Origin of the sequence: Bdellovibrio bacteriovorus (genome assembly GCF_025558485.1) — a bacterium.
GTDB classification, from domain to species: domain Bacteria; phylum Bdellovibrionota; class Bdellovibrionia; order Bdellovibrionales; family Bdellovibrionaceae; genus Bdellovibrio; species Bdellovibrio bacteriovorus_G.
The window spans coordinates 2,811,036-2,923,442 of record NZ_CP102930.1 but is presented as its reverse complement, the minus strand read 5'-3'; the positions used below and the strand labels follow the sequence as shown (position 1 = coordinate 2,923,442).

The window sequence follows — 112,407 nt, the reverse complement described above, 5'->3', positions numbered from 1 at the left end:
CTTCACTTTGAGGTGTGTTGATCATTTCGCGGCACTATCCAACTTTTTGACACTTCCGGAGCGCTTTTCTTCACTTTGAGGTGTGTTGCTTTTTTGCATGAAAGCCACCTTATGAGAAAATTGCTTATTTTCGGACTTCTTTTACTGACAGCCTGCCAAGAAAGCCTGCAAAATGGGGAAGTCTCTCCTTTGCTGGATGATGCTATTGTGGGCGGTCGTGAGGTGGACAACGCGGACCCCGTCACCAGACAAGCCCTGAATTTTCGCGTTTTCCATTCTCCCGTCACCAAAGAGGATGCTGAAAGCATCACAACCTACTACAAAGTTTCCCAGTGTACCGGAAGCGCCATCAGCACCCGTCTGATCCTGACGGCAGCCCATTGTATTATTCAGCGCGAAGATGCCTCTCATCGCGTGGATATTAAAAATGGTGAAGGCCAAAGCATCACCTATAAGGCTGCGAAAGTGGCAGTGCACCCCAAGTACCTTGAAGGCGATAAAAATTATGACGTGGCCCTGGCATATCTGGAAGCAGACCTGCCAGCGGACGTCGAGATTCTTCATCTGCCGCAAAAAGAGGCTCTGATGGGGTTGACGTCCGTGGTTGCAGCGGGCTTTGGAAGAACTGACGGCCGCCCGTCACAACCAGGAAATTCCGGTATTTTGCGCACTGTAGAGCTGCGTGTTTCCAAATACGCCCCCACCCTGCCTTACTTTATGGTCAACCAATCTGAAGGCAAAGGCTTCTGCCAAGGCGACTCCGGCGGACCGGCTATGGCGATGATCAATGGTGTAAACACCGTTGTGGGTGTAGCTTCCAAGACCACGCACAAGATGGAACTGGCTCCGGGCGAAGAAAAGAATCTTTGTATTCTTGAAGGTCAGTATATGAATGTGCAGTTCCATTTAGACTGGATTTTGACAGAGTCCGCGCGATTTATCATGCAGTAGTCCAAAGCGCTGGCACAAGTTTTTCAAGAGTTTTACTTTAATTTCAAAAGGCGTTATAAAAGCGCCTTCATTATCAATATAACGTTCTTGAGGATGATGCTGTGAACTTTAAGGCATTGCTTGTAACATTTTGCGGACTGCTGAGCTCAATTTGCGCTCAGGCCTTGATGTCCACAAGCACGTTGCCAGAAGGTATTAACAGCCCTTCTTTCCGTTTCGGCATTGTCGATGGTATCAGCCAAAAATACACTGAATCCGGCAGCCTGATGAATTTGGGAGATTACAAATCTGTAGTCTTCGATGCAAAAACACTGGCTAAGTTTAACTCCGATGCAAAACGTCTGATTGATGCTTTAAACCGTTTCGGTGGTCACGCTTTAGGAGACTCTTTCAATCTGGGAGTTCTGCGCGTGGATACGTTACCGCGTGTGCAATACTATGCCCCGGTTTTTGCCCGTGGAATCACCAGCAAGTGGACCGTCGGTGTCGGTGTGCCTATTGTGTCGTACACCAACAAGATTTCCCTGTCTCAGGAATTTTCCAATATCGAATACTACCGTCGCCAGTTTTCAGGATTGAATCCGGAACTGGATGATGCTTTGAATACGGACTTAAGCAAAGCCACAAATGAAACTCTGGCCGGCAAAGGCTACAAGGCTTTGGGTAATCGCAATGAAACCTTCGTCGGTGATATTCAGGTGGTCAGCATGTACAAGCTGTATGAAAAGAATGAAAAAGTCCTGACTTATCAGACGCAGCTGAATCTTCCAACCGGACCTCAATACGATCCCGACGACCTGGCCTCTCTGAATGTATTCGGTCGCACCAATATCACCAATTCCCTGGCTTATTCCCAGTACCTGATCGGGCGCCTGTCCATGGTGCCATACGTTTCTTATCTGGTGAATATCCCTGATATCGTCAGTGCCCGTGTGCCATTGAACGAGGACGATACCTTGCCGGACGCAAACACCAAAGAAGACGTCACGCGCACACTTGGCAATATTGCCACAGTCGGCAGCAATCTGTTCTATGAAATGACGGACAGCTGGATGATCGGTGGCGGCTACGATTATTCCACCAAAGAGGCTGACAAATACACCGGGGATCGCGGCACGCGCTATGATCTTCTGGCCGTGAACTCAGCTTCAACCGCCCACAGGGTCAAGGCCGAAATCACCTACAGCTCCGTTAAATCCTATTTCAAAAAAACAGCGGTGATTCCAATGATGGTTTCCTTCCAGGTTTCCGACACCTTTGCGGGTGTGAACATCGAACGTCAAACCACTCAGGAAATGAACCTGATGTTGTTCTTCTAGAAAGGAGGGCGTATGAAAAAGTCTTTGAACATTCTGCTGTCATCCGCCCTTGCACTGACGGCCTGTGCTCCGAAGGTGGAAGAACGTCTCTTTGAACAACCCAAGACATCCTTCGGTCCACAGTCCAAAGACGCCCAGTTAAATCTGCGCCTGCGTGAATTCGGACAAGCCGTCCCGGCTTTAACCTGGCGGGACACGGTCAGCTCAGCCACCTATTTTGAACAGGCCGAAGCCCTGATCGAGCTTGGCGAAAAAACCGGACTGGAAAAACTAAAGAACACCGGACTTGCATGGATTCGCAATTTCTATAAGACACCGGAATCCACATTGTCCATCGAACTGGCGAAGTCGCCGTTTGCGGCACTGGCCACGGGGCAAACACAAGAACAGGTTCGCACCACCTTAAGCGAGGTTCTGGTTGAACTCGATGCCTCCCGTCCCACGATCCGTTCGCACATCTTAAATCTCGGCGGCGGCCTGCCACAGACACCAGTCACAGGTTTGGGGGCCATGCTGACCCGGGCTGAAATGTTCTCCAATATGGTTCTGGCGGAAGTTCCCCGCATGGGTCTGACTCCGACCATCGAAGACGGACTTAAAGTCGGCTTGGTTGATACAACAAAACCTTTATTTGCTGACGCCCGTGAATTTCTTCAGCGTCTGATGGCCACAAAAACACTGACGCAGGCTTTGGCACTGATTGATGAAGCTGTTAAAAAGTTTGAAATTGAATTGGACCCGGAACTGCAAAAAAGCATGAAGCAAGGTCGCCAGCTGGCCAGGGGCCTGGATGGTATTAACGGTCCTCAAACTGCCTTGGCTGTACTGGTGGACATCTGGCGCGTCCTGACCGCGGAAGAGCGCGCACAGTATTTTAAACCCGTGAATGAAGACCTGTACGACTTCCTGAAAAAACAGGATGAAAAAGAACTTAGCTGTCTGCAAGCCGATGGCTGTCTGGGTGGCGTGATCAATGGCATTGCAAAAAAAATCTTCATCCTGCCGAAGATCAAAAATTATGGCATTGAAAAGTTGCGCACAGAAATGAATGAGGCCACGCGAGGCTACGTAATCAGTTCGATTGAGGCTTTTGCATCTGAATTTGTCAAAACCATGCCGCAAACATTTGCTGACAATATTGACACTGCCATCGTGGATAAAGCCGCAGCCATCGCACGTGTTCGCGACGGCTATGGCAATTACGTTTCCAATCTGTTCACAGTTTGGCAGCAAAAAATTCTACCAGAATCCCAGGGACAGTTACCGGGCTTTGAAACAAACCGAGTGACCGTGAACATCGCTTCCGGGAAGGACTTCAGCCTACAGGCTGTTCCGGCCTCTTTGAATGTTTCAGGTGAAGCGCTGGGTGCGGGCCTGTCTGCCAGCGCCCAGCTTTTGCTAAAGGATTCCAGTTTGGGGAGCATGGCGTTTTCTCACATGCTGGCGCAAGTGAACAAACTGGTTGCTGTCGGTGGCTACCGTGACATTGACAACAATCTGATTCCGGCTCTGCTGGCTCCAGTGAATCATCGCGGGAAACTGCTGGATATTATGAATTTCGATGATTCCAAGGACCAGGATCTGTCCTTCCGTATTCCTGATTCCATCGCATTGCAGGACCCTTATCATGCCGATCCAGCCATGACTTATGAAAAGGATTTTTCTGCCGCCAGCTTTGCCGCACAAGTGCGCGGGCTTAGTCGTATGATGCGCATCACACGTGACTGGGAAAAAACGGTGATGGATGAACAACTGGGGCACATTCAGGCTCAGGACCTGACGACCGATGCAGAACACGATGATTTAAAACAACCCCTGTTCCCGAAAGACATGCTGTTTGCTCTGAATCTGGGGGACGCGGCCGTTCTGCTTCAGGATTTGACCAAAAAAGCGACCCCGGTTTTCCTGTTAACGACAGAAAATAATCTGCTGTGGGCGGATAGCTATGGCAACACCCCCGAAACCGCCATCATGGCCGGAATCGTGGATATCAAAAAGGGCGAACGTCTGAACTTTGTAAAAACCAAAGACATCGCCCAGTTCCTGCTGGCTATGACCGAATTCCTGGATGCCACTGAAAATGTGGAAAAAACCAAGTCGTCCATTCTGCTGGCAAAAGACGCCAATGGAGAAGCGCCGCTGGATGTCCTGCTGACAGGACGCAAGGATATGAAGCTGCTGGTGCTGGCCGTGGCAAACTTTATTTCCAATCAGTTGGTTCAGGACAACAAACTGGTGATCACGCAAATGAGTCTGACTGATCGAAAGGCTGTTGCAAAAAAGCCTTTCCTGATCGTGCAGCAGGCCTATGCGATGCAGGCTCTTATCAAAGCTTATCAACTGACAAACATTGATTCCTACTTGTGGTCAGCGCAGGAAATTTACTATGCGATGAACCGCACCCTATTCAACCCTAAAGAGGAATTCTACATCAACAGCGACGGCAGCAAACTGAGTTTCCCGGAACGCGTGCAAACACTGCTGGCTTTGCAGCATCTAAAACCCTATCTGCCAACAGAAAGCCGTCCCCAGTTGGAGCGTCTGATGGCCCCATGGCTGGAAGCCCTTAAAAACCTAAAGTAGAACCCCGTTAATCATCATCATTTTCAGGCGCGATTTTGGAGATCATCTCTTTGAAGTCCGTCTGATCCTGCGTCGGAACTTCACGACGATCCAAAGTGAACTTGATATATTTTACAAAATTATTCTGAAACTTCTGATTGATGGTGTCGCGAATGGGATCTTTCATAAAGATCATTTGCTGCATCCACGAGGAATTTCGCACCCAAACGTACAATACGCCCCTTTGAAAGCCCACAGGCTCGGCATTTTTCGCAATGGTTGGCCCCACGACCTCGTCCCACTTTGCCCACAGCTTCCAGCGCATAAACTGCTCGGACAATGGCGACTTGCCATTTTCAAAAAGACTCTGTAGTACTTCCGAGCCTATAGATAATTTGCCTTTGGGTTTTTTGGAATCCATGTAAGAAAAGGTCTATCACAAAGATGACAAATTTCACTCAAAATCAAAAAATTACAGTCGTTGGAGCAGGCCTGGCCGGCTCAGAATGCGCTCTACAGCTTGCTGACATGGGATACAGTGTCGTGCTTTACGAGATGCGTGATAAAACCATGACTCCGGCACATAAAACCCACAAGTTCGCGGAACTTGTCTGCTCTAATTCTTTCGGCAGTTTGGGTGAACATTCCGCTCCGGGCCAACTTAAATGGGAAGCAAAAAAACTGAATTCGCACATCCTGAGCGCTGCCTTTGAGGCCCAGGTTCCCGCAGGTCAGGCTTTGGGCATGGACCGCGAGGTCTTTTCCGCCATCATGACTGACAAGGTGAAAAATCACCCCAATATCGAAGTTCGCAACGATGTGGTGAAATCCCTGAACGACATTCCCCGCCCTGCCGTTATCGCAACCGGTCCACTGACTCATGATGATTTGGCCGAAAGCATGCGCCAGCATTTCGGCGATGAGTTCCTGTATTTCTTTGATGCCATTGCACCGATCATTGATGCCGATTCCATCAACACAGAAATCGCCTGGAAAGCCGATCGCTACGACAAGGGTACAGGTGATTACTACAACTGCCCGATGAACAAGGAAGAATACAACCGCTTCATTGAGGAAATTCAAAAAGCCCGCAAGATTGAACCAAAAGATTTTGAGACCACAGACTTTTTTGAAGGCTGCATGCCGATTGAAGTAATGGTGGATCGCGGGCCTCAGACCCTGCGTTTTGGTCCGATGAAGCCGATTGGTTTGGATGACCCGCGCACAGGACGTTATCCTTGGGCCGTGGTGCAACTTCGTCAGGATAACAAAGAGGGCACGGCTTACAACATGGTGGGCTTCCAGACTCGCATGGCTTATGGCGAACAGGTGCGTGTCTTCCGCATGATTCCGGGCCTGGAAAATGCAGAGTTCCTGAAGCTGGGAAGCATTCACAGAAACCTGTTCATCAATTCTCCGAAAAGACTGAACAAAGATCTTTCCAGCAAGAATGATCCCTGGTTGTTCTTCGCAGGTCAGATCACGGGCGTGGAAGGATACTTTGAATCCACTTGCACAGGCTTGATGGTTTCCCGTTTCCTGAATCAGAAACTGAAAGACCAACCCTTCAATCCTCCACCAAGAGAAAGCGCCTTTGGCTCCCTGTTGGAAGCCATCACGGACCCGACTCGTGCCGAGCATTTCCAACCCACCAATATCAATTTCGCATTGCTGCCACCTTTGGCAGAAAAAGAGCGCGACAAGACCTTGCGCAAAGAAAAACAAATCAACATCGCCCGAACCGCGATGGAGCAGTGGAATCCGTAGTTCCCCCTAAAGGTACGGACTTACTTTTGGTAGTGCAGAAGCGTTAATTAACGCGGTTCTTAACCAAAAGTAAGTCCGTACCTTTTAGGAGATTTCCATTTCGCGTTTTAGTTTCCAGTCCATTGTTGGTGCGTCGACTTCGGGTTTGAAGTGTTGACGGCAGCGGGCTTCGTAAGCGTCGTGAGTGCCGACCAGAACCTGACCGTCTCCACCGGCCGTTCTTTGCGTGCGGCTGGCTGGTGATCCGCAGACCACGCAGACGGCATGTTGTTTGGTCACGCTTTCGGCAATCGCCATCAAGGTCGGCATGGGTTCAAACGGTTTTCCCTGCCAGTCGGTGTCCAGCCCGGCAATGATTACTCGCAATCCGCGGTCCGCCAGATCCTGACAAATCTGCACCAGATTCTGAGAAAAGAACTGACCTTCATCAATCCCCACCACCTTGGTGTTCGGCTTTAACAAAGACCAGATTTCTTCGGCATCATGAATCGGCGTGGAATCAATGGTCGTCAAATCATGAGAAGTCACGGCCATATCGTTGTAGCGTTTATCTATAATAGGTTTGAACACCTGAATTTGCAGTCGGGCGAATTCCGCACGACGAAGACGGCGAATCAGCTCTTCCGTCTTCCCACTGAACATGGAACCAACAACAACTTCAATCCATCCACGGCTGTGAACATAGGAAAACTCAGACACCAAATCCCCCCTTAGTGACCCTCATAAATTCACGATTATGGAATCTGACAAAGCTGTCAACGCTCGATCTGGCCTAATTTTGACGGTCATGCGTTAGAAAAATGAGTGAATTCAGACTTTGTGACGCCCTTCTGTAAGCGCTGTCGGAGCCTGTACTTTTTTACAATTCAGTGACGAATTTGTGCAAGATCCGTAAAGTTTTCGCATTTAAAGGCGGAAATGAGGTGCTTAATGCTTGCACTGGCACCGCGCCAAAGGATACCAAAGCCCCACGCTATGGGAACGATTTTAAGATTTCGACAGAAAATCGCCCGGGCTCTTTTAATCGGAGGCCTTGGGTTCACAACAGTCGCCATGAATGGCTGCGACGCCATGATCTGGGACGAACAGGAGAGCCTGACTCAGGTTCAATCCAAAGGTGAGATCGTTGTCCTGACCACACAAAGTCCTCTTATATATAGTAAGCCCAAACGTGGCGACGCCTTCGGGATCGACCATGATCTGCTTGAGAACTTTGCCAGCCACTACAGGCTTAAACTCAAGTACGTGGTTCTGCCGGACGAAGACTCGGTGGTGCGGGCTCTCTCCAAAGGTGAAGGAGATATTGCAGCAGCCCGCTTGAGGACTCCTCACAATACCACCGGCGCCCTGACCGGCCCGGCCTATGAAGAAACTTATTTAAGTCTGTATTGCCAAAAGAAGGCTCAGATTCAAAATATCAAAGACTTGAACGGCAAAAGCATCTCGCTGCTGAACAAGGACAACTATCTGGGACTGTCCCAGCGCCTGAACCAGCTTTCCCCGCAAGTGCGTGTGGAGATTCTGGAAAACACCAAAACGCAGGATCTGATGGCCAATCTGGCTCAACGTAAATCAGACTGTGTGATCGCCGAAAACTTCAGTGGCGACTTCTACTCCCGCTATCACACTTCCATCGAAAAAGTGACGACACTGACCTCCCCTTATTCTTTAAGCTGGATGCTGTCCCCGGACAATGCCCCCTTGCTGCACTTGATGCAGTCCTGGTATCAGCAGGCTTCCCGCGAAGATGAAATCATGCGCACTTTGGATCGCTATAAAACCTATCTGGCCCAGCTGGATAAACGCGACATCGCTCAGTTCTTCAAAAAAGTTCGCACCACTTTACCTATGTATAAAGACACCTTCCGTGAAGCAGCTCGTGAACACAACCTGCCTTGGCAGTTGATTGCATCTGTTGCGTATCAGGAATCTCATTGGAATGCGGAAGCGCGCAGCTACACCGGGGTTCGCGGACTGATGCAACTGACGACAGACACAGCCCTGCATGTCGGCATCGAAGATCGCACCGATCCGGTGCAAAGCATTTGGGGTGGCGCCAAGTATCTGCGCTATCTGATGGATCGCGTTCCGGCTGATCTGAATCCAAAAGACCGTCTGGCGTTGGCTTTGGCGGCTTACAATGTAGGTTCTGCGCATTTGCGTGATGCCCAGAAGCTGGCCGCGAAAATGGGGCGCAATCCCCATTCCTGGAGACATCTGCGCGAGGTACTTCCTTTGCTGGCAGACCCTGACTATGCAGCAGAATTGGAATACGGCCCAGCCCGCGGTTATGAAACTGTGGACTTTGTAGAACGTGTGAAGTCCTTCTACAATCTGATGAATTCCGCAAGCTAGCTGCGATTCTGCAAATCGGTCGGCATTTAGTTTTCTTGCCCATCTAAAATTTGAAATTTCATCTTCAGAAAATAAAATAGTCCCAATGGCAACTCGACTGTTGAACGTGACTATTTTCATTGCCGTCCTTTTTTCCGGTCTTTTAGCAGGATTTGTGACCTTCTTTGTGACGGTCGTAAATCCCACCCTGCGAGAGATGCGTTTGCGCCAGTATATTGAGTTTTATCAAGTGGCCGTCCCCATCTTTGAACCACGGGTCAAGATGCTTTATATTCTGATGATCATCAGCACTTCGCTGTGGCTGCTTTTGCGCTTTCGTTACTGGAAAAGCTTTGAAGCCATCTGTATTGCCGGGGCCCTGTTCTGCACGCTGGATGAAATTATCCTGTCCTATTGGGGGCATTACAAGCTCAATGAAATTCTGTACCGGGTGAATCCCTCAGATCCGGAACCACTGTTCTGGATGTCGATTCGCAATGAATGGATTCAGTTCATGTACTTGCATATGATTGTCACTGTCGCCGGGTTCGTTCTGATTTTGATGGCTCTGTATTTCAACCGACAAATGATGGAGCAAAAAACAAAAAGCCAGTGAGAATCCTCACTGGCTTTCGTTAATTTCATTTTTTGGGAAACTTTATTCCACCGTCACGGATTTCGCCAGATTGCGCGGCTGATCTACGTCGTACCCCAGATTGCACGCCAGATGGTAAGACATCAACTGCAATGGAATCACCGCCAGAATCGCATTCACTGTCCAGTGGGCTTTTGGAATTGCCAGGTAATACTCACTGATACCACGAAGCTTTTCGTTGTCACCTGTTCCGATGGAAATCACCTTGCCGCCGCGGGCGCGGGCCTCTTCCAGATTGCTGATCGTCTTTTCGTACAGATGATCTGTCGGAGCCACCATCACAATCGCCATGCGTTCATCAATCAAAGCCAAAGGACCGTGCTTCATTTCACCAGCGGCATAACCTTCCGCGTGCATGTACGCCAGCTCTTTTAGTTTCAAAGCCCCTTCCATGGCGATCGGGAAGCTCGTGCCACGGCCCATATACAGGAATCCGCGGAACAACTTCAGCTTGGAAGCCGCTTCCTCGAAGTACTTGTCATAAGCCAACACACCTTCCATCTGACTTGGGGCCGCCAGAAGAGCTTTTACCAGTTCTTTTTCTTCAGACTCGTTCATCACCCCACGAGTGCGGGCCATGGCAATAGCCACTGTATTCAGGACTGCCATCGTGCTTGTGAAGGCCTTGGTGGAAGCCACACCGATTTCCGGACCGGAGTTCATGTACAAGTGCCCGTGCGCTTCGCGGTCAATGGTGGAGTTCTTCACATTGCAGATGCTCAACGTCGTCGCGCCCATTTCTTTGGCCATGCGGATTGCCGCCAAAGTGTCTGCGGTCTCACCACTTTGAGAAACCGTGATCACCAGACTTTTCGGTGGAATCACCGGATTGCGATAACGGAATTCACTGGCAATATCCACTTCCACAGGGACCTTCGCCAATTGTTCAATCAGATATTTTCCGATCATGCCCGCATAGTTGCTGGTTCCACAGGCGATGATAAACACACGTTCAATGCCTTTGAACACTTCCTGCGTTTTGGTCCAATCGGCCTTGCTGTCCAGCTCTTCCAGTTTTTGAACCGGCTGGCCGCCAAAACCAATATTTTTCAACGCCACAGAGAAAGTCTCCGGGTTAACATGCGGTTCAATTGCCGCCGCCACCGCACGAGGCTGTTCATAGATTTCTTTTAGCATGAAGTGGGCGTAACCCTGCTTTTCCACCATTTCAGGGTTCCAGTTCAATTCCACGATTTTTTTCTGAATCGGGAAACCGTTGGCAGAAAAGAACTGCACATCCGTGCCCTTGATGGAAGCCACTTCACGGTCTTCCAGATACACAAATTTCTTCGTGTAATGGATCAAGGCCTGAACGTCGCTGGCAACGAAGGTCTCTTTTTCAGCAAGCCCCACCACCAATGGAGGACCGTCTTTAAAGGCCACCAAACGATCCGGTTCCTGTTCCCACATCACCAGAATCGAAAAGGCCCCGCGAATTTTTTCCAACGTGTTCTGAACGGCTTTGAACAGGTCCTTTGTGATTTCCACTTCTTTGGAAATCAAATGGGCCACCAGCTCGGAATCCGTATCCGAAGTGATCTCCGCCCCTTCGGCCAGAAGTTCTTCACGGATTTCCAGATAGTTTTCGATGATGCCGTTATGAACCAAACTAATGCCACGAACCTGATGAGGATGGGCATTGCGCTCGGAAGGCTTCCCGTGTGTTGCCCAGCGCGTGTGTCCGATACCAATGTGACCGTCAAAGGTCTCTGTTGCCAGCTTGTCTTCCAGGGCTTTGAGTTTACCCGGCGCACGCACGCGTTTGGTTTTACCATGATCCAAGATGGCCACCCCGGCACTGTCATAACCGCGATACTCAAGTTTTTTCAGACCGCTGACAATCACATCCTTAGGGTTTTGTGGTCCCAAATAACCGACAATTCCACACATAAACTCACCTACTCTTTTTCTTCAGCCACGGGGGCCTTCGCAGTATAATTTTCTTTTACAAACTGTTTGCCACGCGCCACTGCCAAAGCATTGGCTGGCACATTCTTCGTGATCGTGGAACCGGAACCGATGATCGCATCATCGCCCACTTCAATCGGCGCCACAAACTGCGTGTCACTGCCAACGAAGACGCGATTACCGATCTTCGTTTTATATTTCTTTTTATCCGCAGCGTAGTTGCAAGTTATAGTTCCGCAACCCACATTCACTTCTTCACCGATCTCGGCATCACCCAAATAAGTCAAATGACCGGCCTTGGATTTTTTGCCGAATTTCACTTTCTTCATTTCAACGAAGTTACCCACATGGGCTTCTTCAAAGATCTCTGTTTCCGGGCGCAAACGCGCGTAAGGACCGACGGAAACCTTGTTGTGCAATCTGGAGTTTTCCAGATAGCTGCCACCACGCACCTGCACGCTGTCGCCAATTTCAGAATCCGAGATAAACGCATTGGATTCCACCACCGTGAAAGATCCAATCCTGCTGCGACCGCGGATAAAGACATTCGGGTAAAGCACAGTGCCGGCGCCGATTTCCACGCTGTCTTCCACATACACCGTGCGCGGATCAATCATCAGCACACCTTCTTCCATCAAACGCAGGGCTTTGCGCTTAAAAAGCAGGCGTGTGGCTTTCGCCAGCTCCACCTGATTGTTCACGCCCACGGCCACTTTCGGCGTGGACTGGATCGCCTGCACACGACACTTGTCCTGAATGCACAGGGAAATCAGATCCGTGATGTAGAATTCTTTTTTGGAATTGTTGTTCTGAATCTTTGGCAGGTACTCACTTAGGATGGAGGCCTTGACCACGTAAATGCCCGTATTGATTTCGCGGATTTTCAAAGTTTCCGCAGACGCATCCTTGGCTTCGACAATCGCTGCCAGATCGCCCTTGTGACGCACAATACGGCCAAACTCTGCCGGATTTTTAAGTGTCGCCGTCACCACCGCCAGATCACATTTTTCATCACGGAAGATGCGCACAAAGTCTTTGATGTCAGAAGCTTCGATCAACGGGTGATCACCATTCATGATCACCACGGTGCCTTCGATGGTTTCAGGTTTTGCACAGCGAACTGCATGGGCTGTGCCCAGTTGTTCTTCCTGAACGTAGCAGGCAACACCCATAGGTTCCACCACTTGACGGACCAATTGCTGACCGTGCCCGACAATCACGCGAACTTCCGCCGCGCCCGCCTGCTTGGAGGCTTGAATGACTTTTTCGATCATTGGACGGCCCGCCACAGGGTGAAGAACTTTCGGCAGCGGGGATTTCATGCGTGTCCCTTTTCCTGCCGCAAGAGCGATAACCGTCAACTTCTCAGATACATTTGCAGACATGTTCTAAACTTCCTTTTAAAAGCTTTTCTTCTCTGAAAAAAACAGGCTTAATTGTCTCATGCAAGCAGAAATTTTTCATCAAACTTCTTGGGCAACAACAATTCGGGGAACACCGATTGAGCTGTATAAAAAAACACACAGTCTCAGTGGTTTTTCCGAACGTCCTTTGCTCTTCATTGGCGGCGTTCACGGCGATGAACCCGAAGGTGTCCGCCTGGCCGAAGAATTTCTGCAATGGCTGAAGCAGGCTGAAACCACCCGCAGCTTGGAAATCCGCCCTTGGATTCTGATCCCCTGTATTAATCCCGACGGGTATTCACAGAATCAGCGCACCAATGCCAACGGCGTTGATCTGAACCGCAATTTTCCCTGCCGCGACTGGAGCTCTGAAGCCAAAGCCCCTCGATACTATCCTGGCCCTTCGCCCGGGAGTGAAAAGGAAGTTCAGGCTTTGGTAAAACTCATTGAGGACGAAAAGCCACAGCTTATAGTACACTTTCACTCATGGGAGCCTTGCGTTGTTTACACGGGTCATCCCGGCAAAATGGCGGCAGAGATTCTTGCAACCGGCACTGACTACGAAGCCCGCGAAGACATCGGCTACCCGACTCCGGGCAGCTTGGGACAGTATGGCTGGCTGGAAAAACAAACGCCGGTTGTTTGTATCGAGGAACAGGAACACATTGATCTGAATCTGGTGTGGCCTCACTTTAAAACAGGCCTGGAGATGCTGATCACAGGACGGAATTCTTGATGAAATACAAAAGCCTCGCTTTCGACTTGGATGACACACTTTTGGACACCTCGGGCCTGCTTGTGCCTTTGGCGTCTCAACGTGCGTGCGAGGCCATGCTGGCAGCGGGACTGCGCTGTACTTTGGATGAATGCATGCGGGCCCGGGCAGAGCTGGCCACCGAACTTTCCCACACCGAAATTTTCACTCGTATCGTCAATCGTTTCGGAACAAATCAACAGGGCAAGGCCGTTCACGACGCCCTGGAGGAATTCTACAATCCTCAAGTGCCCGAAACCCTGCCTTTGATGGCGGGAGCTTTGGAAAACCTGAAAATTCTGAAACAGAACTACAAACTGTTTCTGGTGACAATGGGTTCAATTCCGTCACAGGAAAGAAAGATCAAGGCTCTGAATATCGCACCGTTCTTTGATGGCATCTATATTCTGAACGGATTTATCGGCGAAAAAAAAGACAGCGCCTTCCGCGAAATTCTGCGCACGCAAGGACATGACCCCAAGTATCTGCTAAGCATTGGCAACCGGCTTTCCAGTGAAATTCGCGATGGAAAACGCGTGGGCGCCGACACCTGCTATTTCGCCTATGGCGAACACGTCGGTGAAAAACCGCAATGCCCTGAAGATCATCCGGATTTCACGGTGTCTCACCACAAGGATTTAATCCCGACATGCGGACTTTAAAAGCAGGCTTTTTGTTAATAGGCCCCTGGGATGCGCGCCTGCAGGAGCTGGGTGCACATATTGCCACGGACTTAAACCAGGCCTGGCATTGGATTCAGGATTCCACCTATGACGTGGTGGCCCTGTCAGTCACTTTGATTCTGGGAAAAAAATTTCGCGAGTTCTATGACGAAATCAAGCGCGCCCATCCGGCCACTCAGTTTATTGCCGTGGTTCCGGCGGACTTTTCCGCCAATCAGCTGGCGGTGCTACACGAAGAATATTCCTTCCTGCGTGTGATGGAAAGCTTTCAGGACGCGGATCTGGAACAGCATCTATTTGCCGCTTTGGAAGAAGCCAATCAGCGCAAACAGGATGAAAATCTGGCCCTTTTAATCCGCGAGCAAACTTCGCAACTGAAACGACTGCAAATCGAGCTGGAGGAACGTGTTCAAAAAAGAACCAAGTTCCTGACTGAAGCCCGCCGCAAGCTGTTCATGACCAATTCCCGCATCGAAGGCTTTAAGCGCGCCCTGATGGCCGTGCATGAAGCCAGCTCTGTGGTGGAAATCGAGCATCTCTTGAATGATTCTTTGGCCGCCACGGTGCAAACCTCGTGGATTCGCCTGTTCTTCCATCCGCAGGACGAGCTGTTCGCCAAACAAGTGCAAAGTCAGTTAAGCTTCACCCAGTATCAGGTGCCGTTGTTCCGCCAGCACGAAAAAGTCGGTTCGATCTTTTTCCTGCGCGCCCCGGATCACCCCTTTTCCCGCGAGGAAAGTGATTTCCTGAATCGGGTGGCTGAAGCCGTGGCCCTGGCGCTGGACCGCATTCAGAAACTAAAGGAATCCGAATCCCTGAAAGAGCAATGGGAAGCCACGTTCAATTCGATGTCCGACCCGGTCGTGCTGATTGATACGAACTATGACATCATTCAATCCAACAAGGCCCTGGAAGAACGTCTGGCCGAACAACCGCATCAGGAAACATCACGCAAGTGTTATAAAGTTTTATTCAATCGCGATGAACCCTGCCCCGGCTGCCAGCGCGGCAGTAATTTCCGTGTGCAGTCGCGCAGTTCTTCTCCGCGAAGCTTTGAGGTGTATTCACAAAGTCTGCTGCTGGATTCTGAAAAGCCTCCGGTATTTGTGAACCTGTATCACGACATCACCCAGCAGCTAAAGATGGAAAGGCAGATTTTGGAATCCGCCAAGATGGCCGAACTGGGAACCATTGGCTCCAGCATCGCACATGAACTGAACAATCCGCTGGGTGGCATTCTTTCTTTCACCCAATTGATCAAGATGGATATGGACCCGCAGCATCCTCTATATCCCGATGTGGTGGAGATGGAAGCCGGTGTACAACGCTGTAAAGAGATCGTGCAAAATCTTTTGGGCTTCACTCGTGATCCAAATGCGGATCGTGAAGGCGAAGTCAGTGTGAAGGAAATCTGTTTGCGCGCACTTAAAATTGTTGAGCTGCAAACAAAGTCCCAGGGTATTGAAGTAAAGCTGCACTTCCCAGTGGATGATGTCATTGTCAGAGGACATTTAAATCTGTTGGCCCAAGCCTTGAAGAATGTTCTGCAAAATTCCATAGACCGCCTGACCGATAGAATCCGCCAGGAAAAAGGATTTCGAGCTTTTCTCGACATTGAAATCAATGTCGAAACAGATTCTGCTGTTATTTTAATCAAAGACAATGGTCCTACTGATAAAAATCCAAGTCTTCCTATGGGCTTAGGTGTTTCCGTGGCTTCGCAAATCCTGCGTGATCACGAGGGCGAGCTCGAGTTTTCCTCGGCTCTAGGCCAGCCGTATATGGCAAAAATTTCCTTCCCCCGTCCAGTTTTGAGGTCCTGAAAGCCTTACCAGGCGCGGATTTTTTGACAGTACCGTCAAAAACACCCTATCCTAATTCAAGCGGACTTTATCCGCTGAACCCACCATGGAAGGAAGGTTCATGCGTAATCAACGTGTGCTTATATTAGATGACGAATCCTCGCTCCGCACGGCTCTGTTCAGAGTGCTGGATCGCAAAGGACTGAATGTCATCACTGCCAACAAAATCGAAGAAGCCAAAGTTCTTTGCCAGGGCGACACCCCGGTGGATCTGGCCATCGTTGATTTGAATCTGCCGGATGGCGACGGCATTGAGTTCATGACTTATCTAAAATCCCTGACACCTTCCACGGAAGTGATTATTCTTACCGGTCACGCCACGATTGAGTCCGCCATTCGCGCGACTCAAAAAGGGGCCTTCCACTTCGTGACCAAGCCTTTCAATCTTGAAGAGCTGATGAGCCTGATCGAAAAAGCCCTGACTCATAAAAAGCTGCAACAGGAAAATCAGCAGCTTCGTTCTGAGCTGAACAAAAAATATAAATTCGACCAGATCGTCGGCAGCAGCGACCAGATTCAAAATGTTCTGCGCATGATCGAGCGTGTGGCTGATTCTGATTCCACAGTGCTGGTCACCGGGGAATCCGGAACCGGAAAAGAGCTGATTGCCCGCGCGATTCATTATAACTCCCCACGCGCACAAGGTCCTTTCGTGCCAATTAACTGCGGCGCCATTCCATCTGAACTTTTGGAAAGTGAACTGTTCGGACACATGAAAGGCGCCTTCACCGGGGCTATCGCCAACCGCGTGGGCCGTTTTGAAATGGCTGATGGTGGAACGATCTTCCTGGATGAAATCGGCGATCTTGAGCCGTCCTTGCAAGTGAAGCTTTTGCGTGCTTTGCAGGAACGCAGCTTCGAGCCGGTCGGCTCTACAAAAACCGTGACCGTGAATGTTCGTGTGATTGCCGCCACAAATTTGAATCTGGAAGAAGCCGTTGAAAACGGTAAGTTCCGTGAAGATTTGTTCTATCGCCTGAATGTGATTCCTATCACTGTTCCGGCTTTGCGCGAACGCAAAACAGACATCCCAATGTTATTGAATCACTTCATGGACATTTTCAATAAAACCAAGGGTCGTGGCCTGACTGGTATCACTTCAGACGCTTTGGACTGTCTGGTGAATTACCCTTGGCCGGGAAATATCCGCGAATTGGAAAATCTGGTAGAACGCATGACCATCCTTAAAGGTCAGGGCCAGGTGGATATTTCGGATCTGCCTTTGAAATACAAATCCGGCAAGACCTCTTCCGCAGAAGTCGGTGGCCTGGAAATCCCGGATGCGGGCATGGATTTCAATTCGGCCGTTGATGCCTATGAAAATGCGCTGATTCTAAAAGCATTGGAAAAAACCGGCTGGAATCGCAATCAGGCAGCGGCCTTACTAAGACTGAACCGCACCACACTGGTGGAGAAGATCAAAAAGAAAGGTCTGACTCCTCCAAACGAAATCACACCGACTTAAAAACAAAACCCGCTGCAAGCACAGCGGGTTTTTTCTTTTTAAGGATTCTTGTTCAGATTTTCCATGATCAAAGGATACTTGCTTAAATCGCCGGTCAGAGCCTTGCGGAAAGCCGCTTCAATCCTTGGCAGATCCGGCTTTAGCTTTTTATGGAAGGTCAGATACAGCGGGACCGTCATAAAGGAAACCTGCCCCATGCTTACTTTTCCTCTGGCTGCGGGATAAGCCTCAATCGCACTTCGCCCCACTTCTTCAATTGCAATAAAGTAGTCGATTTTTCCGTCCACCAACTGCGCGACACTTTGCAAGGGGCTGACTGTGTGAATGTATTTCAGCTTCTGCTGATTGGCTTCCAGACTCAAAGCGTGGTTGTTGATCGAGATGCCACCCCGAAAGGCTTTTAGTTTGTGCTCATTGAATTTCAGATTTTTTCCCAGATAGAAAATCCGCCCGTGAGTGCGAATCAAGGGAAACGATAAAGAAACCGTCTGTTCCCGTTGCTCAGTGAACGACTTGTCGTCGTAGATGATTGCATCCAGCTTTCCCTGAGTTAAGAGCTCATAAGGTCTTTGTGCGGGGGTGTTCTGTATAACCACCCCATACCCCGCATCAGCCAAAGCCCGGTTGATAAATTCCTGATACTCCATAATAGCCCGGACCCGCTTCACCTGAAATGGCAGTCCCATCACCAATGGTTTCATCGACGATGGTTCTTGTGCCACCGCCAACGAGCCCAGCAAGAGTATCCAGAAAATCAACGTCTGCTTCATGCCGTTTTACTTTTTGGGAAACAGGTGCAGCATTTCAAACAACGCATCCATCCCCGCCAGAGCTGTGATATCCGCATGATCAAACGGAGGTGAAATTTCCACCACATCCCCGCCCACCAGATTGGGAATTTTCAAAGCGCGGAAAATACGCTGCACTTCGTAGGTTGTCAGTCCACCCGGCACCGGAGTGCCTGTTCCCGGCGCACAGCTTGGGTCCAGATTGTCGATGTCATAGCTGATATAAGTCGGCGTTTCATCAAACGTTGGCAAGGTGCGCAGGAAATCATTCAAGGGTTGATTGCGAATTTCATCAACAGTGATCACCCGAATGCCGTGCTTGTTTACAAAATTCAAATCATCCCCGCCAGCCAACGGGCCACGAATACCAATCTGGGTCATTTTCTTTGGATCAACCAGGCCTTCTTCAACGGCGTGACGGGCAAAAGCCCCGTGATGATACTCCTGCCCCCAGGCTGCCGGATATGTATCCAGATGCGCATCGAAGTGAACAAAGGCCAATGGTTTGCCATATTTTTTGCGCAAAGCCCGCAAGACCGGAAGAGTTGTGGAATGATCCCCCCCCACAGCCAGGAAGCGTTTGTTATGACTTAAAACTTCACCGACAAACTTTTCAATGCGTTCGTAAGTCTGATGTTGATCAATGGGAACTGTCGGGCAGTCACCAATGTCCGCCACCTTCAGATTTTCAAAAAAGTTTTCCATACGGGTCATGTGGAAGCCACGGCCCAAACTGGAAACATCACGCACCTTCGCCGGGGCAAAGCGCCCGCCCGGACGGTAAGAAACCCCACCATCGTAAGGAATGCCAAAAATACCGACCTCATAGTCAGCATCCACAGAAACATAAGGCAATCTGAAGAAAGTTTTAATTGCAGAGAAACGCGGGAACTCGCGCCCGCTGAGAGGTTTGTATTCCATAGTGAACTCCTCACTCGTAAGTAGGCCTATCCTACTCCTCTAGCGGGTCTTGGGCAATGACGCTCCCCCGTTTTAGGGCCAGCATTGACTCTGCTGTGGGCCGCCGACTAGATTACGCGCATGACGGCCCAATACGATTATAAGAATGACCACAAGCAACTGGTACAATGGTATAAAAAGAATCAGCGCCCCCTGCCTTGGCGTGAAAATAAAAACCCCTATCGTATCTGGCTTTCAGAAGTCATGTTGCAACAAACCACTGTCGTGGCCGTCATTCCCTATTTTGAGAAATTTCTGAAAACCTTTCCAACCGTTCATGATCTGGCAAAAGCCCCTGAAAACGAAGTTCTGGAAGCCTGGGCCGGATTGGGATATTACTCCCGCGCCCGCAATCTGCACAAAGCCGCCAAGGCTTTGTCTGAAAATGGTTTTCCGCAAACTGCGGCCGAACTTTTAGAGCTTCCCGGATTTGGTCCCTATACTTCGCGCGCTGTTGCCAGCATTGCCTTTGCTGAAAAAGTGGGTGTTTTGGATGGCAATGTCATCCGTGTGCTGTCCCGACGTTACGGGCTGAAGCTGGAATGGTGGAATGGCAAAGGTCGCGATCAGTTGCAAAAAATCTCAGACCAGTTGTCTTTGCTGGGGCAGGCCGATCTGGTGAATCAGGGTTTGATGGAACTTGGGGCCACTGTCTGCACTCCTCAGAAAGTCACTTGCATGCTGTGTCCCTGGGCCGCGACGTGCGTGTCCCGCGAAAAAAATCTGGTGGACAAATTGCCACTAAAAAAACCACGCAAAGAGTCCGAGGTCTGGGTCTGGAAACCTCTTGTCGCGATCAAAGACCATAAGGTGGCTTTGGTACAAAATGACTATGCTCCTTTTCTGAAGGGCCAGATGATTTTCCCCGGCGAAATCAGCATGGAAAAAAACAAGCCCAAAGCCTATGATGCCAAACACAACATTACCCATCATGATATCTTTATTCAAATCACTCAAAAGAAGTCTCTGGCAGGTAAGAATCTGCAGTGGGTGAATTTGAAAGAACTGAAGAAGGTGAACCCTTCTTCGCTACTCCAGAAAGTGTTACACAAGGTAGAGATATGAAGTTGTGGTTCAGTCAGGCGATCGGGGTTCTTTGTTTTCTTTCTGTGGGCTGTTCCCACCTTAGCGTGACCAAAGATGTTCTGACTCCGGATTACCTGCTGGCCAAGGGTTCCAAACAAATCACGTTTCTGGGCGACAACAATCATCCGCGTTTTTCCGGTGATGGCACCAAACTGCTTTACAGCAGCCGCAATCGCAACAGTCACAAAGGCTCGCAGATCTATGAAATGGATCTGGGTAAAAACAAAGAACGCCGAATCACTTTTTCTGACGGTGATGCCTTTGATGCGATCTATATCAGTCCGGCAGAGATTCTTTATTCCTCCACCACTGATGAAATCAAAGAAAGCCCTTTGCTGAACAAAAATTTCGACAGGGAAATCCCCCCGGCTGATTTGTATATGAGCGATCTGTACGGCACACAGATTCTGCGTCTGACCCAACAGCCCGGATACGATGGACAAAGTAACTTCCTCTCCCATCTCAACAAGCCTGCTATCCTGTTCACCTCCCGCCGTGGCGGACTGACCGGGATTTACCGTCTGGATATGAAAAACCTGCCGGTCAGTTTGATCTCCGCAGAAAAGGACAAGGAAAAGCGCTTTCCCTCTTTGACTCCGGATATGAAGCAGGCAGCCTGGGTGGAAAGGAATCTGAAAACCGGTGATGACAGCCTGGTGCTTTTCAAGCTGAAAGAAAAAATCCCGGTGGTCCTTAAAACCAACGAGGGCGAATACCGCGATCTGTTTTTCGCTCCACGGCCTCCCCTGCGCCTTTTTTACAGCATCGTGCGCAAAGGGGAAAAGCAAAGCCAGTTGGAAGTTTACAACATCGAAAAGCACTGCACGCAGGTTGTATTCAAAGGAAATGACTCTTTAGCGGCTCCGGCCGTGTCCGATGAGTCCACCGAGCGTCTGGCCTTTACGCGTAATTTTCAGGATAAGAAACAAATTTACATTGTGACTTTGCCATCTGATTTAGGCCCTTGCTTGGAACCCGCTGCTCAAGATACCATCAAAGAGTGAAGAAACTCTGGGTTTTCCTTATTCTAGCTCCAATCACTGCTTTAGCGGCGCCTTATCCGGCGACCAGCTCTTCAGCTTTGACCAATCCGGAAAAGGGGCTCTACTTCCTGCACAAGGGATTCACGCTAAAAACTGAAGGCACCTCCTGGGTACCGCAGGCCAGCTCTGAACAAAGTATTCTGGATACCGTTCGCTTTGCCGCCAAAGACAACGGCAAAGGTGTCTTAAGCATTCGCACGGACAAGATTGCGAAGAATGCCTCTTTGGATCTTTACACTCGCAAATGGATGCGTGATTACCCGAACTATGGTTTCGAGGTGATTTCCGCCAAGAACTTTGAATTAAATGGCAGCCCGGCTCTGGTTGTCGATATGCTTTCCCGCGCAAAGAACAAACAAATCCGTCAGGTGATTTTAAAACATGAAGACCGCGTGGCTGTGATGACTTGTCTGGATGATAAGGCCACTTTCAGCGAGTCCTTGAAAAGCTGCAATCAGATCATGAAGTCCTTTGCCTGGGCGAAAGAGGACACCAAAAAGACCTCTCAATCCGCCCCAACGCCAAGTGCTCCGCCCCCTACTCAGAAGCAATAGTTTTCAAAAAACCCAGTTGTTCCGCATTGTTCCGCGAGTTTTGGCATGCAAAAAGGTGAATCTTCGGGAGCCTGTCTTGTGAAAACATGAGTTGTGCTTTAACTCTAGCTTCAACAAACACAAGGCGGTCTTATGAAGCTCTGGAGTTCCTTGGTCCTCGCGACGACTCTGTCCCTTTCCTCTCTGGCTCTGGCCGATGATTTCTGGGTTTATCAAGACTTCTATAAAGAGGAAGCGCCGGACATGTTCAGTGCTTCAGCCCGCTATGCCCATGTTCTGGCCAAGCCCGATCAACTGGGTGGTGTGATTCGCATTCATTTTGAAGACGGCCGCGACGTTCCCCACATGTTCAGACAATTCCTGCCTGGAGAAAACTTTGATCGCCCGCGTGGCATCAGTGTCTATCTGGCGGTGACCAATGATTACAATGTTCTAAATCCAGTCGCGGTGGGAGCTGACACCGATGATCACGGTTACACTCATGGTGCAAAAATCTCTATCGGTGGTTTCCTGCCCAGTGGACATTATCTGACATTTGATTACAGCACGGATCTTTTCACCAAACCCGTGGACGGCACCACAAGACAGCTTGCAGATGGCGGCCGTCACATGGATCAGTACTTCACCAATGAAACGGTCCTGAAGTTTGTTCTGGATAACATCGACAATGCCCGCTCACAAACTTTTTACTGGAAAGCTGAAGCTGGATGGCAGCAGTTGAAATCTGATTCACGTGGAGGTTTCTTCCACGGGGCCACCCATCAGGAAAAGTTCCATGAGTTGGTCAACAACATGAAACCCGGTCAGACCAAAACACCACACAACATCAGCGATGGCGAGAAAACTCGTGATGGCTTCATTCTTGGTGTGTATCTGGGAATTGCGAAAGAATATGTTAATGCACGTAATACCTGCCGTGCCCGCGCGTTCTCGGAGCTGGGTTCCCGTGGCAGCACCATTGATGGAGCCAGCTTCGTCGCGGCGAATGTCGGAGGTGTCCTTTGGTGTCAGAAAGGCCCGCGCACGCTGACTTACCGGGCGGAATTGGGTCACGAATCCAAAGGTCATCAAAATGGTTATCAGGGCACGGGTTATGCTGATTTCTCGACTGGAAAAGGCAACTGGCGCATTGGTTTCCGCATTGAACAAAGCCATGGAAACCTGATCAACTATGTGAACTATAACAATAAAAATTACGACAACGGTAAGATCGACACGATCTTCATGATCTACTACCGTCATTCCTTCCAATAAAAAAAAGGGAGTCTTTTAGACTCCCTTTTTTATTTCTAGTTCTGATTCTTTCTAAGCCACTCGGCCATCGGCAGGGCAAAGTATGTGAAGATCACGTCCGCACCTGCTCTGCGGATGGAATAAAGTGTTTCCACCATGCCGCGGGTTTCATCCATAATCCCAGCTTTGTGGCCGGCCTTGATCAAGCTGTATTCACCGCTGACATTGTAAGCCGCCACAGGCAGATGCGTGTGCGCTTTGACTTTCGCAATCACATCCAGATAGCTTAAAGCAGGTTTCACCATCACCATGTCAGCGCCTTCGGCGACATCCAGATCAATCTCGCGAAGAGCTTCACGGGTGTTGCGATAATCCATTTGGTAAGTTTTTTTATCCCCGAATTTCGGTGCCGAATCCAAAGCATCACGGAACGGACCATAGAAGCAGGACGCATATTTCACAGAATATGAAAGAATGCCGGTGTTGATAAAGCCTTCGTTGTCCAAAGCCTCACGAATCGCTCCCACGCGACCGTCCATCATATCGGAAGGGGACACGATGTCCGCTCCGGCGCGCGCGTGAACCACCGATATCTTCGCCAGCAGCTCCACCGTTTCGTCATTCAGGATTTTGCCATTTTCCACAACACCATCATGACCATCGGAAGAATACGGGTCCAAAGCCACGTCTGTGATCAGAGTCACATCCGGGAATTTGTCGCGAATCATTTTGAGAGTCGTTGGTACCAAACCGTTCGGATTTAAAGATTCTGTTCCGTACTTGTCCTTCTGTGTTTCAGGTAAAGCCGGGAACAGATCAAAGGTCTTAACTCCAAGATCCACTGCTTTGGATACTTCTTTCAAAATCATGTCGGGACTCAGTCGGAAAATACCCGGCATTGTTTTAATCTCTTGCTGTTCACCCTTTCCATCGACTAGAAAGAGCGGCAAAACAAGCTGGGAAACCCTTAAATCGGTTTCAGCCACCATTTGGCGCAAGGCTTCAGTATTACGATTTCGTCTCGGTCTTTGAGTGAGCTTCATATATGGCCTCCACCCTGGGGTCTTATATTGAGTCATTGCCTAATTTTTAGGCTTCATTTCCGCAGGGTCCATGACATTTCGATGACACTTTAATGAAAGGTTAGTGATAAACCTATCCTACACATGGAAGATATACTTCTCGTTCACAGAAAATCCAATAGAAACTTCGCAGAAGGTTTTTCGGCCTCACTTCAAGACGCCGCAATCTTCAAGACCTGCCTGCGCAAGATTTTGTTCTGCACCGAAATGGAGCTGAACAACTATACGGATATTATTGAACCGGAAGACACCATTCTTCGTGGCGAAACAGCTTTAAGTCTTTTGCTGGAGATTCTGTGCGGCCTTCATTCTCCGATCATTGGTGAAACGGAAGTGTTTGGTCAGTTCAAACTCTTCGTAGAATCCCGCAAACAGGCTCAGGACCCTCTCTTCGGTGATCACCAGAAATGGTTGAACTTTGTCATGGCCGAAGTGAAAAAGACCCGCTCTCAGCATTTGGTGGGCCTGGGCTCCCAAAGCTATGGCAGTCTTTTGCGTCGCTACACCAAGGATATGGACTCTGTGACCATCTGCGGTTCCGGGCATCTGGCTCAGGAAATCCTACCGTGGCTGGCATTGAAAAAGTCCGTTCAGGTAATCTGCCGTGACCCTGCAAAAATGCAGGCCTTTGCCGAGAAATACGACAATCTGACTCTTTCCACTTACAATGATGCTTTTATTCACGGCGAAGCTTTGGTGATTGCTGCACCTCTTACTGATGAGCGCATTGTGGAGCTGATGAACAAACAAGACACCCGTCCGACAGCGGTCTATGATCTGCGCGGCGAGGACAATGCTCTTGCCAATATCGTGGCAACACAATTCCCTCATGTGGATTTCATGGGTCTTCACAAGTTCTTTGCGGAGATCGAGGAAACCAAGAAAGACACAACAACAAAACTGGAGGCCCTTAAAGCCGCTCTGTTAGAGCGTGCATTGGCCTTCACACAAAGGACAGAGCTTCGCCCACTTGGTTGGGACGACATATGCGCTTAAGAATTTCCGCAAGGAAAAGTGATCTGGCCCGTCTTCAGGCCTACATGGTCGGAGACGCTCTTAAAGAAAAAAATCCTGAAATAGAAATCGAATATCGTTTCCGCGAATCTCTGGGGGATAAAAACCTGACAGATCCTTTGTGGAAAATTCCGGAAAAAGGTGTGTTCACCGAAGACTTCTTCGGCGAACTTCTGCGCGGTGAAACCGATTTGGTGGTGCATTCCTGGAAAGACCTTCCGACTGAACACAAATCTGAAACCGTGATTGCGGCGACTTTACCGCGCGCCGATCAGCGTGATCTGCTGCTGGTGAAAAAGTCCCATTTTGACAAAATCAAAAGCAGCAAGACCTTGAATGTTTTCAGCTCTTCTCCGCGCCGTGAACACAATCTGACGGGTTTCTTCAAGGAACATCTGCCATTCGGTCTTGAGCACGTCAAATTTGAAAGTGTGCGCGGCAATATGCTGACTCGCGTGCGCAAGCTGATTGAATCCCCGGAAACCGACGGCCTGATCGTTGCCAAAGCGGCTTTTGATCGCCTGTTCAGCGCCTCTTTGCCCGAATTTATGGAAGGACAACAGCAATTGCGCCAATACTTCCAGGAATTGAACTGGGTGGTGCTGCCTTTATCCGTGAATCCAAATGCGGCGGCTCAAGGCGCTTTGGCTGTGGAGGTTTTAAAAACCCGCACAGATCTGCTGGAAGTTCTAAACACCATTCATGATCCAGAGACTTTTCACTGTGCCCAGAAAGAACGTGATGTGCTTTCCAGTTTCGGTGGCGGTTGCCATCAGAAAATTGGCATCGCTGTGCTTTCCCGTCCCTATGGTCGCATCACGATCCTTAAAGGACAGACCGATGGCGGCCAGATTCTTGACAAAAAAGAGCTGGAACAAAAGAACCCCGCGCCACAATTTGTTGCGGACGAACTGTGGTCTTCAGACGTCACAGCCGAGCGCGAAGCCCTTAAAACCTATCAGATTCCAACTGGCACCAAAGGCCTTTATGTCGCTCGCAGCGAAGCTTGGCCTGCCGACCTGAAATGGTCGGATTTTGTCTGGACCGCCGGTCTAAAAACGTGGAAAAACCTTTCTCAAAAAGGTATATGGGTGCACGGATGTGCGGAAAGCCTGGGAGAACAGGAAGAAGCCCGCTTGGATATTCTGGCGGGTGAAAAACTGACCTGGGCCAAGTTGAGCCACGAAGAAGGTTATGATTCTGCGCAAGCAAACATGACCCTGGTTCCGACTTACACATTGAAAGCGCAACAGAACAAAAACTCTTTGCAAGGCAAGAAGTTCTTCTTCTGGAGCAGTGGCAGTCAGTTCCTGAAAGCTGCGGAGGAGAATCCCGAGATTCTGTCCCAGCACCACGCTTCAGGGCCGGGCAACAGCCATCAGGTGATCCGCGCTTATTTGGAAAATAAAAAATCATATGATCCGAAGAACTTGCATGTGTTCTTGGATCAGGAAGACTGGAGAAAACAATGCACAAAGTAACATCGGAAGAATTATTCCAACGCGCTCTGAAAGTCGCTCCTGGTGGCGTTCACTCTCCGGTTCGCTCTTTCAAAGGTTTGGACCGTGCGCCGGTGTTCTTCACCCAAGCTGAAGGTGCTTTCCTGACTTCTGTTGAAAATAAAAAATACATCGACTTCTGCCAAAGCTTTGGCCCATTGATTCTGGGCCACCTGGATGCCGAGGTGAAAGAGGAAGTTCACCGCATGGTGGACACCGCCTGGACCTTCGGGGCGGCGGAAGTTTATTCTTTGGAACTGGCCGAATGGATCACCAGCACTTTGCCATTCATGGAAAAGCTACGCTTTGTTTCCTCCGGCACTGAAGCCGTGATGAGCGCCCTGCGTGTGGCTCGTGCAGCTACAGGCCGCAATAAGATTTTGAAATTTGAAGGTTGCTACCACGGTCACGTGGACAACCTGCTGGTAAAAGCTGGTAGCGGCTTGGCTGGCACAGCGGCCTCTTCCAGCGCAGGTATCCCGGCAGAAGTGGCCGCTCACACTGTGGTGGCGCCGTTGGATGATGAAGCAAAATTGGCGGAAGTATTTGCCGCTCAAGGTAAAGACATTGCGGCTGTGATTATCGAACCACTTCCTGCAAACTATGGACTGTTGGTGCAACGTCCGGAGTTTTTACGCAAAGTCGCTGAATTGTGCGAGAAAAATGGCAGCTTGTTGATCTTTGACGAAGTGATCTCGGGCTTCCGTGTGGGCTTGGGTGGCATGGTGGAAAAAACCGGCATCCGTCCTGACCTGGTGACTTACGGTAAAATCATCGGCGGCGGATTCCCTGTGGGTTGCTACGGTGGTAAAGCGGAATTGATGAACATGGTCGCTCCAAGTGGTGATGTTTATCAGGCTGGAACATTAAGTGCGAATCCGATTGGTATGCGCGCAGGTCTGACAACGCTTAAAAAAATGCAGCGTCTGGATGGCTGGAATGTTCTTGAAAAAAGAACTGCAAAGTTTGCACAAACTTTGAAAGCCGGCTTTGCGAAAAAAGGTTTGAATCTGGAAGTCAGCCAAGTGGCTTCTTTGTTCTGGATTCACGGCCAGACGCCAGCGCCGATCCGCTCTATTGATCAGATCCCGCAAAATCAGGGTGGTACATTCAAGAATTTGTTCCTGAAGTCTTTGAATAACGGTGTTTACCTGGCTCCGAATGCGTATGAAGTGGGTTTTGTGTCCATGGCGCATTCTGAAGAACTTCTGGACCAAGCGGCGCAAATCATTATTGAGGCGGCAGAGTAATATGACCAAATCCTTCATCAAACCTCATATCAAGACGGCATTGGCGATCATCTGGTTCGCCTTTACGTTCTCGCTTGTGGGTTGGTGGTGGGTTTACTTCCTGATGAAGCTTAGCCCGGACAACGCTTCCATTGAGCAAATGAAAGTGTCCCATCGCATGTTTGCATGGGAGGGCTCTATCCTTCTGGCAGCGATTCTGTTTGGCGGTATCGCACTGGTGATCTTCACCTATCGCGATCAAAAGCGCCACCAGCGTCTGCGCTTCTTCTTCTCGACCTTCAGTCATGATATCAAAACCTCCATTGCGCGTTTGCGCTTGCAGGCCGAGGTGTTGGAAGAGGATCTGAACACCAACTCACACCCTGTAATGAAGCGTCTGATTCAGGACATTCAGCGTCTGGATTTGCAGTTGGAAAATTCCCTGCTGCTGGCCAATCTGGAAGCCGGGACTCTTTTGAAAGAACAGGTGTCTTTAAGTGAACTGCTTTCCAGTCTGCGCAGTGAGTTTTCTGAACTTACTGTGGAGCTTGAGCGTGAAGCCAAAATTCTCGGCGACCGCCGTGCACTGCTAAGTGTTTTGCGCAACTTGCTGCAAAACTCGGTTCTGCATGGAAAGGCCACAACAGTAAAAATCAAAGTCCGTCCGCATGGCGAGGGCCGCATTGAGCTGACCTTGCAGGACAACGGACTGGGCTTTAAAGGTATTTTAAAAAAACTGGGTTCAGAAATTCTGATGTCTCAGGATGTTCGCAGCAACGGCATCGGGTTGCTATTGACCAAACGCCTTTTGGAAAAGATGAGGGGCGATATCTGGTTTGAATCCAAAGAAAACGAAGGCTTCACATCTCATATTGAGCTGGAAGGAACTTTGCCATGAGAAAAATCCTTTTGGTCGAAGACGACATTTCTTTGGGTGAAACCCTGAACGAGCGCCTGAAACGAGACTATGAGGTCGCATGGGCCAAGAATCTTTCGGAAGCTTGGTCTCTTTTTTCCAAAGCCAAGGATTTTGATCTGGCTATTCTGGATGTCGGTCTTCCTGATGGCAGCGGCTTTGAACTGGCGGCAAAGATCCGTCAGACCTCCCCGATGTTATTTTTATTTTTGACGGCTCAGGCGGATGCAGAATCCCGCTTAAAAGGTTTTGAACTGGGGGCAGAGGAATACATTCCCAAGCCTTTCCATCTGAAAGAGCTTTTGATCCGTGTGAAACACGTTCTGGATGCTCATGCACCGACGCGTGAATTGCAACTGGACACCTGCACCGTGAATTTCACACAGATGTCAGTCACCAAAAAAACCGGACAGATCGAATACCCGCCGGTGACTGATTTGAAGATCCTGCAACTTTTGATTGAAAAGTCACCCCGCGTGCTTAGCCGGGATGAAATTATGAATGAGATCTGGGGCGTTGATAAAAACCCCAGTCACCGAACTATCGACAACATTATTGTGCGCTTGCGCCAGCTTCTGGGCGACGACGGAGAAAAACACATTCGCTCCGTTCGCGGGGTTGGCTATCAGTGGTCCACAGAGGAGGCAACATGAATCCATTATTCCAAAACGCTCTTAAGAGAACTCCTCAGGCTGTTCCACCAATCTGGTTCATGCGTCAGGCCGGACGTTATCACAAACACTATCAGGGCATGCGCGCTAATCATTCTTTTGACGAGCTTTGCAAAAAGCCGGAATTGGCGGCGGAAGTTGCCCGTGGTCCTGTCGCAGAATTTGATTTCGACGTTTCCATTTTGTTCAGTGACATCCTGTTCCCGTTGGAAGCTTTGGGTATGGGCTTGGAATACACAGACCACGGCCCACGACTGGGCTTCCAACTAAATCCGACAACTATGAATAAACTGGGCGGCGTGGAAGAAGCTGTGAAGTTCATGCACTTCCAAAAAGAGGCTGTGCAAGCGACTCGCGCAGTGCTGCCTTCCAACAAAAGTTTGATTGGCTTTGTTGGCGGTCCTTGGACCTTGTTCGTTTATGCGGTGGAAGGTTCTCACGCCGGTTCTTTGATCAATTCCAAGCATCTGGCGCCGATGTTCCCGCAGTTCCTGGAAAAGATGTACCCGCTTTTGAAAGAAAATATCCGCCTGCAACTGGAAGGCGGCGTGGAAGTGGTGATGATCTTTGATACCGCAGCGGGCGAAGTGTCGCCTTTGTTCTTTAAAGAATGGATTCAGCCGGTCCTGACTCGCTTGTCGCAGGATTATCCGGGTAAGATTGGTTACTATTCCAAAGGCACACAGGCCGTATTCTTTGACGATGCTTTCCGCGCCCTTCCTTGGGCCGGTCAGGGCTTTGATCATCGTTGCTATATTCCGGAATGTTTCAATATTCAGAACAAAGGCTTCGTTCAGGGCAACTTCGATCAAAGTTTGTTATTTATGGAAGAAGGCGATTTCAAGAAGGCCGTTCAAACTTTCCTGAAACCCATGAAAGACATGAGTATCGAACAACGTGCGGGCTGGGTGTGTGGCCTGGGCCACGGTGTCCTGCCAAAAACCCCGGAAAAACATGTGAAGATGTTCGTGGATACTGTTCGTGAGGTGTTGTCATGATGAAAGATCTTTTAGCCAAGTACGATGTCCCAGCACCCCGTTACACCTCCTACCCGACAGTTCCTTACTGGGAAACCAATCCCACCACGGATCAGTGGGTGCAGCATCTGCGCGCCACTTTGAAAGAAGGCACTGGCGGCTGGTCCTTGTATTTGCATATTCCCTTCTGCGAAAGCCTTTGCACCTTCTGTGGTTGCAATAACATCATCACCAAAGACCACAAACGTGAAACACCGTATGTGGATATGGTGCTAAAAGAATGGCAACTGTATCTGGATCAGGTTCCAGAGCTTTTGGAAAAACCATTGAAGCACATCCACTTGGGTGGCGGAACCCCGACGTTCCTGTCTGCGGATGCTTTGACTCAATTATTGAAGCCTATTCTGTCCCGCGTGAAAATCGACGCGAAGGACTTTGAAGGCTCCATCGAGGTCGATCCTCGCAGAACCAATGCTGAACAATTGAAAGCTTTGCGTGAGCTGGGCTTCAATCGTGTCAGCATGGGTGTTCAGGACTTCAACCCGGAAGTTCAGCGTCTGGTGAATCGTATTCAACCTTTGGAAATCACCCAGAAGCTGACTCAGGAAGCCCGCGACATGGGCTACACTTCTGTGAACTTTGACTTGATTTATGGGCTGGCAAAACAAACTCCGGAATCCATCACGGAAACAGCAAAAGCGACCGTGGCTCTAAGACCGGACCGCATTGCTTTATACAGCTTTGCGCTGGTGCCGTGGATCAAACCTGCTCAACGTCTGTTTAAAGATGAAGATCTGCCGAAATCCGCTGAAAAGCGCGAGCTGTACGAAATCGCCCGCGGTATTTTGCTGGATGGCGGTTATGTGGAAGTGGGCATGGATCACTTTGCTCTTCCGACAGACAATCTGTGCATCGCCATGAACGAAAAGCGTTTGCACCGTAACTTTATGGGTTACACCGATCAGCGCACGGATGTGCTTTTGGGCATGGGGGTTTCTTCCATTTCTGAAACTCCGTACAGCTTCCATCAAAATGAAAAGGTTCTGCCTTTGTACGAAGCCGCTTTAAACGACGGGCGTCTGCCAACTTTGCGCGGTCACATTCTGACTGACGAAGACAAGGTCCGCCGTGAACAGATCCTGCAACTGATGACAAACTTCGAGGTGTCATTCATCAATGCAGAACAGGAAAGCAAATCCCAGGAGTTCTTGGCGGAAATGATCAAAGATGCTCTGGTGGAAGTCAAAGATCACAAACTGGTTGTTAAAGAGGAGGGGCGTCCCTTCCTGCGCAACGCCTGTGTCTTTTTCGATGAACGCTTGAAAAGCAAACAACCTCAGACGAAAATTTTCTCTCAATCCATATGAGAACAGTGCACGTAATCGGTGCGGGCTTTGCGGGACTGACAGTTTCGCTGAGGCTTGCCCAAAAAGGCTTTCAAGTTGAACTCTATGAAACCGGAAACCGGGTCGGTGGCCTATTGGGCACCGATCAAACCGAACACGGCATTGCGGAACGCGCAGCTAATGCCCTGATCCGCACGGAAAAAGCTGAGCAATTGTTTCAAGAACTGGGTATCACTCCCAGCCTGCCCTTGGATTCATCCAAAAAAAGATTTCTGTTTCGGGGCATACCCAAAGCATGGCCTTTGAGTTTCATGGAAACGGTTGTGACCATTGCCCGCGTGGTTCCACAAATTCTGCTTCGGGGAAAAAAAGGCTTCAAACCCCAAGCCGGAGAAACCCTGCAAACCTGGGGCGAGCGTCATTTGGGAAAAATTCCGACTCGTTTTATTTTGGGGCCCGCCATGCAGGGAATCTATGGCAATGAGATCACCAATCTTAGTGCCAGCCTGATTCTGGGACCGATTTTTTCCCAGACAAAAAAAGGGAAATACAAAGGCTTACTGACAGGTCCCGGCGGAATGCAGGATCTGGTGAATCATCTGGAACAACGTCTTCATGAATTGGGCGTAAAAATTCATCTGAATGCCCAAATAAAACTGGAAGATCTGCAAGGCCCTGTCGTGGTGGCCACTTCTGCTAAAGCCGCTGCCGAACTGACCCGGGTTCGTTATCCCAGCATTGCTCAAGTTCTTTCGCGTATTCAAATGTCCTCTTTGATGAGTGTGACCTTGTTCTTTGCCAAAGCTCAGGACAAGTTCAAAGGTTTTGGCTGTCTGATCCCACGAGGATTTGATCTGAAAGCCCTGGGAGTTCTGATGAATTCCTATATCTTTAAAGACCGTGACAAAACCTACAATGAAACGTGGATTTTGGGCGGGTCCAAGGAAGAACAACTTCTGGATCTGAGCGATACGGAATTATTGAAACTGATTGCCGAAGAACGCTTCCGTATTCTGGGGCAAAAAGACAGCTTGTTGGATTATCGTATCAACCGTTGGAAGAAGGCCCTTCCCTATTACAATCTGCAACTGGAAGAATCCCTGGCCGACCTTCAAGAGGTGGAGCTTCCCAAAGATCTGCACCTGCACGGGAATTATCTGAGCGGGATCGGACTAAGCAAAATTCTGGAACGCAGTGATCTCATTGCCGAAAAAATCGCGAGTCAACATGAGTAAAAAAGGTCTTTTACTGATCAATATCGGAAGTCCCCGTTCTTACGAGGTCGCGGATGTGAAGAAATACCTCACCGCCTTTTTAATGGATAAGGAAGTGATCAATCTTCCTTTTTTGTTGCGCTGGCCTTTGGTGAATCTGCTTATCGTGCCTCGCCGGGCGCCTTTTTCCGCTGAAAACTACAAAAAAGTCTGGATGGATGAGGGCTCTCCGATTGCCGTTTACACGCGCCGATTTTCTGATGAGCTAAAAAAATATCTGGGCGATGACTACGTCGTAAAAGTCGGTCTGCGCTACAGCGAACCTTCCGTGGAAACCGCTTTGCAGGAACTAGTCGATGCCAAGGTTGATGAAATCATCGTGGCCCCGATGTTCCCGCAGTATGCCGAAGCCACCAATGGCAGTTCCTTCAATCTGGTTGATGAGCTGGTGAAAGACCAAAACATTCAAATTCCTTTGCGTAAGCTGCCCGCATTCTTCGATCAGCCTGCTTTCATTGAGCCTTCCATCGAGATCGCCCGGGAATCCTTGCAGGATAAGAAAGTGGATCACTATCTGTTTTCTTTCCATGGACTGCCGGAAAGCCATATTCGCAAGATCGAAGGCTGTCTAGTCACAGAGGACTGTTGTTTTCAGAAGAATGCCTGTGCCAAGAACTGCTATCGCGCGCAGTGTTTTGCCACTGCCACCAAGATCGCAGAATCCCTGAATCTGCTACCCAGCCATTGGAGTGTTTCATTCCAATCCCGTCTGGGGCGTGCCGAATGGCTGAAGCCCGCCACAGATCACATTTTGGAAGTTCTGGCGCAGACAGGTAAAAAGAATATCGCTGTGATCTGCCCTTCTTTTGTCGCAGATTGCATCGAGACTTTGGAAGAAATCGGTATCGGCGGTCAAGAGACCTTCCATGAATTTGGCGGGGAAAACTATTATCTGGTCCCTTGTGTGAATGAAAATCCGCACTGGGTTCAGGGTTTTGCCAAACTGGTGCAAAACCTGCCGGCAAAGTCCCCTTAAGGAATAAAAGACAAAAGCAGCGGCACCAGAATGGCGGTCATCAAACCATTTAGCGCCATCGCAAGGCCGGCAAAAGCTCCAGCTATTTCTCCGATTTGAAAGGCTCGCACCGTCCCCAAACCATGGGCCGCAAGTCCCATGGCAAAACCTTTGACCACCGGGTCCTGCACACGCACCAGCTTCATCACAGTTGTCGCGATGATGGCTCCGGCAATTCCAGTGATCATCACAAACACCGTGGCTAAAGAGGGCGCACCTCCGATTTTTTCTGCAATACCCATGGCAATTGGGGTCGTCACCGACTTCGGCGTCAGAGCCAGCAAAACCTCATGCGGAAGCCCAAAAAGAACGCCAAAGAACACCGCGCTTAAAATCCCCACTGTTGAACCAATCACCAAGGCCACGGTCAGCGGAGCCAGAACTTTTTTTAACTTTTCCAACTGATTATACAAAGGCAGCGCCAACGAAACGGTCGCCGGTCCCAGCATAAAATGAATGGGACGCACTGACTGAAAATATTCCTTGTAGGGAATTTTACAAATCAGCAAAACCACCACAACTGCCAGCATGGTCAGAACAGGAGGACTCAACAACGGATGATCCTTCCCCCAGGAACTCAAGCGACGGGCAGCCAGATAAAATCCCAATGTCACGATCAGAGCGGCAAGTTCGATCATACCGGGTCTCCTTTAGAGCTGACCTTCATCAATTGATGGAAGATCAGCGCGGTCACTCCCAATGTAATCACAGTGCTCAGTAAAATAGTCACCACCATGGCCACGCCATAGCGCCCGAACAGATCAAAGTACTCTATGACCCCGACTCCGGCGGGAACAAAGAATAAAGCCAGATGCGCGGTGATGGATCGGCTGAGTGTTTCCACCTTGTCTTTCAATGCCGGCTTTAAAACCAAAGCGACAAAAAAGAACACCATGCCCAAAACCGGCCCCGGAATAAAAAGATTCAGGGCTGCCACCACGGCCTCACCCAGAAGCTGAAAGGAAAGTAGAATCAACAGAGCTAAAATCATAATCATCGCACTATATCACTATCTCATTCCGAGACAACTCCCGCCAGCCCCGGCCCGGTCTGCTATTTGCAATCTTAGGCCCTTATTAAGAGAGTGAGCCTGACTATGATTAAGATCGGAAAATCCCTGGCCTTCGCGGTTCTCAGTTTGACCTTTGCCACCAGTGCTCTGGCGGCTTCTGCCGAAGCCCTGCTGGCCCGGGATCTGCGCGCCGCCAAGATGCAATTCGGACAGGAACAACGCCTGTACCATTATTTCGATATTTACCGCGAAGAGGACAGCGCCACGCAGTCTTTGATGAACTCTCCAGCGGGAAGAAGAAAGATCATGCAGGACCGCATTTCTTATGCGACGGCCAAGTTCTGGACACCCGCCTCCGGCTCTAAGGGATTGTTTGCCGGAGAAGGCCTGTATTTGGCGATTGATCCCAGTATTTCTGAAAGCTATGGAAAGATGCTGATCGAATTCAAGGTCAAGCCCTCCACCTTCTACATCAATCTGGCCCGGGGGATTTACCTTCAGGCCGACACGGTCAAAGCTATCTATGACGAACATCACCTGACGGCCGATGCTGATTACGGAATACCTGATTCCATGCGTATTTCCGAGATGACCCTGAATATGATTCTGCAACCGGAAAACGCCCGTTTCCGCCTGCTGCTGCAAAAGACCCTGAAGGCAGAAAACATTATGATGGCCGAATACATCTGGCGCTCTGATCTGGATGCCGTCTGTGGCGAAGACTCCCTGCAAACCGCATTCGTCTATATTGGAACGGACCCCCAACTACCCGAGTTCAGTTCTGTGGAAATGGCCGATGTCAAACAGGCCTATCCTGCTGTCACTCTGACTGCTCCGGAAAAAACGGCCTCGCTGGAAGCGCAAAAGCTGATCAGCCTGATTCGTGTGAATCAGAACGCGGGGGCTTATGCTGAAAAGGTTCAAAACGCTCTATCTATATATAAGTCAGAGCAAAGCCTTCATCAGGCTTTAGGAGCCCTGCACGGGTGTTCCAAATAGCCCCCAAGGTGCCGACAAATTGGGGCACCTCCGTCAACGGGATGGACATCCCGCTTGATCCTGAGGTGGCTGAGCAAGGGTCTCATGTTGGTACGGATTGTGAAATAGCCCGAGTGTCTCAAAGGAGAGGTTGTTGATGTTTACAGGTCTAACCAAAAAAATACTGCACGTTTCTGTTGGTACACTCCTTATTAGCTCCGCGGCATCTGCCAAGGTCTATTTGAATTCGATGTGCCATATGGCCGCGAACTCAACTCAAGGCGTGGTTCAAGGTGACAAGAGCAAAGATGATAAATTCCCACTGGCATCGATTTCAAAAGTCGTAACCACCCTTTGGGCTATCGATCGTCTTGGGCCTGACTATCGCTATACAACCAAACTCCATATCACCCCGACTGCCAATGGCGCTGTGGATCTTCATATTGAAGGCAGCCGTGATCCGATCTTTGGTCGTAACCTCAGCTACTTCATGATTTCCGAACTGAACCGCATGAAGATCAAGAAAATTGAAAAGCTGACCTTTGATGAAAACTTCCTTCTGACCTGGAAGGCCGAGGAAAAACCTTTGATTGCCGGCACCACACCTAAATACGAAACTGTGGAAGAACAAACTTCTGTTGTTCGCAGCACGATCATCAATGCTCTGGGCACCGCCATTCACCCTCTTATGTATCAGACTTTGAAAAATAAAGCGGCTCGTATTGGTGTAAAAATGGAGGCTTTGCCAAGCCTGAGCATCCGTAACGTCGCTTATGTTCCGAAAGCCACCTTCAAAAAAGACGTTCAAACAAAAACTGTTCTTCTAAGATCCGCACCTCTGCGTTCCATTCTGAAAAGAATGAACAACCAGTCCAATAACTATCTTGCTGACACCATGTTCTGGAACCTGGGCGGCACAGAAAAGTTTGAACAATACGTAAAAACAACTCTGGCGGCCAGCGATGAAGACATCGTTTTCTATAACGGTTCCGGCAACAACGAAGGTTCCGTGGCCAAGCCGGTTTACAATGAAGCCACTTGCGAAATGATGGTGAAGGTTCTTTACCGTCTGGATAAAAATCTATCCTCTAAAGGTTATGATCTGAGTGATGTGATGGCAGTTGCCGGTAAAGATCGTGATTCCACTGTGAAAAACTACGGTGGCGTTATGTCCGCTTCCACAATTGCAAAAACAGGCAGCGTGAACAAAGCTAAAACTCTGGCGGGAAGCATTTCCACCAAGAACGGTGAAATCTACTTCGCAGTTCTTATGCACACGGATCAGGATAAAAGCCGTTCTGACTGGGGTGTGGCAAGTCAGCAGATCAAAAACAAAGTGGCTCAGTTGATCAACTCCAACGGTGGAGCAAAAAAGATCAGCTACACAGAGCAATTGCCTCTGCCATTTGACGCGAAATCTTACCTGGTAGCTGTCGCCGCACCAGCTGTGGCTGTAAAAAAATAGAGAAGGTGATTTATGAGCAAGAAATCCATGGTCCTGGCCGCACTGATCTTTTTCTTCGCAGGACTTCTTCACGGGACAGCCTTTGCCGGAACAGGCAAGGCTTCCGCAGCCCTGAATGAAGCTGCTGAACAAGGTGATCTTGCCAAAGTAAAATCCTTGCTGGCTAAAAACAAAATCGATCTCAATGCCCAGGACAACACCGGCATGACCCCTTTGATGATGGCGTCCATGGGTGGCAATCTGGATATCGTTAAATTTCTTCTTTCCAAAAAAGTGAAATTGGAACTTAAAAACAACGGCGGTGAAACCGCTTTGGCTTTTGCCGTTACCAACGACAACTATGAAGTGGCTCAGGCGTTGATCACAGCAGGTGCCAACGTAGATATTTCAGTGGCCGGCGATGAACAGGACACTTTGTTCATGAGAGCCGCTGCCAATGATAAAAAAACCGCTGAAATCATTCTGGGTAAAAACAAGGCACTTATCAACAAGACCAACAAACTTGGCGAAACAGCACTCTTCAGTGTCGCTCGTTATGGCACCCCGGAAGACATTCAGTTTTTGATCAAACATGGTGCAAACCTCAAACTGAAAAACTCCAAGGGTCAAAGTGCTTTGGATGCGGCAAAAGAAGCCAGCAACGCAGACACTACGGCTCTACTGGCTAAAAAGATTAAAAAATAATATTTAAAACAGATGAAAATAAAAAAGCCTGCTTCCACTCGGAGCAGGCTTTTTTATTTTTAAATCCCCGAACAGGATTAAGAGAACAGACGCTTGAAGAATCCAGCCACCTTTTGGCCGATGGATTTCTGAGCCGCCACTGGAACTCTTTTTCTTGCAGAAGCTCCCTGACGTTGTTGCTGTTGACCATGCGGCTTGCGAGCCTGTTGGTCATGTCTTGGTTTCTGATCGCCACGTTTGCCGTCATGACGTTTCGGTCCACCTTCATGCTGTCTTTTCGGACGGTTGTCCTGACGGCCTTGCGGGCCTTGTCCCTGTTGAGCACCTTGTGCAGATTTCTGCTGACCCTCAGGACGTGGGCCACGTTCCTGACGAGGACCACGATCGCCACGTTCACGGCGAGGACCACGATCACCACGTTTTTCACCACCACGGCCCCCTTCACGAGGAGCACGGGCGCGATCCAATGATTTTGGATAGTGACCTTCAAAATGCGAGGACATTGGTTTGAAGTCTTTCACCAACTGGTCGTTTTCCAGATAGCCGACTTCAACTTTGTGTTTCAGATAATCTTCAATACGCGCCAAAGATTCGATGTCCTTGTCGCCCACCAAAGAAAATGCCTGGCCCGTGGTGCCTGCACGACCGGTACGGCCGATACGGTGAACGTAGGATTCAGAATCCATGGGAAGCTCAAAGTTCACAACCATGTCCACACCCTTGATATCCAGACCGCGAGCCGCGACGTCTGTAGCAACCAGGATGTTCATGTCATTTTCAGCCTTGAACTGCTCAATCACGCGATTGCGCTGCGCTTGCGTCAGAAGACTGGAAATCGCCATCGCCGGGATTCCGTTTTCAGTCAGGAACTTGGCAATTCTTTCCACGCTCATTTTAAAGTTCGTGAAAATGATGGCTTGTTTTGGATTATGCACTTTTAGCAAAGACAAAAGGTGCTGAGGCTTTTCCTCGTTACCCACGTGGAAGATCTGGTCTTTCACGTTTTCTGCTTTGGCCTGATCGCGGCTGATGTTGATTTCAACCGGCTCGGAACCAAACTGGTAAACCGTGTTCAAAACATCAAAGTTCAAAGTCGCACTGAACACCAGCAACTGACGTTCGCGCGGAACACGTTGCAGGATGTATTTCATGTCATCTTTGAAGCCCATGTCGAACATACGGTCCGCTTCATCAAAGACAATCGCACGAACCTGCTTTAGGTCCACCAGATGTTCTTTGTACAGATCAATCAAGCGGCCTGGAGTTGCCACGATAAACTCAACGCCATTTTTAAGCGCCTCTTTTTGTTTGTCGTAACCTGTTCCACCGTAAATCGCAAAACCACGAAGGCCGGATTCAGTGCTTAGCTTGTTGATGTTGTCCTGAACCTGTTCGGCCAATTCACGCGTTGGAACCAGAATCAGAATAAAATTCTGTGGTTTCCAGTCTGCGAACGCACGCTTTTCAATAGCGGCTTTTTGTTCTTCAGTGATTTCGCCCTGTGCCGGGCGAGCGCGCAAAATACGCTCCATCAAAGGAATCAGGAAGGCTGCTGTTTTACCAGTGCCTGTTTGAGCAAGACCAGCAACGTCTTTGCCATCCAGAACAGGAGGCATCGCCTGTTCCTGGATCGGGGTGCAATCATCGTAGCCGATTTTTTGGATTGCAGATACTAATAGGGAATCTAAATTCAATTCTGAGAATTTCACAACTTTCATTACTCCGGTCTGAAGCTTCCAAGCTACTTAGCAGGAAGCTAAAAGTCAAAGCAGGGGCTTAAAAGCCGCCCACAAACATTTTTAAGGCTTCTGTAAAAGCCTGAGGTTGATCTGAGTGGACCCAATGTCCAGCTCCGGGGATTACGACGCCCTTAATCATAGGGTTGCTAGTCAGCATCTTGTCGTAGTTTTCCTGCGAAAGCTCTTTCGAGTTGGCTCCTCTTACCAGCAGGGTCGGCATTTTCAGGGACTTCACCTCGTCCCATCTTTCATCCGTTCTTCCCAAACGAACGGAATCAATAATGCCATTTTTAGAAAAACGCCAATCGACAGTGCCATTGGGCTGCTCGGTCATATTGGAATAGAAATAATTGGCCATCACCTGGATGTTCTCGCGGGTCTTTGCGGTTTTGACAAAGTCCTCAAAGAAATAGCGCTTGGCCTCTTCACGGGTGGCAAACGGCGCCGGAACCAAATTCAATAAATATTCGTAATACTCATGAGCCTGCGGGTTGGCTTCTGGTCCAATGTCCTCAATCACCAGCTTGGACACGCACTCGGGGAAGCGAGAGGCAAAGTTCAAAACATTGCGTCCTCCCATCGAATGCCCGACCAGAACGAACTGATCCCACCCCAACTCGTCCACAATCATTTTGAGGTCATCGGCATAGTCCTCAGGACTGTAACCTTCGGCCGGCTGGAAAGAGCGGCCATGCCCCCGTTGATCGTACGCCAGACAACGCTCGGTTGTCTCGAGTCCCTGAATGATCTTGCGCCAGTTCTGCCCATAGCCCATCAGACCGTGAACGAAAACCCACTTGCGCCCGTCTTCAGGGCCGTACAGATGATGGTAGAAATTATTGAGGTAAGACATAACTTTTTATACTCCTCCATCATGCCTCCGTCATGTTGATTTATTCAAAAGACCCTCAATTATTTCAAGGACTTAAGATCAAAGACTTGTCCTGTCGGTCTTTTGTTATTCACGTTTGAATTTTGATGCGAAGGGATGTAGATTCAGCCTCAATGACTGCCCAACAAAAACCCCAGCTCCACGAGGACTGGATCGACTCCTACGCATTAAGAATTGTTCGGAACCTTCAAGACGCCGGTTTTGAGACCTACCTGGTCGGCGGTTGCGTTCGAGATTTGCTTGTAGGGATTCATCCAAAAGATTTTGATATCGCCACCAGCGCCCACCCCAATCAGGTGCGCAAAAAAGTTCCCAACGCTTATGTTATCGGCCGCCGCTTCAAGCTGGTCCTTGTAAAACGTGGCGATCAGCAGTTCGAGGTTGCGACTTTCCGTCGTAACGTGACTCAGGAAGAACTGGCAGAACAAGGCGACGACACAGTTGAAGGCGACAACTATTTTGGAACTGTCGAGGAAGATGCGGTTCGCCGCGACTTTACCTGCAATGCCGTTTTCTATGATCCAGGCGCACAAAAACTGATTGATTACTGTGGGGGTATTCAGGACATCGAAAATCGCGTGTTGCGCATGATCGGTGAACCGAAAGCACGCCTGATTGAAGATCCTATTCGTATCCTGCGCGCGATCCGCCTGTCCCACAAACTTCATTTTTCCATCGAATCCAGCATGCGTGCGGCGATTGCCGAATGCAGTGGCGAACTGAAAAAATCCGTTCTGCCACGTCGTCGTGAGGAATGGCTGAAGTTCATGCGCCTGAAAGAGCCACATCTGGCGTTCATGGAGCTGTTTGATTTGCACATTCTTGAACAGATTCTACCAGGCCTGCAATCTGTGTTTGTGAATCCCGCGAAGATGGAAACTTTTGAATTGCATATGGCTCGCATCAACGTTGCAGGCATCGACAAGAGTGATCCGATGGAACTGTTTGCCGCCTTTATGATGGGCTTTATGAAAGCTCAGTACGGCGAAGATCCGTGGAACCACGATGAGCTTTCCAACGATGCGAAACTGGCGTATTTCATGCGCGAGGAAATGGGCATCTTCAAACAGGAAGCTGCTGTCTTCTTTAAAGCCCTGCATGTTATGCAGGGTCTGCATCGCATTGAACAGTACAATCGCAAGGGCGAACGCCGTCAGGCGGCCTTTGTGATGAACGAAGCCTTCCCTCTGGCGATGAAACTGGCCATGATGGATTTCTCTTTGTCTCCGGCGCAGATGTTATTCTGGAACGAGCAGCGCGAGAAATTCTCCCGTTCCAGCGGTTTTGCCCGTGTAAAACACGAGGAAACCCACCACTAAGTTCCCTAAGGGTCTCAATTCAAGCCATTTCAAATTGAATTGAGACCAAATTATTGAAGCTCCCATTTGAAAAGCAGATAATAAAGGCAGTGTCACCCAGCGTGGTCTGCCTGAAAGATCCACGTAAAACGATGGAAGGTTTTGATATGGGACGGAACGACCAAAAGAAGAACACTTTCCTTATTATCAGCGGCGATAAAACGCGCATCCATAAATGCACCTTACGAACCCCCTGTTCAATGTCTTTGAATGTGGAGGAACTTTGGAAATGTTCCAGCGTGCGTTTGTTTTCAGTTTTGGCAAATTCGAGGGCTTTGGGGCCTTCCACTTCTTCCAACCAGATATACGGATCATTGTCGTGACTCATTTTTAACTCCTGTGTGTTGTGCGAAAATGTCTGGCATCCCAAAAAAGTCAGAACGCAGAAAAAAGGACCCACTTGCCGAATTAGATTCATTCGAACTCCTTGAAAATCCTTATAATTTTTATTGAAGACTCTCTTGGACTCAAGAGATTAAACGAAATTTTCCGTCCCCTAAGCGGCCCATCTAGGCCGCGTTACGGGCTTGCAAGTGATTCAGAAGATCCCCGGCAATGCGATCCAACGGCAGGATCTTATCCGCAGCCCCCAAAGCCACAGCTGCTGCTGGCATTCCATAGACCACGCAAGTTTCTTCATTCTGTGCCACAGTATAGGCACCAGCATTTTTCATTTCCAGCAGACCTTCGGCGCCATCCTTACCCATACCGGTCAGAACCACACCCATCGCATTTTTACCGACGTATTTCGCCACGGATTTCATCAGATAATCTGCGGCGGGACGCACACTGTGCAAAGCCGGTCCCTGATGAAGCTTCACATAGTAAAAGGCACCACTGCGCGTGATTTCCATGTGATAGTTACCCGGAGCAATCAACACACGGCCGGGAACTACCTGATCGCCCTCTTCAGCTTCTTTCACTTCAAACGGGAACAGTTTATTCAGATTTTCAGCAAAGGATTTTGTAAAGCCCGGTGGCATGTGCTGCACAACCAAAGTGCCCGGAATATCCGCTGGCATTCCACTTAAAAACACTTTCAAAGCCTCTGTTCCACCGGTAGAGGAAGCCACCGCCAGCAACTGGTGCGTGGTACGCGCCAGGGATGTCGTCGGTTTCTTCACGACAGCAGCACCTGTTGGCACTGTCATCTTAACCGGATTGATACGGGCTTTGGAAACGGCTTTAACTTTTTCAATAATGGACTGAGACAGGGATTCCAGACTTTGACTGACGTCGATGGAAGGTTTTTCCATGATCTCAATCGCTCCGGCCTCCAGAGCGCGAAGATAAGTTTCAGAACCGGTCTTGGCCAAACTGGAAAAGATAATCGTTCGGGTTGGGAAATGCTGCATGACTTTTTCCAGAAAGCTGATGCCATCCATACGCGGCATCTCCACATCCAAAGTCATCACATCCGGCTTTAAAGCCACCAGCTTGTCACGGGCGATGTAAGGGTCCGAAGCCGTTCCCACCACTTCAATATCCGGGCAGGTGGAAAAGATTTTCTCCAACAACTTACGAATCACCGCCGAATCATCCACAATCAAAACACGAATTTTTTGAGCCATAAGGGCCTCTATTCTTTAAATTTTTTGATAAACCGCGCGAGACATCGGCTTCAAGCCCGGATGTTTCACGTTGCCTGATTCCGAGTGTCCCAGAATCAGGTAGCCACCAGGCGCCAGACATGCCACCAGATTGTCGATGACCTTCTTCGTGGTCGGCTCATCAAAATAAATCAAAACATTTCGGCAGAAGATCACATGGAACTTGTGCTGAAACTCGTACTTTGGATTCATCAAATTAAACGGAGCAAAACGGATCATGTCGTGAATCTGATCCTTGGCTCTCCAGTACTCATCCCCGTTGGCTTTGATTTTTTCAAAGTAGCGGGTGCGCTGCGCCGGGGGCAATCCCTGCATTTCACGCTCTTCATAAGTTCCGGTGGAGGCCTTTTTCAAAACCTGCAAATCAATGTCTGTCGCCAGCAAGCGCGGCTTCGTCGCCGGGGACATGTCCGCCGCTGCCTCACACGCCGTCATCGCGATGGTGTAGGGCTCCTGTCCTGTACTGGCAGCAGCACACCACAAACGCAAATCCGTGCCGAATTTCTTTGCCAGATCCGGCAGGACACTTTTCAGAAAATCAAAATGATTGGCCTCGCGATAGAATGACGTCATGTTGGTCGTCAGGGCCGAGATAAATTCAGATGTCAGTTCTGAACCACCCTTTTCCAGCATCGTCCAATACTCTTCATAACTTTTCAGGGAATGACGTCGCAGAAGCTTCACAATGCGATTGCGAATCAGCGCATGATTTTTCGGCGTCAGCGGCAGATCCACACCCGCCAGACTGTACATACGCTCTGCGAACCTCGTGAACATTTTGTCGGACAACTTGATCTCTTCAAAGTCATAAAGAGATCCTACAATTTCGTTCTTCTTAACAGCCGTCATGCTGCGATCTCCCGACCTTTGGATATATTACTGACCAGCGCCCCTGGCTCCAGAATCAGAACCGTTTTGCCGTCACCCAGAATTGCCGCACCTGCGACCTCCGGAATGTCCTGACCCGTTGTGATAGGTTTAACCACCACCTGCGCCTGCCCCAGAACATCATCCACCGGGAAGGCCATCTGACCTGTCATGGATTCGATGATCACCAGCATGGTTTCTTCACGGCGTGCACTTAAGGAGTTCTCACGACGTTGTGCCAACTGTGCATCCTTTTTATTAAGAGTCCAATTGATGGAACCCAGTGTTTTCGTCACATCAATCACAGGCAACAGATGCCCACGGATGCTGGCCACCTTACCGGCACCGGATACATGAGTGTAATCCTTCGGCAGCACACGCACGATTTCGCGGATCGAATGAATCGGCAGAATATAACGAGCGCCATCCAAAGCCACGATGATGCCGTCCGTGATCGCCGTGCTTAATGGAATCGTCAGACGGAAGGTTGTTCCCTGACCTGCTTTGGAATAGATATTGATTTTACCGTTGATTTTATCCAGATTGGATTTCACCACGTCCAAGCCAACGCCACGACCGGACAGGTCTGAAATCTTGTCCGCGGTGGAAAAGCCCGGATAGAAGATGTATTGGAAAACCTGTTCATCCGGAATGGACGCCGGGTCCACACCCGCCGGAACAAAACCTTTTTCAATGGCCTTACCCAGCACCCTGTCGCGGTTAATACCACCGCCGTCATCAGAAATATCAATAATAACGTTACCACCGGATTGTTTCGCGGAAACCACCACTTTGGCAGTGGCGGATTTTCCCCGTTCCTGACGCAGTTCTTTTTTCTCCACGCCGTGATCCATTGAATTACGAACCAAGTGAACCAAAGGGTCACCCAAAAGTTCAAACACCGTTCTTTCCACCTCGGTTTCCTCACCGATCAGTTGCAGATCGACTGGCTTATCCAAAGTCAAAGACACATCACGCACGATACGTTGAATTTTAATAAACATGGATTTCAGAGGCGTCATGCGGATGCTTAGAGTTTTCTCATACAGCTCGCGCACAGCCTTATCCAATTGATCCACGATGGCCTCCAGACGCAGATTCACACCACTGCGAACTGTTTCGTCATGCACCAATTGATTCTTCAGAACAACCAGTTCTCCGACAGCATCCAAAACGGAGTCCACACGACCGGTGTCCACTTTAATAGTGCTATTCAGATTCCTGCCGCCCTTATTGTTACCACCACCATTGCCCGCACTGGCAGTCGCCGCAGAAGCTGGTGTTGCCGGGGCTGCCGGAACCACTTTCAAAGCCGGAGCCGGTTTTTCAACCACAGCGGCCGGCGTCGGCTCTGCTTCCGCCATAACGGGCTCTGCCGCCACAGGGGTCACGGCCTGATTCGCCTGTTTTTCCGCTTCTTCTTTAGCATAGTATTCAGCCTGATCTTCCGGCGACAATTGCGCCAAAAGTTCTGCCAAAAGATCATGATTGGTCACATCATCTTCCGCCGCATAAGCTGCTGCTTCAGCAACCGGTGTCTGTGCGAAGAAATCATCGGGCGCTTCAATCTTCGGTTCATCCGCAGCTGGAGCCGGAGCATGGGAATGCTTGGAGGCCTTTCCAGAAAGCTGTTCGGTCAAAGTGATCAGCTCGGTCGTCAATGCGGACGGGTCCCAAGGGTTGTCCTGACCCTGCTGCAAGGAACCAATGCGATTTTTCAATTCGTCACCGGATTGCAACAACAAGGAAATCACTGCAGAGTTCACAAGTTCCGGACGGGAACGCAACAGATCCAAAAGGTCTTCCATCACGTGCGCGAACTTACAAAGATCGGCAAGCCCCACTGCCGCAGCTCCACCCTTTACAGAGTGAGCCACACGAAAAATATCAGTCAGGTCTTTGGCTGGATCGACACTATTTTCCAGTCGCATCATGTACTCTTCGTACTGCTCCAGCATAAAAGCGGATTCGTTCAGGAAATCCATCTGTAGTTCTTCAAAAAAAGCATTATCACCGCTCATGGCCGCTCCAAATAAGGTAAGAAATTCACACATCTTTATCGGAGCCTCCCCGTGTCTTCTATTTACTTCCTTGGTCCAGAATGAGACTGGTTCCACCCCCGTAAGAAAGTTGTCATGTTCAACAGGACCATTGCCCCAAGTTGAGTCAAACTGGACCCCAGAACATTATTTTTTAAAGACCACCGAGAAATCCTCTTAAGTCGCCTGCTTTTTTTCGCGAAGAGTGAAGGGTCCAATGTTTCTTTCTATGATTTTGAAAGGCTATTAAAATGAGCGATGTATCCATGAAAGCAAAACCAGGCCAGTATCTGACTTTCCAATTGATGGCTGAACAGTACGGCGTGGCTATCGAAACAGTGCGCGAAATCAATCAGTTCGGCGAAATCACACCCGTTCCAAGAACACCGGACTATGTAAAAGGTGTGATGAATCTGCGCGGTAAAATCATTCCGGTTGTAAATCTTCGCATTAAATTCGGCATGCAGGCTCAGGACACCACTCGTGACACATGCATTATCGTGATCGATACAGCCATCGGTCAGGTGGGTATGATCGTGGACTCTGTCAAAGAGGTTGTGGATCTGCAGGAATCACAAATCGAACCATCCCCAGTGCTGGGCAATGAACACGCAATGTCCTTCGTTCGTGGCATGGGTAAAGTCGATAACAAAGTGGTTATTCTGGTGGATATCGTTTCTGCTTTCTCTCAGGATCAAATGGGTCAAATGGCTCAGTTCTCCCACTCTGAAGAAGCAAAAGCGGCATAATCCGCAGTTTGATACAGGAAATTCCATGAAAGCCTGCGCCTCAAACGCAGGCTTTCTTTTTTAGTAAATACGAAGACTTAGATCACGCCCGTGATGGGGCTCTTGGCTTACGCCACAGTGGAACCGGCAAAAAACTTCACACTTTATTCCGCTAACAGAATTATAAACAGACTTTTCGTCCAAGACTTGATAGGCAAGACCCATCAAACAAAGGACTTAGACAATGAAAACAGTATTTTTCGTGACTGCGATGCTTTTCTCCAGCCTTTCTTTCGCGGGCCAGAGAGTATTTGACTGCCAGGCAACCAAGCTTTCCAAAAATCCGGAAATCAACGAAGATTTCAATATCCTGAAAAATCCAACCGTGCTGCTGATCGAAGACGCCAAGAACTGGTCTTTGAGTGTTGGTGATTACTCTGTTTCCACTTTGGACATGAACGGTCCGGCACTGGCCAGAGAATCCAGCTCTGCATCTGACACTGAAGTTCGTTATGACTTCTGGGTTGAAGGCTCTTACGAATTTGAATTGGTGATCAGCGTGGTGGATCACACTGCCAAAGTTTACTGGTGGGGTCTTGGCGAACAAACAGAAGTAGGCACTTTCGCCTGCGAAGTTTCCGTAAAATAAGCGGCACCCTAACGAAGTATCCGACAAAAATAAAAGCGAGATGAGGAAGCTCATCTCGCTTTTGCATTTTTAATACTATTGAACTGATGGTTGGAACTACCAAGCACCGCTTTTTTGAAAGAACACACCTGCGGTCTCAACAATCGCAGAAGCATCCACTTTGTGTTTGCGGTAAAGGTCCAAAGCCGTGTAAGCACTCTGACCGAACTCACCATGCACACCCAGGCTTTTTGCTTTGAAAGTCACATCCGCAGTGAGCAGGGCATGACACAGCAACTGTCCAAAGCCGCCCAACAACTGATGATCTTCCACGGTGATCAAGTGACCGTGAGTTTTCTCTAAAGCGGATTTAAAGGTTGCGATATCCACATGGTTCACACAAGCCGCATTCACCACGACAGCGCCAACACCTTTAGCTTCCAGATCCTTCGCCGCCTGCAAAGCCTGAGGCACCAAAGAACCCGTCGTTGCAATCGTCACAGACTTGGCTTTGCCTGCCGTCGTGTCTGCCAGAACCTGCGCTTTACGCAAATCATAGGTCGCCCCTGCAACGTAAGACTTAGGGAAGTTTTCACGCCCCAGGAAGAACACCGCTGAATTGGGAACTTTTCCTTCTTTGCGGGCTTTGGCAAAGTTTTCTATCACAGAGTACATCAAAGCATCGGCTTCTTCACTGCAAGACAAAGAATAAACATCCACATGCGGAATGGAAGAGGTCATCGCCACATAGCTCAAAGCCTGGTGAGAAGCCCCGTCCGCAGCATCCTGGAATCCTGTGTGAGAATAAACCGCGATGATCGGCGCTTCAGACAAAGCCCCCATCGTCAAAGGCAATGCCCCTTTCGTCACACCAAACTGAGCAAAGGTGTCCACCACCGGGATATAACCCAATTTGGATAGACCTGCCGCTGTGGAAACCATATTACTTTCCGCAATACCCACGTCAAAAGAATCCTGAGGGAATTCTTTACGGAAGCCTGCCACCCCAGTGGAACCCGGAAGATCCGAAGTCACACTTAGAACCGGCAAACCCGCCTTGCGCGCACGAACCATGGCGGAAGAAATTCCCACCTGGATCTTTTCGCCGGAATCTTTCACTGCATTGGCTTTGATATCTGCTTCCCATTTCAAAAGTTCGGAAATCCAGGTGTTATAAACTTCCGGCAAAGCGGCGCCATTATAGATCTCACCCAAAAATGCAGGCAGTTCAGAAGGACTTTTCAAAGGGAAGCCGTGACCACCGGACGCGGATTCCGCTGTTTTCTTGGTGCCAATGCCTTTGACGGTTTTAGCATGGATAACAACCGGCGCCTTCGGATTGGCTTTCGCCGTTTCGATAGCCGTCACCAAAGTGTCATAGCATTTTTGCAGATCATTGCCTTCAGGAAGACTGATAACGTTCCAGCCCAAATCCTTCAAAGAGGCAAAGGTCGGAGCCATAGAGAAAGATTCCGCATCAATACGACCGGAAAGTTTCGTGTTGTTATCACTGATGATCAGAACATAAGGACCCATTTTACCGATTTTTGCCAGTCCCGGAATTGCGGCGAAGGCCTCTTTCGCCTCCCCTTCCATGCAAGCTCCGTCAGAAATCGTCGTCACAGTCACACGGTTTTGCCCAGACAAGGCCTCACCCATCGCCACACCTTGAGTTTGTGGGAAAGCAGATCCCAAAGGGCCGTTGGAAATGAACACACCTTCAGGGAAGCAGTGCACTTCTCCGTGACCCGTCAGACCACTTTCGATAGAGCGGAATTTTTTAAGACTGTCCAAAGTCAAACCAGCCATTTGATAGTTGGCCTTCAGCGCATACAGACCATTTTCACAGTGACCGGCATCATTCACGATATGGAACAGGTCATACCACTGCTTGCCTTCACGCTTAGATACATCAAAAACATGTCCGTGCAATGCGGACATCAGTTCCGCCAAGGCCGCAGGACCACCGTAGTGAGAAGCAGCTCCCCCAAGGACGGCGTTCATATCCATCAAAGAAACTAGGGCGCGAGTCGCGTTAGGATCGGCCACGGGAATCTGACGTCCGTCTTTGCTGGTCACAAAGCTTTTGAATTGAGGTTCTTGAGTAGGGTTGCCTGCGAGTTTTGTTTTGATCTGAATAGGTTCTGTCATAGGATATAGTTTTACTGCCCAGAGCGAGGAACTTCAAATGGAAAGGCTTTATTCCCACAATATTCGCGACATCCTGAAGGTGGATCTCCATCGTCACTTGGACTGCTCAGTGCGTTGGAGCACCATCTTGGAACTGGCCCCCCAGGTGGGAATTCCCTTGGCGCCGACATCGCAGGGACAAAAAGATCAATTTTTGATTACCGGCCCCATGAAAGACCTGGGATCTGTACTGAACAAATTTATGAACGCACAGAAAGTTCTGGCCAGCGAAGAAATCCTGACCCGTATTGCTTATGAAGCCTGTGAAGACGCTTTCAACGACGGAGTGCGCCTTTTGGAACTGCGTTACGCACCGACCTTCATTGCAGATGGACATAAATCCCTGACCTTTGAAAAGATCCATCGCTCCCTTCTAAAGGGCATCGAGCAGGCCCGCAAACAATTCCCGATGCTGATCGGCCTGATTTGCATTATTCAAAGAATCAAGTCCTATGAGGTTGCGGAAAAAGTTGTGGATTTCGCCATTGACCACAAAGACAGCTTTTTGGCTCTGGATCTGGCTGACAACGAAGAGGGCTTTGATCCGAAGACCTTTGCGCCCCTTTTCCAAAAAGCAAAAAAAGCGGGACTACATATCACAGTTCATTCCGGAGAAACTCCCCAACCTGAATCCGCATCCTGGGTGCACGACAGTATCGAGATATTAGGAGCCGAACGCATCGGCCATGGCATTCAGATCGTCAATAACCCAACAGTTCTGGAGTTCGTGAAAGATCGTCGTATTCCATTGGAGATCTGCCCGATCAGCAACTATCTGACCCAATCCTTCCCGACTTACGAAGCCCATCCAATCCGTCAGCTGATGAAGGCCGGAATTCTTGTCACCATCAATTCTGACGACCCGGGTATTTTTGCCACCTGCCTCAGTGACGATTACGAAGTTCTTCATCGCGTTCACGGGTTCACCGCAGAGGAATTTCATCGCTGCAACCAGATCGCCTTTGATGCCAGCTTCTTCCCGGAGCTTGAAAAAAACCGCATCCTGACGGAGTTCTTCGGATGACATATGCAGAGGAAATTCTTCATCTGATGAGAGAGGACGAAGCCGTGCGCGAGGTTTTGGCCAGCACAGGCGAACTTTTTCACGGCTACCATCCGCAAATGGAAAAGGTGCACCTGCGCAATGCCCAGAAACTGAAAGAGCTGATTGAAAAAAACGGTTTCCCCACCATCGCTCTTGTCGGTGAAGAGGCCTGTACGGCCGCACTCAGAATCATTCTGCATGCGATCAGCTGGCCTGAATTTATGCGCGCCCAAGAGGAAGTTCTTTTGGAGCTGGTTAAGACCAATCAAGTTCCAAAATCCTACGTCGCATTTTTAGTGGATCGCATTCGTTTTTACGAGGGCCGCAAACAAATCTACGGCACCAATGCAGACTGGGATGAAAATGGTATTTTACGAATTTCCGACGTTGAGGACGAAGAAAACCTTAACACCCGCAGGGCTGATATAGGGCTTGAGCCTTTGGAAAGCCTGGTGATCACGCCGATGGATGGCGACTATCATCCGCCCGACCCCGAAAAAAGACACAAAGAATACATTGAATGGACTCATAAAACAGGTTGGAGGAAAGCCTGATGAAAACAACAAGACTACTCGTGCTATCCCTTTCGGTTTTGACCCTTGGCTGTCAAAGCACGCAATCAATTCAAAGCCCGGTCATTCGCACGGCGCAAGAGCGTCCTGACCACGCATCCGCCGAAGCCTTCGGCAGTCAGTTCGCCATTTCCACGCAAGGCCGGTACTCCAGCCTGGCGGCAGAGAAAATGTTTACACTGGGCGGAAATATCATTGATGCCACAGTCGCCGCTTCATTCACTGTTTCCGTTGAACGTCCACAGTCCACAGGTATTGGCGGCGGCGGCTTTATGATGTTTCATGAAGCCAAAACCGGTGACACCTACGCCATCGACTTCCGCGAAAGAGCCCCACTGAAGGCAACTCAAGACATGTACATTGGAAAAGATGGCAAAGCTGATTCCAAACTTTCACAAGATGGCATTCTGGCTGTCGGGGTTCCGGGAATGGTTGCCGGTCTTCTGGAAGTTCACAAAAGATTCGGCTCCTTGCCTTTAAAAACAATCATGCAACCGGCGATTGAGCTGGCTGAAAACGGGTTTGATATTTATCCGGAATTCCATCGCGCCCTTACAGATCGCGCCAATGTTCTGGCAAAAGATCCCGCGGCCAAAGCCATCTTCCTGACCAAGGATGGAAAAGTTCCTGCAATCGGAACCAAGCTTGTGCAAAAAGATCTGGCCAAGACACTGAAAATCATCGCGACAAAAGGCAAAGATGGTTTCTACAAAGGATCTGTCGCCAACTCCATCCTGAAGCTTTCCAAACAAAGAAAAGGCCTACTGACGCAAAAAGATTTCGACACTTACGAAGTTAAATTCAGAAAGCCTGTTGAAGGCAAAGTGGGTAAGTTTGAGGTGATCTCCATGCCACCACCAAGTTCCGGCGGAGTGCATGTGATTCAGTTCCTGGATCTTTTGAAAGAAGACTCTTTGGCTAAAGCTGGTCCCCTTTCCACCAAATCCATCCACCTTGCCGCTTCGGCCCTGCAATCAGCCTTTGCTGACAGAGCGGTTTATCTGGGTGATCCCGATTTCGGTCATGTCCCGGTGGAAGGTCTGTTGTCAGCGGATTATTTAAAACAACGCCGCTCCCAGTTTGAGGAAAGCCGCGCCCGCAAGGCTTCAGAAGTGTATGGCGGCGATCCGCTAAAATATGAATCCACTGACACCACTCACATGTCCTTGATCGACAATCAGGGAAATGCCGTGGCCTCCACTCAAACCATCAATGGCTGGATGGGCGCAGCTATCGTGGCTCCGGGAACCGGGATTGTCTTAAACAACGAAATGGATGACTTCGCAGCACAGGTCGGAGCCTCCAATTTGTTCGGAGCCATCGGTGGCAAGCCCAATGCCATTGCTCCTCGCAAAACTCCGCTAAGCAGTATGTCGCCAACGATTCTGCTGGAAAACAACAAGCCTGTTATGGCGGTGGGTGCTCCGGGTGGAACTCGCATTATCAGCTGTGTGGCTCAGACAATTCTAAATTACGTGGAATTCAAACTGCCGCTTTATGATTCCGTAGCCATGGTTCGTTATCATCAGCAATGGCAGCCGGATGTGTTGTTTATCGATCCTCCGGGACCGAAACCAGAGGTTCTAAAAGAGCTTAAAAACATGGGTTACGATGTTCGCGTGGAACCGATCCCCTGCAACGTGATGGCCGTAACCAAAGAAGGCGACAAACTGCACGGCGTGGCCGATCCCCGTGATATCGGTACCAGCATAGCCAAATAAGCCCCAGGCTGGTCGGGGTTGATTCTCAACCCCTTCTCATCTATTGATAGTTGTTCTCAATTACTGGATTCTTATCAAAACCTCCCCTTATGCTTAAGAAGTGGGAGGTGCGTGTGTCAGCAGTTCAGCTACGATCCAAAGATGCCCTGAAGCTTCTTCAAGCTCTCTTGAACCAAACCAACAGTCCCCAGGAATTTTCCCGCCTGTGCTGCCGTGCGGGTCTTTGCCCTCTTCTTCTGAAGGACAAACTAAAAAAACAGGACTGATCTCTCGGCTCCGCGCATTTTGACTTAACACTCAAACTGCGAGAGGCTTTGCTGTCTTTCACAGCGAGGTCTATATGCGCGAATTTTACCCAGCAATCGAGCCTTATAACAAAGGCATGCTGAAAGTTTCTGATATTCACACTCTTTACTGGGAAGAATGCGGAAATCCACAGGGAAAACCCGTGGTCTTCCTGCATGGCGGCCCGGGTGGCGGCGTGGCTCCGGATCACCGTCGTTTCTTTGATCCAAAGGCCTACCGAATTATTTTGTTTGATCAGCGTGGCAGTGGACAGTCCACTCCGTGCGCGGAGCTGCGTGAAAATTCCACGTGGGATCTGGTGAAAGATATCGAAACCATTCGCGAGATGCTGAAGATCGACAAATGGGTGGTCTTCGGTGGAAGCTGGGGTTCCACACTGGCTTTGACTTATGCGATCACACATACAGAGCGCGTAAAGGCGTTGGTTTTGCGCGGGATCTTCCTGTGCCGTCCTTCTGAAATCAAATGGTTCTATCAAGAGGGCGCATCTAACATCTTCCCGGATGTCTGGGACGAATACCTGAAACCGATTCCACAGAACGAACGCCACGATATGGTTACGGCGTATTACAAACGCCTGACTCACGAAAGCGCTGACGTCCGTCTGGAAGCAGCCAAAGCCTGGAGCAAATGGGAAGCAGCCACTTCCCGTCTGATCGTGGACCCTAAGGCTGTGGATGAATTCGACGATCCGGAATTCGCTTTGAGTTTTGCGCGCATTGAGTGTCATTACTTTACAAACAATGCGTTCTTTAAAACCAACAACTGGATTCTGGAAAATGTCGATAAGATCCGTCACATCCCGGGCGTTATCGTCCAGGGTCGTTACGATGTGGTCTGCCCGGCAACCTCCGCGTGGGAGCTTCACAAGGCCTGGCCGGAAGCAAAATTTACAATCATTCCTGACTCGGGCCATGCGGCGGCTGAGCCGGGAACGCGTTCAGCTCTTATTGAAGCCACCGACAGCTTCAAAAACCTGTAAGTCTTTCAGGCTTAAGGGGGATAAGTCCCCCTTATGTTTCTCATTAGCATTATCATCTTGTCATGTGGTGCCAAAATGGGGTTTATTCAGCCCACGAACTACAAATTTTGTAGGTCGTAATCCGGGGGGATTTTAGTGAAGCTGAATAAGTTGCTAATTTCGGGGATCATGACAAGCCTACTTTCTGCCTGCTCACCTCAAGCGAACAATTCCAGCGTAATCACAACAAATGCAGACGGAATCATCGGCGGCACAGAAGTGCAAGCCACCGACAAGATTCAAAACAGCATCGTCGCTGTTTACGACGCTTTCGAAGGCGAAATCTGCACAGGGTCTCTGCTTCCAAACAACATCGTTCTGACAGCCGCTCACTGTATCGGCTACTTCACCGAAGACATGTACGTTTTCTTCGGCACGGAAATCACCGCACTAAGCGAACGCCGCCAAGTGGATAAAGTTGAAGTGTCCCCTTACTGGGAAAATCGACAAGGCGAAGACTTCGACACGGGCGACATCGCCATGATTCACTTCACGGGAACAGTTCCTGCTGGCTACAAGCCCGTAACCTTCCTGCCAAACAAACGCAGCCTGAAAACAGGTATGGAAATCACGGTGGCGGGCTATGGCATCTCTGACGGTGTCACAGGGGATGGCGTGGGCCGCTTGCGTTCCACCAAAGTCACAATCAGTAATTTGAACTATAGCACCTCTGAATTCCTGATCGATCAAACCAAGGGCACTGGCGCCTGCCACGGTGATTCCGGCGGCCCGGCTTATGTTGAAATCAAGGGCGAACTGTACCTGATGGGCGTTACCAGCCGTGGCGTTAAGGACGATAACAACGATTGCTCGCAGTTCTCGGCTTTCACCAGCACCCTGTACTACAAGACCTGGATCAATCGCATGGCCACCAAGCTTTCCAAGTCTCTGGTCAATCCCGATCAGGCTCTGCAAAAATAAGCATCTAATTTTTTCACAAACACCAAGGGCTGCTACTCAAAAAGCAGCCCTTTTGTTATTTCAAAGCCCTACTTGGACTGAGGGACTATGAAAGCGAAGTTGTACGTTGGCTCTTTGATCGTTTTAGTATTGTCTGCCTGCTCTGAATCCCAGGACGGTTTTTCACCTGTCCCTGAAAACAGCGCTATTGTTGGTGGCATAGATACCAACAAAAACGACACCGTTTCCAACTATGTCGTACTGATCTATGACAACCCGACAAAGACTTATTGCACTGGCACATTGATTAAAAGAAATCTGATTCTGACGGCGGCTCACTGTGTGGGGGAAAAAGCCTCGGACCTGTCGTTGGCTTTCGGTATCAATCCCCTGACAGGCAACTATGTGCTTCGCAAAGCTTATAAAACAGCCACTCATGACAAATACAAAAAACTCAGCTCCAAGGACCGCAACGATCTGGGCCTGATTTCCATGAAAGAAACCGCTCCGTTAAATTATCGCCCGGTGGAGCTGGCCGATGCCTCTTTCCCGCTGAAGAAAGGGCAGGTCTTCACGGCCGCTGGCTACGGACGTATTTCTGGCAAACGCAGCACTCCGACGGACACACAGGGTTCGGGCCAGCTTCGCAATGTCGATCTGACCATCAATCAGTTCAGTCAGGATGAAACTCAATTCTATATCGATCAAAAGAACGGCAAAGGCATCTGTAGCGGCGATTCTGGCGGTCCGGCGCTGATGAGATATCAGGGCAAGGACTACGTCGTGGGCGTGGCGTCTGCGGTTTCCTGGACTGTGCCTGACGAAGTGAAAGCGGACGAGCGCAACCAGTACATCCAAAACAAGGATGTCTGCAAAGAGAAGTCCATTTACATGAATGTGAAAAGCTTCCGTGTCTGGATTGACACGGAATCAAAGAAGCTTTTGAACTAACTGACGAATACGCTCACCCAGATCCTTGGGGCTGTCGAACAAGACACGATGGGATGAAGACGGAATCACTTCAAACTGGAATCCCGCCACTTCATCCTCAATACGCCTGGACATTTCCACAAACTTTTCGTCCCGTTCTCCGACCAGCCAAATCAGCTTTTGCAACTGCCGGGCCAGCAGACTGCGCATGTTTTTCTGCTGCGCCAGTGACCACTGGGTCAAAGCCAGACTTAAGGTTTCCCGGGAGTATTCCTTTTCAGAGCGCAGAGGTTCGGCCTCACCACCGCCAAAGACCGGCTGCGCATTCCAGTTGCGCAGAACCATATCCCACGGGGCTTTTAAAAATTCCTCGGCCCAGTAAGAATCGTTCATCCAGCGCTGACGGCGCTCTTCAGAAATGGGATCAAAGGATTCGTGAACGTCATTAAAACCCGGATTGGTGGAAATCAGCACAACCTTGTAAAACAACGCAGGCTTTTTTTCCAGAGCATGCAGGGCCAGACGGCCTCCTAATGAATATCCCACCACGATATTTCGATCCGCGGCGGAACCATGTGTTTCCACCAGTCGAATGAAATTCTCGGCCCAGCTTTCAAATGAATTGCTTGGCCCCAAAGAAAGTTCTTTAAAGTAATCAGGTGTATAAATTCGCAATCCTTCAGTTTGCGGAAGATGCGCCTTTACTTGCGCCCAATCCGTCGGTCTTCCGAGAAAACCATGAAGGAAGAAGAGATTCACTCTTTCCACAACGAGTCGTACTCCTTCCAGAATTCTTGGGTGTGCTCCCAGTTCGGACAGAGCTCAATGATCTGGTGATCTGCAAAGTCCAACGTCACAGCCTCGTCTGGAATAGTATGCCACTTTTGATAGGACCAGTTCCACATCTTTGCCCATGAATCGAACGAAATCTGGTGCTTGTTTATGAAAATCTCTTTCTTAAACATGCGGTGGAATATTTGTCCTCCACCATTGTTGATGACCACAATGCGGAGTTTTTTCACGTCCAACTGAGAAGTTGCCCAAAGTGACGATAAATCATACAGCGCGGTTAAATCTCCAACAAGACACCAGTTTTCAAGCTCTGGATGCGCCCAGCCCAGGAAGGTGGAAATCTGCCCGTCAATACCGTTGGCGCCACGATTGGCCGCCACGCGTGCCGGAGGGAAATCATGTGAAGAACTGGAGTCCCATTCCCGAATCGGCAGGGAATTCCCCAGATAAACGGATGCACCCTTCATGCGTTTTGAAAGTGCGTAGATCTGGCCCTGTTCAGAGTCAGGATATTTTTCCAGCAACTGACGGATTTGTGAAGCTCGCGCAGAATCCTCGATGTTGATCTTCACATTTTCATGGTGAGGATAGTTGAACTCCACCTGACTGAGCAAATCCAGGGAATTACAATGTTGCACCGGACGGCTCAAACCAGTGTAGTGATTGAAACTGACAGAGAACACCGGAAGATCTTTGTACTTATCCTCCAGATCGCGCCAGACGCGCGCAGTGGGAACCCCGCCAATACGCAGAATGGAATCGCAAACACCCATTCCCAGAATACGATGAATCATTTTTTCGCCAGAGCGGATTTCAACATCTTTTATATCCGGATGGCCACGCAAACTGGAAATACCTTCGCAGTAAACCGGAGCTTTGTACTGCTTCAGGAACTCAAGCACAGTCCCGTAAGCTTTTTCCGGCAGAATTCCCACAATCACCAAAGGTTTGTGAGAATTAATAAAGTCTTCCATTTCCTTCAGTGTGCCCAGTGGGATTTGGGCAGGCAGCTTGGTTCTTTCAGAAACACTGGGGATATGAATTGCCGGCACCGGGCCGTCAATCAGAGGCTCTTCAAAACTGACATTCACATGAACTGGTTTTTTCCAGGACAGGGACTTAAATGACAAGTGAGAATTTTCACTGTCCAAATCCAAAGCCACTTCGTTGTAGTAAGAGAAAATACCAACCTGCTCAATCGTCTGCGGCGCACCGGAGCCACGATAATGCTTCGGGCGATCCGCCGTTACCAAAATCAATGGCAGAGAGGAATATGTGCCCTCCACCGCTGCCGGCAAAAGTTCTGCCACCGCAGTTCCTGACGTGGTGATAATCGCCACCGGACGGCGAGTGCTGGCAATACGCCCCAGGGCGAAAAAGCCCGCAGAACGCTCTTCAAAGAAGGAATACACTTTTAGGTTTTTACATTCGTCCAGAATATGAACCATGGGACTGTTGCGGGCTCCGGCGCACAGGATGAATTCTCTCACCCCGGTGTGAACCAGTTCCTGAATGACTTTTGCTGCCAGTTCCATGTTTGTCATACTTCAAGCCCCAATACTTTTTTCACTGACAGGCGCTTTTGATAAAGCTCCCGCCATTCTCTTTCCAATTCGCTGGCTGCCACAACGCCACAGCCGGAACCAATCATCGCAGAGTCTTTGCTCCACTGCAAATTGCGAATCGCGACAAGACACAGAGCCTCCTCAGCATTCATAAATGCAAAAGGACCTCCGAAATAACGCCGCCCTTCCTGCCCCGGCAGACTTTGCATCCACAGATACCCTTGCGAACGCGGAGCCACGCCCAGCGCCGGAGTTGGATGCAGACTTTTCGCCAACGCCACAAAGTCCGGACGCGTCTGACAATGAACCTGAATGTCGGTTTTTAGGTGATACAGAATCGGCAGCTCCAGAATGTGAGGCCCTTGAGCCTCCACTTTGCCCCACTGCCCCAGAAGTTTGGAAATATCCTCCACCACCAGCTGGTGCTCAAGCATTTCCTTGGGATCTTTCAGAAGAGATTCCCGCTCGGTGCTTTCACTTTTTGGGCACGTTCCGGCCAAGGCCATCGTCTGCAAAATTCCCTGCGAATAGTCGAAAAGAACTTCTGGCGTCGCCCCCAGCAGACCTTCCCCCTGCTGCCAGAATCCATAGACATACAAAGTCGGCGGAGCCTGCAACAGCTGCAAGATCATCACAGCACGGTCATGTGCAGCAACGGACTGCGCCGCACGAGCGAACACAGCCGGAACAGCTTTCTGAATTTCATTTTTCTGAATTCTGGTTTGAATGACACGCAAGGCTTCTGCGAAGTCTTCTTTGCGTGGCTCTGCCCAGGAAGTTTTCGCTAAGGGCTCCACAATAGAGGCTTCTTTAGACAAGTACGCCTCACAAATTTGGCGCAAGTCCTCTGAAGACAGCTTGTGGACGGCCTTTCCGCTCCATAAGGAGGGCTTCGTCAAATCATAGAAATCCGGGCAAAACACTGAAATTTCGACACTATTCGGGCTCTCAGCCGCCGTGAATGGGCCTTCAATGAGAATCCATTGGTTTCTATGTCGCAAGAGGGCCCCTGCCTCCAAAAAGTTTGTAATGCCTTCAAGCGTTATGCTATTCTGCCGTTCCACAAAAGGACCCTCTTTTTACGACTTTCAAGTTGTTAAAACGTTAACCAGGGTGAGAAGAAGTTCGTATTATGGAAACGCAAACTATGCAAACAAGTCCCTCAACCCAAATCGTCAATGTTGGCGGTTTTTCCATTGGGGGCCCTCAATTCACTGTGATCGCTGGCCCATGCTCTATCGAGAGTCATGCACAATTTCTGGAAACTGCTTCCGGAGTTAAGGCCGCGGGCGCGCACTTGCTTCGTGGTGGTATCTGGAAAATGCGCACCTCTTCCAAAGCCTTCCAGGGTTTGGGCTCCGGATCTTTCGACATCGTGAAATCTGTTTGCAAAGAACTGAACATGAGCCTGGTGTCTGAAGTTACCGACGTCAGACAGATCGAAGAAATTTACGACCTTGTTGAATGTTTCCAAGTGGGTTCTCGCAGCATGCAGAACTACGAACTTCTGAAAGAACTGGGTCGTCAAAAAAAGCCGGTTCTTTTGAAGCGCGGCCTTGCTGCCTACATCGAAGAATGGATCAAAGCGGCCGAATACGTCACCAACGGTGGCAACCCGAACGTGATCCTGTGCGAACGCGGCATCCGCACTTTTGAAACTTCCACTCGCAACACTTTGGATTTGAATGCCGTAGCGTTTGCGAAACGAAATACAAATCTTCCTGTGATCGTCGATCCTTCCCATGCCGTGGGCATCCGCGCTTTGGTTCCGGATCTGGCTTACGCCGCTGCTGCGGTGGGTGCTGACGGCATCATCGTGGAAGTTCACCCTCGTCCAGAGGAAGCTCTTTCCGATGGGATGCAGGCTTTAACTTTGAACGACTTCCAGATGATGATGCGCAAACTGGATAAAATCCTGACTGCGATTGACCGCCCTCTTCACAAGGTGACCGCTCATGCACACTAATCAAAAGCACTCTCCAAATCCAGAAATCATCCGCTCTATGTTTTCAAAAGTGGCAGCGAACTATGACAAGGGCAACAATGTCCTTTCCATGGGGGTTCACCACTTGTGGAGAAAAAAGTTAGTAAAATATAGCGGTGCCAAAGCAGGTCAGCAGGTTTTGGATTGCGCGACAGGCACGGGTGACCTTGCCATTGAATTCAAAAAAACTGTGGGTACGGGTTCTGTTATCGGAACTGACTTCTGCGCCGAAATGATGATTCCGGCTCCGGGCAAAGCGCAAGAGCGTGGCCTGGATATTAAGTTTGAACAAGCCGATGTGACCCAGCTTCAGTATGCTGACAACAGCTTTGATATTTGCAGTATCTCTTTCGGTATTCGCAATGTCGGTGATCCGGTGAAAGCACTTAAAGAAATGGCACGCGTGACTCGTCCGGGCGGCAAAGTCATGGTTTTGGAATTTGGTCAGGTTAGTATTCCTGTTTTCGGTGCGCTTTATAACTTCTATTCCCAGAACATCCTGCCGAAAATCGGTGGTTTGGTGACAGGTCAAAAGGAAGCTTACGAGTATCTGCAAAAGTCCTCTGCGGCATTCCCATGCAAAGAAGGCTTCCTGAATCTGATGAAGGAAAGCGGCGCTTATTCTGAAATGGAATACATCTCTTTGACTGGCGGAATTGCTTACATCTACAAGGGCACTGTAAAATAAGACAGTGAATTTGATTGCAACATTTTGGAAAACAAAAAAAGACTCCTTAGGGAGTCTTTTTTTTATGCCAGCATCCGGCGCTGATCCAGCCTTGGTCCCACATGCGGTGCCTGACCGCTTTGTCTTAGCACTTCATCATAGCGCATAACCTGAGGCTGCGGAGGCGTTGGATCGGGAATATACTTCTTCGAAGGGCATCCCCAGAATGCCAAGCCCAAGACCGCCAGCAATACGAAGAAGAGTACGAGTTTCATGCCTCTATTGTCTCTCTCTGAGCGCAATAGAGGCAGATGTTTTAGAACACTGGATGTTACCTAAGACCAGATCTTAGTAAGCACTAAATGCACCCAGGCAGACTTTTTGTGATCTTGGAGACACCACGGCCGTGTCATCCGCATATTTAAATGCCAATGAGCCACCTTCCAAGCAGCGTGAAGCCGAATTCAAAGTGTAGTCGCTGTCAGAATTTACAGAAACAGTCACCAAACCCACATCCTGAACATAGAACTGAGCAAAACCAGTGACATTTGCATTGATCGCAACCAACGGGCTTGGACTGAACTGCACAGACAACCACATCGCCATGTAGCCTTGTGGCTGAGCAGGAGTGATATGATTATTATAACCGCCTGTTTTGTAGTTCATTTTCAACAAACCAGCTGCTCCCGTATAAGCCAGGGACGCCGCTGTGTAACCGGAAGCCACTTCCGCATTGGAACCATTTTTCCAAGAGCTGGTGCCTTTCAACGTCAACGACGCATTGGAGTACTCATTGTTATCATCAGCATCTCGGATGATCAGATCGTCACTGTAAGTTTCAGTCAAATTCTCATAATCATCTTCGCCTGCAAACTCGCAGTTTGTAGATTTGAAGCGATAGTAAGCCAGGAATCCATCCTCATCGTCATCCGTGATGTCTGAACCTTCCATAGACATGCATGGTTCAAGATCACCACCCATTACTTTGACTTTTCCATGGCTCTTAACTGGGGCAGTATCGAAAACACTGAACAGTCTTGTAACAATGTCCTCTGATGTGCCGGCACCAACAGCAGTCAAAAGGTTTGCCATATCAGTGGACGTACCTTTAGCCGCTGTCGGAGGATTTGTGATTGTCGGAGAATCGTTGGCCACGTCGCCGCTGTTGCTGCTACCACCGCCGCCGCCGCCACCACCGGAACATGCCGCGAGAGAAAGTACCAGTGTAGAGAATAGAATCTTCATCCATGTAGATTTCATGTTATTAGGCTCCTTGCCATTTGTGTTTTTGTGCAAACACAGATTACAAGAAATCATATAAATTATCGTACTCAAGAAATGCTCAAATAAGGACCAGTCCGCTCGGACATCACTGGACCAATAACCTGAGAACAAAAAAGGAGGACACACTGTCCTCCTTTTCTTTACTCAATCTTTAACAAGCATGGTTTTTAGTAGTGCCAAGGAAACTTGGTGAAATCCTTTGGACGTTTTTCCACGAAGGAGTTGCGGCCCTCGACAGCTTCTTCCGTGCCGTAAGCCAAACGAGTGGCTTCACCAGCAAAGAGCTGCTGCCCCACCAAACCGTCATCAATCATATTGAAACCATATTTCAACATGCGCATCGCCGTAGGACTTTTCGAGTTCATTTCATAGGCCCATTCCAAAGCAACTTTTTCAAGATCCTTGTGTGGAACCACGGCATTCACCATGCCCATATCGAAAGCTTCCTGAGCACTGTAGTTACGCCCCAGGAAGAAGATTTCACGAGCACGCTTCTGACCCACCATGCGCGCCAGATAAGCAGAACCATAACCGCTGTCGAAACTTGCCACATCCGGATCTGTCTGCTTGAAAATCGCATGTTCTTGGCTGGCGATCGTCATGTCACACACCACATGCAACGAGTGCCCACCACCCACAGCCCACCCCGGAACAACAGCCACAACCACTTTTGGCATGAAGCGAATCAAACGCTGAACTTCCAGAATGTGCAAACGGCCCAGACGAGCCAGATCCATTTTGCCTTGCGCTTCTTTTTCTTCGTACTTGTAACCATCTTTGCCACGAATGCGCTGATCCCCACCGGAACAAAAAGCCCAGCCACCATCTTTTGGCGAAGGGCCGTTTCCTGTGATCAAAACCACCCCTACATCCGCAGTGATACGGGCATGTTCCAAAGCCGTGTAAAGCTCGTCCACTGTTTGTGGGCGGAAAGCATTGCGAACTTCAGGACGGTTGAAGGCAATTCGCACAGTCCCCTGATCTTTGGCGCGGTGATAAGTAATATCTTGGAACTTAAAACCGGGAACTTCTGTCCACCATTCAGGATTGAAAATATCAGAAACCATAATCACCTCATTAGATACGATCTGTTTTAGACCACAAATAGTGATCTGCCAACACCAGCCATGTCATCGCTTCCAGCACAGGAATTGCACGGGTCACGATGCACGGATCATGACGACCCTTTTTAGCCACATCCAAAATCGAGCTGGTCGGCTTAAAGGAAACTCTCAGTAAAATACTTTCCCCTGTCGAAATTCCCCCACGAATCCCGCCATATTGCGATCCAGCGCTGTTTTTATGGAACTCAGTTCCTTTGACTTCAGAAGCCTCAAAACCCAAACCCAATTCAAAACCATTGGTCGCACCCACACTTAAAAAAGCCATCGCCAGATCAGATTTCAGTTTATGAAATACCGGCTGCCCCAAATAAGCCGGTGGATTCTGAATCAGAATCTCGGCGATTCCACCGTGACTATCGCCGTTTTCCTGCGCCTTCTTTAAGAGTTCTGCCACTTCACTGTCTCTTGAAGATGGGAAACGACCTTGGAAAGAATCAATATCCTTATTCAGAACCTCAGAGCGCTCTTCCGCCGTCAATGTCATCGGACCAATCTGCGAGGCATAGCCAATCACCTTGGTCGGACCGCTGACGTGTTTCATCATCATCTGCGCGACGGAACCCGCCATAACACGGGAAACAGTTTCACGCCCTGAAGAACGCCCGCCCCCACGATGATCACTGTGACCAAATTTATTTTTCCACATATCATCCGCATGCCCCGCACGCGGCGAAGTCTTGATGGCACTATAATCCTGAGACCGCGCATCCTGATTGCGCACGATGATCGCCATAGGAGTTCCTAAAGTTTTCCCTTCAAAAACACCGCTTAACACTTCGGCTTGATCACCTTCCTGGCGGCCGGACACGATCTGACCTGAGCCATGATGCCCCGGACGACGACGTTCCAGCTCTTTGCGCAGCAGGGCTTCATCAAATTGAACCCCGGCTGGGCAACCATCAATCACCACACCCAAAGCTGTGCCATGACTTTCACCAAAAGTTGTAATCACGAATCGGGAGCCGAACTGACTTGCACTCATAAATTTTCCTTAAATTCTCGCCAAAATGCCCGTTGCCCCTGGGCTTGCGCCGTGAACATCACCAAACCAGACTGATAGTTGGCACCACAGCGCTGGGCATATTCACGCCCCATAGAGTCTTCTTTGTAATTCAAATCAAAAACCATCGCCGGATTCCAGCTTGCCGGGGGCAACATTGTTTCCGGCGAACGAGGTGCTGCCCAAATCACTATTTTAGGCGTCACACCTTCTGACAGTTCGGAACCTTCGCGTGGCCGGCCGCTGCGTGAAGAAAAATAGGTGGCATGAGGCAAAGCCTTTTCCACCATTTCCAGCACACCACCACCGCCCCAGACAAAAATTTCTTTTTGCAAAGGGGCCAGCATCCCCACCCCTTCGATCAGTTCCATAAAGCCCTGATCGTCTGTGGAGGTTCCCACCCAGCGTTTTGTTTTCGGATTCAGGAACAAAGTATTTACCGCTGACAAGGTTTGATGCTGACAGCTTTTTGCCGCGTTTTCCTTATGCGGAGAGGTCACCGCGGCATAAGACAAACCCAAGGTTTCCAAAACCGGGAAGGCCTTTCCCCATTCCTCGCGGGAAATGGCGATGGCAAAAACCGGCAGGTTCTTTTTATAGAAAAAGTCTGAATGTTCCATTGGAGTATAGCTGTGCGCAACCGGGTCCCCCAGCACTGCCGCAAACGAGGACGACTGCGCTGACGTCATGGCCCAGCCCCACAAAGAAGGCTGATCCGCAGAAGTCCCGTCGCCTTCGCGCCAGAAGTTCAGCAACTGTTTGCCTTTTTGGAAACGGCGATACCATTCCCAACGCCCCGTTCGAGAGCGGGGCAGGAAACTGCGGCGGGCTGCATCCTGCTGCTGCCACTGGTGACCTTCCAAAAGATCACCATAGCTTTCCACCAACGGCGCAAATTTCAGATGCGCCACCTGTCTGGAAAAGACCTGCCACATGTCCTTCAGCTTTTCTTCATGCAAAGACAGAATCACCTTGGTGCCTGGCACCAGGGCCAACAAACTTTCCGGACTGCCCAGTTCAATCGCCCAGTCCACCCAAGGGACTTTTTGCAAAAGCTCCAGCAAAGCTGTCTCTGCCTCCAGATTTTCACGGGCGATGCGGAAGGAATAAACAAATTTTTCCTCGGGCATTTCTGTCAGAACCTTTTGAATTTGCTCAAAACTTAAAAGATCATCCCGTAGCTCAAATAAAGACACACCTTTCTTGGCAAAGCGGTCTTTGAACAGATTCCAGCGTTTTTCGGATTTAAACAATTCCGATGTCAAAGTCAGACAGCCGGAAATATCCTGCAGATCATGAGTCAAAAGAGCTTTTTCAACAGCCATGGCATGATGGCGATTTTCAAAAAGACCCTCTGGCATCAGATACACTTCGTCGGCGTGAGCACGGTAGTTATCCTCGCGCGCAGCCGCTCGTTTTTGATATTCCTCTAATGGCGACATCTCAGGATTCAGACGCGGACGATTCAGGAAAATACGTCCATCCAAATCAGTCTGGCGACGCACCCATAAAACCCGAACGCTGTCAGGAATGACCGTCAGATCAAAACCCGCCCCCAGCACCAGATACATTTCCGTATGAGGCTTTTGCAGGGTTTCCAAAAACAACTGGCGTTCCAATTCACGGAAATAGGTCTCTCCGTGTTCCATGAAAAGTTCTGGAATGGTCTTGCCGATTTTTTCCTCGATCAATTCATCCAGATCCACGAAATCAACAGCAGCATCACGCAAATAGACCTGCAAGCGCTTCATCAGCTCGGTCTTTCCAGTTCCACGATGTCCAACAACGGCAGTAATCATGGTTTGATTCCTATCATGCCCCAGAATTCCGGGAAACTCTTATTGATAGCCTCAGGATGTTCAATAGTGATGTCATGGCCTTTTAACTTCATCAAAGTGGCCGCCATTACCATGCGATGATCCTGATCAGGATTAAAAGCAATTCCTTTTTTTAAGGTCTGTGCAGGATTGCCATGAATAATCATGCCATCCGGCAGAACTTCATGAGTCACGCCAAGCTTTTCCAAGAGCTCTGCCACCTTGGCAATACGATTGGATTCTTTGGCCGCCAAGTGAGGAGCATTGTATAACTTTGAAATCCCTGTGGCCCAACTGCAAAGCACCGCCAGCACCGGAAAAAGATCCGGCGACTGAAACAAGTCACAGTCAACAGAACGCAACGCCGCCGTCGGCGAAACACACAAGGCTCCGTCTTGAAATTCCCACGCAATATTCATGCGTTTAAATATTTCCAGGAATACGGCATCGGGCTGCGAACTTTTCACTGGGAAGTTATCCAACTGTGCTCCACCCACAAGTGCACCGGCTGAGGCCATCGTAAAGGCGGAACTAAGATCAGATTCCACACGGTACTCAAGCTTGCTGATACGCTGACCGGCCGGAACCACATATTTATTCCCCTGCACTTGCAAGCGCATACCCAAATCTTTCAGCATTTTCACAGTCAGTTCAAAATAGGATTCGGAAACCTTGTCGCCAATCAGTTCAAACTCAAGATCAAAATCCAAAAGCCAGGAATTCAAAATCAACGCCGAAGCATACTGACTGGATTCAGTGGTGTTCACCCTGATCGGGGACCGCGGGCGCTTCCAGCCGTCGGACACGATAAAAAGCTCACGCCCCTTCACCTGCGTCTGAACCCCCAACTGCACCAGCAAATCCAACAACCCCTGCTGAGGCCTTTGCAGCAAGCGCGCAGTGGCTTCCAATGTATGAACGCCCCGAACCCGGGAGGTTCTCAAAGCCATAAAACGGAAGGTTGTACCACCTTCGCCGCAATCAATACGACTGCGCTCGCGGATTTCCTTTAAGCCTTCACGCATAAAGCGAACATCATCGCAATCTGCGTGACCCTGCAGGTCTAAAACCGAAAAATAACTTTTTACAATTAAAGCCCGGTTGAAAATGGATTTGGACCCCGGAATCTCTCCGCGAAAACGATACTTAGTCATACAACTCGTCTTCTTTTTGACGAACGATCTCCATCAGAATTTCGTCCACCGGAACTTCACGAATCACACACTGTCCGGGTTTCTTTAAAAATACAAAACGCAGCACCGAAGAACTGGTTTTCTTCTTGTCACTTAAAAGCTGACGGCGGAACTCCTTCAACATCGATTCTTTACTTTGCAACAATCCATCCCGAATCGGCGACAGCAAATAGCCCATCACTGGCGACAACATCAGCTTTTCATACTCTTTTGGAGTGATGACTTTCTTATGCAAACTAAAACGCAAAGCAAAGTCCAGCCCATAATTAATCGCAATCCCGTGAGGAAGCTCGTACGAGGACTCCAGCACATGCCCCACTGTGTGACCCAGGTTCAGAATATGGCGATGTCCGGATTTTTCTTCAGGATCTTTGGCCACTTCCCTGTATTTTGCCTCGATAGAGCGCGCCAGATATTTCCACAAAGTATCCGCATGCACCTCAAATTCCTGCGCAAGGTCCTTCCACAAAGATCCCCCGGAAATCAAAGCGATCTTCAGCAGTTCCCCGAAACCTTCAAAAGCCCGGGCTTCAGGCTGCGACAACAAAAGGGCACGTGACAATATGATCTTGTCCGCCGGATAAAATGTTCCGATTTGATTTTTTGCCGCCCCCACATTCAGGGCCGTCTTCCCACCGTGAGCCGAATCAATTGCCGACAACCACGTGCTTGGTAAATGAACCAGGCGCACACCGCGCTTTAAGATACTGGCAACAAAGCCGCCGAAATCACCCACGCTGCCACCGCCAGCCACCACCAGCGTCAGACGGCGAGCCGAGGTGCCTTCGCAGATTTTAACTATTTTGGAAATATGTCCCGGGAATTGATCAACAGACTTTAAGGTTTCTCCCGCCTTCACAGAATAGCGCAGCGGAAACTGCTTCATCCATTTGCGGAACACCGCTGATTTCTTTGGAAGAATGTCATCGTGAATCAGCAAAAGCTCATCTCCCAAATCCGAAAGACGAGGCAGGTCCTTGATAAAGAGCAAAGAACTTTTTTTCATTACTTCTCTTCAGACAGGTGAGCTTTGGCTTTGCCGTAGGAATCAGAAATCGCATCCCACGCTTTGCTCATGCCCGCTTTCATCTCGCCCCAGGCCTTACCGGAGCTTTTCTTCATCTTCGCCAGATCCTTTTTCATTTCCTCTTGTTTCTTTTCAAGAGCCTTGATCTGTTCATTCACTTCCGCTTTGGCTTCACCGGTTTTCTTGGAGGCTTCTGCTTTCATGTCAGCGATTTCTTTTTTCATGGAACTCAGCTTGGTCTCCATGTCTTTTTGGAATTCTTCTTTTTGTTCTTTGGAATATTCGGCCGCCGCAGAGGCAGCCTCCGCTGTTTTCTGCTTCACTTCTTCAGCAGAAGTGGCAAAGGATTGGGAAGACAATGAGATAAGTGCAAGAACCACAACAAGACTACGCATACAGGTCTCCTTAAGATGGAGACCAGTTTACAACGCGGGCTTATTTTACATCAACAATATTGAGCTGACCTTGCTCCGCAGTGACATCCACGGCCTTCTGGCTTTTCAGACTGGACTCAAGTTTTTTCAGAAGATCCGCATAATGCGGATTGCTTTTCGGAAGGTAGTAGGACCCCTGATGCTTGCTAAACATCACCTTAACACCGTCCTTATCGCTGCGCAGTTTTCTAACCACGTCAGCCACTTTGACAGTTTCCACGCTGGCAATAATGCGAATCGCCGGACCGGCCTCCGCCTTTTGAGAGACCACCAACCCCAGGGACATCATTGCCACCACAAGAAGCCACTTCATGATCCACTCCTTTAGATTTAGAGTTCTTCTTTAATCTTAACCAAGACGCGCGGGCATAGCTAGAGCTTTTGCACTGTTTTACATGCAAAAATCCATTTAATTCCTTTGGTGTCCTTCCAAAGGAATTCCTCAGCGTACCAGGATGAGAGCTGCTGTTTTAAAAAAGGAAACTAGGACGACTTCGTCAAATCCCAGTCGATTTCGCCAAGCCCCTTGGATTTCAGATAGGTATTGGCCCTGGAAAACGGTTTTGTCCCGAAGAATCCACGATGTGCCGACAATGGAGACGGATGCACAGCCTCCAGCACCAGATGCTTTTTTCGATCCACGAACGAGGCCTTCTTTTGCGCGTAAGAGCCCCACAAAATGAACACCAGATTTTCTTTTTCATCATTCAGAACATGGATGATCTTGTCGGTGAATTCTTCCCAGCCCTTACCCTGATGGGCCGCCGCTTTGCCGTCTTCAACAGTTAAAACTGCATTCAGCAAAAGCACACCCTGTTCCGCCCATTTTATCAAAGATCCGCTCTTAGGAATCGGCAGCCCCAGATCACTGTGCAGCTCTTTGTAGATATTCTGAAGCGACGGTGGAAAGCGCACCCCATCACGCACCGAGAAACACAGGCCATGAGCCTGCCCCGGACCATGATAAGGGTCCTGACCAACGATGACCACTTTCACGTTATCAAAAGGGGTCAGGTTCAAAGCCGCAAAATATTCATCACCACGCGGGTAAATGGTTTTCCCCGCCTTGTATTCAGCGGTCAAAAAACTTTTCAGCTTCTTCATACGGTCTGTTTCAAACTCCATATGAAGATGCTGCTTCCAAGATGAGTCTAATTTGATTTCGGATTTCGTGTTTTCCATTATCTCAATCTGGCACAAGCCCATGGTCCAGGTTCGGGATTCTAATGCAAACCTATTCGATTTCAAATTATTTTTTAGATGCCAACCTTCTTGACCAGACAAAATTCGACCCCATTGTTACACTAGAAGTACGAGGAAAAGGAGGCCGCCTATGACGACCCTTCTCAACCCCACCATTGAGCTTATTGAACAAAATCCTGAGGTTAAGTCTTTTATCTACCAGCAGATCGCGGAGTTCGAGCACTTTGTAACTCCACAAACAGTGGTCGCTGTCGTAGCCCGGGACCCAAGAAAATTAGCGCTCCAGTATGAAACAGAAGGACGCGAATTTACCAGGGAAGAACTGAAGAAGCTGTACCGCATTGCGATCGTTCTGAACGAAAGCGGTGCGAAGGCCGAGGCCGAAGGTGTTCACGAGGACATCTTTGAAGCAATTCGGATGGCTAAACACAACTTGATGCAAAAACTGATTGCGATTCAAGATTCTGTGGTCAGCCAACAAGACCGAATTATCGAAATCAATCATTACTTGCAACATCCGGTTCTTCATTAAGATAATGGGGCTTCTGCAAGGAGGCCCTCATGTTCAATCCCAATATGCCTTATCGCAGCGTTGGTCGTTGCGGTTTAAAAATCGGCGCCTACTCTTTGGGCGGCTGGACTACGTTTGGTGGAACCGTCAAAGACTTCACTTCCGTGCGCAGCATCTTGCGTGTGGCTTTTGAGGCCGGAATTAATTTCTTCGACATCGCTGATATTTACGCCAAAGGCGAATCCGAACGCATCATGGGCGGAGCCCTGAAGGACTTCCCTCGCCATGAACTGGTGATTTCATCCAAAGTCTTCTGGCCGATGAGCGAAGACATCAACGACAAAGGTCTTTCCCGCAAACACATCCTGGAATCTGTGAACAAATCCCTGCAACGCATCGGCACTGATTATCTGGATATATACTTCTGTCATCGCTATGACCCGGAAACTCCGGTGGAAGAAACTGTGCGCATCATGGATGATCTGATTCATCACGGAAAAATTCTGTACTGGGGCACCAGTGAATGGACCGCCGAACAAATTCAGGAAGCCATGGATATTTGCGAAAAAGGCGGATACTACAAGCCACAGGTGGAGCAGCCTCAGTACAATCTTTTGGTGCGCGATAAGTTTGAAACCAATGTGCAACCGAAAGCTCAGCAGCATGGTATGGGTTTAGTAACATGGTCACCGCTGGCATCGGGCATGCTGACTGGAAAATACGACAAGGGCGTCACCGATGGCCGCCTGTCGCGCATTGACTGGCTGAAAGACACTTTCTATACCGAAAAAAACAGCCAGCGCGTCTGGGAACTAAAGAAGATCGCCGATCAGCTTGAATGCAGTCGCACCCAACTGGCTCTGGCATGGACCGCCGCCCAAAACGGTGTCAGCAGCGTGATTCTGGGTGCCACCAGCATCGAACAACTGCAAGAAAACCTCGGCGCTCTGAAAGTCGAAATCACGCCTGAGATCGACAAGGAAATCAAAAAGATCTTTGCTTACTAAAAACAAGAAGGCGTCCTGCGGGACGCCTTCTTGTTCGTTCAAATCCTGCTCAACGGTCGGAAATTTTATCTGTTCATAACCTTAACTCGGACTTCACAAGTCTTGAAACCTCTGTTTAAAACGTCGTACATGCCTCTTTGATCGAAGACCGCAGCGCCGGAAATCTGAATCTCGTGCCCTTTGGGATCTATCACGGAAATTCCGTCACAGTTCTCAGCAGAGATCTGTACAAGACTTCCATAAATAGACTTCATCTGGAAATGTAAAGCCATCCCCTGAGGCAAAACCTGCGTACAGACACCAGAGAATAGCTCCTCCGCAGAACAATCACCGATAAACTCTGCAGGAATTGCCACTTCAGAAACAGACTGATCCGCCCCGATTGCAAACGCATTTAACACAGTCAAAAGAGAAGTCAGGTTGTCAGCCACACCCGTCTGACCAACATTCGGTGACACAAGATTATCTGCAACGCCAGTTTGTGCCTGGGCTTGAGAACCTACAACAGAGGCTACGATCATCATCAAGGTTACAAGTTGCTTTTTCATTTGAAACTCCTTCGAGTGTTTTTTGGGCCGACATCAGCATCAGCGTTATGCCAACCTATAAAGCACCGCCCGTGCCACCTCTTTGAAGCCATCAGAATGTATTTAATTTGAGCTGAGAATCCGGCCGCCGATTCCCCGACAGCCACCTCTGCCGGGTTACCGGAGCCTGCCGAAAACCCGACAGGGGAAAATCACCACTTCATCTGTGGAATTTTGCGGTAGCCGGAAGGCAGTTCAGAATCTGCGGTGGTGATGACAATACGGTCGCCCTCGGTTTCAAATTCATCGGGACCGAAGGTGAAGGTTAAACGAAAGTCCCCAGTGAAATCCAGATTCAGTGGGAAGTAACCTTTGGGTTTGCTGTCGATTTGCAGGGAGCCCTCAACCAAATAAGAAGGGGACGGCACACGATTCAGACGAGGATGATAAACCACAATTTTCGTGGTAACGCTCTTATCTGCCCGCTCTAAAACATCCACCGTTTCATCGACCACGCACAGGGTGGTTTCCAGATCCAATGTCAAAAAACCGTTGTCCAACACAGCCCGCAAGAGCTGGGTTTTCTCAAACTCCAACATCAGAAATTTATCCAATCTCCCCCCTCATGTCCGCTTTACTATAATGCCTATCCGGTATCCGGTCCCGTATTTTTTTCACTCGAGCCCCAGAGGCTGTTTATATGGCAGAGATGGGGTCATTTTAACTGGCATACAAGCTGCAATTCCCCCTCCGTCTTACATAGGAGGACACATGATCCGAAAGTTAGTATTGGGAATGTTGGTATCGGTCAGTTGCACAGCGGCCCTAGCTCAGCAGGACTTGAGCGGTCGTCTTTATGAGCGCAGTGCCCGCGTCAACGAGTTGATTCGTCAAAACGCAAGTCGTCTGGACAGCCAGACACAACGACAGGTTCTGGAGCAACTAAGCGCGATTGAAACGCTGATCGCCCGCGGCGGCCGTCCGAATCCGTATCCGGGTAATCCCGCACCTCCCCCACTGCCACCACCGGGCGGCGCACGCTACCTTGTACGTGGCGACATTGAAAACAAAGGCTTCACATTTGAGGTGACCAACCTTCTGGGTCTTTACACGCAATGTACTGAATTCGTTAAAAATCAAATCGGCAATTCCAGTGTCGATGACATCAATGTCAGCATTGACTTCGGACCTGTGCAAAAACTAAGAAACTCTTCCAGCTACTGGAAAGGTGAAACTCAGGTCTGCAATCAGATCGTCGATGTTGCCAGAAGATCCGGTATCACTTACGACAACTCGGAACTGGCTTACATCGGAACGATTGAAGACAAAAGCTTCGTTTTCCGCGGTTACAGTCTGCTTGATATTAACAAACAGTGTGAATCCTTCGTGAACGCTTCCGGCCTTGGCTCTGTTGACGACATCACAGTTTCAGTAAATCTGGGACCTGTGAAAACTCTGCGCAACAGCTCCAGTTACTGGAAAGGCTCTTTCGAAGTCTGTCAGCAAATTCTACAACAAAAATAAAGTAAAAACCCCGGACACAGCTTCGGGGTTTTTCTTTGGAGTCATCTAAATGAAACGTCTTTTAGTCACCGCTTTGGCGCTGCTGCCCACAACTTCGTGGGCACATGAATGCGAAAAATTTCTTTCTTCCGGATGGAAATCGGATAAGGGTTATGCCTGTTCCATCAGCTCCGAAGAATTACAATCCCGCGAATTGCACAGCCTTGAGGTCTGCATCGGAAATGTTCCCTATCTGGATGGTCAGCGCTATGCCCATGCCGAACTCAAATGGGTTCCCCTTTCCCAATACAATAATTCCTTCAGCAAAGATGCCGGAATGAACGAAACCTTCTTTGAATCCTTCTACACAGGTCTTGCTTTTGCCGGGCAGGAGCTACGGGAAGACGCAAAGAGTTTGAAAATGCAGTCATTCATGGAAGGATCTTCTCTGACTCATGATCCGGATATTCGTTCGGACCTCGCGTTGGATAAGCGCACCATGAAAGCCCGCTTGGTGGTTCAGTCCCGTAAAGCTGCTTTGGTTTTTCAGAATAATTGGGAAACCCGTTGGGATTTGAATCTTCAATGTGAAAGAATCCGCTAAATCTTTATGCAAAATGGGGCCTTCTTGGCCCCATTTCCGATAATTTATCTGTTTAAAGTCACCATTGCGCCGCAATAAATTGTTTGTAAACGGTTAGTTTTCATTAACTTCTTGCAAGGCGCAGATCTTTTGGAAATAACTTCACTGTGTTTTTCCCCGTATATGTTGCGAATAGGGCGCAGCGTTTCTACCAGGCACCTCAAATGCCTGACTATGGAGGTTTTAGTGAAGGCCACAGTGATTTCTCTTTTGGTTCTTGTTACGGCACTTTGCGGACAGTTCGCAGCAGCGGCTCCCGCGTCTAACGATGTTCCTTATTATGGCGAACAATTCCACCGCGATCTGGGAACTGGAATTTCCAACGACGAACTTAAACAGAGCATTCAATTTGTTCTTCGCAGCTTCCACCTTCGTGTAAATGGCAGCTATGACAAGATCGTTAACGGCTGTAACGGACAAAACTGTTATCAGCATGTTTCTTTGGGCTACGACGGTGCCCGCACTTTCCTTCTTGGCAGCTTCTATCTGGTTGATCAGGGCAATGGCGATTACGCAATCAAAGATGTCTATTGCGATAAAATCAGAACTTCTGATGACTTCCGCGGCGGTCATGCTCCGCACCCGGGCACAATTCCTGACGGCAATATCGTAAATACAGAGCATACTTGGCCACAAAGCCGTTTCTCTGGCCGCCACAACAAGAACATGCAAAAAGCCGATATGCATCACCTGTTCCCAACAGATAACGAAATGAACTCTGTTCGCGGTAACAATCCATTCGGTGAAGTTGCGCAGGACAGAAAGACTTTGAAATGCAAAGTGTCCCGCTTCGGTCGTGCGGCTTCAGGCAGCGGTGACGTCTTTGAACCACCGGCAAACCACCGTGGCAACGTGGCCCGTGCCTTGTTCTACTTCTCAATTCGCTATGACCTGGCTATTGATTCCCGTCAGGAAGCCACTCTTCGCAAATGGTCCAAAGAAGATCCAATTGATGAAGAGGAATTGCACCGTAACGACGAAATTCACAGAATGCAGGGAAATAGAAATCCATTCATCGATTTCCCTGGCCTGGAAGATTCCATCAACGACTTCTAGTGTTCAAGTGCGACAGGTAAAAAGTTAGTTGGAGAGGAGACGGTTGCTGTCTCCTCTTTTTTTTTGCCCGTTTCCAGCTTCACCAAAGAACCAATAATGTCCTGAAGCTGCTCAAACGGTGCCAGATTCGGCGGAAGATTTTCCTTAAGCTCCATCGTCAATACCGGAGTTTGTCTTTCCACCCACATATAACGGCCAAGGCTTCCCGGATAGTTCCCCAAAGATCTCCAAGGCAGATAATCAAACTTCGGTGGTGGCGACACCTTCGGCCCGTCGAAATCCAAAACTTTCAGCGGTGTGTGCACAGACACGATAAAGTCCGGCTGGAAATCTTCCAGATGTTTCAAAGCACATTTGGTTTCAGGCTCACTGCCACCTTGATTGCCCGGGAACCGGCGAGGGTTGGAGTTTGTGGATCGTCTCCACGCCGTCAAAGCCCCTGCATCCCAATCTTTTGTGGGAAAGTTGCGGTTGATATCAATCTTGTTGGCGTTAAAGCGGGTTTTGTATTTCACCCCATCAGGGTTTAGCACCGGAATCACCCGCCAGGAGTTGCGTGGATCAATACCTTCCAAGCGTTCCATCCAGTAGCGACCCACAGTTCCTGCCGGGGTTTCATCCCCGTGAATCAAACTGAAGACCAAAACTTTTTTCGCTCCCGGAGTTGAAGCCAGTTTTTCATAGTGATAGATCGGCCGCCCCTCGGCGCTTATGCACTGGGAATCAATTTGTACTTTGTCACAAGCTTGTTTCAGAAGTTTGTCATCCCACGCACCGGGAAACTTTTTAAGCTCGTTCATACATTCCTGCTGAAGATTAGGAACATCGGCTGCTGCTGCTCCCAATGACATCAACGTAATTGCGCTCAAGATAAATGCTTTCATAGGCCTCTTCACCACTTAGCCATTATCTCCGGGTCTTTTGATTCTCTCAAGATGAGAAAGTGCCTTTTTTTGAATCAAGGTGAGAATCCTTACAAATTGACTAAAGTCTTGCAGGCTTTCGTCCGTAAAAGAAAGGGTGTGACCATTAGGACTCAGTGTGGAGGCTGTATGATGAACAAGGGCAGTTTTAGTTTCGTGGCGATGCTGGTAATCAATCCCGTAGTGATACTTTTCTATCAGAATTGCTCGATGGCCCCGATCAGCCATGCTAAAAACACCAACGTCATAACAACGTGGACCATATTGTTCACAATCACATCCGGGGAATACCTCCGGGGTATTAGATGGCCTATCGAAGCCATCAAACACGACGAGTTCGTGGATGTTCCCCCTTCCATGGTCAGAAATCCTTCCAAATCCTTTGCACTGAAGGTGCAAGGTGATTCCATGATTGAAGACGGGATCTTTGATGAAGACATCATTCTTATTCAGAAACAAGATTCTGCCAACAACGGCGACATCATTGTGGCTACTGTAGATAATGAAGCCACTGTGAAACGCTTTTATCTGCGTCCCCGCCCGGAAACTGGGGTCGCAGATAAAATGGTGGAACTACGCCCTTCCAACTCCACCATGAAATCCATGTGGTATTCCCCGGACGAAGTCTCCATCCGCGGCATCGTCGTGGGTTTGCTTCGTAAGTTCTAATATTCGATCTTGCGCCACTACTCATGGCACCCCCCTTGCTTTTTAGGTCCTCCGAGTAATCCAGATTGGATATACGCGGTCCGGACCAAGAATTCCGGCCTATTTTCTTAAAACAAGTTCCGGATTCTTGGATTCGGGACGAGGCTAAGGGGATTTATAATGAAAACAACAATCAAACTTTTTGGTGCAATGGCAGCGATGATGGCTCTTTCAGCTTGTGCCGGTGGTAGCGGAGCCGATGTTCACACTGCGCCCACTCAAGATGTCAGCGTCGATGCCGCAGGCAATTGCAGCAGCGACTATATAGCAAAGTACAACAGCATCGTTTTTGAGATGACCGCATTGGATGCTAAAATCGTCACCCACAGGCCAGATTCGGAAATCATCACACAGCTTCGCGTGGTTCATAATGCCTGCGAAAAGTTCCTTACCAAACACAGCAATGTCTCTTGTAAAGCTGAAATCAAATACAAAGAAACAACTATCGACAGCACCGCCGTAAAAACGGAATGCGACAAGATTAAAACGACCTTGGACAGCATTGAACGCCAGTAAATCAATTTAAAAGAGCTGCTACCAAGCAGTTCTTTTTTTCTCATGTCCTTTTTGATAGGGTTGAGCCATGCATCAATCCAACGCAATCAACTATTCCGACAAAGCGAAATTCTATAAAGAACTTCTTTCTGAAGCGCAGGGGCTTTGTGAAAAAGAATGGTTCGTGAATCTTGCGAATTTCGCAGCACTGTTGAAACAACATCTGCCCGATATCAACTGGGTAGGGTTCTACTTACTTCACAATAACGAATTACTGCTAAGTTCCTTCCAGGGACTTCCTGCCTGCACACGCATCGCAATTGGCAAAGGTGTTTGCGGGACAGCGGCGAAGACCTTGCAAGCCCAGCTTGTTGCTGACGTCGATCAGTTCCCCGGACACATCGTGTGTGACAGTGCTTCGCGCTCTGAAATCGTCATTCCACTAATACACCACGACCGCCTGCTGGGTGTTTTGGACATAGATGCACCGATCTTAAATCGGTTCGATCGCGAGGATCAAAAAGGTCTGGAGCAATTTGCAAGTATCCTCGTAAAAAGCAGTCAGTGGCCTTTGGCTTTCGCCTGACGATCAGTTGAACCTCGCCTTTAGTGCAAATTCATCAGGCTGGTTCGCTACCACACACTGATCTCGGGTATGCTGCTAATTGATGGCAGGGATGAATCTATGAGCGACGAACTTCTTAAAAGAATTCGCAGTTGCAAACTGTGCAAAGCTCATCTGCCATTGCCTCCCCGCCCGATTCTGAATTTTTCCCCGAAGGCACGAATCCTTATCACCGGGCAAGCCCCGGGAATTAAAGCACATGACTCCAACACCCCTTGGAATGATGCCAGCGGGGATCGCCTGCGCGAATGGCTGGGAATTTCAAAAGAGGATTTCTACAACCCCGAAAAGGTCGCCATTGTCCCGATGGGCTTTTGTTATCCCGGAAAAGGAAAGTCCGGCGATCTGCCGCCACGACCGGAATGCGCAAAGAAATGGATGACGGAGATCCTTCAACACCTGCCCAACATCGATCTGCACTTGCTAATCGGGAACTATGCGATTCAGTACTTCCTGCCCTCAGCCAATGCGGGGCTGACCGAGATCGTACAGAACTGGCAGGAGTTTTATCCCCGTTTTATTCCACTGCCTCACCCGTCGCCACGTAACAATCTGTGGTTAAGAAAAAACCCGTGGTTTGAAAAAGACGTGGTGCCGGAAGCTCGCCTGTTGGTGCAAAAGGCATTAAGTCGCTATCCGAAATAAAAAAACCGCCTTTTGATCGGCGGTTTTTCTAAATTCAGTTTCTATAAAAAGAATGAATTAGTACCAGTCGCTGGGACGCTCTTCAATCGGAGACAATCCAGAACCTTCAACATAAAGAACAACGCTGTTGGATTGCAAAGACGGGTGGAACACCTGAACTGTGCAAGAGCTCCAGTCCGCGCCTGGAGTCCAAGCCACTTTTACTTCATAATCTTGTGTGAAAGTTTTGGTTGCAGAATCAAAAGAGCTGTTCAAAAGAATCACACGCTGAACGTCGCAAGTGAAACCATCCTGTTCAGAAGTTACAGCCGCTTTTGGGTCAATCAAATTCAAAGCTTGGTTTTTAACAACCACGCGCAGGGAAACAATGCCATCCTGATTGGAAGCATCAACAGCTTCAACAGCCACTGTGCGACCGTTTTTAACATCTACGTATTTATCACTCCAGGCTTGAGCAGAAGAGGCGACCAACAATGCCGCCACAATAGAAAGAACTTTCATCGTTTAACTCCTTATTGATGACTTTTGAATGAGGCGCTTATAGCACAGCCCCACCCCGCCACCAACGCAATGAGTTAACTTATGGTAATTTTACAGGTATCGCGGAAAAACAAAGGGGATGCTGCACACTCGTGCCCATCCCCTTTTCCCCTCGAGAAATTCTAAATCTAATATATCGCTGCCAATGCAGGAACTAGCGAGCGTAGCGCTTGTTCATGGATTCGCGGATTTCAGCACCTTCGATGCTTAAGCGAGTCCATGGGATCGCTAGAAGTCTTTCTGGCTCGATAGGCTCTTCGGTTTCTTCACAGTAACCGAAAGTTCCGCCCTCAATGCGAGCTAGAGCGCTTTCAACTTCCATCAATTGCCCACGCATTCTTTCATGCATGCTGAGGAATTCCTGTTCCGCCAGTACACGAACGGTTTGATCCCCTTCGTCCCCGCCTTTTTCCTCATTCTGATCCAAGTTCAAACGAGCTTCTTTCACTCTATTGAGGATATCTTGCTTCGTTTGCAAAAGTCTGTGTCTGCATTCGCTGACAAGCTTTTCAGAGATAGCCATATTGCCCCCCTCGAGTTCCTTCCAGCTTAAGTGCCAATTTGGAACTGACCTATTAAGTTCTACACCTGTAAAATTTGCAAGTAAAAAATCTTACATTAACTTAAAATTAAATAAAGCGTTGTAAACCCTAACGTTTCCCTGACTGCGGCCATGGAAGCGCCATAGCGGACAACCACAGAGTTTCATTCTCAGGTCATCTTCTTACAATTATAACCTGAAGCTTGATTACATCCAGCCTCACAGGTGGCGGTGCGTTATATTCTAGCCTTAGGCTTAAGGGAAAATAAAGAGTGGGCCCGGAAAAGACCGTCATTTTCTCAAACTGATGCAGGTTGTATGTGTTTCGGCACTGGAAAGCCCCACCCCAAAAAGAAAAGGCGACCTACTTAGTTCGGTCGCCTTCGAGTTCAGGATGTACTCTCCCCCGAGAAGCACATCCCACAGGATGTATTTATAGAATAACGTCTTAACTACTTAAGACAGGAAGCCACTCGCGCCAACAAATCCCCCGTGGCGTCGTTGAGCTGAGCAGCCATTTTTTTCCCCTGAACACCACGCGTGCGGAAAGCCTGCGCAGATTGCCCCATGTCCTGAGAAACAGTCTTAACGGTCGCCCCTTGTGCTGATTTCACAGATACTGAGTACTCTTCCATGGAAGACGCGAAAGTTTCGTGATTGCTTACCAAGCTTGCCATGATCTGCTGCTGCGCTTTCTGCATGGCCTTGAGTTCAGCTTTCAACTCAGCACACTGGCTTGCAGCCATAGAGTTGGAGGCAAAAAGAAGAACTGCAAAGAAGGAGGCAATCGTTTTCATGTCAGAGCCTTTCGTGTCGATGACTCTGACCTAAAGCAATGACTCTGCCAGCTGAGACCGACTTATATTCGATCTCAGGTGACGTTTTAGGCTAGGACTTTAGAAATTTTTCAAACTCGTTCTTGGTTTCGCCAGATGTGTAAGGCAAAAGCAGACGGGCCACGTGGCGCTTACCACGCTCGATACTGCGCTTGCCGGGCTGTTTTTCAGCGGACTCAAAGAACTGCAGGAAGGTCGTCGCCATCGCCAACAGGGATTCAGCGATGTACTGCATTTCAGAGACCTCGGCGATCTTGATCATTTTGCCGTCCTTCACCCATTGGCGGTAAAGGATGACCATCAACTTCATCATTTTCTGGATGTGGTTGCGCCACATCTTCGCCAACTGCTGATCCTTGCGGCGAAGGGCGTACATTTCACGATGGAAGAAGCGATAGCGCCAGTACAGCTCGAAGTTATCGCTGATGAAGGCCAACGGAGTGTACTTCTTGGTGCGGCTGGGACGCCAAACATCGTAAGTATCTTTCGCCATTCTCTTAAATAGCTCTATTAGAATCTCTTCCTTATTGTCATAGTGAAAATAGAGGTTGCCCGGGCTGATATCCATGGCCTTGGCGATGTGATTGGTCGTGATAGCCACAACACCGCTGCGATTGAAGAGTTCAATGGAGGTAACGAGAATGCGTTCTTTGGTCTTCATGTATATTAGTCTTTAGTCCAAGTCCCCTCGAGAGTCACGCAAGAATGGCCCGAAAAGCGCACCAGAATGGCATTTCCAGCGGCTTCTTCTGAGAATGCTCTTGAAAGCGTTAAAAAACTGATGCTACCATAAAACAATGTCATCTAAAAACAAATCTAAGTTGCTAAAACTGCTCGTTTTTTCTGGAGCCGGCGCCATCGCCTTATACTCTCTTCTGGGTTTCACGTCCTCTGCCGACAGCCAGGAAGCCCAAGCTCATCAGAAAATCCAAACTCAACTCGAACAGCGCACCCAGCTTGCCAAAGCCCTTGGTGAAAAAATCCGCGCGAATGATCTGCCAGAGTCTTTTAAAATCCCATGGAACGGTGACGATCATTCCGTAAAAATCAGCTATACGATTGATGAAACTCTTCAGCGTGAAGCCGACCGTCTTTTGAAGTCTTACAAGCCCGACTACGGTGCGATCTTCATGATCGATGCCATGACAGGCGAGGTTCTGGCCATGTCCAGCTATCAACGCGATGATGCCCACGCTCCGAATCTGAATCTACAGGCGACCTTTCCGGCAGCTTCCGTATTCAAGGTTGTAACCGCCACTGCCGCTGTTGATAAGGCCGGCGTTAGCCCAGAACACAAGATCCGCTACAACGGCGGTGCTTACACTCTTTACAAAAAAAATGTTCTTTCTGATAAAGTGACCCGTTGGACCAATGTGATCACTTTGAAAGACGCCTTCGCCCGCTCTATCAACACAGCCTTCGGCCGCTTGAGCATCGAAAACCTGCACCCCGAAGATCTGAACGAATATGCCAATCGCTTTATGTTCAATCAGGAAATTCCTGCGGACTTCCCCGTGGAAATGGGCGTGGCTTATGTACCACCAGGCAAAGGCTTTGAAATGGCCGAGGTGGCTTCCGGTTACAACAAAACCAACCGCATGAGCCCCGTACAGGGCGCCATGATTGCAGCCTCTGTCGCCAAGGTCCCATGTTCGACAGATCCTCGCGCAGCATCTCGGCCGCACAGACTGGTTCGTGGGTTACGCATTGGATGGTGAACGTAAAATCGCAGTGGCAGCAATCACTGTGAATAAGAAATTCTGGACCGTAAAATCCGCGCACTTGGGACAGTCCATGTTCCGCAAATACTTCGGCCCGGTGGTTTCCAACCAATCCAAAGGTGGTCAAGTCGTTTCCCGTTAGTCTTTTTTCTCTGGCTTGGTGTCGTGAGAAATTTCCAGCGGGGTGACATCCAGAACTTCGGCGTTGATTTCACGTTCTTCGCGAACTTCTTCAAACCCTGCTCCGTTGTTGCGGAATTCATAATATCTGAAACCGCCTGCATTGCCGGGACCGCCCCCAGTTCCCATCCCTGCGCCGAAACCGAAAGGGCCGCCGAAGTTAAAGACACGGGCTGACCCCTGAGCCATTTTTTTTGCCATGTAGAACTTAAATCTCCACACCGCCAAATGACGAAGACCTGGCAGAAACAATACCATGGCAGCGACCCGGGCAAAGAAGGACGGAATCAAGAACAGCAGACCGGAAATAAAGATCGCACCCGAATGTAGAATTTTATTGGCTGGCAACTGCCCGCGCATCATTGAAGTTTGCATGTTCATCATCGCCAGACGACCCACAGTTGCCACAATTAAAAAGCCCAGCAGACATGGCAGCAGATACAAGCCCAGCGTGTTCAGAAAACCCCACTCCTGAACCGCCAGAAAGAAAATCACCAGTTCGGCGATCAGAAAAGGAAAGGGAATCATCAGCATGGGGACTCCTTCGGATTAAAAAGCAAATGTGGCTACAACCGGGCAGTGGTCAGAGCCTTCAACTTGTTCGAGAATATCTGCTGAAGACAGATATTTCTCAAGACCTTTTGAAATACAAACATAGTCAATACGCCATCCACGATTGGCGATACGCCCGAAGGTGCGCATATCCCACCATGAATAACGCTTTGCTTCGGTGGGTTTAAAATAACGGAAGGTGTCGATGAAACCCAACTCCAAAAACTGATCGAACCACACGCGCTCTTCCGGCAGAAAACCACTTTCCTTCGACAGTTTGATCGGATCAAAGACATCGATATTTTCATGAGCCACATTGTAATCACCCACAACAACGACCTGACGGCCCGACTGAAGTTTTTCCTTCAGATGCACATTCAGATCTTTCAGAAACTGCTGTTTGAAGTTGTGGCGCTCCACCCCCGAGCCCCCGTTGGGGAAGTAGATGTTGTACAGATCAAACATCCCGTGATCGGTCATGACAATGCGTCCTTCGGACTCGTAATCAGGAATATCATTGAAGTGATACTGCACGTTTGCCGGTGGGGTGTGCAGGAATGTGGCCACACCTGAGTAACCTTTGCGTTGGGCCGAGGACCAGTAGGAATGCTCCCAGCGCAATGTGCGCGTCTCTGTTTCAACCTGATCAATGTGAGCTTTTGTTTCCTGAACGCAGAAAATATCCGGTTTTTCTGTATTCAGAAAATCCATCAGTCCCTTCTTGTAGCAAGCCCTAATTCCATTCACATTCCAAGAGATGATTTTCACAGTTTCTCCTTGCCTTTTAAGCCCCACCAAAGGCATCAATTAATAGCAAGGAGACATCTGTATGCCAATGATTAATCAACCCGCTCCACAATTCACAGCGCAGGCTGTTTTTGATGGCGGCGAAGTTCGCGACATTTCCCTAAATGATTTCAAAGGAAAATGGGTTGTCCTGTTCTTCTATCCTCTGGATTTCACATTTGTCTGCCCGACAGAACTGACGCAGTTCCGCGAGCATCTGAATTCCTTCCAGCAGGCTGGTGCCACCGTGATCGGTTGCAGCGTGGATTCTGTTCATTCTCACAAACGCTGGTTGCGTGATGATCTTGGCAATCTGGGTTATCCGTTGATGGCGGATCTGACCAAACGTATCGCCCGCGATTATGGCGTTTTGTTTGAAGACCGTGGTATCGCGACTCGCGGCACGTTCATCATTGATCCAGAACAAAAAATTCAGTACATGGGCATCCACAACACATCCGTGGGTCGTGACGCGAAAGAGATTCTGCGCGTTCTTCAGGGCTGCCAAAGCGGTGAACTTTGTCAGGCTGGCTGGAAAGCTGGTGATGACCACATCACACCGTTGAAATAGCCATGAATCTGAAAGCTGATTTTATCCAACAGCTTCGTTCTTCCTACAAGGGGCTTGCCACCAAGCCTCTTGAAGATCTGGTTTCCGAAAACCTGATCTCCCCTTTTGCGGTCACACTTCCGGAAGCCGTGGTCAAAAAGGCGGAAAAGATTGTATCCCTGCTGTTCAATTTGCGCGAACAGTCCTCTTACCTGAAACACTACGAAAATATCATTGCGGAAAAAGGTCTTAAGGACCCGGGCAACAAGTCCGTCATGATGAGCTATGATTTTCACCTGGACGAGCATCAGAACCTGAAGCTCATCGAGGTGAACACCAATGCGGCCTTCCTGATTCTGGGCTATGAAATGTACCAGATGAAAGGGCATGCCCTGCCCGTGGCGGATTTTTCCCGCGATGAAATCCGCAAGATGATCGAAACAGAGATGTCTTTGCAGGGTAAAACGACAGAAGTGTCATTCAAAGTGGCCATCACTGATGAAGCCCCTTCTGATCAGCGCCTGTTTGTGGAGTTCCTGGCTTACAATGAGCTGTTTAAATCCTACGGCTGGGATTCCCGCATCGTCGATTATCGCGATCTGTTCAAAGAGTTCTCTCCGGACTTTATTTACAATCGCTATACGGACTTCTTCCTGACCGAGCCTTCCAGTTCAGTTTTACGCGAAAAGTTCCTGAACCGCGAGGTTTGCCTGTCACCAAATCCATTTGAATACCTGATGCTGGCAGATAAGCAGCGTTTGATTGACTGGGGTGTCCCGGGCTTCTTGGAATCCCAAGGGCTGTCAGGATCGGATCTGGAGTTGATCCGCACATCTGTTCCTGAATCCTATGATGTCTGCGAATCAAAATCGGCTGAAATCTGGGCGGAACGCAAAAAGTTCTTCTTTAAACCCAAAAATGCCTTTGGCTCCAAGCAGTCCTATCGTGGATCTTCAATCAGTCGCAGTGCTTTTGATAAAATTATCGGGCATGACATGATTGCGCAGGAATTTGTTCCAGCACCAGAACAGACCTTTGAAACTCCGGAAGGTCCTCAGGCCTTCAAGTATGATCTGCGCTGTTATGCTTATCAGGGACGTATGCAATTGGTTCTGGCTCGCCTGTATCAGGGACAGGTTACAAACTTGCGCACACCTTATGGTGGGTTTGCCACTGTCGTTAAAGAATCATAGTTTTTTTGATCGAATCCACAATCGCAGTGGGGTCAGCTCTTTTTCCGTCAAACCAACAAAGTGAACCTGAATGCGGAAGAAGGTTTCCGTTGCTGTTTTGGTTTCCTCGCAAGCTGTAATTCGTAACGGCATCTTGCTGATGCCAATATCGTCATACAAACTGCTGGACAGACGCAGCACCATTCCCAGCGGCATTGGCACGTTGGATTTGATAATCATACCCAGCTCTGAAACAGTCATGATCTCGGTCTTGGTTTCCCATTCGGCCTTGGCATACACCGGGGCTTCCACAAAGTGAGCCGTGTCCTTTTCGCTTTTTGCCAGCAGATTTTTAATCTTAGCCAAAAGCAGTTCAGGGTCGATGGGCTTTACCACATAGTCATTGGCGCCGGATTCAATTCCCTTTTCAACATCCGCCTTTTCGCGTTTTCCTGTCAGCAGGATCACAGGCATCCTGGCAATTTGCGGATTATTACGAACAGTGCGGATCAAAGCATACCCAGTGGCCCCTCCGGGCATGATGGCATCTGTGATCATCAAATCAAATGGTTCGTTGGTCAGGCGATCCAAAGCGTCTATGGAATTGGTGCAGGATGTGACAAGATGATTGTCCTTCAGAAGCAAAGCTTCCAAAGTCAGCAGGACACTTTTTTGGTCATCCACGATCAGTATCTTTGCCATATCACGCCGCCTTCGTTCTGGCAGAGTACAGTTTAAGTTCAGACAGGCTTTCAAAAAGCTTCCGTTCGACTTGCTTTAACAGGAACTCTGCCTCGCCAAAGTCTTCGATGTCTTCCAGCTTCTGACAAAGTTCCGCCACATTTTTAGCCCCCAAGGTCGCCGCACTGGATTTCAATGCATGTGCGGCCTCGGAAACCCGATCACGGTCAGACTGAGTTATACCTTCGCGAATCTCGTGCAACAAAACCGGGCCGGACTGCTCCAGATCCTCGATTAACACCTCCGTCAGATCACGATCCTGCGACACCAGGTCTTTAAGGTTCTGCAAAGCTCGCAAGTCCAGGGTTTTTTCCGTAGGTTTAATCCATCGGTGTAAAACTTCGATCAGTCTATGCAGCTCCAAAGGCTTCGTCAAAAAATCATCCATCCCCGCTTCAAAGCAGGACTTGCGTTCACCACTGGTGCCTTCGGCCGTCAGCGCTATCACCGGGGTTTTGCGCGCTTTCGTGTTTTCCAGCAGACGCAGTTGTCGCGTGGCCTGATAGCCATTTAACACTGGCATCTGGCAGTCCATAAAGACCAGATCATAGTTTCGTGCCTGAAGTTTCTGTAAAGCGATCTCGCCGTTGCCTGCGATATCCACCGTCAATCCCAGCTTGCGCAGATAGGATTCCGCCACCCGCTGATTGACCACCTGGTCTTCAGCCACCAGAACATGACCCGTGAAGATCTTTGCAAAACGAATTTCCGAAGATTGTGGTAATTCGTCTTCACTGCAAATCGGCAGCTCCACCTGGAACCAGAAGTTCGAGCCCACACCCGGTACACTTTCCACACCGATATTTCCACCCATCAAATCCACAAGCTGCCTGCAAATAGAAAGGCCCAGGCCCGTTCCACCGAACTTCATACCGGCCCCTGCCTGGAAATACTTTTGGAACAGGGACTTCTTTTCGTGTTCCTGCAATCCCTGCCCTGTATCCTTGATTTCAAACAACAGGGCTGTTTTTCCATCACTGTCACCGCGACTGGAAATCTCGATACGCACAAAACCTTTTTCTGTGAACTTTACCGCATTGCCGATCAGATTCACCAGAATCTGACGCAGGCGACCCCCGTCACCTTTATAGTGCCATGACATCTTACCATCGAAGCGACACTCCAACCCGATGTTCTTTTCCGCCGTGGTGGGCTTAAACATCTCCAACACATCTTCAACAAGGAACTGTAAATCCAAAGGCTGTGGTTCCAGACGGATTTTACCAGCTTCAATTTTAGAATGATCCAAAAGATCGTTAATCAACATCAACAGGGATTCTGCCGAACGCTTGATGTTCCCCACATAATCCTGCTGTTCCGGATTCATATAGGTATCTCGCAAAAGCGTGGTCATTCCGATCACACCATTCATCGGTGTGCGAATCTCGTGGCTCATGGCCGCCAGGAAGTCGGACTTTTTCTGTGAAGCCTCCACTGCGGCTTCCCGCGCCTTGATCCATTCCTGCTCAACCATCTTGCGACGGCTGACATCCTTAAAGACAATCAAAGCCCCGGAAATACCGCCCTCAATATCATTCAGTGGACGACTGCTTAAGGAAATATAAATGCCTTCCGGATGCTCCTGATTCTGCACGAAGATTTCCAGATCATCCACCCGATCGCCGCTTAAAGCGCGATACAACGGCAGTTCTTTACGGGTATAGAGACGGCCTTCTTCAGGGCTGTAAAAGCCCAGGGCTTCGACACTGGAATCCGTGGAAACTTCCTTGATCTTTGATCCGATGATCCTTTGTGCCGCCGCATTGTAATGCGTGAACCAGCCGTTCTGATCCACCACAATCAGGGCCTCGCTCATGCTATTTAGAATAGTATCCAGCAAGATGGATTTTCCTTCCAGACTCTGGATATGCTGAGTTTGCTGATGGTGCTCTTTTCTTTGCAACACGCGGCTGACCAGAATGAGGAATACAGCCGCCCCCAATCCCCACAAAAACTGAAGACCTTGTGCTGTGGGTTTGAAATTCAAAGGAGCCGCCGCCGCTTTCATTTCGATCAACTGATGCTGAATTTGATACTTGGTTTTATCCAACGACTCTTCAGCCTGCGCAGGTTTTCGGCCGGGATTCATCAATTGACTGTTCGCCGTTTCGATATGCTGACGAATCAGGTGCCCCAGCTTTACAGCTTCCGGTTGTGCGGAAGGGTCTTTCCTTGTGGCCAATGAAAGACGCGCCAGCTGCCCATTTAACGATGAAATGCTTTGGTTGTACTCTTGCAAGTCCTGCGGGTTGCGGGATTTCAAGAAAACATTCTGGAAATAATCAGCACGTGCCACAATGCTTTCCACATTGCTCAGAACTTCAGTCAGCTCCGTCTTCGGACGCTCTGAATATTGACTGATCTGCAACAGTTCCGGACGCTGAAATGTCAGGTATCCCAGGGCAATCAAACCCAGCAGGCCGATTTCGACCCCATAACGAGCAAGCAATGTCCTTAGAATTGATGCGGACCCCATAAACTACCTAACTCCTGATTTACTTATCGGAGAGGTTATCTCAGCATGAAGCAAAAATCTGAGCTGTCCAAAACATGATCATTTCCGCGAAAATTTAGACCCGGTAATCCAAGTCCAGTATGCTATCATCCTTGTTGAGGTGAAGATGCAATTGCAGGACGTTGTCTGGGAATCCCTTCGGGAACCAGGTTTTGAGCATTTGGTGTTGAAAAAATCGGGTGAAAATATTTTCGCCGACTCCCTGCTGGTCTATCCTGACTCCAGCGGAAAATTGCAAAGAATCAAGTACAGCATCACCATGGATGATTCCTATAGCGTGCAGAACTATCACGTCCATTCCCTGACAGACCCGGCAAAGAAGCTGGGCACGTCAGACCTGATCGAATCGCTTTTTGTGGATATTTACCCATCCCCATTCACCAACACCCTGCCAATTCAATGGATGCGCTCTCAGTTCCTTCAGGTTTACGAAATGGAAGTCACCTGGGTGGATGCCCTTCAGTTTAAAACAAAAACCGCCACACAACGCTACACTGAGCTTAAAGTGGGTACTGAGCAGAGCATCTATCGTTTTGAATCCATCGACGGAAAAACAAAAGAGGTCCACTTTAGCGCGGACCTCACTGTGGACAAGGATTGTCTGGTTTTGGAATATCCCGGCTATTTCCGCCGAAGGACGTAATCGACTTAAGGCCTGAATGGCACGGCATCGTAGCGAACTGACAGATACTGCGAGGTTTCGCCCTCTTTTTTCACCAGCATCAGCTCAAACTCGGTGTGGGATCTTTGATAGATCTTATACTGAGCCCCGCTGGATTCAAGCCACTCTTCCAGATTTTCATTCGGTGGCATCGCTGCACTTTTCAGATTCCAAAATGAAAACCGCTGTGCCTCTGTCAAAAGCTGGAACTGCCAAAGGCTTTGCCCCACTCGGTGCTTCTTATGAGTGTCGATTAAAGTCGGTGCCAGCAGGGAAAATCTACGGCCAAGGTCCTGAGAGGCATTGCCACAAAGGATTTGCGCCGAGTCTGACGCCTTCAAGAAGGACTGATAACCATGCAAGCGCGTCTTTCCCGCACCAGCCGTGCTTTCCACATAGTATTCCACATCTCGTGCCACCAAAACCGTTTCTGGCAGGCGTTTCAGGGAACCCACGAACTCGCTGCGCAGCTCTGTCAGAAACTCAGGACGGCTGTCACAGGCCGGGGCTGTCGCGAACTGCGGAAGCAAGAGTTTGCCGGGGGCCGCGCCCTTAAAGGCGAAGGACGTCGTCGAAATCAGCACCAGAAGTAAAAAGCCAGATGTCTTCATTGTTTCCCCTTATTATGTCCAGTCTAGTATTCGGAAGAACTTTTTTAGGGCTTAATATTAAAGTGCAGGCCAGTCGTGCCGATATGAAGAGTGTCTCATTTTTCTACAAGGATGGTGGAAGCAACATGACGATGAAACATAGTGGCGCTCGAAAGTTACAGCAACTGACGAACTTCTATTCGTCTTTCGATCAACTCAATGGTGTGCATCCGTGGATGGACGCTGTTAAAGACGGATTTGTTTCCTACAAGGTTCGCGAACTTAACACTGGCAATGTCGCTTACTTTAACTTCATCCTCGCAAAAGAAATGGGATTGATTCCACCCGATCATCCTCATCAAATGAGTGACGACCTTCAGCAAAAACTTATCGAAACCTTTTCTTTGCAAATCATCAACGAATACGACGAACTGACTCACCGTCGCATTGATCCGGCCACCATCCGTCCTCATAAATATATGGCCACACGCTACCTGCAACTGCAACACAGCAACAAACAGGGAAAAACTTCCGGCGATGGGCGCGGCATCTGGAATGGAACGGTTTACCACCGCGGCACCACCTGGGATGTTTCCAGTCGTGGAACAGGCGTAACCTGCCTTGCCCCGGGTGCTGTTCAGGCCCAGAAGCCTCTAAAAACCGGTGGCACAGAGTTTGGCTATGGCTGTGGTCTGGCCGAAATTGACGAACTGTTAGGAGCCTCCATTCTGGCTGAAGTCATGCATTTGCAGGGTATCGGTACAGAACGCATGCTGTGTGTGATTGATCTGGGCAAAGGTTACGGCATCGGCGTTCGCGCCGCGCAGAACCTGATTCGTCCGGCTCACTTGTTCCTGTATCTGAAGCAGGAACGCTGGGACAATCTGAAAGCGGCCACCGACTATCTGATCGATCGTCAGGTGGACAATAAAGTTTGGAATATTAAAGCCAAGGGCACTGGCAAGTATGATGAAATGCTGAATGAAATCTCCAAGTCCTTCGGCGAATTCACAGCAATTCTGGATACGGATTATATTTTCGCATGGCTGGACTGGGACGGTGACAATGTTCTGGCTGATGCCGGCATCATCGACTACGGCAGTGTTCGTCAGTTCGGCATTCGTCATGACAAATACCGCTATGATGATGTGGAAAGATTCTCGACCAACCTGAACGAACAAAAACAAAAAGCCCGTCTGATCGTGCAGGTCTTTGCACAAATGGCGGATTATCTGAAAACCAAAAAGAAGAAGCCTTTGCGTGAATTCGCCCAGCATCCTGCGGTGCTGAACTTCAACAAGGCCTTCGATCAAAAACGGGCTGAGCGTCTGCTGTACCGCATGGGCTTTAACGAAACTCAACGCAATCATATTATGGCCAAAGAAGGTCTATTTGAACGCTTTGACAAAGAGTTTTCATTCTTTGAAAGAGCCAAAGTCAGCGGTAACACGGAAAAGGTCGCAGACGGCGTGAATCACCCGGCCCTTTACAATATGCGCACGATCATGAAGGAATATCCACGCTTCCTGATGGAAAGCCCCCTGCCGTTTGAAAAACGCTGGATGACAGAAAATAGTTTCTTTAAGACTGTACTGTCCGGCTTTGCCAAGTCCCGCGATGCCCGCATGGGCGAAAAGCAACGCCGCCATATCGAAGCTTTCCAAAGTATCTACCGTGAACTGGTGGAAACAGCCTCCGGCCGCAACAAGCCTGAACATATTTTAAAAGGCATCTGCGATCGCGCTGAAAAACTAAACTCTGACAAACGCATCACCGGAAATGCCTTGATTGAGATGGTTGAAGAAATCATCTCTGAAAAGAAAAAGGGCCTTCCGATGGAACAGATTCAAAAAATCGTAGATAAGCTGGTCTATGAACAAAACGGCATGCCGGAAATTCCGGTCAGTCGCTTCTACCGGGACCAACTGGCCACCCCAGCGGTGAAAATGGACCTTTATGCCAAGCTTTTAAGTCTGGTGGAAGAAAACAAAGAGTCCATCTAAAACCACGGACCCGGCAGCAATGCCCGGTCCTCAACCCCAGGGTTGTATTTTTGGCCCCCTCCGTTGAGTTCAGATCACGAAAGGATTAGAACGTCCCTGATTTAAAAAGGGGATGGAATGAATCCGGAACTGCTGATGCCTGCGGGCTCTCTTGAAAAACTAAAATACGCTTATAACTTTGGTGCCGACGCCGTCTATGTCGGGGTTCCCCTTTTCAGCCTTAGAGCCCGTGAAAATGAAATGACATTTGAAGACCTTGAAAAAGGAATCCAATTCGCGCGCGACAACGGAAAGCAGATCTACGTCACAGCCAATATTTTCGCACGCAATCTGAAGCTGAAATCCTTCCGTGAAAATTTCAAAAAGTGGGTCGATCTGAAACCAGACGCCTTTATCATGAGCGATCCGGGTCTGATGATGATTGCCAAAGAGGTCGATCCCGACGTCAATATTCACCTTAGCGTTCAATCCAACTGCATGAACTGGCAAAGTGTAAAATTCTGGCAGCAGCAGGGCGCCACACGCATCATCCTAAGCCGTGAATTGCGTCTGGAGGAAATCAAGGAAATCCATGAAAGGGTTCCCGATATCGAGTTGGAGGCATTCGTTCACGGCTCTATCTGCATTGCCTATTCCGGCCGCTGCCTGCTGTCGCACTATATGAGCTATCGCGATGCCAATCAGGGTGTTTGTGACAACAGCTGCCGTTACGGCTACAATATCTATAAAGCCGACGCCAGCAAGGAAGAGGAATTTTACCTGGAGGATCTGCGCAACAAAGGGCAGTTCTATCAGATTGATGAAGATGAAAACGGCACCTATATCATGAATGCCAAGGACCTGTGCGTGATTGAGCACCTGCGCGAGCTACGCGACGCGGGCGTCTGTTCTTTCAAGGTCGAAGGGCGCACCAAATCCGTTTACTACGCCGCCATGACTTCACGTATCTATCGCAAAGCCATCGACGACATGACGGCCGGAAAAGAATTCGATCGCAGTCTTTTGCTGGAGCTGGATAAGATTGCCAATCGCGGCTATCACAAAGGCTTTGTGGCAGGAAACCTAAGTCATCATTCTCAGGAATATCGCCATTCAACCTCCAGAAACTACAGTCAGAAATTTGCGGGCATTGTGCTGGGCGAATCCGAACAGCCGGGATATATTAAAATTGAAGCACGTCACAGATTGCGTCCCGGCGAAGAAATTGAAGTCATTTCCCCCACCGGGATTCAGAAAGCCGTAGTGGGGAAAATTGTTAACGACAAACAGGAAAGCGTTGCTCAGGCCGGAGGCGGCGGGTTGATCTATCACCTTGAACTTCCCATCAAGCCACCAGTCAATTCCCTGGTCAGTCTGCTGGAAAAAGGCGGGTTCTAAAATAAGAATGCAACCTTACGGGCGCATTGCTTTTTCAAGCGGACTTCTTGGCGGCAATTTCGCCGTACTTGGTGTCGATCCCCATAATATGAGCGGTCAGCCAGGTTTTCAGGAATTGGAAGAACGCGGGCGTCAAGGTGCCGGTTTTTTCAAACTCTGCCTGATGCCCCTTAAGACGCTCGATCAAATCCCGGTGGATTTTTTTATGAACAGCCGCCTGCGAGTACGGCAATGTATCGAAGAACTTTTCCTCGTGATCAAAGTGAGTCACTGTCCATCCGGCCAGTTCGCGCACGATGGATGCCAGTTCTGTTTTAGTCGCCTTGTTTTCATTGCGTTCGTAGAGCTTGTTCATGATCTCAATGAGCTTTTTATGTTCATTGTCCATGGCATCCACGTGTGTTGTCAGACGGCTTTGATCCCACTTAAAGAATGTTTCAGACATTTTTCACCCCTTATCCGATGTGTTAAATATTTGTAACATCTAACTCATCGGAGGGGTGGATAGGTGGCTACATGACGGCCGTCATAAGGGTTCAATTTTTTCTTAGATCAGATAATTGGTCACGAACCCAGCGTCTTATAATGGGATACTCTTCGTCTTTCAACGTGTGATCTTTTTCCATCTCGACCCACTGGACCCGCAAACCGGCATCTTTCAGCTTATCGACACCATACTTGGTTTCTTCCAAAGGCAGGATGTCGTCCTGGTGACCATGAGTAAACAGCCAAGGGGTCTGTTTGGCTTCCAAAGACAGATTATTACGCCAGCGTGGATAGAAGTTGAAATAGCCACTGATACCAACGATACCGCCCAGTTGCTTTGGATAATTCAAGCCCACATCCGCGCTGATCAGACATCCTTGTGAAAATCCAAACAGGAAGATCTTTCGACTGTCCCAGCCCTGATTTTCCAGATCGTTCAGCAAATCAAAAAGCTTTTCGCGAATTTTCAGGACACCATTTCCCTGGAATGGCGGTTCACCATACCAGGTATAGCCATCCAAAAACTTTCTTGGGGCATTCAGTAAAAGATAATTCATCTCTGGCAGATTCATTTCTTCATCAAAAGAAAAGAACGGACGAATGCTGTCACCGCGACCATGCAGAACAATCATCAGAAAGTCTGACTTCTTTTTTGCGGGAATAAACTTGTGCTTAAATAGTGTCGTCGAAATCATAGCCCTGCCCTAGCAACTGCCTTAGTACAAAATAAAACCTGACGTGCTTTTGTCATCTGTTTATCGTCTGAAGAAAGTCCATCTTCCATTTCCAGACATTCACCCGTGGCAAAAGCTTTTCCGGCCAGACGAACCTGTCTTTCCGGGGCACGCAATGGATGAATGAACTGCTCTGCCTCGCGCACCACAGAGATCTCTTCAAAATTCACTGTCACATCGGGTTCAAGCCCCTTCATCTGCGGTGATCTGCCGGAAGGAAGATAGTAGAAACCCTTGGTTTCAAACAACGCGATCTTTTTGTTCTGAGACCAGTATTCACCTTCCTGGAAAGAGCCTTTTCCGAAAGTTCTTTCACCCACCAGCACCGCACGGTTCAAATCACGCAAGGCTCCGGCAACGATTTCCGAAGCACTGGCAGATGCCGCGTTGATCAACACCGCCATTGGCAGGTCGAAACGCTTTTCCTCGCCGCCATAGTAGTCCTCTGACTTTTTACTTGGGTCCAGATAACGAACTTCAAAGATTTTTTCATCCGGCCCGACGAACAGGCTCGCAATACAGGCAGCCTCTTCCATCTGGCCACCCGGATTGTCACGCAGATCCAGTAACAAACCACGCACATGTGACTTCTTCAAAATATCCAGGGACTCTTTCACTTTATCGCACGCGCCACGGGCAAATTTGTTAATTCCAACAACCGCAATTGGCTTGATACCGTCGATCACGCGAGTGGAAACCGTGGCGATGGTGATTTCCTGACGGCGCATACGGAACGTCAGCTCCTCCCCGTCTCGCAAAACACGAACTTTCGCAATTTCACCAACTTCGCCCTTTAAAAGTTCCGACACACGGGCCTGCAAAAGACCCTGAACCTCATGACCATTCACTGACAGCAAAACATCACCCTTTTGCAGGCCTGCCTGCTTGGCCGGACTGCCTTCCGTCAGCTTACGAATGACATACTTGCCGTGAGCAGTCCCCAGTGAAATCCCCAGACTGACAGAGCGACTGTCGGCTCTGGAAATCACTTCCTGAAACTGAGACACCGGCATGAAGTAAGTGTGAGGATCACGGAAAACAGAAATGAAACCATTCAATCCCAAGCCAACCATCATAGAGTGCTGAGATTCAGGGATATGATTGTCCTGCAAATCTTTCCAGACTTTCAGGAAAGAGATTTTCACAGCCTGATCCGTGTTTTCGGCAAAGAATTTCTGCCAAGGCTCCAACTGCTTTTTTTCTGAACTGGTGTCGGCAGACAAAGCTTCATGGAAAGGAACAAGCTGTCCATTCAACCCAAGGCTCAGATTGTAGCGATTGGCAATCGTCAGAATCGAATTGGCGCAAGCCAGGAAGTAGCGCTGGGAACTGCTGCAAGTCTGATCCTGCAAAAGGTCTTCAAGAGCTGCGGGACCCAGGCCTGTTTCAGCCCAGTAGTTTTCTGTGGATTTGACCTTCGAGGTCGCAGTACCGGAAGCCCGCCAAAGATAAAGGCCGGCCCCCAGAACCAATACAGAAAGTGACAATGTAAAGAACCTTGGTGAACTGAGCACTAAAAGCCTCCGACCCGACGGTTTTCCTAAAGCAACGGTCATGCCCACTCAGATCGAATTGGTTGCACTTCGGAGCTGTATTTTGGAACTTTTTTCCTGTTCGCCAAGGGCCTAAACAACGCCCCCGGCCTTGAGCTTTCCCAGGGGCTGTAATACCTTAAAATCACTATGATTATCGTAACAGGCGCAAATGGTTTTATTGGCAGTGTGATGGTGTGGGAACTCAACCAAAAAGGGTTCACCGATGTGATCGCCGTGGACTCTGTGGGATTGGACGAACGCAACCTGCTTCGCAAGCAAAAAATCTCTAAATTCCTGCTGAAGGATGAGCTATGGCCATTCCTTGAAACTGATGAAGCCAAAAAGAAAGTCACATGGATCATTCATATGGGGGCTTGCTCTTCCACTACAGAAACCAACAAAAACTTCCTTTGGGAAAACAACACTCACTACACCCAAAGAATCTTTGAATGGTGTGCAGAGCATGGCAAATCCATGATCTACGCCTCCAGTGCCGCGACTTACGGAGCTGGCGAACTGGGCTTTGACGACACCACTGATCCAGAACAACTTCGTCCGCTGAACTTGTACGGCGAATCCAAAGTTCTGTTCGACCGCTGGGCGGTGAAGCAGACGAAAACTCCGCCGCACTGGTATGGTTTAAAATTCTTCAATGTCTTTGGCCCGAATGAATACCATAAAGGCCCGATGTCCAGCGTGGCGTTCAAAGCTTACAATCAAATCAAAGACACAGGCGCTTTGGGACTGTTTAAATCCGCTGATCCAAAATACAAAGACGGCGAATTTATGCGCGACTTCGTGTATGTGAAAGACGTCACCGGCTGGATGGCCGAGCTGATGGATAAAAAACCTGCCAATGGTGTTTACAACATGGGCTTCGGCAAACCACGCACCTGGCTGGATCTGGCTGGTGGTGTGTTTAAGGCCATGGGCAAAGATATGAAAATCAACTGGCTGGAAATGCCGGAAAATATTCGCGGACAGTATCAGTACTTTACCGAGGCAAAAACCGACAAGTGGCTGGCAGCGGGCATGAGCCCGGCGAAATGGCCTTTGGAAAAAGCTGTTGCCGATTATGTTCAGAACTATCTGTCCAAAGAAGACAAAGACATTTAAGAGAGCGTAAATTCATGGAGACGGACTTTCTACCGCCACACTTAAGAAAATACGTCGTAGAACAACACTACGAAAAATACACGGCCATTGATCAGGCCGTCTGGCGCTATGTTTTGCGCCAGTTAAAAGCCTTCTTGTCCAAGCACGCTCACGAATGCTATGTGGAAGGTCTTGCAAAAACAGGAATCGACATCGAACGCATTCCGCGTATTGAGGACGTCAGTAAAAAGTTGCAGGATTTTGGCTGGAAAGCCCTGCCCGTCAGTGGATTCATTCCACCGGCAGCCTTTATGGAACTGCAATCCCTGGGGGTTCTGCCGATCGCCTCTGATATGCGCACTTTGGATCATTTGCTGTACACTCCCGCTCCGGACATTGTTCATGAGGCGGCAGGACATGCGCCGATTCTAATTCATCCGGAGTTTTCTGATTACCTGCGCAGATACGCACAGGTGGCCAAGAAAGCCATCATCAGCAAAGAGGATCTGGATCTTTACGAAGCCATCCGCGACCTGTCTGACATCAAGGAAAATCCGGCATCAACACCAGAACAGGTAAAAGCCGCGGAAGAGCATCTGGACAAAGTGGGAAAAAGTATTTCCCATATTTCTGAAGCCTCTGAGCTTTCCCGTATGAATTGGTGGACTGCGGAATACGGGCTGATCGGTGAATTGAACAATCCAAAAATCTTTGGTGCAGGTCTGCTTTCCAGTGTGGGTGAATCCAAGTGGTGCTTAAGTGCCAAGGTTCAAAAAATTCCTCTGACTGTGGATTGCATTAAGACCAGCTATGATATTACCGAGCCTCAGCCACAGTTGTTTGTGGCGACAGATTTCAAAAATCTGGTTCAGGTTCTGGATGAAATGGCCGACCAAATGGCCTTCCGTGTAGGCGGCCTTAAGGGTCTGCATAAAGCCATCCAGGCTGAATCCGTCAATACAGCAGAGTTTAATTCAGGTATTCAGGTTTCAGGGCAAATCATTGAAGCCATCACCGATTCCACGGGTGTTGCGGCCTACTTGCGGTTGCAAGGCCCGTCGCAGTTGTCCTATCAGGATAAAGAATTGTCAGGGCATGATAAAGCATATCACGCTCATGGATTTGGGACCCCTGTTGGCTTCCTGAAAGCTCAGCCGGGCAAGTGCCCGTCCACTTTCACCGATGCGGAATGGGCGTCCCTGAACGTCGCTCCGGGGAAAACCGTGCATTTGGAATATGCTTCCGGCGTGGTTGTCACAGGCGAAGTTCAATCCCGCTTGGTTCGTGATGGAAAAACAATTTTGTTAAGTCTGAAAAATGCTTCCGTAAAATTGCAGGATCGCATTTTGTTTGCTCCGGAATGGGGCACGTTTGATATGGCAGTCGGTTCCAGTGTGGTGTCTGTCTTTGGTGGTCCGGCGGACCGCGAAGCTTATGGCGAAACCACGGACTTTGTTGCCAAGCGCGTACCAGCTCCGAAATATTCTGAAACCGAATTAAAACGTCAGTCACTTTATGCCGCTTTAAGAAAAGCTCGCGAAGACAAACTTCAGGGCGAGACTTTGTCGTCCACCTTGGAAAAGCTTCTGACTGAACACAAAACAGTGGCTCCGCAGGATTGGTTGTTGTATTTGGAAGCTCTGGAGCTGGTATTGTCACGAGCTCCTCAGTCTTCACTGAAAACCCAGCTTGAAAAAGATCTGTCCCAGCTTGCATCTAAAGACGAAAAAACAAGCGGCTTGATCGCTGATGGTCTGGTACTGGCGGGAGCCCTTTAATGAAACGTCCTTTTGAAGTTCGCATTGTTCTGGTTCGCACAATCTATGAGCGCAATGTCGGCGCCACGTCCAGAGCCATGAGCAATATGGGTGCTGAAAAGTTGATCCTGATTGATCCCCAATGCGAACTGACCTATGAAGCTCAGCAGGCGGCCGCGACCGGACAAACAGGTTTACAGAACCGCACAGTGTACGGCTCTTGGGATGATTTTTTGGCTAAAGAACCCGAAAGCATCAAAGTGGCCTTCACCGCCCGCGATGGCAAAGGCCGCCAGGTGCGCGACATGGAAGAGGTCTTTCAGGATATCGCTTCAAAATCCCCGCAGTTTCAGGTGCAGAGCGAAGTTCCCTATGTATTGCATTTGATTTTTGGTCCCGAGGACTGGGGGCTTGCCGGAGAAGATCTGGAACACGCCAACTTCTGCGCCTGCATTCCGACCTTCGGCGAAAACTGGAGCCTGAATCTGGCCCAAGCCACACTGCTGGGCATGTTCGGCCTAAGACGCGCCTGGGGCGGAGATCGCACCAAGCTTGATGGCGGTAAGATTCGTAGAGCACCTCAAGGTATCGAGGGCATCAATCCCGAACAAACTTTGAAAATTTGGCTGGAAGAAATGGGTTTTGATCTGACCCGCCAAAGAAAGATCAATGTCTTCACAGTTCTGCGCCGTATGCTTTTGCAAAACACACCGACGAAGAAAGAACTGGTGATTTTAGAAACCGTTCTTCAGCAAAGCATTCGTAAACTGCGGGAATGGAAAGAGCTCCAAAAGCGCGACAACAATCAATAGGCCAATAGCCTAAGGGTGCTTGCACGAACGGATCTTCATCAGCTTTGAATCAAAGGTGAATTCAACAACTTCCTGAGACTTTAGCGCTTTCTGCATACAACGATAGTCGGCCCCCTTATCAACTTCCAAAGGGATTGATACTGTCGCCATTGTCACCAGATAGTTATTTTTCAGCGGATTTTTTTGCAGGGAAAGGACCTTGCCCGTAAAAGCAAAGTCCGCCATCACCATCAAAGGAAAAAGCAGCCACCATCCCATTAGGATGTCAGAAGCTCCTCGTTCAAACGATCTTCCTGTTCACGGATGGATCGCAGTTTTTTATCAAGCTTTTGCAGAGCTTGCGCCATGCTTTGCCCCAGATCATGAAGCTCGCTGATGCGGTTCATGGTTTCATCTTCCTGCCCTCCCACCAAACGCAGACTTTCCAGTTTGGCAGAGTTCAAGTCGATTTCCTTGGACAAGGATTCCAGCTTTTGATTGAGTTTTTTACGGTCTTCCACCAACGCCTTGGTCATTTCACGAATCTGATCGAGGTCCAGAACCTCCAACTGCCCGTGAGCAAAAGCGTCTTGTGAATCTTGTGATTTCTTTTCGGATTCATGGTCCTCACCCTGGAAAGCTTCCAGAAACAAAGACCATTCGTTTTTAAGGGATTTTACGATCGACCTACTACTGTCATCACCCATATAAATTAAAATACTCCTGCGCTCTTTGAGCGACTTGCGGATTCATCGGCCTTGGGAATTAAGAAGTAACAAAGGCCGTATCCCAGAATTGCGGCTCCAAATGTGACCAGCAAAAACAGAACAAATCCCGTTCTTACGATCCCCACCTCAATCTGGTATCGTTTAGATATTCTAGCACAGACTCCAAGAAGCTTTCTATCTAGAGCTTGGTCCAGTCTATCGACGCGGGGCAAACAGACCGCTAAGATCAAATAAAACAAGATTCCAGAACCAAACCAAAGAACCGCAATCAACCAAATGACGCGCAGTATCCAAGTTTCAATCCCCAAAGCATCGCCCAAACCCTTACAAACGCCAGCTAAAGCCCCTTTGTTAGAGCGAACCCAACGATAGTCTAGTTTCTGTGCTGTTTGTTCCATAGAGCCCCCGAAATTACCTTCCCCACTTACCAACGCAGCGCTTCTGCAAAAGTAAGCAGGTACCTTTTGGTTTTAGCATCTTTGTGGGGGTTGCACTATTAAAAGTACGGAAGGGTTTAAAAGGTTCCCGTGATCATGAAATCGTTACCGAAAGTCAGGTAATGGGGATTGTGAATCTGGATCTTATCCAGCATAGCGTTGATACGGATTGTCTCTGTCCACGAGCGGGAACCGCCAGATCCCATGATGATCGGCGCCTGAAACATATAAATGCGATTTACCAAGGCTTCTTTGATAAAGGAGCTGGCCGTAAAAGCCCCACCCTCAACCATCACAGAGCGAATACCTTGAGTATAAAGTTTGGCCAAAAGATCCTGTAAATCCAGGTCCCCACCGACACGGGTTTTCACATAAACAATCTGCGGTGCCTTTCCCAAAGACTGACGAAGCTCTTCGACCTTTTCCTGAAGTTCTTCAGCCACACACCAGAAAACATCCGCCGGATCATGCACATCCGCCAGCTTCAAGTGAGCAAATTTGGGAAGCAGCTCGGCCTCTGCATCGATGACGACCACCTTATTTTTTTTGCTGATCGTGGAATGGCGAATATTCAAGGAAGGGTTGTCGAATTCAATCGTGCCCTTTCCCACCAAAACAGCATCGTGGCAGCCGCGAACATAATGCACATATTCACGGGATTCAGGTCCGGTAATCCACTGACTTTCACCGGATTTTAAAGCCACCTGACCATCCAGACTGGAGGCCATCTTTAAAGACACAAAAACTTTTTTCTGACGGAAGTTCCAAAGAAAGGCTTCGCAAACCTCTTCAAGTGCCAGCTTCAAACGACCCTCCAGAACCGGATCGGCAGAGGAAAACACCTCTGCCTGGATGCCTGCCTGACGAAGAATCTCGGCCCCCTGCCCGGCCACTAAAGGGTTCGGATCGATCAAACCGAAGGTGACTTTTTTTAATGGCAGCTTGGCCATCATTTTTGCACAAGACGGGGTTTTTCCCTCATGCGCGCAAGGCTCCAGCGTCACAAAAGCGTGTGCCCCCTTAAGCTGTTCAGGTTTCAGGTCCTTCAGCGCATTCACTTCTGCATGAGGGCCGCCGTAAAATTCGTGATGCCCGGCCGACAGAAATCCGCCCTGAGCATCCAGAATCACAGCCCCCACCAAAGGGTTCGGACTGACCCGCGTCGCTCCTTTGTACGCCTCACTGATAGCCAGCCTCATGGCTTCTTCAGCCGAAAGCTTGGTACCCAGAGCCGGAACAGGAACGGAGCGAATCATATCCATAAATCACCTACGTCAAGTAACCGCGTTCACGCTGATCGCGCTCAATTGCATCAAACAAAGCCTGGAAGTTTCCGTCACCAAAACCATCATGGCCTTTACGCTGAATCAGTTCATAGAAGATCGGACCAAAAGTGTTCTTGGTGAAGATTTGCAGAAGATAACGGCCTTCTTTGTCACCATCCACAAGAATCGCATTCTTTTCCAGACGGGAAATATCTTCAGACACACCCGGCACACGTTCTGGGATCATTTCATAGTAAGCGTGCGGCGGAGGCGTCAGGAACTGAATGTCGCTGCTTTTCAATGATTCCAAAGAATAGTTGATATCGTTCGTCAGCAAAGCGATGTGCTGGATACCAGAACCTTTATATTCATCAAGATATTCCTGAATCTGGGATTTATCCTCTGTCGGCTCATTGATAGGTACAGAGAATTTACCGCAAGGGGATCTCATCGCGCGGGAAAGCAGACCTGTCTTGGAGCCACGAATATCGAAGAATTTAGCCTCATAGAAGCCAAATACGTCTTCGTAGAATCTTTGCCATTTGTCCATTTCACCCTTGGGCACATTGTTGGTGAAGTGATCCACAACTGTGAAACCCACTCCGACTGGAGCTTTGTCTTCCGGCTTCACCTGGAAGATTTCATTGTACAGTTTGTCGTGATTTTTCTGATCCATGAAGTAGATCAAAGAGTCGCCGATCCCGTAAATTGCCGGGAATGGTGTAGCCCCTTTTTGATGATCATTGCCTTCGTAAGGACGTGCTCCGCGAGCCACAGCCGTTTTGAAAGCATGTTCAGCATCAATCACACGGAAGCCTGTCGCACAAACGCACGGGCCATGAAGTTTGGCAAAGTCAGTGGCGAAAGTCTGAGGTTCGCAGTTCAAAATGAAATTGATATCACCTTGACGGAAAAGTTTGATGTTCTTGCCATGCACCTGACCTACTTCCTTGAAAGCGTAGCGCTTGAAAACTTGTTCAAAGAAATGTGCATCAGGGCCGGAATATTCGATGAAATCAACCCCGTTAAGGCCAACAGGATTTTGCTCTGTGATTTGAGCCATGAGTCCTCCATAGTTACTTATATGGTGCTGACAGTAGCCCTAATCCCACGCTTATTCAAGCATGATTAAACTTAGGAATATCAATCATTTAGATGTCTTTTATTACAGATGATCAATGTAACAGGATCATCTATGTGGGGGATGTTCATATTTTAAAAAACAACCGATACTAAACATATCGTGGTTTCCCGTATCGACTGTTGCCACTCAGAACATTTAATCAACAATAAGGAAAACCATGGAAAGAGCTCCGCAGAAAAAACTATCGCCCTGGTTCTATGTGGCGCTGGTTGTACAAACTCTTCTGATTATACTGGTGATCGGAATGTTGCGCGATCTGATGTGGATTCTTTAATAAGCCACATTGCTTGAAAACATAAACCCGTAACTGGAGTATTCAAATCTGGAGTTGGCTTCCTTCGGCACCGAAGCCATGTAGTATCCACCCAAAATCAGCTCACTTCGTCCACGTACAAAAGCAACCCCGGCAGAGCTTAAATGATTCGTGGCACTTTCCAGCGCTGAATAATTGTATCCGGCCATCGGTTGCCAGCTTTCAAAGCTCTTGTTTCTCCAGCCGATGGAATACATAAAGAACGCCTCATCCGTTTCCACTTTGCCATCGGAATCGTTCATTGAGGATTCGGACGAATAAGTCACGTCCACAAAGACATCATTCCCGGCCATCAGATTAAATCCGTTGGCAAAACGCAGATAATACGGAGACTCGTTAACAGGAGTAAAAGAATCCGTTTCCTCGTTCACCGTGTTCGGAGTCGCTGCATAGTGAACAGCCGTGTACTCTACGGACTTGGATTCAAGCATCACAGGAATAAACTGCGCCGAAAAACCCACCGTCCAATTGGCCATGGGCTTCACCTGCACACCCGGCAGAACAAAGACACCTTTCATTTTAGATTCTGTTTCTGCAAACACCGAAGCATACAGATTTCCGCCCGTGCGCACCTTGCTGTAAGTATGAGTCTTGGAATTTCCCAACTGCACCCCGGAAGAAATCCCCCAGGAAAAACTGTCACCATGGGAAGAACCAAAAGCCGCACCGACTTTCAAAAGCTGACTGTCCATACTGCTCAAAGAGGATGTGCTATACACACCATCCTGAGTGTCCACAAAGCCCCCCAGACTTAACATCATCGGGCTGGCCACAAACACGGCCACCGTCCCCATCGATGTCGGATAAATTCCCGCAGCCATCAGCGGTCGCACAGAATAATCACTGGGACTTAAGTCACTTTTTTCACTTTTCATTTCATGGCTGGTCAAGGCCGTTCCGCTGACGGACAGGGATAATTTATTGGTAGAACGAAACCCCAAACCCGCAGGATTGTACAAGGCATTTCCCGGTGAGGCCTCCATCGCGCCACCCACATTCCCCATAAAAGCCTCGCGGTGCCCCGCCGGCAATGGAAAATAAATCGCATGGGATACAGAGGAAAACACGGTCACAAGAACAGCAAATAACAAACGCATTACAAACCTTCAAACTGCTTATAGAACTGCAAAACCTTCGGATCGACAATGATAGAACGTGGATTCCAGCCAATCAAATGCAGACCTTCAGAACTGCGCAGGCGGCTGAGCGCCACATAAGCCTGTCCCGGTTCCCACAACTGGCTTAGGTCGCACCACAGATCATCCAGTGTGGCACCCTGACTTTTATGAATGGTGGTGGCATAAGCCAGGGTCAGAGGAAACTGTTCCACCTGCGCCATGACCATGCCTTCGGCATCCTGCAAGGCAAAAGACGACTTGGAAACCTGCACTTCACGTCCGCGTTCTTTACGCACGGTAATTTGGTCAGACGTGATATCACTGACAGTGCCGCGTGTTCCGTTCACCCAACGGCGCTGCGGATCGTTTTGCAGGAACATCACCTCACAGCCGATTTTCAGTATCAGCTTTTCCGCAATGGGAGAGGCTTTCTTCAGCATCTGAATGTGCCGTTCTGATCCGGTGTACACGGATTCGATAACGACTTCTTCCTCGTCGATTTCGTACAGCTTCTTTTCGTTGAACTTTTCCGCATTGATTTTGCGGGGGAACAGACGCGTCCCCGGATCGTCCTCGTCGTGCATCTGCACATGCTCATTTAAAAAATCGCGAACACGTTCTGTCACCTGCCCGTGACGAACATCACTGAGCACATCCAAAAACAAATTGTCGGAAACCCGCTGATTGTGGGAAAGGATTGTCACTTGAAAACCACTGGCTTCCCAAACACCGTTCAGAAAACACCAGTCCCGCGCCCCGCTTTGAGTCACCGGAGGTAACTGGGCAAAATCACCCACTGTGATGATTCGCATCCCACCCCAAGGTAATTTTGATTCACGCGCACGCTGAGCCAAAGCCTCGGCAATCATCAGGGCTTGGCCGGGAATCATGGAAATTTCATCGATAATTACGCCTTCAACTTTTCTTAGACGCGACATCAGGCGTTTGTCTTTGGCAGCACGTTCATAAGTGGCGTCGGCGCCACCTTCCATAATGCCCAGACCAAAGAAACTGTGAAAAGTGCGCCCCCCCAAAAGTACGGCCGCCGCACCTGTGCTGGCCAGAATCGGCATTTCCTTGGGATCAAGCTCGCGCATGAACTGGCGAATCAGAAAACTTTTTCCACTGCCGGCCCCGCCGGTCAGAAAGACGTTTTCTCCGGAGCGTAAAAGATCCAGAGCGGCGGATTGTTCAGGTGACAAATCAACAGAGGGGCTTGCCATGCAGAGAATTAACGAGAGAACTTACCGTAAAGGTTTCTGTCGTTTTGATAGTATTCACAAACTTCTCTTGGCGGGAAGTTGGGTCCACCGCCCTCAATACGGCAGCGTCTTTCCATATAGCGACGCTCCAGCAGTGACAAACGGATCGTGCTGTAATCCTTACTGAAGGACAATTGCACCTCACGACCATCGATCATGCAGGCACCGGGATCAAAATAGAAACCGACACTTTCCACCACACCCTTGCGGGTCACATAAGCCCATTTCAGGTTATTGATGGACGACTGGCACTGGGATGCCAGCAAGCTGTTGCCACGGGAATCTTTATACAAAAGCAAAGGTTTGTTACCTTCAAAGGTGAGCGTCAATTGACCGGAGCGGCCTTCAAAAGATCCGTGATAGACACCTTCCAGCTTTTTTGCACGAGCCAGATATTCATCAGGAACTTCGCCATTTTCAATCTGCACAGTTTTACACGCAGCCAAAGCCATCGTTGCCATAAGCAACATCAGAAAACGTTTCATCTTTCCCCCTTTATAAGTCTGGTTTACCTCTGGCCTCATGTCTTGCCAACTCCGTTCTTCTTAACGCCGTCGATCAAATGCTTCAAATGCCCCCATTTGCCGGGTACCATTGAAACTCGAAAAATTAACAAAGGATTGTTACTGATGATAAAGCTCCTGCTGCCCTCCTTGTTGACTCTGCCACTGATGGCCACTGCGGCACCCAAAACACCGGCTCCCAGCTCTGCAATTCCGGCAAAACGGGAATTCCCAATCAATACGGAGGTAAACCCCTGCGAGGATTTCCATCAGTACGTTTGCTCCAAAGCCGAAAGCTCTTTCAAGCTACGCGAAGATCGCAGCCGTCATCTGTTTGCCTTCAGCGATTCCCGAGAACGCCTGCTTGAAACCCAAATGAAATTCATGAAAGAGCTTCCCAAAAAGAAGAACCTGGACGCCCGCACCGAACAGGCGCGCGATTACTATATGGCCTGCATGAATTCCACAGCCAAGGCCAAGGCAGAAAAAGCCAATGTGAAAGCGGTTCTTGCTGAAGTCTCTAAAATCAAAACCGCTGAAGATCTTGTTGAATACGCCCATAACAACCTGCCTCAGGGCAAAGAGGGTCTGGTGCGTATCTGGGCATCCAATAATCTGGATGATCCGAAAAAGAACGACGCCATGATTCAGGCCAGCCTAATGGACCTGCCCGATCATAAATACTATGAACAAGATGCTCTGATGAAGGACTATGAAAATATTCTGGTGCGGTTCTTCCAAACAGTGGAACCGAAAATCAAAAAAGATGAGGCCACGGCACGCGCTCAGGCTCTGGTGAATTTGGAAAAAGATTTCGTCAAAATCTATCCGGTGACGGCAGTTCGTCACCAGCGCTGGAGCGAAAAGCGTATTGCCAGCCAAAAGGACACGGTAAAAAAATATCCGAACCTGAAACTGGATCTGCTTTTTAAAAATATCCCGGAAAATCTGCTTATCAGCGCCCCGGTCCCTGAGGCTTTGGAGTTCCTAAACGCAGAACTGCCGAAACGTCCTTTACAGGTCTGGAAGGATTTACTGCTGACCCGTTCTTTGCCGGACACCATGGATGATGGCTATCCAAAAATGTTCCAGGCCTTCTTTGATTTTGAGAAAAAATACTTCGGCGGTCCCGCAGTCCGCCCGGTTCGCCAGGAACGCTGCACCTCTGCTGTCAGTGGCATGTTTTCCAAAGAGCTGGATGCCGCTTTGATTGATCAGGTGTTTCCGAATTTTGACGAAAGCAAAGTCAACGAGGTTGCCAGCCGCATTCGCGCCAGCATTCTGCAAGGACTGGAAAAAAACAAATGGCTGTCCAAGGATGCCAGAAAAGAAGCCTTGGCAAAAATCCGAGTTGCGCGCCTGCAACTGGTGAAGCCCCACAACGATCGCGAATGGGATTTCCTGCCATTGAAGACCTATTCAAAGACAGATGCCATGAAGAACCGTACTTTGCGCCGTCAGGCCCGTTGGGAAAAGTCCATGCAGGAACTACGTGAACCCGCAAATCTGGATTCCTGGGCAATGAGCCCATTGACTGTGAATGCTTACTACAGTCCCAACGAAAACAAATTCGTTCTGCCAATTGGGATTTTGCAGTATCCGTTCTACGACAAAGACGGCTCTGTGATTGAAAATCTGGGGGCTGTCGGTGCAGTTGTGGGCCACGAACTGGGGCATGGTATTGATGACAGCGGTTCCAAATACGATTCTGAAGGCCGCCTGCGCCAGTGGATGACCACAAAAGACATCATGGAATTCAATCTGCGCGGTCAGAAAATGATTGATCAGTTCAATCAAATTGGCCATGACGGCAAACTGACTTTGGGCGAAAACGTCGCCGATCTGGTGGGTGTGACCTTTGCCTACAATGCCGCTTTCCCGGATGGAAAAGGCTCTGAAAAGGACAAAAAAGACTTCTTCGTGGCTTATGGTCGCCTGTGGTGCGAGGTGATTCGCCCGGACAATGCAGCCCTGCTGCGCAAGACAGATCCCCACGCCTCCGGTCCGGCCCGTATCAACGAACAGGTCAAACAACAACCGGCATTTGCGGAAACCTTCCAGTGCAAGCCCGGCGATAAAATGACTTTGCCTCCAAATGAACGAATTCAAATTTGGTAAATCAAGAATTCCCTCAGGATCGTTTCGTTTTGAAGCGATCCTTTTGAGAACTCTCAGAATATCCTGAGTTCCCATCGCATAACTCTTTACGATTCCTCAATGGACTCCGAAGAGTTTTTCATGACTGAACGTAATCTCCCGCTCTTTTCTTTTTGCTTTGCCTCACTTCTTCTATCCGCCTGTACTCTGGATCTTAAAAAAGAGGACGGCAGCACAGACCGCGACGCGGTGATTGAAGAAACTCTTTATTCCTGTCCGGAAAATTATGTCTATGTTCCATCTCCGGCGGGATCGCCTCCTCCCGGATTCTGCGTGGCTAAGTATGAAATGAAGGATGTTGGGTCTGTGGCCACATCCCAGGCTGGTGGCAGCCCTTGGGGCGGCATTAGTCGCGATGACGCTGCAGCCGCATGTCAGGCCTTGGGAGCCGACTATGATCTTATTTCCAATACCCAGTGGAATCAACTGGCGCAGAATCTGGCTTCCGTGTCGAGCAACTGGAGTTCGGGTGCAGTGACTTCAGGCGCATTGAACCGTGGTCATTTCAATGATGACTTCGGAGACTTGCTGGCTGCTGGTGGGGATGATCATCCCTGCTTCGGATTGGAGCCGAATCTGGATGCCGTGTGCAGCCCTGCTTTGTGGCATGAAAACCGGCGCACTCATCAACTTTCCACTGGGAAAGTGATCTGGGACTTTGCCGGGAACTCCTGGGAATGGACCAAGGATGACTATTCAGGTGGCGCAGCCTCTTCCAATGTTTATATTTCCGAACTGATCCCGCTGGCAGATTCTTTCACGACGCTGTTTGCCCCGCCGGTAAATCTGTCGTGCGCAGACCCTAACAGCAACGATTTCTGCGGACTGGGCTTTGCCTGGATCAGCAGTCCGGGCGGAGCTGTCGCCCGAGGCGGCAGTCTTTACAACGGCACACAAACCGGGATTTTCTCCACCGACCTGGACAACAGTGCGTCCTATACGGCGTACCATCTCGGCTTCCGTTGTGTCTCCGCGGCCACTCCTGTCCTGCCATCTGCTTCCAATTGACTTTCAGGGTCCTAAAACCCCTTAGGACCTAAATCTGCTACGCACCAATCCTGACTGGTTCTTGCTGTCTTTTGCGGCAAATGTTATGGTTAGAGTCTTGGCTCTGGAGCCGGAGGAAATCATGACAGTGAAATATGTCAATTTCGAATCAAAAACTGAAAACCCTCATTATGAAGGCGTTTACGACATCGGTCCCGCGGAACTTCTGAACAAGAAGAACGACGTGGTGATGATTGATGTGCGCCAGCCTGAAGAATATGTGGGTGAACTGGGTCATGTCGAAGGTTCCTCTTTGATGGTTTTGGACACTCTCCCTGAGCAACTGGGCACCCTGCCAAAGGATAAGACCGTGGTCTTTATCTGCCGCAGTGGAGGCCGCTCGGCTAAAGCCACTGCCTTTGCCAAGATGAACGGATTTGAAGAAGTGTTTAATATGCAAGGGGGCATGCTTCTTTGGAATGATCTCCAGCTCCCTACTGAAAGATAAGAAACGAAAATATGCCTGGAAAAGTATTTGTTAACAGAACTTTGAATTTGAAAAAGATCCGCTACATCGGCGTGGACATGGACCACACTCTGGTTCGCTACAACAGCGAAAACTTCGAGCGCCTGTCCCACACCACGATGATCGACAAGCTGGTCAAACGCGGTTATCCCGAAACTTTACGCAAGCTGGTTTTCGACTATAACTTCGCAATCCGCGGCTTGGTGATCGACCGTAAAATGGGAAATCTTCTGAAACTGAATCGCTACACAGCAATTCGCGCCAGCTATCATGGTTTGAAACCGCTGGATTTCAAAAGCCATCAGAAGCTTTACAAATCCACTTACATCGATCTGTCCAACTCGGACTATCTGGCCGTTGATACGTCTTTCTCTATTTCTTTGGCGAATCTGATCGCGCAAATTGTAGAGCTAAAAGACAACGACACAGCCAACAAGTATCCTGAATATGCGCAGATCGCCGATGACGTTCTGGATGCTTTGGATGAAGCTCACCGTGATGGTTCCCTGAAAGACGTGGTGAAACAGAATCTGGATCATTACATCATCAAGGATCCGTCCATCGTGGCAACTCTGGAAAAATTCCGCCGTCACGGGAAAAAGATCTTCGTTTTGACGAATTCTGACTTCCATTACACCAAGCTGCTCTTGGACTATGCGGTTCAGCCCTTCCTGAAAGAACATAAATCCTGGGCGGACCTGTTTGAATTTGTGATCACTTTCGCCTCCAAGCCAAAGTTCTTCTATGAAAATCAGAAGTATCTGATTGTAAATCCGGTGGATGGTTCCATGACCAACATGGAAGGAAAGCTGACTCCGGGGATTTATCAGGGTGGTAATGCCAAGAAGTTCACGTCCGACCTGGGCCTTGACGGGGATGATATCCTTTACGTCGGGGATCATATCTACGGTGACATCCTTCGCTTGAAGAAGGACTGTAACTGGAGAACCGCCATGGTGATCGAAGAGCTGGATGTTGAAGTTGAAAACAACAGAAAGGCCGAACCGATCAATCAGGAAATCGAGACTCTGATGAA

113 protein-coding genes and 1 riboswitch (1 of these 114 cut by a window edge) are annotated in these 112,407 nt (G+C 49.1%); of the genes, 61 read left to right on the top strand and 52 right to left on the bottom strand.

What is annotated here, in order from left to right:
- Window positions 1-111: 111 nt before the first annotated feature.
- From EZJ49_RS14360 to EZJ49_RS14350, 3 genes are all read left to right on the top strand, one after another.
- Window positions 112-951 (top strand): S1 family peptidase, encoded by an 840-nt coding sequence (locus EZJ49_RS14360; RefSeq protein WP_262552901.1) that lies wholly within the window; start codon window positions 112-114, stop codon window positions 949-951.
- A 101-nt stretch (window positions 952-1,052) separates the two neighbouring features.
- Window positions 1,053-2,270: a hypothetical protein gene (locus EZJ49_RS14355; RefSeq protein ID WP_262552900.1), complete on the top strand. Its 1,218-nt coding sequence runs from the start codon at window positions 1,053-1,055 to the stop codon at window positions 2,268-2,270.
- A 12-nt stretch (window positions 2,271-2,282) separates the two neighbouring features.
- Window positions 2,283-4,853, top strand: a complete 2,571-nt coding sequence (locus tag EZJ49_RS14350) for a hypothetical protein (RefSeq protein WP_262552899.1) — start codon at window positions 2,283-2,285, stop codon at window positions 4,851-4,853.
- Between the two features lie 7 nt (window positions 4,854-4,860).
- Here EZJ49_RS14350 and EZJ49_RS14345 read toward each other — a convergent pair whose 3' ends face one another.
- Window positions 4,861-5,253: a DUF721 domain-containing protein gene (locus EZJ49_RS14345; RefSeq protein WP_262552898.1), complete on the bottom strand. Its 393-nt coding sequence runs from the start codon at window positions 5,251-5,253 to the stop codon at window positions 4,861-4,863.
- 23 nt (window positions 5,254-5,276) lie between these two features.
- On the opposite strand from EZJ49_RS14345, the gene trmFO reads away from it, so the two are divergent.
- Window positions 5,277-6,599: a methylenetetrahydrofolate--tRNA-(uracil(54)-C(5))-methyltransferase (FADH(2)-oxidizing) TrmFO gene (gene trmFO / locus EZJ49_RS14340; protein WP_262552897.1), complete on the top strand. Its 1,323-nt coding sequence runs from the start codon at window positions 5,277-5,279 to the stop codon at window positions 6,597-6,599.
- An 84-nt stretch (window positions 6,600-6,683) separates the two neighbouring features.
- Here the strand turns inward: trmFO and EZJ49_RS14335 are convergent, their stop codons facing one another.
- Window positions 6,684-7,298, bottom strand: a complete 615-nt coding sequence (locus EZJ49_RS14335) for a thymidine kinase (RefSeq protein WP_262552896.1) — start codon at window positions 7,296-7,298, stop codon at window positions 6,684-6,686.
- A gap of 231 nt (window positions 7,299-7,529) precedes the next feature.
- Here EZJ49_RS14335 and mltF point away from each other — a divergent pair, with 231 nt between their 5' ends.
- A complete protein-coding gene (gene mltF / locus EZJ49_RS14330; protein ID WP_262552895.1) occupies window positions 7,530-8,954 on the top strand; it encodes a membrane-bound lytic murein transglycosylase MltF in 1,425 nt (474 codons plus the stop codon).
- An 85-nt stretch (window positions 8,955-9,039) separates the two neighbouring features.
- Window positions 9,040-9,549: a hypothetical protein gene (locus EZJ49_RS14325; RefSeq protein ID WP_262552894.1), complete on the top strand. Its 510-nt coding sequence runs from the start codon at window positions 9,040-9,042 to the stop codon at window positions 9,547-9,549.
- A 42-nt stretch (window positions 9,550-9,591) separates the two neighbouring features.
- Here the strand turns inward: EZJ49_RS14325 and glmS are convergent, their stop codons facing one another.
- A complete protein-coding gene (gene glmS / locus EZJ49_RS14320) occupies window positions 9,592-11,478 on the bottom strand; it encodes a glutamine--fructose-6-phosphate transaminase (isomerizing) (protein WP_262552893.1) in 1,887 nt (628 codons plus the stop codon).
- A gap of 8 nt (window positions 11,479-11,486) precedes the next feature.
- Window positions 11,487-12,881, bottom strand: a complete 1,395-nt coding sequence (gene glmU / locus EZJ49_RS14315) for a bifunctional UDP-N-acetylglucosamine diphosphorylase/glucosamine-1-phosphate N-acetyltransferase GlmU (protein ID WP_262552892.1) — start codon at window positions 12,879-12,881, stop codon at window positions 11,487-11,489.
- A 58-nt stretch (window positions 12,882-12,939) separates the two neighbouring features.
- Between glmU and EZJ49_RS14310 the strand changes: the two genes are divergently transcribed.
- The 4 genes from EZJ49_RS14310 (at window position 12,940) to EZJ49_RS14295 (ending at window position 17,663) form a co-directional block, all read left to right on the top strand.
- On the top strand, window positions 12,940-13,635 hold the full coding sequence (locus tag EZJ49_RS14310; RefSeq protein WP_262552891.1) for a M14 family murein peptide amidase A: 696 nt from the start codon (window positions 12,940-12,942) through the stop codon (window positions 13,633-13,635).
- A complete protein-coding gene (locus EZJ49_RS14305) occupies window positions 13,635-14,315 on the top strand; it encodes an HAD hydrolase-like protein (protein WP_262552890.1) in 681 nt (226 codons plus the stop codon). Before EZJ49_RS14310 ends, EZJ49_RS14305 begins: the two co-directional genes overlap by 1 nt.
- Window positions 14,303-16,159 (top strand): sensor histidine kinase, encoded by a 1,857-nt coding sequence (locus tag EZJ49_RS14300; RefSeq protein WP_262552889.1) that lies wholly within the window; start codon window positions 14,303-14,305, stop codon window positions 16,157-16,159. The genes EZJ49_RS14305 and EZJ49_RS14300 overlap by 13 nt, the downstream gene beginning before the upstream one ends.
- 100 nt (window positions 16,160-16,259) lie before the next feature.
- Window positions 16,260-17,663 (top strand): sigma-54-dependent transcriptional regulator, encoded by a 1,404-nt coding sequence (locus EZJ49_RS14295; RefSeq protein ID WP_262552888.1) that lies wholly within the window; start codon window positions 16,260-16,262, stop codon window positions 17,661-17,663.
- 38 nt (window positions 17,664-17,701) lie between these two features.
- Here EZJ49_RS14295 and EZJ49_RS14290 read toward each other — a convergent pair whose 3' ends face one another.
- Window positions 17,702-18,433 (bottom strand): substrate-binding periplasmic protein, encoded by a 732-nt coding sequence (locus EZJ49_RS14290; RefSeq protein WP_262552887.1) that lies wholly within the window; start codon window positions 18,431-18,433, stop codon window positions 17,702-17,704.
- A 6-nt stretch (window positions 18,434-18,439) separates the two neighbouring features.
- Window positions 18,440-19,372 (bottom strand): agmatinase, encoded by a 933-nt coding sequence (gene speB / locus EZJ49_RS14285; RefSeq protein ID WP_262552885.1) that lies wholly within the window; start codon window positions 19,370-19,372, stop codon window positions 18,440-18,442.
- A gap of 120 nt (window positions 19,373-19,492) precedes the next feature.
- On the opposite strand from speB, the gene EZJ49_RS14280 reads away from it, so the two are divergent.
- The 4 genes from EZJ49_RS14280 to EZJ49_RS14265 all read left to right on the top strand — a co-directional run bounded on the left by EZJ49_RS14280 (window position 19,493) and on the right by EZJ49_RS14265 (window position 23,348).
- Window positions 19,493-20,476 carry an A/G-specific adenine glycosylase gene (locus EZJ49_RS14280; RefSeq protein ID WP_262552884.1) on the top strand — a complete coding sequence of 328 codons (984 nt, stop codon included), beginning with the start codon at window positions 19,493-19,495 and terminating at the stop codon, window positions 20,474-20,476.
- Window positions 20,473-21,501 carry a TolB family protein gene (locus EZJ49_RS14275; RefSeq protein WP_262552882.1) on the top strand — a complete coding sequence of 343 codons (1,029 nt, stop codon included), beginning with the start codon at window positions 20,473-20,475 and terminating at the stop codon, window positions 21,499-21,501. The genes EZJ49_RS14280 and EZJ49_RS14275 overlap by 4 nt, the downstream gene beginning before the upstream one ends.
- A complete protein-coding gene (locus EZJ49_RS14270) occupies window positions 21,498-22,094 on the top strand; it encodes a hypothetical protein (protein WP_262552881.1) in 597 nt (198 codons plus the stop codon). The genes EZJ49_RS14275 and EZJ49_RS14270 overlap by 4 nt, the downstream gene beginning before the upstream one ends.
- A 132-nt stretch (window positions 22,095-22,226) precedes the next feature.
- Complete coding sequence (locus tag EZJ49_RS14265) at window positions 22,227-23,348, top strand: hypothetical protein (protein ID WP_262552880.1); 1,122 nt, start codon at window positions 22,227-22,229, stop codon at window positions 23,346-23,348.
- Between the two features lie 35 nt (window positions 23,349-23,383).
- Here EZJ49_RS14265 and hemB read toward each other — a convergent pair whose 3' ends face one another.
- On the bottom strand, window positions 23,384-24,370 hold the full coding sequence (gene hemB, locus EZJ49_RS14260) for a porphobilinogen synthase (protein WP_262552879.1): 987 nt from the start codon (window positions 24,368-24,370) through the stop codon (window positions 23,384-23,386).
- 123 nt (window positions 24,371-24,493) lie between these two features.
- On the opposite strand from hemB, the gene EZJ49_RS14255 reads away from it, so the two are divergent.
- Genes EZJ49_RS14255 through hemH form a run of 9 tightly spaced genes read left to right on the top strand, consistent with a single transcriptional unit; the run spans window position 24,494 to window position 34,311 of the window.
- Window positions 24,494-25,405 (top strand): hypothetical protein, encoded by a 912-nt coding sequence (locus tag EZJ49_RS14255; protein WP_262552878.1) that lies wholly within the window; start codon window positions 24,494-24,496, stop codon window positions 25,403-25,405.
- Window positions 25,396-26,904: a hydroxymethylbilane synthase gene (hemC, locus tag EZJ49_RS14250; RefSeq protein ID WP_262552877.1), complete on the top strand. Its 1,509-nt coding sequence runs from the start codon at window positions 25,396-25,398 to the stop codon at window positions 26,902-26,904. The genes EZJ49_RS14255 and hemC overlap by 10 nt, the downstream gene beginning before the upstream one ends.
- Window positions 26,892-28,172 (top strand): glutamate-1-semialdehyde 2,1-aminomutase, encoded by a 1,281-nt coding sequence (gene hemL / locus EZJ49_RS14245; RefSeq protein ID WP_262552876.1) that lies wholly within the window; start codon window positions 26,892-26,894, stop codon window positions 28,170-28,172. The genes hemC and hemL overlap by 13 nt, the downstream gene beginning before the upstream one ends.
- Before the next feature lies 1 nt (window position 28,173).
- On the top strand, window positions 28,174-29,049 hold the full coding sequence (locus EZJ49_RS14240; protein ID WP_262552875.1) for a sensor histidine kinase: 876 nt from the start codon (window positions 28,174-28,176) through the stop codon (window positions 29,047-29,049).
- Window positions 29,046-29,720: a response regulator transcription factor gene (locus EZJ49_RS14235; RefSeq protein WP_262552874.1), complete on the top strand. Its 675-nt coding sequence runs from the start codon at window positions 29,046-29,048 to the stop codon at window positions 29,718-29,720. Before EZJ49_RS14240 ends, EZJ49_RS14235 begins: the two co-directional genes overlap by 4 nt.
- Entirely contained in the window at window positions 29,717-30,736 is a 1,020-nt protein-coding gene (locus tag EZJ49_RS14230) for a uroporphyrinogen decarboxylase family protein (RefSeq protein WP_262552873.1), read from the top strand. Before EZJ49_RS14235 ends, EZJ49_RS14230 begins: the two co-directional genes overlap by 4 nt.
- Window positions 30,733-32,082 (top strand): oxygen-independent coproporphyrinogen III oxidase, encoded by a 1,350-nt coding sequence (gene hemN / locus EZJ49_RS14225; RefSeq protein WP_262552872.1) that lies wholly within the window; start codon window positions 30,733-30,735, stop codon window positions 32,080-32,082. The genes EZJ49_RS14230 and hemN overlap by 4 nt, the downstream gene beginning before the upstream one ends.
- On the top strand, window positions 32,079-33,296 hold the full coding sequence (locus EZJ49_RS14220; protein WP_262552871.1) for a protoporphyrinogen/coproporphyrinogen oxidase: 1,218 nt from the start codon (window positions 32,079-32,081) through the stop codon (window positions 33,294-33,296). The genes hemN and EZJ49_RS14220 overlap by 4 nt, the downstream gene beginning before the upstream one ends.
- Window positions 33,289-34,311, top strand: a complete 1,023-nt coding sequence (hemH, locus tag EZJ49_RS14215) for a ferrochelatase (RefSeq protein ID WP_262552870.1) — start codon at window positions 33,289-33,291, stop codon at window positions 34,309-34,311. The genes EZJ49_RS14220 and hemH overlap by 8 nt, the downstream gene beginning before the upstream one ends.
- Here hemH and EZJ49_RS14210 read toward each other — a convergent pair.
- Both EZJ49_RS14210 and EZJ49_RS14205 read right to left on the bottom strand, forming a co-directional pair.
- A complete protein-coding gene (locus tag EZJ49_RS14210; RefSeq protein WP_262552869.1) occupies window positions 34,308-34,988 on the bottom strand; it encodes an LrgB family protein in 681 nt (226 codons plus the stop codon). The genes hemH and EZJ49_RS14210 overlap by 4 nt on opposite strands.
- The gene (locus tag EZJ49_RS14205) at window positions 34,985-35,347 is read right to left on the bottom strand and encodes a CidA/LrgA family protein (RefSeq protein ID WP_262552868.1); all 363 of its coding nucleotides are present in this window, start codon (window positions 35,345-35,347) and stop codon (window positions 34,985-34,987) included. The genes EZJ49_RS14210 and EZJ49_RS14205 overlap by 4 nt, the downstream gene beginning before the upstream one ends.
- A 99-nt stretch (window positions 35,348-35,446) precedes the next feature.
- On the opposite strand from EZJ49_RS14205, the gene EZJ49_RS14200 reads away from it, so the two are divergent.
- The 3 genes from EZJ49_RS14200 (at window position 35,447) to EZJ49_RS14190 (ending at window position 38,489) form a co-directional block, all read left to right on the top strand.
- Window positions 35,447-36,361 (top strand): hypothetical protein, encoded by a 915-nt coding sequence (locus EZJ49_RS14200; RefSeq protein ID WP_262552867.1) that lies wholly within the window; start codon window positions 35,447-35,449, stop codon window positions 36,359-36,361.
- A gap of 136 nt (window positions 36,362-36,497) precedes the next feature.
- Window positions 36,498-37,805, top strand: a complete 1,308-nt coding sequence (locus EZJ49_RS14195; RefSeq protein ID WP_262552866.1) for a D-alanyl-D-alanine carboxypeptidase — start codon at window positions 36,498-36,500, stop codon at window positions 37,803-37,805.
- Between the two features lie 12 nt (window positions 37,806-37,817).
- Window positions 37,818-38,489 carry an ankyrin repeat domain-containing protein gene (locus tag EZJ49_RS14190; RefSeq protein ID WP_262552865.1) on the top strand — a complete coding sequence of 224 codons (672 nt, stop codon included), beginning with the start codon at window positions 37,818-37,820 and terminating at the stop codon, window positions 38,487-38,489.
- Window positions 38,490-38,566: 77 nt separating this feature from the next.
- Here EZJ49_RS14190 and EZJ49_RS14185 read toward each other — a convergent pair whose 3' ends face one another.
- Complete coding sequence (locus EZJ49_RS14185) at window positions 38,567-40,207, bottom strand: DEAD/DEAH box helicase (RefSeq protein ID WP_262552864.1); 1,641 nt, start codon at window positions 40,205-40,207, stop codon at window positions 38,567-38,569.
- Window positions 40,208-40,265: 58 nt separating this feature from the next.
- Window positions 40,266-41,081, bottom strand: a complete 816-nt coding sequence (locus EZJ49_RS14180) for an alpha/beta fold hydrolase (protein WP_262552863.1) — start codon at window positions 41,079-41,081, stop codon at window positions 40,266-40,268.
- A 152-nt stretch (window positions 41,082-41,233) separates the two neighbouring features.
- Between EZJ49_RS14180 and EZJ49_RS14175 the strand changes: the two genes are divergently transcribed.
- Window positions 41,234-42,439 (top strand): CCA tRNA nucleotidyltransferase, encoded by a 1,206-nt coding sequence (locus EZJ49_RS14175; RefSeq protein WP_262552862.1) that lies wholly within the window; start codon window positions 41,234-41,236, stop codon window positions 42,437-42,439.
- Between the two features lie 19 nt (window positions 42,440-42,458).
- Here the strand turns inward: EZJ49_RS14175 and EZJ49_RS14170 are convergent, their stop codons facing one another.
- From EZJ49_RS14170 to EZJ49_RS14155, 4 genes are all read right to left on the bottom strand, one after another.
- Window positions 42,459-42,806, bottom strand: a complete 348-nt coding sequence (locus EZJ49_RS14170; RefSeq protein ID WP_262552861.1) for a hypothetical protein — start codon at window positions 42,804-42,806, stop codon at window positions 42,459-42,461.
- A gap of 181 nt (window positions 42,807-42,987) precedes the next feature.
- On the bottom strand, window positions 42,988-44,049 hold the full coding sequence (locus EZJ49_RS14165) for a chemotaxis response regulator protein-glutamate methylesterase (RefSeq protein WP_262552860.1): 1,062 nt from the start codon (window positions 44,047-44,049) through the stop codon (window positions 42,988-42,990).
- A gap of 15 nt (window positions 44,050-44,064) precedes the next feature.
- Complete coding sequence (locus EZJ49_RS14160) at window positions 44,065-44,937, bottom strand: CheR family methyltransferase (RefSeq protein ID WP_262552858.1); 873 nt, start codon at window positions 44,935-44,937, stop codon at window positions 44,065-44,067.
- Complete coding sequence (locus EZJ49_RS14155) at window positions 44,934-46,976, bottom strand: chemotaxis protein CheA (protein ID WP_262552856.1); 2,043 nt, start codon at window positions 46,974-46,976, stop codon at window positions 44,934-44,936. The genes EZJ49_RS14160 and EZJ49_RS14155 overlap by 4 nt, the downstream gene beginning before the upstream one ends.
- Before the next feature lie 284 nt (window positions 46,977-47,260).
- Here EZJ49_RS14155 and EZJ49_RS14150 point away from each other — a divergent pair, with 284 nt between their 5' ends.
- Both EZJ49_RS14150 and EZJ49_RS14145 read left to right on the top strand, forming a co-directional pair.
- Window positions 47,261-47,743: a chemotaxis protein CheW gene (locus EZJ49_RS14150; RefSeq protein WP_262552854.1), complete on the top strand. Its 483-nt coding sequence runs from the start codon at window positions 47,261-47,263 to the stop codon at window positions 47,741-47,743.
- 223 nt (window positions 47,744-47,966) lie between these two features.
- A complete protein-coding gene (locus tag EZJ49_RS14145; protein WP_262552853.1) occupies window positions 47,967-48,371 on the top strand; it encodes a hypothetical protein in 405 nt (134 codons plus the stop codon).
- A 96-nt stretch (window positions 48,372-48,467) separates the two neighbouring features.
- On the opposite strand, the gene EZJ49_RS14140 is transcribed toward EZJ49_RS14145, so the two are convergent.
- Complete coding sequence (locus tag EZJ49_RS14140; RefSeq protein ID WP_262552852.1) at window positions 48,468-50,501, bottom strand: transketolase C-terminal domain-containing protein; 2,034 nt, start codon at window positions 50,499-50,501, stop codon at window positions 48,468-48,470.
- 37 nt (window positions 50,502-50,538) lie between these two features.
- On the opposite strand from EZJ49_RS14140, the gene add reads away from it, so the two are divergent.
- The 7 genes from add to EZJ49_RS14105 all read left to right on the top strand — a co-directional run bounded on the left by add (window position 50,539) and on the right by EZJ49_RS14105 (window position 57,056).
- Window positions 50,539-51,564, top strand: coding sequence for an adenosine deaminase (add, locus tag EZJ49_RS14135; protein WP_262552851.1), 1,026 nt, complete (start codon window positions 50,539-50,541; stop codon window positions 51,562-51,564).
- Window positions 51,561-52,139: a DUF6624 domain-containing protein gene (locus EZJ49_RS14130; RefSeq protein ID WP_262552849.1), complete on the top strand. Its 579-nt coding sequence runs from the start codon at window positions 51,561-51,563 to the stop codon at window positions 52,137-52,139. Before add ends, EZJ49_RS14130 begins: the two co-directional genes overlap by 4 nt.
- Window positions 52,139-53,878, top strand: coding sequence for a gamma-glutamyltransferase (gene ggt / locus EZJ49_RS14125; protein WP_262552848.1), 1,740 nt, complete (start codon window positions 52,139-52,141; stop codon window positions 53,876-53,878). Before EZJ49_RS14130 ends, ggt begins: the two co-directional genes overlap by 1 nt.
- A gap of 113 nt (window positions 53,879-53,991) precedes the next feature.
- Window positions 53,992-54,144, top strand: a complete 153-nt coding sequence (locus EZJ49_RS14120; protein WP_262552847.1) for a hypothetical protein — start codon at window positions 53,992-53,994, stop codon at window positions 54,142-54,144.
- A gap of 74 nt (window positions 54,145-54,218) precedes the next feature.
- Window positions 54,219-55,166 (top strand): prolyl aminopeptidase, encoded by a 948-nt coding sequence (pip, locus tag EZJ49_RS14115; protein WP_262552842.1) that lies wholly within the window; start codon window positions 54,219-54,221, stop codon window positions 55,164-55,166.
- 168 nt (window positions 55,167-55,334) lie between these two features.
- Window positions 55,335-56,126 (top strand): S1 family peptidase, encoded by a 792-nt coding sequence (locus tag EZJ49_RS14110; protein ID WP_262552841.1) that lies wholly within the window; start codon window positions 55,335-55,337, stop codon window positions 56,124-56,126.
- A gap of 87 nt (window positions 56,127-56,213) precedes the next feature.
- Window positions 56,214-57,056, top strand: a complete 843-nt coding sequence (locus tag EZJ49_RS14105) for a S1 family peptidase (RefSeq protein ID WP_262552840.1) — start codon at window positions 56,214-56,216, stop codon at window positions 57,054-57,056.
- On the opposite strand, the gene EZJ49_RS14100 is transcribed toward EZJ49_RS14105, so the two are convergent.
- The 3 genes from EZJ49_RS14100 to EZJ49_RS14090 are packed head-to-tail and all read right to left on the bottom strand — an operon-like array spanning window position 57,036 to window position 60,210.
- Window positions 57,036-57,803 (bottom strand): alpha/beta fold hydrolase, encoded by a 768-nt coding sequence (locus EZJ49_RS14100; RefSeq protein WP_262552839.1) that lies wholly within the window; start codon window positions 57,801-57,803, stop codon window positions 57,036-57,038. The genes EZJ49_RS14105 and EZJ49_RS14100 overlap by 21 nt on opposite strands.
- Entirely contained in the window at window positions 57,791-59,371 is a 1,581-nt protein-coding gene (gene menD / locus EZJ49_RS14095) for a 2-succinyl-5-enolpyruvyl-6-hydroxy-3-cyclohexene-1-carboxylic-acid synthase (RefSeq protein WP_262552838.1), read from the bottom strand. Before menD ends, EZJ49_RS14100 begins: the two co-directional genes overlap by 13 nt.
- On the bottom strand, window positions 59,368-60,210 hold the full coding sequence (locus EZJ49_RS14090) for a chorismate-binding protein (RefSeq protein ID WP_262552837.1): 843 nt from the start codon (window positions 60,208-60,210) through the stop codon (window positions 59,368-59,370). Before EZJ49_RS14090 ends, menD begins: the two co-directional genes overlap by 4 nt.
- A 314-nt stretch (window positions 60,211-60,524) precedes the next feature.
- Between EZJ49_RS14090 and aroF the strand changes: the two genes are divergently transcribed.
- Complete coding sequence (gene aroF / locus EZJ49_RS14085; protein ID WP_262552835.1) at window positions 60,525-61,358, top strand: 3-deoxy-7-phosphoheptulonate synthase; 834 nt, start codon at window positions 60,525-60,527, stop codon at window positions 61,356-61,358.
- Window positions 61,348-62,064 carry a bifunctional demethylmenaquinone methyltransferase/2-methoxy-6-polyprenyl-1,4-benzoquinol methylase UbiE gene (gene ubiE, locus EZJ49_RS14080; RefSeq protein WP_262552834.1) on the top strand — a complete coding sequence of 239 codons (717 nt, stop codon included), beginning with the start codon at window positions 61,348-61,350 and terminating at the stop codon, window positions 62,062-62,064. The genes aroF and ubiE overlap by 11 nt, the downstream gene beginning before the upstream one ends.
- A gap of 62 nt (window positions 62,065-62,126) precedes the next feature.
- Here the strand turns inward: ubiE and EZJ49_RS14075 are convergent, their stop codons facing one another.
- From EZJ49_RS14075 to ung, 10 genes are all read right to left on the bottom strand, one after another.
- Window positions 62,127-62,318: a hypothetical protein gene (locus EZJ49_RS14075; RefSeq protein ID WP_262552833.1), complete on the bottom strand. Its 192-nt coding sequence runs from the start codon at window positions 62,316-62,318 to the stop codon at window positions 62,127-62,129.
- Window positions 62,319-62,391: 73 nt separating this feature from the next.
- A complete protein-coding gene (locus EZJ49_RS14070) occupies window positions 62,392-63,303 on the bottom strand; it encodes a hypothetical protein (RefSeq protein ID WP_262552832.1) in 912 nt (303 codons plus the stop codon).
- Window positions 63,304-63,494: 191 nt separating this feature from the next.
- Entirely contained in the window at window positions 63,495-64,394 is a 900-nt protein-coding gene (locus tag EZJ49_RS14065) for a 1,4-dihydroxy-2-naphthoyl-CoA synthase (protein ID WP_262552831.1), read from the bottom strand.
- A gap of 10 nt (window positions 64,395-64,404) precedes the next feature.
- Window positions 64,405-65,433 (bottom strand): chorismate synthase, encoded by a 1,029-nt coding sequence (gene aroC, locus EZJ49_RS14060; protein WP_262552830.1) that lies wholly within the window; start codon window positions 65,431-65,433, stop codon window positions 64,405-64,407.
- Window positions 65,430-67,250: a shikimate kinase gene (locus EZJ49_RS14055; protein ID WP_262552829.1), complete on the bottom strand. Its 1,821-nt coding sequence runs from the start codon at window positions 67,248-67,250 to the stop codon at window positions 65,430-65,432. Before EZJ49_RS14055 ends, aroC begins: the two co-directional genes overlap by 4 nt.
- A complete protein-coding gene (locus EZJ49_RS14050; RefSeq protein WP_262552828.1) occupies window positions 67,247-68,422 on the bottom strand; it encodes a 3-phosphoshikimate 1-carboxyvinyltransferase in 1,176 nt (391 codons plus the stop codon). The genes EZJ49_RS14055 and EZJ49_RS14050 overlap by 4 nt, the downstream gene beginning before the upstream one ends.
- Window positions 68,415-69,467, bottom strand: a complete 1,053-nt coding sequence (locus EZJ49_RS14045) for a hypothetical protein (RefSeq protein WP_262552827.1) — start codon at window positions 69,465-69,467, stop codon at window positions 68,415-68,417. The genes EZJ49_RS14050 and EZJ49_RS14045 overlap by 8 nt, the downstream gene beginning before the upstream one ends.
- Window positions 69,467-69,883, bottom strand: coding sequence for a hypothetical protein (locus EZJ49_RS14040; protein ID WP_262552826.1), 417 nt, complete (start codon window positions 69,881-69,883; stop codon window positions 69,467-69,469). Before EZJ49_RS14040 ends, EZJ49_RS14045 begins: the two co-directional genes overlap by 1 nt.
- A gap of 40 nt (window positions 69,884-69,923) precedes the next feature.
- Complete coding sequence (locus EZJ49_RS14035) at window positions 69,924-70,235, bottom strand: hypothetical protein (protein WP_262552825.1); 312 nt, start codon at window positions 70,233-70,235, stop codon at window positions 69,924-69,926.
- Between the two features lie 170 nt (window positions 70,236-70,405).
- Window positions 70,406-71,104 (bottom strand): uracil-DNA glycosylase, encoded by a 699-nt coding sequence (gene ung, locus EZJ49_RS14030; protein ID WP_262552824.1) that lies wholly within the window; start codon window positions 71,102-71,104, stop codon window positions 70,406-70,408.
- A 151-nt stretch (window positions 71,105-71,255) separates the two neighbouring features.
- On the opposite strand from ung, the gene EZJ49_RS14025 reads away from it, so the two are divergent.
- A complete protein-coding gene (locus EZJ49_RS14025) occupies window positions 71,256-71,657 on the top strand; it encodes a hypothetical protein (RefSeq protein ID WP_262552823.1) in 402 nt (133 codons plus the stop codon).
- A 29-nt stretch (window positions 71,658-71,686) separates the two neighbouring features.
- Complete coding sequence (locus EZJ49_RS14020) at window positions 71,687-72,643, top strand: aldo/keto reductase (protein WP_262552822.1); 957 nt, start codon at window positions 71,687-71,689, stop codon at window positions 72,641-72,643.
- A 65-nt stretch (window positions 72,644-72,708) separates the two neighbouring features.
- Here EZJ49_RS14020 and EZJ49_RS14015 read toward each other — a convergent pair whose 3' ends face one another.
- Both EZJ49_RS14015 and EZJ49_RS14010 read right to left on the bottom strand, forming a co-directional pair.
- Window positions 72,709-73,191: a hypothetical protein gene (locus EZJ49_RS14015; protein WP_262552821.1), complete on the bottom strand. Its 483-nt coding sequence runs from the start codon at window positions 73,189-73,191 to the stop codon at window positions 72,709-72,711.
- Between the two features lie 191 nt (window positions 73,192-73,382).
- A complete protein-coding gene (locus tag EZJ49_RS14010) occupies window positions 73,383-73,784 on the bottom strand; it encodes a hypothetical protein (protein ID WP_262552820.1) in 402 nt (133 codons plus the stop codon).
- A gap of 157 nt (window positions 73,785-73,941) precedes the next feature.
- Here EZJ49_RS14010 and EZJ49_RS14005 point away from each other — a divergent pair, with 157 nt between their 5' ends.
- The 3 genes from EZJ49_RS14005 (at window position 73,942) to EZJ49_RS13995 (ending at window position 76,372) form a co-directional block, all read left to right on the top strand.
- Window positions 73,942-74,694: a hypothetical protein gene (locus EZJ49_RS14005; RefSeq protein ID WP_262552819.1), complete on the top strand. Its 753-nt coding sequence runs from the start codon at window positions 73,942-73,944 to the stop codon at window positions 74,692-74,694.
- Window positions 74,695-74,743: 49 nt separating this feature from the next.
- Window positions 74,744-75,277, top strand: a complete 534-nt coding sequence (locus EZJ49_RS14000) for a hypothetical protein (protein WP_262552817.1) — start codon at window positions 74,744-74,746, stop codon at window positions 75,275-75,277.
- Between the two features lie 136 nt (window positions 75,278-75,413).
- Window positions 75,414-75,511, top strand: a riboswitch (purine riboswitch).
- Window positions 75,503-76,372: an endonuclease I family protein gene (locus EZJ49_RS13995; protein ID WP_262552816.1), complete on the top strand. Its 870-nt coding sequence runs from the start codon at window positions 75,503-75,505 to the stop codon at window positions 76,370-76,372. It overlaps the preceding riboswitch by 9 nt.
- On the opposite strand, the gene EZJ49_RS13990 is transcribed toward EZJ49_RS13995, so the two are convergent.
- Window positions 76,369-77,256, bottom strand: coding sequence for a M14 family zinc carboxypeptidase (locus EZJ49_RS13990; protein WP_262552815.1), 888 nt, complete (start codon window positions 77,254-77,256; stop codon window positions 76,369-76,371). The genes EZJ49_RS13995 and EZJ49_RS13990 overlap by 4 nt on opposite strands.
- A gap of 168 nt (window positions 77,257-77,424) precedes the next feature.
- Between EZJ49_RS13990 and EZJ49_RS13985 the strand changes: the two genes are divergently transcribed.
- The 4 genes from EZJ49_RS13985 to EZJ49_RS13970 all read left to right on the top strand — a co-directional run bounded on the left by EZJ49_RS13985 (window position 77,425) and on the right by EZJ49_RS13970 (window position 79,768).
- Entirely contained in the window at window positions 77,425-77,964 is a 540-nt protein-coding gene (locus EZJ49_RS13985) for a LexA family protein (RefSeq protein ID WP_262552814.1), read from the top strand.
- Window positions 77,965-78,123: 159 nt separating this feature from the next.
- The gene (locus tag EZJ49_RS13980) at window positions 78,124-78,519 is read left to right on the top strand and encodes a hypothetical protein (RefSeq protein ID WP_262552813.1); all 396 of its coding nucleotides are present in this window, start codon (window positions 78,124-78,126) and stop codon (window positions 78,517-78,519) included.
- Between the two features lie 67 nt (window positions 78,520-78,586).
- Complete coding sequence (locus EZJ49_RS13975) at window positions 78,587-79,084, top strand: GAF domain-containing protein (RefSeq protein WP_262552812.1); 498 nt, start codon at window positions 78,587-78,589, stop codon at window positions 79,082-79,084.
- A 99-nt stretch (window positions 79,085-79,183) separates the two neighbouring features.
- Window positions 79,184-79,768 carry a uracil-DNA glycosylase family protein gene (locus EZJ49_RS13970; RefSeq protein ID WP_262552811.1) on the top strand — a complete coding sequence of 195 codons (585 nt, stop codon included), beginning with the start codon at window positions 79,184-79,186 and terminating at the stop codon, window positions 79,766-79,768.
- A 57-nt stretch (window positions 79,769-79,825) separates the two neighbouring features.
- On the opposite strand, the gene EZJ49_RS13965 is transcribed toward EZJ49_RS13970, so the two are convergent.
- From EZJ49_RS13965 to EZJ49_RS13950, 4 genes are all read right to left on the bottom strand, one after another.
- Window positions 79,826-80,269, bottom strand: coding sequence for a hypothetical protein (locus EZJ49_RS13965; RefSeq protein WP_262552810.1), 444 nt, complete (start codon window positions 80,267-80,269; stop codon window positions 79,826-79,828).
- 193 nt (window positions 80,270-80,462) lie between these two features.
- Complete coding sequence (locus tag EZJ49_RS13960) at window positions 80,463-80,831, bottom strand: TraR/DksA family transcriptional regulator (RefSeq protein ID WP_262552809.1); 369 nt, start codon at window positions 80,829-80,831, stop codon at window positions 80,463-80,465.
- Window positions 80,832-81,301: 470 nt separating this feature from the next.
- Window positions 81,302-81,646: a hypothetical protein gene (locus EZJ49_RS13955; RefSeq protein WP_262552808.1), complete on the bottom strand. Its 345-nt coding sequence runs from the start codon at window positions 81,644-81,646 to the stop codon at window positions 81,302-81,304.
- Window positions 81,647-81,737: 91 nt separating this feature from the next.
- Window positions 81,738-82,346, bottom strand: a complete 609-nt coding sequence (locus EZJ49_RS13950) for a TetR/AcrR family transcriptional regulator (protein ID WP_262552807.1) — start codon at window positions 82,344-82,346, stop codon at window positions 81,738-81,740.
- A 136-nt stretch (window positions 82,347-82,482) separates the two neighbouring features.
- On the opposite strand from EZJ49_RS13950, the gene EZJ49_RS13945 reads away from it, so the two are divergent.
- Window positions 82,483-83,403 carry a penicillin-binding transpeptidase domain-containing protein gene (locus tag EZJ49_RS13945; RefSeq protein WP_262552806.1) on the top strand — a complete coding sequence of 307 codons (921 nt, stop codon included), beginning with the start codon at window positions 82,483-82,485 and terminating at the stop codon, window positions 83,401-83,403.
- A complete protein-coding gene (locus EZJ49_RS13940) occupies window positions 83,381-83,548 on the top strand; it encodes a hypothetical protein (protein WP_262552805.1) in 168 nt (55 codons plus the stop codon). The genes EZJ49_RS13945 and EZJ49_RS13940 overlap by 23 nt, the downstream gene beginning before the upstream one ends.
- Here the strand turns inward: EZJ49_RS13940 and EZJ49_RS13935 are convergent.
- A complete protein-coding gene (locus tag EZJ49_RS13935) occupies window positions 83,545-84,120 on the bottom strand; it encodes an FxsA family protein (RefSeq protein WP_262552804.1) in 576 nt (191 codons plus the stop codon). The genes EZJ49_RS13940 and EZJ49_RS13935 overlap by 4 nt on opposite strands.
- 15 nt (window positions 84,121-84,135) lie before the next feature.
- Entirely contained in the window at window positions 84,136-84,906 is a 771-nt protein-coding gene (locus tag EZJ49_RS13930) for an exodeoxyribonuclease III (RefSeq protein ID WP_262552803.1), read from the bottom strand.
- A gap of 61 nt (window positions 84,907-84,967) precedes the next feature.
- Here EZJ49_RS13930 and EZJ49_RS13925 point away from each other — a divergent pair, with 61 nt between their 5' ends.
- Together EZJ49_RS13925 and EZJ49_RS13920 are read left to right on the top strand one after the other, a co-directional pair.
- Window positions 84,968-85,495 (top strand): peroxiredoxin, encoded by a 528-nt coding sequence (locus tag EZJ49_RS13925; protein WP_262552802.1) that lies wholly within the window; start codon window positions 84,968-84,970, stop codon window positions 85,493-85,495.
- 2 nt (window positions 85,496-85,497) lie between these two features.
- The gene (locus EZJ49_RS13920) at window positions 85,498-86,667 is read left to right on the top strand and encodes a hypothetical protein (protein WP_262552801.1); all 1,170 of its coding nucleotides are present in this window, start codon (window positions 85,498-85,500) and stop codon (window positions 86,665-86,667) included.
- Here the strand turns inward: EZJ49_RS13920 and EZJ49_RS13915 are convergent.
- Window positions 86,662-87,348 carry a PleD family two-component system response regulator gene (locus tag EZJ49_RS13915; protein WP_262552800.1) on the bottom strand — a complete coding sequence of 229 codons (687 nt, stop codon included), beginning with the start codon at window positions 87,346-87,348 and terminating at the stop codon, window positions 86,662-86,664. The genes EZJ49_RS13920 and EZJ49_RS13915 overlap by 6 nt on opposite strands.
- Window position 87,349: 1 nt before the next feature.
- Window positions 87,350-89,863 carry an ATP-binding protein gene (locus EZJ49_RS13910; RefSeq protein WP_262552799.1) on the bottom strand — a complete coding sequence of 838 codons (2,514 nt, stop codon included), beginning with the start codon at window positions 89,861-89,863 and terminating at the stop codon, window positions 87,350-87,352.
- Window positions 89,864-90,008: 145 nt separating this feature from the next.
- On the opposite strand from EZJ49_RS13910, the gene EZJ49_RS13905 reads away from it, so the two are divergent.
- Window positions 90,009-90,545 (top strand): putative glycolipid-binding domain-containing protein, encoded by a 537-nt coding sequence (locus tag EZJ49_RS13905; RefSeq protein WP_262552798.1) that lies wholly within the window; start codon window positions 90,009-90,011, stop codon window positions 90,543-90,545.
- Window positions 90,546-90,550: 5 nt separating this feature from the next.
- Here EZJ49_RS13905 and EZJ49_RS13900 read toward each other — a convergent pair whose 3' ends face one another.
- Window positions 90,551-91,174, bottom strand: coding sequence for a hypothetical protein (locus EZJ49_RS13900; protein ID WP_262552797.1), 624 nt, complete (start codon window positions 91,172-91,174; stop codon window positions 90,551-90,553).
- Window positions 91,175-91,299: 125 nt separating this feature from the next.
- Between EZJ49_RS13900 and EZJ49_RS13895 the strand changes: the two genes are divergently transcribed.
- Together EZJ49_RS13895 and EZJ49_RS13890 are read left to right on the top strand one after the other, a co-directional pair.
- Window positions 91,300-93,156 (top strand): hypothetical protein, encoded by a 1,857-nt coding sequence (locus tag EZJ49_RS13895; protein ID WP_262552796.1) that lies wholly within the window; start codon window positions 91,300-91,302, stop codon window positions 93,154-93,156.
- A gap of 117 nt (window positions 93,157-93,273) precedes the next feature.
- A complete protein-coding gene (locus tag EZJ49_RS13890) occupies window positions 93,274-94,533 on the top strand; it encodes a U32 family peptidase C-terminal domain-containing protein (protein ID WP_262552795.1) in 1,260 nt (419 codons plus the stop codon).
- 34 nt (window positions 94,534-94,567) lie between these two features.
- Here the strand turns inward: EZJ49_RS13890 and EZJ49_RS13885 are convergent, their stop codons facing one another.
- From EZJ49_RS13885 to EZJ49_RS13875, 3 genes are all read right to left on the bottom strand, one after another.
- On the bottom strand, window positions 94,568-94,978 hold the full coding sequence (locus EZJ49_RS13885; RefSeq protein WP_262552794.1) for a bacteriohemerythrin: 411 nt from the start codon (window positions 94,976-94,978) through the stop codon (window positions 94,568-94,570).
- 91 nt (window positions 94,979-95,069) lie between these two features.
- A complete protein-coding gene (locus tag EZJ49_RS13880) occupies window positions 95,070-95,714 on the bottom strand; it encodes an alpha/beta hydrolase (RefSeq protein WP_262552793.1) in 645 nt (214 codons plus the stop codon).
- A complete protein-coding gene (locus EZJ49_RS13875) occupies window positions 95,711-97,267 on the bottom strand; it encodes a S41 family peptidase (RefSeq protein WP_262552792.1) in 1,557 nt (518 codons plus the stop codon). The genes EZJ49_RS13880 and EZJ49_RS13875 overlap by 4 nt, the downstream gene beginning before the upstream one ends.
- Window positions 97,268-97,435: 168 nt before the next feature.
- Between EZJ49_RS13875 and rfaD the strand changes: the two genes are divergently transcribed.
- The 3 genes from rfaD to EZJ49_RS13860 are packed head-to-tail and all read left to right on the top strand — an operon-like array spanning window position 97,436 to window position 100,952.
- A complete protein-coding gene (gene rfaD, locus EZJ49_RS13870) occupies window positions 97,436-98,404 on the top strand; it encodes an ADP-glyceromanno-heptose 6-epimerase (protein WP_262552791.1) in 969 nt (322 codons plus the stop codon).
- A 14-nt stretch (window positions 98,405-98,418) separates the two neighbouring features.
- Window positions 98,419-100,161, top strand: coding sequence for an aromatic amino acid hydroxylase (locus tag EZJ49_RS13865; RefSeq protein ID WP_262552790.1), 1,743 nt, complete (start codon window positions 98,419-98,421; stop codon window positions 100,159-100,161).
- Entirely contained in the window at window positions 100,161-100,952 is a 792-nt protein-coding gene (locus EZJ49_RS13860; RefSeq protein ID WP_262552789.1) for an RNA methyltransferase, read from the top strand. Before EZJ49_RS13865 ends, EZJ49_RS13860 begins: the two co-directional genes overlap by 1 nt.
- 9 nt (window positions 100,953-100,961) lie before the next feature.
- Here the strand turns inward: EZJ49_RS13860 and EZJ49_RS13855 are convergent, their stop codons facing one another.
- From EZJ49_RS13855 to EZJ49_RS13820, 8 genes are all read right to left on the bottom strand, one after another.
- On the bottom strand, window positions 100,962-101,210 hold the full coding sequence (locus tag EZJ49_RS13855; RefSeq protein ID WP_262552788.1) for a hypothetical protein: 249 nt from the start codon (window positions 101,208-101,210) through the stop codon (window positions 100,962-100,964).
- Window positions 101,210-101,638 (bottom strand): hypothetical protein, encoded by a 429-nt coding sequence (locus EZJ49_RS13850; protein WP_262552787.1) that lies wholly within the window; start codon window positions 101,636-101,638, stop codon window positions 101,210-101,212. Before EZJ49_RS13850 ends, EZJ49_RS13855 begins: the two co-directional genes overlap by 1 nt.
- A 5-nt stretch (window positions 101,639-101,643) precedes the next feature.
- Window positions 101,644-102,057 (bottom strand): PspC domain-containing protein, encoded by a 414-nt coding sequence (locus EZJ49_RS13845; RefSeq protein ID WP_262552786.1) that lies wholly within the window; start codon window positions 102,055-102,057, stop codon window positions 101,644-101,646.
- 116 nt (window positions 102,058-102,173) lie between these two features.
- Window positions 102,174-103,358 carry a bifunctional diaminohydroxyphosphoribosylaminopyrimidine deaminase/5-amino-6-(5-phosphoribosylamino)uracil reductase RibD gene (ribD, locus tag EZJ49_RS13840; RefSeq protein WP_262552785.1) on the bottom strand — a complete coding sequence of 395 codons (1,185 nt, stop codon included), beginning with the start codon at window positions 103,356-103,358 and terminating at the stop codon, window positions 102,174-102,176.
- A gap of 7 nt (window positions 103,359-103,365) precedes the next feature.
- Window positions 103,366-104,424, bottom strand: coding sequence for a 4-hydroxyphenylpyruvate dioxygenase (hppD, locus tag EZJ49_RS13835; RefSeq protein ID WP_262552784.1), 1,059 nt, complete (start codon window positions 104,422-104,424; stop codon window positions 103,366-103,368).
- Window positions 104,425-104,775: 351 nt separating this feature from the next.
- Complete coding sequence (locus EZJ49_RS13830) at window positions 104,776-105,915, bottom strand: hypothetical protein (RefSeq protein WP_262552783.1); 1,140 nt, start codon at window positions 105,913-105,915, stop codon at window positions 104,776-104,778.
- A complete protein-coding gene (locus EZJ49_RS13825) occupies window positions 105,915-107,159 on the bottom strand; it encodes a PIF1 family ATP-dependent DNA helicase (protein WP_316963668.1) in 1,245 nt (414 codons plus the stop codon). Before EZJ49_RS13825 ends, EZJ49_RS13830 begins: the two co-directional genes overlap by 1 nt.
- Window positions 107,160-107,167: 8 nt before the next feature.
- On the bottom strand, window positions 107,168-107,683 hold the full coding sequence (locus EZJ49_RS13820; RefSeq protein WP_262552782.1) for a hypothetical protein: 516 nt from the start codon (window positions 107,681-107,683) through the stop codon (window positions 107,168-107,170).
- Between the two features lie 144 nt (window positions 107,684-107,827).
- Here EZJ49_RS13820 and EZJ49_RS13815 point away from each other — a divergent pair, with 144 nt between their 5' ends.
- From EZJ49_RS13815 to EZJ49_RS13800, 4 genes are all read left to right on the top strand, one after another.
- On the top strand, window positions 107,828-109,819 hold the full coding sequence (locus tag EZJ49_RS13815) for a M13 family metallopeptidase (protein WP_262552781.1): 1,992 nt from the start codon (window positions 107,828-107,830) through the stop codon (window positions 109,817-109,819).
- A 120-nt stretch (window positions 109,820-109,939) separates the two neighbouring features.
- On the top strand, window positions 109,940-110,866 hold the full coding sequence (locus tag EZJ49_RS13810; protein WP_262552780.1) for a hypothetical protein: 927 nt from the start codon (window positions 109,940-109,942) through the stop codon (window positions 110,864-110,866).
- A 121-nt stretch (window positions 110,867-110,987) separates the two neighbouring features.
- Window positions 110,988-111,353, top strand: a complete 366-nt coding sequence (locus EZJ49_RS13805; RefSeq protein WP_262552779.1) for a rhodanese-like domain-containing protein — start codon at window positions 110,988-110,990, stop codon at window positions 111,351-111,353.
- A gap of 11 nt (window positions 111,354-111,364) precedes the next feature.
- Window positions 111,365-112,407, top strand: the 5' portion of a protein-coding gene (locus tag EZJ49_RS13800) for an HAD-IG family 5'-nucleotidase (RefSeq protein WP_262552778.1). Its footprint extends 331 nt past the window's final position; 1,043 of the gene's 1,374 nt are visible here — the first part of the coding sequence; its start codon is at window positions 111,365-111,367; its stop codon lies beyond the right edge, outside the window.

What these genes read in the sequence shown, in the direction of transcription:
- EZJ49_RS14360 (WP_262552901.1), top strand. Translation starts at nt 112, where the DNA reads ATGAGAAAATTGCTTATTTTCGGACTTCTTTTACTGACAGCCTGCCAA.
- EZJ49_RS14350 (WP_262552899.1), top strand. Translation starts at nt 2,283, where the DNA reads ATGAAAAAGTCTTTGAACATTCTGCTGTCATCCGCCCTTGCACTGACG.
- EZJ49_RS14345 (WP_262552898.1), bottom strand. Translation starts at nt 5,253, where the DNA reads ATGGATTCCAAAAAACCCAAAGGCAAATTATCTATAGGCTCGGAAGTA.
- trmFO (WP_262552897.1), top strand. Translation starts at nt 5,277, where the DNA reads ATGACAAATTTCACTCAAAATCAAAAAATTACAGTCGTTGGAGCAGGC.
- mltF (WP_262552895.1), top strand. Translation starts at nt 7,530, where the DNA reads ATGCTTGCACTGGCACCGCGCCAAAGGATACCAAAGCCCCACGCTATG.
- EZJ49_RS14325 (WP_262552894.1), top strand. Translation starts at nt 9,040, where the DNA reads ATGGCAACTCGACTGTTGAACGTGACTATTTTCATTGCCGTCCTTTTT.
- glmS (WP_262552893.1), bottom strand. Translation starts at nt 11,478, where the DNA reads ATGTGTGGAATTGTCGGTTATTTGGGACCACAAAACCCTAAGGATGTG.
- glmU (WP_262552892.1), bottom strand. Translation starts at nt 12,881, where the DNA reads ATGTCTGCAAATGTATCTGAGAAGTTGACGGTTATCGCTCTTGCGGCA.
- EZJ49_RS14310 (WP_262552891.1), top strand. Translation starts at nt 12,940, where the DNA reads ATGCAAGCAGAAATTTTTCATCAAACTTCTTGGGCAACAACAATTCGG.
- EZJ49_RS14305 (WP_262552890.1), top strand. Translation starts at nt 13,635, where the DNA reads ATGAAATACAAAAGCCTCGCTTTCGACTTGGATGACACACTTTTGGAC.
- EZJ49_RS14300 (WP_262552889.1), top strand. Translation starts at nt 14,303, where the DNA reads ATGCGGACTTTAAAAGCAGGCTTTTTGTTAATAGGCCCCTGGGATGCG.
- EZJ49_RS14295 (WP_262552888.1), top strand. Translation starts at nt 16,260, where the DNA reads ATGCGTAATCAACGTGTGCTTATATTAGATGACGAATCCTCGCTCCGC.
- EZJ49_RS14290 (WP_262552887.1), bottom strand. Translation starts at nt 18,433, where the DNA reads ATGAAGCAGACGTTGATTTTCTGGATACTCTTGCTGGGCTCGTTGGCG.
- speB (WP_262552885.1), bottom strand. Translation starts at nt 19,372, where the DNA reads ATGGAATACAAACCTCTCAGCGGGCGCGAGTTCCCGCGTTTCTCTGCA.
- EZJ49_RS14280 (WP_262552884.1), top strand. Translation starts at nt 19,493, where the DNA reads ATGACGGCCCAATACGATTATAAGAATGACCACAAGCAACTGGTACAA.
- EZJ49_RS14275 (WP_262552882.1), top strand. Translation starts at nt 20,473, where the DNA reads ATGAAGTTGTGGTTCAGTCAGGCGATCGGGGTTCTTTGTTTTCTTTCT.
- EZJ49_RS14265 (WP_262552880.1), top strand. Translation starts at nt 22,227, where the DNA reads ATGAAGCTCTGGAGTTCCTTGGTCCTCGCGACGACTCTGTCCCTTTCC.
- hemB (WP_262552879.1), bottom strand. Translation starts at nt 24,370, where the DNA reads ATGAAGCTCACTCAAAGACCGAGACGAAATCGTAATACTGAAGCCTTG.
- EZJ49_RS14255 (WP_262552878.1), top strand. Translation starts at nt 24,494, where the DNA reads ATGGAAGATATACTTCTCGTTCACAGAAAATCCAATAGAAACTTCGCA.
- hemC (WP_262552877.1), top strand. Translation starts at nt 25,396, where the DNA reads ATGCGCTTAAGAATTTCCGCAAGGAAAAGTGATCTGGCCCGTCTTCAG.
- hemL (WP_262552876.1), top strand. Translation starts at nt 26,892, where the DNA reads ATGCACAAAGTAACATCGGAAGAATTATTCCAACGCGCTCTGAAAGTC.
- EZJ49_RS14240 (WP_262552875.1), top strand. Translation starts at nt 28,174, where the DNA reads ATGACCAAATCCTTCATCAAACCTCATATCAAGACGGCATTGGCGATC.
- EZJ49_RS14235 (WP_262552874.1), top strand. Translation starts at nt 29,046, where the DNA reads ATGAGAAAAATCCTTTTGGTCGAAGACGACATTTCTTTGGGTGAAACC.
- EZJ49_RS14230 (WP_262552873.1), top strand. Translation starts at nt 29,717, where the DNA reads ATGAATCCATTATTCCAAAACGCTCTTAAGAGAACTCCTCAGGCTGTT.
- hemN (WP_262552872.1), top strand. Translation starts at nt 30,733, where the DNA reads ATGATGAAAGATCTTTTAGCCAAGTACGATGTCCCAGCACCCCGTTAC.
- EZJ49_RS14220 (WP_262552871.1), top strand. Translation starts at nt 32,079, where the DNA reads ATGAGAACAGTGCACGTAATCGGTGCGGGCTTTGCGGGACTGACAGTT.
- hemH (WP_262552870.1), top strand. Translation starts at nt 33,289, where the DNA reads ATGAGTAAAAAAGGTCTTTTACTGATCAATATCGGAAGTCCCCGTTCT.
- EZJ49_RS14210 (WP_262552869.1), bottom strand. Translation starts at nt 34,988, where the DNA reads ATGATCGAACTTGCCGCTCTGATCGTGACATTGGGATTTTATCTGGCT.
- EZJ49_RS14205 (WP_262552868.1), bottom strand. Translation starts at nt 35,347, where the DNA reads ATGATTATGATTTTAGCTCTGTTGATTCTACTTTCCTTTCAGCTTCTG.
- EZJ49_RS14200 (WP_262552867.1), top strand. Translation starts at nt 35,447, where the DNA reads ATGATTAAGATCGGAAAATCCCTGGCCTTCGCGGTTCTCAGTTTGACC.
- EZJ49_RS14195 (WP_262552866.1), top strand. Translation starts at nt 36,498, where the DNA reads ATGTTTACAGGTCTAACCAAAAAAATACTGCACGTTTCTGTTGGTACA.
- EZJ49_RS14190 (WP_262552865.1), top strand. Translation starts at nt 37,818, where the DNA reads ATGAGCAAGAAATCCATGGTCCTGGCCGCACTGATCTTTTTCTTCGCA.
- EZJ49_RS14185 (WP_262552864.1), bottom strand. Translation starts at nt 40,207, where the DNA reads ATGAAAGTTGTGAAATTCTCAGAATTGAATTTAGATTCCCTATTAGTA.
- EZJ49_RS14180 (WP_262552863.1), bottom strand. Translation starts at nt 41,081, where the DNA reads ATGTCTTACCTCAATAATTTCTACCATCATCTGTACGGCCCTGAAGAC.
- EZJ49_RS14175 (WP_262552862.1), top strand. Translation starts at nt 41,234, where the DNA reads ATGACTGCCCAACAAAAACCCCAGCTCCACGAGGACTGGATCGACTCC.
- EZJ49_RS14170 (WP_262552861.1), bottom strand. Translation starts at nt 42,806, where the DNA reads ATGAGTCACGACAATGATCCGTATATCTGGTTGGAAGAAGTGGAAGGC.
- EZJ49_RS14165 (WP_262552860.1), bottom strand. Translation starts at nt 44,049, where the DNA reads ATGGCTCAAAAAATTCGTGTTTTGATTGTGGATGATTCGGCGGTGATT.
- EZJ49_RS14160 (WP_262552858.1), bottom strand. Translation starts at nt 44,937, where the DNA reads ATGACGGCTGTTAAGAAGAACGAAATTGTAGGATCTCTTTATGACTTT.
- EZJ49_RS14155 (WP_262552856.1), bottom strand. Translation starts at nt 46,976, where the DNA reads ATGAGCGGTGATAATGCTTTTTTTGAAGAACTACAGATGGATTTCCTG.
- EZJ49_RS14150 (WP_262552854.1), top strand. Translation starts at nt 47,261, where the DNA reads ATGAAAGCAAAACCAGGCCAGTATCTGACTTTCCAATTGATGGCTGAA.
- EZJ49_RS14145 (WP_262552853.1), top strand. Translation starts at nt 47,967, where the DNA reads ATGAAAACAGTATTTTTCGTGACTGCGATGCTTTTCTCCAGCCTTTCT.
- EZJ49_RS14140 (WP_262552852.1), bottom strand. Translation starts at nt 50,501, where the DNA reads ATGACAGAACCTATTCAGATCAAAACAAAACTCGCAGGCAACCCTACT.
- add (WP_262552851.1), top strand. Translation starts at nt 50,539, where the DNA reads ATGGAAAGGCTTTATTCCCACAATATTCGCGACATCCTGAAGGTGGAT.
- EZJ49_RS14130 (WP_262552849.1), top strand. Translation starts at nt 51,561, where the DNA reads ATGACATATGCAGAGGAAATTCTTCATCTGATGAGAGAGGACGAAGCC.
- ggt (WP_262552848.1), top strand. Translation starts at nt 52,139, where the DNA reads ATGAAAACAACAAGACTACTCGTGCTATCCCTTTCGGTTTTGACCCTT.
- pip (WP_262552842.1), top strand. Translation starts at nt 54,219, where the DNA reads ATGCGCGAATTTTACCCAGCAATCGAGCCTTATAACAAAGGCATGCTG.
- EZJ49_RS14110 (WP_262552841.1), top strand. Translation starts at nt 55,335, where the DNA reads ATGACAAGCCTACTTTCTGCCTGCTCACCTCAAGCGAACAATTCCAGC.
- EZJ49_RS14105 (WP_262552840.1), top strand. Translation starts at nt 56,214, where the DNA reads ATGAAAGCGAAGTTGTACGTTGGCTCTTTGATCGTTTTAGTATTGTCT.
- menD (WP_262552838.1), bottom strand. Translation starts at nt 59,371, where the DNA reads ATGACAAACATGGAACTGGCAGCAAAAGTCATTCAGGAACTGGTTCAC.
- aroF (WP_262552835.1), top strand. Translation starts at nt 60,525, where the DNA reads ATGGAAACGCAAACTATGCAAACAAGTCCCTCAACCCAAATCGTCAAT.
- ubiE (WP_262552834.1), top strand. Translation starts at nt 61,348, where the DNA reads ATGCACACTAATCAAAAGCACTCTCCAAATCCAGAAATCATCCGCTCT.
- EZJ49_RS14075 (WP_262552833.1), bottom strand. Translation starts at nt 62,318, where the DNA reads ATGAAACTCGTACTCTTCTTCGTATTGCTGGCGGTCTTGGGCTTGGCA.
- EZJ49_RS14070 (WP_262552832.1), bottom strand. Translation starts at nt 63,303, where the DNA reads ATGAAATCTACATGGATGAAGATTCTATTCTCTACACTGGTACTTTCT.
- EZJ49_RS14065 (WP_262552831.1), bottom strand. Translation starts at nt 64,394, where the DNA reads ATGGTTTCTGATATTTTCAATCCTGAATGGTGGACAGAAGTTCCCGGT.
- aroC (WP_262552830.1), bottom strand. Translation starts at nt 65,433, where the DNA reads ATGAGTGCAAGTCAGTTCGGCTCCCGATTCGTGATTACAACTTTTGGT.
- EZJ49_RS14055 (WP_262552829.1), bottom strand. Translation starts at nt 67,250, where the DNA reads ATGATTACTGCCGTTGTTGGACATCGTGGAACTGGAAAGACCGAGCTG.
- EZJ49_RS14050 (WP_262552828.1), bottom strand. Translation starts at nt 68,422, where the DNA reads ATGACTAAGTATCGTTTTCGCGGAGAGATTCCGGGGTCCAAATCCATT.
- EZJ49_RS14045 (WP_262552827.1), bottom strand. Translation starts at nt 69,467, where the DNA reads ATGAAAAAAAGTTCTTTGCTCTTTATCAAGGACCTGCCTCGTCTTTCG.
- EZJ49_RS14040 (WP_262552826.1), bottom strand. Translation starts at nt 69,883, where the DNA reads ATGCGTAGTCTTGTTGTGGTTCTTGCACTTATCTCATTGTCTTCCCAA.
- EZJ49_RS14035 (WP_262552825.1), bottom strand. Translation starts at nt 70,235, where the DNA reads ATGAAGTGGCTTCTTGTGGTGGCAATGATGTCCCTGGGGTTGGTGGTC.
- ung (WP_262552824.1), bottom strand. Translation starts at nt 71,104, where the DNA reads ATGGAAAACACGAAATCCGAAATCAAATTAGACTCATCTTGGAAGCAG.
- EZJ49_RS14025 (WP_262552823.1), top strand. Translation starts at nt 71,256, where the DNA reads ATGACGACCCTTCTCAACCCCACCATTGAGCTTATTGAACAAAATCCT.
- EZJ49_RS14020 (WP_262552822.1), top strand. Translation starts at nt 71,687, where the DNA reads ATGTTCAATCCCAATATGCCTTATCGCAGCGTTGGTCGTTGCGGTTTA.
- EZJ49_RS14015 (WP_262552821.1), bottom strand. Translation starts at nt 73,191, where the DNA reads ATGAAAAAGCAACTTGTAACCTTGATGATGATCGTAGCCTCTGTTGTA.
- EZJ49_RS14005 (WP_262552819.1), top strand. Translation starts at nt 73,942, where the DNA reads ATGATCCGAAAGTTAGTATTGGGAATGTTGGTATCGGTCAGTTGCACA.
- EZJ49_RS14000 (WP_262552817.1), top strand. Translation starts at nt 74,744, where the DNA reads ATGAAACGTCTTTTAGTCACCGCTTTGGCGCTGCTGCCCACAACTTCG.
- EZJ49_RS13990 (WP_262552815.1), bottom strand. Translation starts at nt 77,256, where the DNA reads ATGAAAGCATTTATCTTGAGCGCAATTACGTTGATGTCATTGGGAGCA.
- EZJ49_RS13985 (WP_262552814.1), top strand. Translation starts at nt 77,425, where the DNA reads ATGATGAACAAGGGCAGTTTTAGTTTCGTGGCGATGCTGGTAATCAAT.
- EZJ49_RS13980 (WP_262552813.1), top strand. Translation starts at nt 78,124, where the DNA reads ATGAAAACAACAATCAAACTTTTTGGTGCAATGGCAGCGATGATGGCT.
- EZJ49_RS13975 (WP_262552812.1), top strand. Translation starts at nt 78,587, where the DNA reads ATGCATCAATCCAACGCAATCAACTATTCCGACAAAGCGAAATTCTAT.
- EZJ49_RS13970 (WP_262552811.1), top strand. Translation starts at nt 79,184, where the DNA reads ATGAGCGACGAACTTCTTAAAAGAATTCGCAGTTGCAAACTGTGCAAA.
- EZJ49_RS13965 (WP_262552810.1), bottom strand. Translation starts at nt 80,269, where the DNA reads ATGAAAGTTCTTTCTATTGTGGCGGCATTGTTGGTCGCCTCTTCTGCT.
- EZJ49_RS13960 (WP_262552809.1), bottom strand. Translation starts at nt 80,831, where the DNA reads ATGGCTATCTCTGAAAAGCTTGTCAGCGAATGCAGACACAGACTTTTG.
- EZJ49_RS13955 (WP_262552808.1), bottom strand. Translation starts at nt 81,646, where the DNA reads ATGAAAACGATTGCCTCCTTCTTTGCAGTTCTTCTTTTTGCCTCCAAC.
- EZJ49_RS13950 (WP_262552807.1), bottom strand. Translation starts at nt 82,346, where the DNA reads ATGAAGACCAAAGAACGCATTCTCGTTACCTCCATTGAACTCTTCAAT.
- EZJ49_RS13945 (WP_262552806.1), top strand. Translation starts at nt 82,483, where the DNA reads ATGTCATCTAAAAACAAATCTAAGTTGCTAAAACTGCTCGTTTTTTCT.
- EZJ49_RS13935 (WP_262552804.1), bottom strand. Translation starts at nt 84,120, where the DNA reads ATGCTGATGATTCCCTTTCCTTTTCTGATCGCCGAACTGGTGATTTTC.
- EZJ49_RS13925 (WP_262552802.1), top strand. Translation starts at nt 84,968, where the DNA reads ATGCCAATGATTAATCAACCCGCTCCACAATTCACAGCGCAGGCTGTT.
- EZJ49_RS13920 (WP_262552801.1), top strand. Translation starts at nt 85,498, where the DNA reads ATGAATCTGAAAGCTGATTTTATCCAACAGCTTCGTTCTTCCTACAAG.
- EZJ49_RS13915 (WP_262552800.1), bottom strand. Translation starts at nt 87,348, where the DNA reads ATGGCAAAGATACTGATCGTGGATGACCAAAAAAGTGTCCTGCTGACT.
- EZJ49_RS13910 (WP_262552799.1), bottom strand. Translation starts at nt 89,863, where the DNA reads ATGGGGTCCGCATCAATTCTAAGGACATTGCTTGCTCGTTATGGGGTC.
- EZJ49_RS13905 (WP_262552798.1), top strand. Translation starts at nt 90,009, where the DNA reads ATGCAATTGCAGGACGTTGTCTGGGAATCCCTTCGGGAACCAGGTTTT.
- EZJ49_RS13900 (WP_262552797.1), bottom strand. Translation starts at nt 91,174, where the DNA reads ATGAAGACATCTGGCTTTTTACTTCTGGTGCTGATTTCGACGACGTCC.
- EZJ49_RS13895 (WP_262552796.1), top strand. Translation starts at nt 91,300, where the DNA reads ATGACGATGAAACATAGTGGCGCTCGAAAGTTACAGCAACTGACGAAC.
- EZJ49_RS13890 (WP_262552795.1), top strand. Translation starts at nt 93,274, where the DNA reads ATGAATCCGGAACTGCTGATGCCTGCGGGCTCTCTTGAAAAACTAAAA.
- EZJ49_RS13885 (WP_262552794.1), bottom strand. Translation starts at nt 94,978, where the DNA reads ATGTCTGAAACATTCTTTAAGTGGGATCAAAGCCGTCTGACAACACAC.
- EZJ49_RS13880 (WP_262552793.1), bottom strand. Translation starts at nt 95,714, where the DNA reads ATGATTTCGACGACACTATTTAAGCACAAGTTTATTCCCGCAAAAAAG.
- rfaD (WP_262552791.1), top strand. Translation starts at nt 97,436, where the DNA reads ATGATTATCGTAACAGGCGCAAATGGTTTTATTGGCAGTGTGATGGTG.
- EZJ49_RS13865 (WP_262552790.1), top strand. Translation starts at nt 98,419, where the DNA reads ATGGAGACGGACTTTCTACCGCCACACTTAAGAAAATACGTCGTAGAA.
- EZJ49_RS13860 (WP_262552789.1), top strand. Translation starts at nt 100,161, where the DNA reads ATGAAACGTCCTTTTGAAGTTCGCATTGTTCTGGTTCGCACAATCTAT.
- EZJ49_RS13855 (WP_262552788.1), bottom strand. Translation starts at nt 101,210, where the DNA reads ATGGGATGGTGGCTGCTTTTTCCTTTGATGGTGATGGCGGACTTTGCT.
- EZJ49_RS13850 (WP_262552787.1), bottom strand. Translation starts at nt 101,638, where the DNA reads ATGGGTGATGACAGTAGTAGGTCGATCGTAAAATCCCTTAAAAACGAA.
- EZJ49_RS13845 (WP_262552786.1), bottom strand. Translation starts at nt 102,057, where the DNA reads ATGGAACAAACAGCACAGAAACTAGACTATCGTTGGGTTCGCTCTAAC.
- ribD (WP_262552785.1), bottom strand. Translation starts at nt 103,358, where the DNA reads ATGGATATGATTCGCTCCGTTCCTGTTCCGGCTCTGGGTACCAAGCTT.
- hppD (WP_262552784.1), bottom strand. Translation starts at nt 104,424, where the DNA reads ATGGCTCAAATCACAGAGCAAAATCCTGTTGGCCTTAACGGGGTTGAT.
- EZJ49_RS13830 (WP_262552783.1), bottom strand. Translation starts at nt 105,915, where the DNA reads ATGCGTTTGTTATTTGCTGTTCTTGTGACCGTGTTTTCCTCTGTATCC.
- EZJ49_RS13825 (WP_316963668.1), bottom strand. Translation starts at nt 107,159, where the DNA reads ATGGCAAGCCCCTCTGTTGATTTGTCACCTGAACAATCCGCCGCTCTG.
- EZJ49_RS13820 (WP_262552782.1), bottom strand. Translation starts at nt 107,683, where the DNA reads ATGAAACGTTTTCTGATGTTGCTTATGGCAACGATGGCTTTGGCTGCG.
- EZJ49_RS13815 (WP_262552781.1), top strand. Translation starts at nt 107,828, where the DNA reads ATGATAAAGCTCCTGCTGCCCTCCTTGTTGACTCTGCCACTGATGGCC.
- EZJ49_RS13810 (WP_262552780.1), top strand. Translation starts at nt 109,940, where the DNA reads ATGACTGAACGTAATCTCCCGCTCTTTTCTTTTTGCTTTGCCTCACTT.
- EZJ49_RS13805 (WP_262552779.1), top strand. Translation starts at nt 110,988, where the DNA reads ATGACAGTGAAATATGTCAATTTCGAATCAAAAACTGAAAACCCTCAT.